The organism is Streptococcus sp. DTU_2020_1000888_1_SI_GRL_NUU_041A (genome assembly GCF_032387735.1).
In the GTDB taxonomy this organism is placed as follows: Bacteria; Bacillota; Bacilli; order Lactobacillales; family Streptococcaceae; genus Streptococcus; species Streptococcus sanguinis.
Genome location: NZ_CP135591.1, coordinates 1787398 through 1902740, shown reverse-complemented (window position 1 = coordinate 1902740; position 115343 = coordinate 1787398). Strand labels below are relative to the sequence as shown.

Here is a 115343-nt window from a genome sequence, read left to right as displayed (position 1 = left end):
AACAGCTCTTTGGCCCATGATTGCTCTGTCTAATATTGCTCAAGGTTCGGCTGTATTTGCCTACTATCTCATGCATCGTCGTGATGAAAGAGAGGCACAAATTTCGCTTCCAGCAACCATTTCAGCTTACCTTGGAGTTACTGAGCCAGCTCTCTTCGGGGTCAATGTCAAGTACGTTTATCCATTTGTGGCGGGGATGATTGGTTCGTCTATTGCCGGAGTCTTGTCCCTTAGCTTTAATGTTACAGCAACTGGTATTGGTGTCGGAGGCTTACCAGCTATCCTTTCTATTCAAGCAAACTACTGGCTTCCTTTCCTTCTAGTTATGCTTGTAGCAATCCTTGTACCAATGTTCCTGACCTTCTTCTTCCACAAGACAGACTTCTTGACGAAGACAGAGGAAGATCCAGAATTGCAGGCAGAGTTTGCAGCCCAGGAAGAGGCAGAATTTGCCGGGCCATCCAAAGCCGAGTCATCTCCAGAGGTGAAAGCAGCTGATTCATCAGCTCCTGTAACGATTACTAGTCCGCTGGCAGGAGAAGTCAAAGAATTAAGTCAGGCAACAGATCCTGTCTTTGCACAAGGTTTGATGGGGCGTGGAGTTGTCATTGTTCCTAGCCAAGGTGAGTTGGTTTCACCAGTCAATGGTAGAGTAACAGTCTTCTTCCCAACCAAGCATGCCATCGGCATCTTGTCAGATGAAGGTGTTGAAATCCTGATGCATATCGGAATGGACACTGTTAATCTGGAGGGCAAAGGCTTTGAAGGTTATGTATCTCAAGGAGATAAGGTCAAGGTTGGCGACAAACTCATTTCCTTTGATATAGACATGATCAAGAAAGCAGGCTATGTAACAGAAACACCAGTCATCATTACGAACTCAGACAAGTATCAGGTGGAGGTGCTTGAACAACTTCCTCGGGTAGTTGAGCGAGGCAATCAGTTGATGAACGCTCAGCCACTTTAAAGAAAAATGAAATGACTTATAGAAAGGGACGGTGCTTTAAAATCTGTCCCTTTTCTCAAAAAAGGAGAAAATATGACACTTGATAAAACAAAGGTTGTCTACCAAATTTATCCAAAATCTTTTAAAGACACAACTGGCAACGGTTTGGGAGATTTTCGCGGGATTATTGAAAAACTTCCTTACCTGAAAGAGCTGGGAGTGGATATGATCTGGCTCAATCCTTTCTATCCGAGTCCGCAACGGGACAATGGTTATGATATTTCTGACTATACTGCGGTAGACCTTATCTTTGGAGATATGGCAGATTTTGAAGAGATGGTCAAGGTTGGCCAGCAGCATGGGATTGACTTTATGCTGGATATGGTTCTAAATCACTGTTCGATTGAACATGAGTGGTTCCAAAAGGCTCTGGCTGGGGATTCCTACTATCAGGACTTCTTTATCCTGCGGGATGAGCCAACGGACTGGCTGTCCAAGTTTGGCGGCAGTGCCTGGGCACCATTTGGGGATACGGGCAAATATTATCTGCATCTCTATGATGTGACTCAAGCTGATCTTAACTGGCGCAACCCCAATGTTCGTCAAGAGCTCTTCAAGGTGGTGAATTTTTGGCGAGATAAAGGAGTCAATGGCTTCCGCTTTGATGTCATCAACGTCATCGGAAAAGATGAAGTGCTGACGGACTGTCCAGAGCAGGAGGGCAAGCCAGCCTATACCGATAAGCCAATCGTCCATGACTATCTGCGTATGATGAACGAAGCAACTTTTGGGCAGGACGATTCCTTTATGACGGTTGGCGAAATGAGTGCAACGACGATTGAAAACTGCATCCTTTACACCGCACCAGACCGGCAGGAGCTATCTATGGCTTTTAATTTCCATCATCTCAAGGTGGACTATGAAGCTGGACAGAAGTGGACGCTTAAGGCTTTTGACTTTGAAGAGTTAAAACGCCTCTTCCATACTTGGGGCAAGGAAATGAGCGAACACGACGGTTGGTCGGCCCTCTTTTGGAACAACCATGATCAGCCGCGAGCTCTCAACCGCTTTGTCGATGTAGAGAATTTCCGCAATGAAGGGGCAACCATGTTGGCAGCCAGTATTCATCTGTCGCGCGGGACGCCTTATATCTACATGGGGGAGGAAATTGGAATGGTGGACCCTGACTACGACTCCATGGAAGATTATGTAGATGTCGAGTCTCTCAATGCTTACCAGAGTCTGCTTGCTGAAGGGCAATCGCCAGAGGCAGCCTTCAGGATTATCAAGGCTAAATCTCGTGATAATTCTCGGACGCCTATGCAGTGGGATGATTCAGTCAATGCAGGTTTTACAACAGGAACTCCATGGCTGAAGGCGGGCAAATCCTATCCTCTCATCAATGTGGAAAATGAAATCAAGGGCCCGATTTTTACCTTTTATCAGAAATTGATTGGCTTGCGTAAGGAATTGCCTATCATCGCAGAGGGCAGCTATCAGCCAGCCTATGAGGACAGTCCTCAGGTTTATGCCTTTGAGCGGGAGTGGCAAGGACACAAACTTTTAGTACTTAACAACTTCTATACTGATCCGATTACAGTGGACATCCTGCCGGATTATCAAAATGGTCAGGTTCTCCTATCCAATTACGGCAAGACTCAGATTGACCATGTGATGACCTTGCAGCCATATGAAACCTTGGCTATCTTGGTGGAGGAATAAATCATTCTAAAAGAATCTGGAAAGGACTTTCAGATTCTTTCAGATTGAAGACAAAGTCCAAAGAACAGAAGTTTCTAAGGGCTTTGTCTTCAATCTGAGCAGCCCTTATGGGGCTGTTTTTTTCAATGAAAGGAGATCTTATGTTTAGAAAAATTTTTGACACCAAGAAACCGCAACGCTCTAGTGACCGATTCAAGTCCCTGATACATACCCTATCTAGTATGAATGAGCAGGATTTAGCAAAAGTAGAGAAATTACTTGAACTCTAAATGCTTATGTTTCTCTTGACTGCCAATTCAAACCCCATCTCCCTCGATGTAGAGGACTTTGGGTTTCCTTAACGTTTCTGACAAAGCAGAGCTACTTTGAGCTATCTTCTCAGCCACATCCTGCGTGATGCGATGGACGGTCTGGTGGCTCATGGAAATATCAGTCAAGAGTTCTAAAGTCTCAATTGTGTAAAACGCTTTCTAAAATGTTACAATTAATATAGAAATATTTTTATAGGAGGTCTAAGATGAAAAAAATAGGGCTTCATTATTGGAAATTATTGAAGGATAAACGATTTTAAGAAGATAAAAGAGAAGTGGTTTGTCTCGCTTTTATTTATCAGAAATAGGACCGTTTTTATAAGTAACTTTACTTTAAGAAATGTAATTTAGGAAAGTTTGAAATATTTCTAAAACAGTCACAAGAAATTTTATGCTAAAAGAAAAATTACGGAGGAAGTTTTACAGTGAAAAAGTTACCATATTATCAACCAGATTTACAGTTGCTAATTCATGAATTAAAAAATTGCAGTAGGATTATTGATGAAGAACACGAACTGTATAAATTCTTAATTACGTATTTCGCTGCTTCAGCAACTGAAAATACTGGATGTCTACTTCCAGAAAAATATAGAAAATTCAAGAGAGATTCATTACAGAGCAGAGGAATGCAGCTCATTGGTCAAATTCTAGATGAATTACATTTTTTAGATTTAGATATACCTTCGACATTTACGTTAACAAATTCAGGTATTAAGCAAGTTATTGAATATATCAATGAAGAGTTAGACAGAAAAATTCAGGAAGAATTGGTATTGTATCGAAAAGAAAGTTTATTGCTTAATTTAACATTGTTGGCAAGTGTTTTAAGTAAAATTACTATATATTTAAATACCGATTATAAGGCGACAGTACCTGATGGAATAGATGAACTGATAGTTTCTTTTAATTCGATAAAGTCATATATATTTTTTGATCCGCGTGTCTTTTTAGGTGAATTAAAGTCTACGTTAGAACATATACTTAATCGACTGCTTTTAACTGGAGAACAGGAATATCGTCAAAACTCTCGTAAAGTAGAAATAAACTATACTGGCTTATGTAGCCTATTTGAACTATTCTTTGCGAAGATACTTCTGGATTCGTATATTGATTTGTTACCTTTTGTTAATAAGGATGAGCGTGATGAGATTTCATTTTCAAAGGAAAAAGGTATTTCTCTACCAAATAGAATTCTTGAAAACTTTACAAACTATATCGTTGATACACGAGACGAAGAACTTATCATTGGCGATAAAAAAATTGAGGTAATTTTGAAATATTTACAACAAGTAAAAAATATATCGCCAAATATTTTAAATAATTATCTCTCACAGCCTGATGAGAATAGAGCCTTAAAACTTGAAAATATTTATTTAAGTTTATGTGAAAAAAATCTCATTATTAGCGATTTCTCAATGAATCAATCTCTTTCGACTGATGACTCTAAATTAGTGATTGAAAATCTAACTTTAAATAATAAGAGTTTCTACGAGAGTATGCCCATAAACAGTATCATTGGGGAACCGAATATGAGACTATTTAGAGCACCAGTGCTTGAGTTTTCAGAGATAGATATTCTTCCAACGTTTTCATTTTTAGAATCAGCTAAATATTTTCCTTATCGAATATTGAGAAGTGATATTCTTAATAAGAAGAATGGGAAGACATGGACAACACTAATACGAAAAAATTTTGATGAAAGATTACTACCGGAGTTTAAAAAAATTGCAGAAAGCTACGATAGGGATTGTAAAATAAATTATTACCTTAATCAGTCAAAGATTGATGGGATTAAGGCATTAGTAAAAAATAATTCCTTAATTGAGGAGTTGGATTTAGTTTTTATTTACAATAATACTTTATATACTTATGATTTAAAAAATTATGGACTTGCCAGAAATGTAAAACAATGTAAAAGTATAGTTAATTCACAGATATATAAAGAGTTTGCAAAATTAAATAAATTAAAATCTACGATTTTATCAAATAAATTGTTGTTTCAGAAAGAGTTTGGTCAATTTGATACCGTAGAAATAGGCGTAGTCACCGTTAATACTACACCATATAAGTATTTCAAAAATGGTAGAGTGTATTCTATTCCAGAACTTAGAAAAAATCCCAATCTATTAATTTCTTAAAAAACTGGAAGATAGTAATTTGAAAATAGAAAAAAGTTTTCTTAACACTTTATAAAATATTTAAAAATAATTTTCGAGAGCTTCGGCTCTCTCAGACCAAAGACAAACATTCCAAATGGTGTTTGTCTTCAATCTGAAAGAATCTGGAAAAAATTCCAGATTCTTTTTTATGTGTTGGGCCAGTCTAGGCAAGTATTTTTCTGAAGTAAGAGAAACTAATACAGAATTTTAAGAAAGCCTTTGCAAAATTTGATTCTTTTCTTTATAATAAAAATTAAATAGGATAATATACATTTATACAGAAAAGGAGAAATTCATGAAAAAACAAGTTTCTTACAGGCAGCTCTTTCCTACAGTGGTCTTGCTAGCTGCTTTTCTGTCCCTGCTTTTTTCTGTCCAACTGGTCGGAGCAGAAGAAGCAGTAAGTTCGTCGACTTCAGATGCGGCAGCTCTTACAGAGAATCCACCTGTAAGTGATGCGTCGGTTGCCAGTCAAGCAGAGAGTGCATCAGCAGAATCAGGAGAGCCAAAGGCAGCTTCTACAGAGGCAGTGGAAAAGGAAGGCCAAGTTCCTGCTGCAGCACAAGTTGCTGCTAGCGGACCAGAAGCTGTGCCCAATGTGGGAACCATTCAGGGAGAATCACAAACCTCTCCCTATGAGGACAAGGAAGTCCAAGTTTCCAATGTAGTTGTGACGAAAACAGACCGCTATGGTTTTTATGTTCAAGACGTGACTCCTGATGGAAATAGCAGGACTTCTGATGCTCTTTATGTTGTTTCTAAAGAAAAAGTCGATGTCGGAGACAAACTTAGTCTTGAAGGACGCGTCAAAGAAGGCTACATGGAAGATCTCAGCGTTCGTCAGGGACAAACTTTCAACAAGCCCAGTGGTAGTTTGACAGTTACCATGCTGATGGCTTCCAAGGTGACCAAGGAAGGGAAAACTGACTTACCTGATCCAGTTGACATCGTGGCTAATATGCCTCAGGATACGGTCGATAACGATATTAATAATTATCAGCCTCAAAGTGAAGCGTTGGACTACTGGGAAAGTTTGGAAGGAATGTTGACGACGGTGAAGAGGCCACGCGTTTTAGGCCCGCAGTACCGTGGAGACATTTATCTCTTACCTGAAGGCTACCAAGCCCAACCATTAAACAATATCGGAGGTCTCAATCTTCGTCCAAACGCTCAAAATACAGCAACCATTCCAGTCTATGTTGGCAATAAATTCATTGCCAAGGCCAAGGATTATTTCAATGGTGATGTGGTCGGAGTCGTGACCTATCGTGGGAAGATTTACAAGTTGGAGCCGACTCAGCTGCCTGATTTGGTGGACGGTGGCTTGCAGAGACAGGTCTCTCCTATCTATCCAAGCGAAGACAAGCTGACTATTGCTTCCTACAATATCGAGAATTTTTCTGCTAATGCTAAAAAAGGTGAAACACCTGAGGAAAAAGTGACTAGAATCGCTAATTCCTTTATCAATGAAATCCACAGTCCAGATATCATCACGCTCATCGAGGTTCAAGATGAGAATGGCAGTGTCAATGACGGAACGACCAGCGGTGTCAAAAGCGGCGAGAAACTAGCGGCTCGTATCAAAGAACTGGGCGGAAAAACTTACAAGTACACTGAAGTTGCACCACTTGACGGTCAAGATGGCGGCAAGCCTGGCTCTAATATCCGCGTGGCCTTTCTTTACGATCCAAATCGGGTGAAGTTAGTCGAAAAAGAAGCCGGTACGAGTGACGAAGCAGCTAGCTTTTCCGGTGGCCATTTGGTTAAGAATCCTGCCCGGATTGCTCCAACAAATCCAGCCTTTACCAAGGTTCGTAAATCCTTGGCAGCGGAGTTTGAATTTAAGGGCCAGAATATCGTCGTTATTGTCAATCATTTGAAGTCCAAGATTGGGGATGATGCCGTTTATGGCTCTGCTCAGCCAGCAGTTCAGCATACGCAGGCAGCCCGAATTGAGCAGGCTAAAATTTTAAATAGCTTTGTTCAGGAAGGACTGAGACAAAATCCTAACCTTAAGTTTGTGCTGACTGGTGATTTTAACGATTTTGAATTTTCCGAAACGGCTAAAGCACTGGCGGGTAATGAACTGATTAATCTTATGCAGGAGCATGATGCGGCTGACCGTTATTCCTATTTCTACCGCGGCAGCAACCAAAGCTTGGACAATATTTTTATTTCGAAGAACCTGGCAGGCAAGGCAGTCTTTGCGCCTGTCCATATCAATGCCTCTTTCATGGAGGAACATGGCAGAGCATCAGACCATGATCCGGTAGTGGTGCAGCTGGACTTTTCTAAGGATGTTGCAGCTTCAACATCTGACAGTTCCCAACCGTCTCAATCAACTGGACAATCTTCTGTAGCAGCAGAGCAAGGAGCTCCGTCTCAGACCAATCCTCCATCGTCCAATCAAACTAGACAAGGTCAGACAGTTGGCAGCAAGAAGAAGGGACTCCCGCAGACCGGCCAAAATAACAGTGGCTGGGCAGTCTTGGGATTGGCCTTGCTAATGTTTGCTTTTACTCTCAAAAAGAGAAGCAGAAATTAACTAAAATCAATTTAAAAAGTGAAATCAGGGTGGAATAAAGATTCTGCCCTGATTTTTTGCTTACCTGCTGCTTTCGCCCTAAAATTTCATCTGTTGTAAAACACTGAAAATGAAACTGAAAAACAGTTTGTTTTCTAAAAAATAGGCAAATTAAGTCTATTTTTGCTTTAATCATGTTATAATGTAGTTAGTTATAAAACGTTTTCAGAGTTAAGAGGTTGCGTCATGGTTGAAGAGAAAATTGAAGAAGCAGTTGATTATGGAAAGGTAACGGGCATGGTCCACTCCACCGAAAGTTTTGGAGCAGTTGATGGACCGGGTATCCGTTTTATTGTTTTTTTGCAAGGCTGTCACATGCGCTGCCAGTATTGCCATAATCCAGACACATGGGAGATGGAGACCAACAAATCTCAGCTGCGGACAGTGGATGATGTCTTGCAAGAAGCTCTCCGTTACAAGGGCTTCTGGGGCAATAAAGGCGGTATCACTGTCAGCGGAGGAGAAGCCTTGCTGCAGATTGATTTTCTGATTGCCTTGTTTACCAAGGCTAAGGAACTGGGTATCCACTGTACCTTGGATACCTGTGCCCTTCCTTTTAGAAATACGCCTCGCTATCTGAAAAAATTTGACAAGCTTATGGCAGTGACGGATTTAGTCTTGCTAGATATCAAGGAGATTAACGAAGAACAGCACAAAATTGTGACCAGCCAGACCAACAAGAATATCTTGGCTTGTGCCAAGTACCTGTCTGACATTGGAAAGCCAGTTTGGATACGCCATGTCTTGGTGCCGGGATTGACCGACCGTGATGATGACCTGATTGAGCTAGGTAAATTTGTAAAAACTCTGAAGAATGTTGATAAGTTTGAAATTCTACCTTACCATACTATGGGAGAATTCAAATGGCGGGAGCTGGGCATCCCTTACAAGCTGGAAGGGGTTAAGCCTCCGACAGCTGATCGGGTCAAGAATGCTAAGGAGCTCATGCAGACTGAATCCTATACAGAGTATATGAATCGGGTGCATAATAGCTAATCTACTTTGAGTATGAATTAATGGGCTGGTGGGCTGACCAGTCCATTTTTCTTAAGAAAATGTCCTTCTGCTTTTGTGAAATGCCTGTAATTGTGGTAAAATAAATGCAATAAGTTTATATAAAAGAAGAGGTTTATCATGTCTAAAATTTTAGTTTTCGGTCACCAAAATCCTGACTCAGATGCCATTGGTTCATCTTACGCTTTTGCTTACTTGGCTCGCGAAGCTTATGGCTTAGATACAGAAGTGGTTGCACTGGGTGAGCCTAATGAAGAAACAGCCTTTGTTTTGGATTACTTTGGCGTGGCTGCACCGCGCGTGATTACATCTGCAAAGGCAGAGGGAGCTGAGCAAGTTATCCTGACAGACCACAATGAATTCCAGCAGTCTGTGGCAGATATTGCAGAAGTTGAAGTTTATGGCGTGGTGGACCACCACCGTGTTGCTAACTTTGAAACAGCTAGTCCACTTTACATGCGCTTGGAGCCAGTGGGATCTGCTTCCTCTATTGTTTACCGCATGTTCAAGGAGCACGGTGTAGCAGTTCCAAAAGAAATTGCAGGATTGATGCTGTCTGGTTTGATCTCTGATACTCTCTTGCTTAAGTCACCAACAACTCATCCGACTGACAAGGTCATTGCACCAGAATTGGCTGAGCTGGCTGGTGTCAACTTGGAAGAGTATGGTTTGGCAATGCTTAAGGCAGGTACAAACTTGGCTAGCAAGTCTGCAGAAGAGTTGATTGACATCGATGCTAAAACCTTTGAATTGAGCGGAAATAAGGTCCGTGTAGCACAAGTTAACACAGTTGATATTGCTGAAGTTTTGGAGCGTCAGGCAGAAATCGAAGCAGCTATTGAGAAAACAAACGCTGAAAATGGCTACTCTGACTTCGTCTTGATGATTACAGACATTATCAACTCAGACTCAGAGATTCTGGCTATCGGAAGCAATATGGACAAGGTCGAAGCAGCCTTCAACTTTGTTCTTGAAAACAACCATGCTTTCCTAGCAGGCGCTGTTTCTCGTAAGAAGCAAGTGGTGCCTCAACTGACAGAAAGTTTTAATGCTTAAAGAGCTCATTTGAGGAAATAAGTTACTAGATGAGGGATATTCCCCTCATACTTAAAAAGGGGTCTCGGCTCCTTTTTTGATAGGCGAGAGAAATGAAGATTCAAGATTTACAAGATGGAGATTTGATTTTTACAGTCGGATCTTCAGAAATTGCTGCTGCAATCCGAGCAGCAACTGGTTCATACAGCCATGTGGCCATCTTTTTTAATGGTGAGATTTATCATGCAACCCATGAGAAGGGGGTTGTCAATCAAGATTTGTCTGATTTTTTGCAGGATGAGGATGTTTATGATGTCTATCGCTATCCAGCTATTGATGCAGATGCTGTCTTTAAAAGGGCCAAATTGCATCTAGGAAAGCCATACAATTTTAGCTTCTATCCGCAGTCCGATGGTTTTTACTGTTCGGAGTATATTGCGGAAATTTTGCCGATTTTTGATACGATTCCCATGCAGTTTGGTGATGAGAAAAATCTGATTTCTGATTTTTGGCAGGAATATTATCGGGATTTGGGCTTGGCTGTACCTATAGGCCAGCCTGGGACGAATCCTAGCCAGCTGGCTCAGTCAAGAAAACTCATCTACAAAGGAGAACTACATGATTAAAATCATCAATCCCAGTCGTTTGACGCGCCAGCCTTTTTTTCAGGAGCTGATTGATTATTTGGATCGGCATGAGGCAGTGATTCTGCGGGAGATTAAGAGAGAGTTTGAGGGCGTGGCCAACATTGACCGCTCGATAGAGGAGTTTATCAAGGCTGGCTACATCAAGCGGGAGAACAAGCGATATTACCTGACGCTGCCCTTTGTGGAAAGTTTGGAGGATGTGCGTTTGGATCAGGAAATCTTTATCCGTGATGATAGTCCGCTCTATCAGGAATTATTAGAGCTGCGCTTTGAGACTCAGCTTTCCAATCAGACCAATGCGGCGATCTTGCTGGAAGAGACAGATTTTCTGCGGGATAAGCTAACCTTGGCAAATTATTTTTACAAGATGCAGCGCCAGTATCCCCTGTCTGAGGCACAAAAGCCTCTCTATGCTATCTTAGGCGATGTCAATCCCGAATATGCACTCAAGTACATGACGACCTTCCTCCTCAAGTATGTCCGCAAGGATGAGCTCATGCAGAAGCGGCGGGACATTTTTGTTGATAGCTTAGTAATTTTAGGTTATATTCAACAAAATGAAGCAGGCAAGTATGAGTTACAGGCAAGCTTTGATAAGGAGAGATTTACTTTTCATCTGGACTGATGTTCCTGTAGAATGAGCAGAATATTTGACCTTTGAAAAGAAAAAACATATACTACTGTAAACGGTATCAGATACTGTAAAAAAAGAACGGAGGCAATCATATGTCACTAGAAAATAAATTCGATCAAGCTAAAGGCGCTGTTAAAGAAGGCGTTGGCAAAGTTACAGGAGATAATAAGACAGAAGCAGAAGGCTTTGTAGAAAAAACAGTTGCTAAAGCCAAAGAAGTTGCTGAAGATGCTAAAGAAGCTGTAGAAGGTGCCGTTGAAGGTATCAAAAACAGCTTGGATAAATAAGAATAGTGAGAAGAGAGTTAAAATTTAACTCTCTTTTTTGTTTCCAATAGCAGCAAGCAGCAATAAAAAAGTTTTATAAATTTGTAAATAATAAAAATTTAAGCTTTTCATGCTAAGATAGAAATATAAAAAAGAACCTGAAATGATGACATGAATTTACAGGTGGTGAAAGGAAAGATGATGAAACGATTGACACACCTACGCCCCTCAAAGCCTTTGAAAGAGTTGAGGTGGTTTGATATTGCTGTGATTACTCTGCTCATGTTTGGGCAGTTTATTTACCGCTCAACGGAGCTTTATCTAGCTAGCTTTGCACCAGCTTCCAGTACAGGAGCGACTGAAACGGTGACCAATACAGCCACTGAAGGAGCGGCTTTTTCTAGTAATTTCAATTTTCAGCTGCTAATGCTGGTCTTGACCATTCTTTACCTATTGTTTCGGCGCTTTGACTTTAAGCAGCTTCCTATTCGTCTGAGCTGGTCGGTTCTCCTCTGGACCCCTCTTATTTTTGTAGCAGTAGGGTTCTTTGGTGACATTGTGACGACGCTGAGCGGCGAGTATAATTACTTTGATCCAACTCTCTGGTCTTATGTAGATGTGCTAGAAATCTTCCGGAAATTTGCTGAACTGACACCTATGGCCATCCTCTACGGACTTCTCAATGGCTTCTATGAGGAATTCTTCTTTCTGGGGCTTATGACCTCTGTTAATGATAGGTACAAGTGGTGGGCTCTGGCCTATTCTACTATCATTCGGATTTCTTTCCACACCTATCAGGGCATGCTGTGGGCCTTGGTTATCGGAGTGGTATATGGCCTCTTTTACTATTTCCTTTACAAGTACAAGGTCAAGAACCTCCTGCCTTTCTTTCTCATGCACGCCTTGGCGGATATGTTTGGCTCCAGCTTGATGTACGTTCTGATTAAATGGCGTTAATTTTTACAAAACGACAATAAAAAGGCGATATCCACGCCTTTTTTCTTATAAATACTTTTCAGCAAGGGTATAGTCCCCTGGATAGGTTACTTTTTCTCCTTCTACGATTTGGTAAGCATCTGCTCCTTTGCCAGCTAGAATGACGGCATCTCCCTCTCGCTCAGTCAGACTGAGAGCTTTTTTGATGGCTTCTTCACGGTCGGCTATTTTTTCCACTGGATAGGAGATGTAGGATGCGATTTCCTCCGCAATGGCTAGAGGATCTTCATAGTTGGGGTCATCCGCGGTTAAGATAACGGTTAGCTCAGGATGCTGATTGAGTAAGAGACCGAAGTCTTTGCGCCGGCTTTCACCCTTGTTGCCTGTAGCACCTAAGAGGAGGATAATCTTGCCCTTCTGGTGTTCCTCTACCACAGACAGCAGGTTGCTCAGGCTGACGCCATTGTGAGCATAGTCAACGAAAATCTTGGCGCCATTTTTCTGAGTCAGAACTTCCATACGGCCTGGTACTCGGGTTGCGGCAATTCCTTTTTTGATGTCTTCGAGGCTAGCACCCAGTCGCAGACAGGCAAGACCAGCCGCTACTGCATTTTCCTGATTGAAGCGGCCGATGAGCTGGATATCGTAGTGGCCAGCTAACTTCCCAGCAGCTTCAAAGCTGAAAGCCTGAGAATCCTTGATAGTATTGCTTGAGCCTGCTCCATAGAAATCATGTTCCAAGGAGGCGACTTGCTCTTTCACGATTTGGAAATGGTCCATGTCGCTATTCACGATAACTGCTCGGCTATTATCCATCAAGAGCCGCTTATTATAGAAGTAGTCTTCAAAAGTAGGATGCTCAATGGGACCGATATGGTCGGGGCTGATATTGAGAAAGACACCGACATCAAAGGTCAAGCCGTAGACCCGTTTCTTGAGATAAGCTTGACTGGAAACTTCCATGATGAGATGAGTCCGACCATTAGCAAGGGCTTGGGCCATCATTTTGATAAGATCCAGACTCTCTGGTGTAGTCAGAGTTGACTTGAAGAAGGTCTCGCCATCCAAAGTGGTGTTCATAGTCGAGAGCAGGGCAGGTCGATGGCTTTGGGAAAGGATCTGATAGGCAAAATAAGCTGTAGTTGTCTTGCCTTTGGTGCCAGTAAAGGCAAGCAGTTTGAGCTTTTTCTCAGGATGACCGTAAAATTCCATAGCTAAGAGACTCATGGCCTGCTTGACGTCGTTGACCAAGAGGACCGGAATGCCCACTTGAAAGTCTGTCTCGCTGATATAAAAGCGCAGGCCAGCTGAGACGGCTTTTTCTAGAAATTCTTTCTTAAAAGTCTCACCCTTGACAAAAAAGAGGGTAGAGGCATCTGCTTCCCTGCTGTCATAACTGATACTATCGAAAGTCAAGCCGCTGTAAGAGAAGAAGTATTCTCCATCTTTGACAATATCACGAAAATTATGGTCTTCTTTTAAAATAGCTAATACGGTTTCAATTTTAATCATAAATCTATTGTAAACCTTATGGCTGGGTTTTACAAGAGGCAATGAAAAGTTTATAATAAAAGAAGAATAAATAGAAGAGGTTTTCTATGAGCCAAGAAACAACAAGCCAGCAGCAGCAGATGCTGCGGGGAACTGCCTGGTTAACTGCCAGCAATTTTATCAGTCGTCTTCTGGGTGCCATCTATATCATTCCTTGGTATATTTGGATGGGCAAGCACGGCGCCGAGGCCAACGGCCTTTTTACTATGGGCTACAATATCTATGCCTGGTTTTTACTGATTTCGACAGCCGGCGTGCCAGTGGCAGTGGCCAAGCAGGTAGCTAAGTACAATACCATTGACAAGGAAGAGCACAGTTTCACTCTCATCCGAGAGTTTCTAAAGTTTATGCTGCTTTTGGGAGCTGTCTTTGCAGTTATTATGTACCTACTTTCACCAGTTTTCGCTTCTATGTCTGGCGGTGGTTCAGACTTGGTGCCAGTCATGCAGAGTCTGTCTTTGGCTGTTTTGATATTCCCATCGATGAGCGTTATCCGAGGATTTTTCCAAGGCTTTAACAATCTCAAGCCCTATGCCATCAGTCAGATTGCGGAGCAGGTCATCCGGGTCATCTGGATGCTGCTGACCGCCTTTTTCATCATGAAAATCGGCTCTGGCAACTATGTAGAAGCGGTTACCCAGTCAACATTTGCAGCATTTATCGGTATGTTGGCTAGCATGGCTGTCTTAGCCTTCTATCTCTGGAAGACAGGTATGCTGACTTCTATCCTTCATAAGTCTGCCAATGCAGGGGAGATCAATAGCCGTGCCCTCCTCTGGGATACCATCCGAGAAGCCATTCCTTTCATTATCACAGGATCTGCCATTCAGCTTTTTCAGATTATTGACCAAAATACCTTTATCCATGTCATGGGTTGGATTAGCAAGTACAGCAAATCCGAGTTGCTGGTTCAGTTTGCCTATTTCTCAGCCAATCCTAATAAAATTACCATGATTTTAATTGCAGTGGCTACCTCTATCGGCGGTGTCGGGATTCCTCTCTTGACTGAGAACTATGTCAAAGGTGATTTCCGATCGGCTGCACGCTTGGTGCAGGATAATCTTAGTATGCTGATTTTCTTTATCTTGCCAGCAACCATTGGTGCTGTTTTGGTAGCGGAACCTCTGTATACTGTCTTCTATGGCAAGCCAGATGGTCTAGCACTAGGGCTTTTCATCTTTGCTATGCTGCAGACCATTATCCTCAGTCTATATACGGTGTTGGCTCCGATGATTCAGGCCCTCTTCCAAAATCGAAAAGCTATTATTTACTTCCTCTATGGAGTGGGAGTCAAGTTGGTGCTACAAGTACCCTTGATTTATATTTTCAAAGCTTATGGACCTCTTCTTGCGACGACAGTTGGCTTGATTATCCCAATCCTGCTCATGTATCAGGAAATTCGCAAGGTAACAGGTCTGAATCCTAAGAACCTCTTTAAACGGAGTCTCCTGTCAGTGATTCTGACGGTTCTGATGACCATCTTTGTCTTGGTAGCAGAGCTTCTTATCGGTCTCTTCCTTCATCCAAGCGGTCGGATTTCCAGCTTTGTCTATATCGCTCTGATTGGCGGTATCGGTCTTGCTGTCTATGGCGGTCTGGCGCTCAAAGTTCGCCTTATGGATCGCTTTATCGGTTCAAAAGCGGCTAGTCTGCGTCGACGCTTTCATATCTATTAAAAAGCCGCAGGGCTTTTTAATTTTTATCTTTATTATGTCTAAAACATCAACATTATAGTTTCAAACTATAGCTAGCTCTTGGAAAGAAAAAAGATAAATGTTTTCAAAAGATGTTACAATAGAGGGTGAAATATTAGCGAAGGATTGGAAGGTTAATATGAGTAAGGACGTAAAATTAAATACACTACTGGCTCAGGCTGGGGTAAAAAAAGATGAAGCAACCGGTGCTTTGACAACACCCCTGCATTTTTCAACGACCTACCAGCACCCTGAGTTTGGCCAGTCAACAGGTTATGACTATACTCGGACCAAGAATCCAACAAGGGTTAGCTTGGAAGAGACTCTGGCAGCTATCGAAAGTGCAAATTATGCTCTAGCGACTAGCTCTGGTATGTCGGCTATTGTGCTGGCCTTTAGTGCCTTTCCAGTTGGCAGCAAGGTTTTGGCTGTTCGGGATCTCTATGGCGGCTCTTTCCGCTGGTTTGCTCAGGCTGAAGCAGAAGGGCGCTTTGCCTTTACCTATGCCAATACAGAAGAAGAACTTCTGAATAGTCTAACAGAGGATATAGATATTGTCTATATCGAGACACCGACCAATCCTCTTATGGTAGAGTTTGACATTGCCCGCATTTCCCAAGCGGCTCATGAGCGAGGAGCAGCTGTCATTGTGGACAACACCTTCTACAGTCCTATTTATCAAAGACCGCTGGAGGATGAAGCAGATATTGTTCTGCACTCTGCGACCAAGTATCTGGGTGGGCACAATGATGTCTTGGCTGGAGCCATCATGACTAATGATGCTGCTATTTATGACAAGCTATTCTATAACCTCAATACAACTGGGCCGGTCCTGTCTCCTTTTGACAGCTATCTGCTTTTGCGCGGTCTCAAGACATTGGCTCTTCGTATGGAGCGCTCTACTCAGAATGCGCAAGAAGTAGTCGCTTTTCTGAAGCAATCTCCTGCGGTAAAAGAGGTTCTCTATCCAGGCAAGGGTGGTATGATTTCCTTTAAAGTTGTGGACGAAGGCAAGATTCCTCATCTCCTAAATAGCCTGAAAGTCTTTACCTTTGCGGAAAGTTTAGGAGGAGTGGAGAGCTTGATTACCTATCCGACGACCCAGACTCACGCAGACATTCCAGTGGAAGTGCGTCATTCTTATGGCTTGACAGATGATTTGCTGCGCCTGTCGATTGGAATTGAGGATAGTCGTGATTTGGTAGACGATTTACGTGCAGCCTTGGAGAATGAATAATATGGGAAGATATAATTTTGAAAAAGCCCCCTGTCGTGTAGGGCATCATACTTATAAATGGAAAGAAGCGGAGAAGGACAAAGAAGTTCTGCCAGCCTGGATTGCAGATATGGATTTTGAAGTTCTGCCTGAAATCCAGCAAGCTGTTCATGATTACGCTAATCAGTTAGTCTATGGCTATACCTATGCCAGTGAAGAGCTGATTAATGCCGTGCTAGATTGGGAGCGAGATGAGCACGACTATACCTTTGATCGGGAAGCCTTGGTATTTATTGAGGGGGTTGTCCCTGCTATTTCGACGGCTATCCAAGCCTTTACCAAGGAAGGGGATGCTGTCCTAATCAACACTCCTGTTTACCCACCTTTTGCCCGCAGTGTCAAGCTCAATAATCGTCGGCTTATTACTAATTCTTTGATAGAGCAGGACGGTCTCTTTCAGATTGACTTTGAGCAGTTGGAGAGGGACATTGCAGACAATGAAGTCAAGATTTATGTTCTATGTAATCCTCATAATCCCGGAGGTCGAGTTTGGGAACGGGAAGTGTTAGATAAAATTGGACGCCTCTGCCAAAAGTATGGAGTCCTCGTGGTTTCAGACGAAATTCACCAAGACTTGACGCTGTTTGGGAATGAGCACCAGTCTTTTAATACTGTCTCGCCTGACTTTAAGGACTTTAGCTTGATTTTAGCCAGTGCAACTAAGACCTTTAATATTGCTGGGACTAAAAATTCCTATGCTGTGATTGAGAATCCTAGCTTGCGACATCAGTTTAAAAAACGCCAGCTGGCTAACAACCAGCATGAAATTCCTGGTCTTGGATTTTTAGCGACAGAAGCAGCCTATCGTTACGGTTGGTCTTGGTTGATGGAGCTTAAGGAAGTTCTTGAGAAGAATGTGAATTTTGTGGTTGATTATTTTGCCAAGGAAGCGCCGCGCCTGCGGGTCATGAAGCCTCAAGGGACCTATCTGATTTGGCTGGACTTTTCAGATTATGGCCTGACAGATGACCAGCTCTTTCAGCTGCTGCGTGAAGAGGCAAAGGTCGTCCTGAATAGAGGAAGTGATTTTGGTCAAGAAGGCAAAGGTCATGCCCGCTTAAATGTTGCTGCTCCAGAGACCATGGTTGAAGAAATCTGCTCCCGTATTGCAGAGGTATTGCCAAAATAAATCAAAATATTTTTGAAATTTATCTCAAGCGATAAAAAAAGATTGACAATCCTTCCAAAGAGGAGTATAGTAATAGTGGAAAATCGGTAGGTGAGGCTACCATAAGGATACGGATGACTACCGCAAAGCAGTGGAGACACTACTCGTTGGTCAACAGTCTTGATCGCCAAGGTCAAGACTAAGCTCATTTCATCGCCTTATGGAGTTAAAGCTTGAACGGTAAATGCTTGCTTTATCTGTGCATAAAACAATGAAGCGAATAACCTGACATGCAAACAACCCTGCTGAGAAATTGGCAGGGTATTCTTTTTTGCTGAAAATATTTCAAGAGTGCAAATAGTTGATTGCCTGCCTCTCAAGAAAAAAGAAGGAGGAATAGTGATGAAATTTTGGTATTCTAGTACCAGTCCTTTTGCGCGTAAAGTATATGTTACAATTTTACATCATCATTTAGAGGAGCAAGTGGATATTCAGAAAGTTCAGGTGGCTTTTGATAGAAATTCACCGCACAATCAAGATAATCCTTTAGGTAGAATTCCTGCTTTTCAAGCTTCCAGTGGAGAATGGTTATATGGTAGTGATTTAATTTCTCAATATTTAGACGAACTAGGTCAGGAAGTCTCACTTTTCCCCAATGGAATGGAGAAATGGCATGTTTTAAATATACTGTCCGTTGCTGAAGGAATTTTGGAAAATACAATGCCGATTGTTGCGGAAAAATTTTTCCATGAAAAAGAACATTGGTGGAAAGACAGACATCAGCAAATTGAAGAGAGAAATATACGGAGTTTGTCTTTGTTAGAGAAACTGGCTACTGAGCAAGGGCTCTCTTTAAATATTGCAACAATCCAAGTAGTTGCTCTTGTAGATTGGTGGAATTTACGTGAAGAAGTTATTGGATTTTCTTTAAAAGAAAATTTTCCAGAATTGCAAGATTGGACACAGAAGATGAATGCCACCTTTGACGTCTTGCAGGCATCTTGGGACTTTTAATTGTTTTTATAAATTAAGAAAGGAGACACGCGATGCAAATTGACGATTATCCGGAACCGCACATACACAGCCAATCGCTGATTTGTGTCGTTCTGTCCTTATAAAGTGATTGGTCCCTGTGTATGAAAATTATTAATCATACATCAAGGAGAAACCAATGAAAACAGTAAAAGAAAGATTAGTTGCTGCTCTGCAGCTTCCTGTAAAAGAAACTCTGGCTTTTTACAAGAGTTCTTTTCGCGGCCTGACAGAAGAACAGGTTGAAGAAAATCGTGACCTTTATGGTGAAAATATCATCACAAAGGGTCAGGAAGACTCTATCCTAAAGAAAATTTACGAGTCTATCATTAACCCCTTTACAGTCATCTTATTGGTGATTGCCCTCGTGTCTTTAGTGACCAATGTTTGGCTGGCTAAGCCTGGTGAGGAAGATCCGACAACTTCCATCATCATTGTTGTTCTGGTGCTGATTTCTGGAGGCATTCGTTTTGTTCAGGAATTGCGGAGCGACCGCGCTGCTAGCAATCTGTCTCAGTTGATTGTCAACACGGCTACGGTTATCCGTGAAGGAGCAGAGCAGGAACTGCCGATTGATGAGCTTGTTGTAGGAGACATCATCAAGCTTAGTGCCGGAGACATGATTCCTGCAGATGTGCTGCTACTGGATTCGCGTGATTTCTTTGTTCAGCAGTCCGGCCTGACAGGCGAAAGCGATGCAGTAGAAAAGGTCTATTTGGCCAAGTCGGATGGGCAAAATCTAGATAGCCTTTTAGAAACAGAGTCGCTGGCTTTTATGGGAACCAACGTTATTTCCGGAAGAGCTACAGCTCTGGTGCTGGTGGTTGGCGATGAGACCATGATGGGAGCCATTGAGCAGACGCTTAACACCTATGATGAGCCGACCTCTTTTGAGCGCGAGATGAATAGCATTTCCTGGCTCTTGATTCGTCTGATGCTCGTCATGGTTCCAGTCGTGTTCTTCATAAACGGTCTGACAGACGGCGACTGGCTGGAAGCAGGTGTCTTTGCCCTCAGCGTTGGGGTCGGCCTAACTCCAGAAATGCTGCCTATGATTATCACGGCGAGCTTGGCTAAAGGTTCCATTATTATGGCTCAGGAAAAGGTCGTGATTAAGAAGCTGAACGCTATTCAGGATCTAGGAGCTATTGATATCCTTTGTACGGATAAGACAGGCACACTGACTCAAGATGAGATTGTGTTAGAATACCCGCTGGATATTCATGGTGATTTGGACTTAGCAGTGCTCCGTCGTGCCTTTCTCAATTCCTACTATCAAACTGGTCTCAAAAATCTCATGGATCGAGCTATTATCAATCGGACGGAGAAAGAAGCAGAAAAGCATGAGATTGTCCGTAATTTAGACCAAACCTTTAAGAAAATTGATGAACTGCCCTTTGACTTTGAACGCCGTCGCATGAGTGTCATTGTCAAGGATGATGAGGATGTTATCAGCATGGTGACCAAGGGGGCCTTGGAGGAAATGCTGGCTATCTCTAGCCATGTAGAATACAAGAAACGCATTACTGAATTGACTGAGGAGATTCGTCAGGAAATCCTTTCGGAAGTGGCTCAACTCAATGAGCAAGGGCTGCGCGTGCTTGGTGTTAGCTACAAGTCAGACTTAGAAGAAGATTACGACTATGAAGTCAAGGATGAATCTAACATGATTTTGACGGGCTATCTGGCCTTTCTAGATCCACCTAAGTCATCTGCGGCTCCAGCTATTGAAACCTTGGCTGAGTACGGCGTTGCTACTAAGATTTTGACCGGTGATAATGATAAGGTGTCCCAGGCAGTCTGTGAAAAGGTTGGGCTAGATGTAGACAATATCTTGCTGGGTGTAGAGGTGGATGTCTTATCTGATGAAGAATTGAGCCAAGCGGTAGAGAATACAACGGTCTTTGCCAAGCTCTCACCTGACCAAAAAGCTCGGATCATTCTCCAACTCAAGGACAATGGTCACAAGGTTGGCTACATGGGTGATGGTATCAATGATGCACCTTCTATGAAGGTAGCAGATGTGGGTATTTCTGTTGATACAGCTGTCGATATAGCCAAGGAAACAGCAGATGTCATTCTGCTGGACAAGGATCTCATGGTTCTGGAGAAGGGGTTGGTAGAGGGACGCAAGGTCTATGCCAACATGACCAAGTACATTAAGATGACGGTCAGTTCCAATTTTGGGAATATCTTTTCTCTCCTCTTTGCCAGCATCTTTTTGCCATTTCTTCCTATGGCACCAGTTCATCTGATTGTCCTTAATCTGGTTTATGATCTGTCCTGTATCGCTCTGCCCTTTGATAACGTTGACAGTGAATTTCTCAAGAAACCACGGATTTGGTCTGCTAACTCTATTACCCGCTTTATGGCTTGGATTGGGCCTATCTCATCCATTTTTGATGTTTTGACATACTTAGCCCTCTACTTTATCATTGTTCCTATGATAACAGTAAGCAGTTATCAAGCTGGCACTGAACAGGCAGAGACCTTTATCACTCTTTTTCAAACAGGCTGGTTCGTTGAGTCCATGTGGACCCAGACCATGGTCATCTACATGCTGCGCTCACCTAAGCTGCCATTTGTGCAGAGCCGTCCTGCTTTATCCGTTATTGTGACGACCATGGCAGCAGCTCTCTTTGTTACTTCCTTGCCATACAGCCTCTTTGCGTCAGTTCTGAAGACAGCTCCGTTGAATGGCACTTATTTCCTTTTCCTCTTCTTGATTATTGTGCTTTATATGGTTAGTGTAACTCTTGTTAAACACCTTTATATCAAGCGCTATAGAGAATGGCTATAAGGTGAAGAAAATCTTTGAAAAGGCTTGCTTATGGCAAGCCTTTTCACTCTTTTTTTGATATAATAAGAAGAATAAATTGAAAGAAGGAAATCCAATCATGGGAAAACTTGAAGTTATCGCTCATCCACTAATTCAGCATAAATTGTCTATCTTGCGTCGTACAGATACCTCTACCAAGGCTTTTCGTGAATTAGTTGATGAAATCGCAATGCTCATGGGATATGAAGTTTTGCGCGATTTACCACTTGAAGATGTAGAAATTGAAACACCGATTACGAAAACGGTCCAAAAGCAGATTGCAGGGAAGAAATTAGCTATTGTTCCAATCTTGCGGGCTGGTATTGGTATGGTGGATGGACTTCTGAGCTTGGTTCCAGCAGCTAAGGTCGGCCATATCGGAATGTACCGTGATGAAGAAACTTTGAAGCCGGTTGAGTATCTGGTCAAGTTGCCAGAAGATATTGACCAACGTCAGATTTTCGTTGTAGATCCAATGTTGGCTACGGGTGGTTCTGCTATCTTGGCTGTGGATTCTCTGAAGAAACGTGGTGCTAGCCATATTACATTTGTCTGCTTGGTTTCAGCGCCTGAAGGAGTAAAAGCCTTGCAGGAAGCTCATCCAGATGTTGATATTTTCACAGCTGCTCTGGATGATCATCTTAATGACCATGGTTATATCGTACCAGGACTGGGAGATGCAGGAGATCGTCTTTTCGGGACCAAGTAAAAGTTTCTATTTGACCTTTTTTGACCAAAAGGATATAATAGTCTCGTAATTTGAAATTCTATTCCCTAGTTTGATAGAAAATTTTAAAAAGAGAAAGAGAGAAAACTATGATTCCTGTAGTTATTGAACAAACCAGCCGAGGGGAGCGCTCCTATGATATTTACTCCCGGCTATTAAAAGATCGGATTATCATGCTGACTGGCCCAGTAGAGGACAATATGGCTAATTCAGTCATTGCCCAGCTCCTTTTCTTGGATGCACAGGACAATACTAAAGATATTTATCTCTATGTGAATACGCCGGGCGGATCCGTTTCAGCAGGTCTGGCTATTGTGGATACTATGAACTTCATCAAGTCTGATGTTCAGACCATTGTTATGGGTGTAGCTGCCAGCATGGGAACAATCATTGCTTCCAGTGGTGCTAAGGGCAAACGATTCATGCTGCCAAATGCAGAATATCTGATTCACCAGCCAATGGGCGGAGCTGGAAGCGGTACTCAGCAGACGGATATGGCCATTGTAGCTGAGCACTTACTTAGAACTCGGAATACCTTGGAAAAAATCTTGGCTGAAAACTCTGGCAAGTCCGTTGAGCAAATCCACAAGGATGCGGAACGCGATTACTGGATGAGTGCTCAGGAAACCTTGGAATACGGCTTTATTGATGAAATCATGGAAAATAGCAATCTGAGCTAACAGAGGAGGAGCCAAAAGAGGCTCTTTTTTTGCTGTTTTGAATCTGACGAGCTAGCAAGTTCAGGTGTTTTAAGCTAATCATAAAGCTTTTCAGGGCTAGTTTTTTTGCCCTATCTTTGCTATAATCATCTAAGAACTACATGGACTGGAAAGGAGTTTTATGATAGAGAGAGAAGAAAGAGTGGGCTTGATTGTCTATCTTTACTATAATCGAGATGCCAAAAAGCTAGCTAACTTTGGGGATATTATTTATCATTCTAAGAAGCATCGCTATCTGCATCTCTATGTCAATCAAGAGGAAGCCCAGAACTTACAGGAGAATCTGCCCAAGGAGCGCTACGTTAAGCAAGTTCGGATTTCTCACATAAAAGAACTGGATCAAAACTTTGTTGGAAGCCTGTATAGAGAGCAAGAAAACGTTATCATTTGATAAAATTTCTATAAAGGGTTGACAATTGTCAGATAATTCGATATATTCTTACTATATCATCAATCAAATCACTTAAGGAGATTTCCTAATGAAGAAAAAATTTGCACTATCCCTAGTAGCTTTTGCTAGTGCGGCCCTTCTCGCAGCCTGTGGAGAAGTATCCAATAACAACTCAACAGCAACTGGTACAGAAATTGGCGATACGATTAAATTTGGTTTCAACTTTGAAGAATCAGGTGAAGTAGCAGCCTACGGTACAGCTGAACAACATGGTGCTCAGTTGGCTGTTGATGAAATCAACGCTGCTGGTGGCGTAGATGGCAAGAAGATTGAAGTTACTGATAAGGATAACAAATCAGAAACTGCTGAAGCATCTACCATCACTACTAGCTTGGTTACTCAAAGCAAGGTAAATGCAATCATCGGCCCTGCGACTTCTGGAGCTACAGCTTCAGCTACTGCAAATGCTGCTAAAGCAGGTGTACCAATCATTACACCAAGTGCGACTCAGGATGATTTGACCAACAAGCAAGATTATCTTTACCGTGCAACCTTCATTGATAGCTACCAAGGTAAAATCATTTCTAAGTATGTTACTGATAACTTGAAAGCTAAGAAAGTCGTTCTTTACTACGACCAATCTAGTGACTACGCTAAAGGAATGGCGGATGCTTTCAAGAAGGAATTCAAGGGTGAGATTGTAGCAACAGAAACTTTCCAATCCAAGGATACAGACTTCCAAGCTGCTTTGACAAAGATTAAGGGCAAAGAATTTGACGCTCTGGTTGTTCCAGGTTACTATACAGAAGCTGGTAAAATTGTCAATCAAGCGCGTGGTTTGGGTATTGACCAAACAATCGTTGGTCCTGATGGCTTTGGTGATGCTAAGTTCGTTGAGCAAGCAACTCCTGCGGCAGCTACAAATGTTTACTATGTATCTGGCTTTACAACTTCTGGTGAAATGTCAGAAAAAGCTAAGAAGTTTATTGAAGCATATAAAGCTAAGTACAAAGAAGAGCCATCTATGTTTGCAGCTCTGGCATATGACTCTGTTTATATGGCAGCAGAAGCAGCTAAAGGCGCTAAAACTTCTGTAGATATCAAAGACAACTTGGCTAAGCTTAAAGATTTCGATGGAGTGACTGGTTCAATCACTATTGATAAAGATCACAATCCAGTGAAAACAGCTCTGATGATTGGCTTGAAAGACGGTCAAGTAGATACTGTAGAAACAGTTAAAGCGGAATAGTAGTTATGAGGCTGGGACTATCCCAGTCTTTGACTTGTTTTCTATTTTTAGTTGCTTGAGCAAGTTAGTAGATGATTTCTTTCTTCATAAATCTACGGATTTGAAAGAGTATCGTTTTATAATCTATTCTTCTTCGTTTCTCAATCAACTATTATTCGTATTTTGGGAGTGGGATGATAAAATCACGACCTAGTCTGCTGATTTTTCTCCCATTCCTTATTTTATTATAGAAAGAGTGGTGTCTAATGCTCCAACAATTAGTCAACGGTCTAATCCTAGGTAGTGTTTATGCGCTTCTGGCTTTGGGTTATACCATGGTTTATGGGATTATTAAGCTGATTAACTTTGCCCATGGCGATATCTATATGATTGGTGCCTTTATGGGTTATTACTTGATTAATATCTTGAAGTTTAATTTCTTCCTTTCTCTCATTTTAGCGATGATTGGGACAGCGATTCTCGGTGTGGTTATTGAGTTTTTAGCCTATCGTCCTCTGCGTAATTCGACTCGGATTGCGGCTTTGATTACAGCCATTGGGGTCTCCTTTCTCCTCGAGTATGGCATGATTTTCTTTGTCGGTGCCAATACTCGTTCCTTCCCACAGGTTATTAAAACAGTACGCTTTAACTTAGGGCCGATTTCTATTTCAAATATTCAGTTGCTGATTTTGGGAATTTCGATTTTCCTCATGGTGGCTTTGCAGTTCATCGTGCAGAAGACAAAGATGGGTAAGGCTATGCGTGCTGTGTCCGTAGACAGTGATGCTGCTCAGCTCATGGGAATCAATGTCAATCGGACAATCAGCTTCACCTTTGCTTTGGGATCAGCTCTTGCAGGAGCTGCTGGCGTCCTGATTGCCCTTTACTATAATTCATTGGAGCCTTTGATGGGGATGACTCCAGGTATCAAGTCCTTTGTAGCGGCCGTTCTCGGTGGTATTGGAATTATTCCTGGTGCTGCGCTTGGTGGCTTTGTTATTGGTCTTTTGGAAACTTTTGCGACAGCGCTTGGACTATCTGATTTCCGTGATGCCATTGTCTATGCGATTTTGATTGTCATTCTTCTGATCCGTCCAGCTGGTATCCTCGGTAAAAATGTGAAAGAGAAGGTGTAAGGTATGAAAAAGAATTTAAAGGTAAATATTTTCTGGCTTGGCCTTGTCTTAATTGGCTACCTGCTGATGACAGTATTGGTTAGTGCCGGTGTTCTCAATGCTTTTTATATTCAAATCTTAGAGCAAATCGGGATTAATATTATTCTGGCTGTGGGGCTTAATCTCGTCGTCGGATTCTCAGGTCAATTCTCTCTTGGGCACGCTGGCTTTATGGCTATCGGTGCCTACGCAGTAGCAATTATTGGCTCTAAATCGCCAACTTATGGAGCCTTCTTCATTGCCATGCTAGCTGGAGCTATCATTGCTGGTATTGTGGCTTTGGCAGTCGGTTTGCCAACACTACGTCTTAAAGGGGACTATCTAGCGATTGCGACTCTTGGTGTCTCAGAGATTATCCGGATTCTGATTATTAATGGCGGTACTTTGACGAATGGCGCAGCTGGTATCCTATCCATTCCGCCCTTTACTTCTTGGCAGATGGTCTATGTCTTTGTTGTTATCACAACTATTTTGACCTTGAATTTCCTGCGCAGTCCTATCGGTCGCAGTACTCTGTCTGTCCGTGAGGATGAGATTGCTGCCGAGTCTGTTGGGGTTAACACTACTAGAATCAAAGTGACAGCCTTTGTTTTAGGAGCTATCACGGCTTCTATTGCTGGCTCTCTTCAAGCTGGCTTCGTTGGTTCAGTTGTTCCTAAGGACTATTCCTTTACCAACACTATCAATATCTTGATTATTGTCGTTTTTGGTGGCCTAGGCTCTATGACTGGAACCATTGTAGCTGCAGTGGTATTGGGAGTTCTCAATATGTTGCTGCAGGATGTATCCAGCATTCGGATGATCGTCTATTCTTTGGCTTTAATCTTGGTCATGATTTTCCGTCCAGGCGGACTCTTAGGAACTTGGGAGCTGAGCTTGTCTAAGCTCTTCAAAAAGAATAAGGAGGTCAAAGAATAATGGCACTTCTTGATGTGAAAAATCTAACTAAAAACTTTGGCGGTTTGACCGCTGTCAGCGATGTAACTTTGGAACTCAACGAGGGAGAGCTGGTTGGTCTGATTGGCCCTAATGGTGCAGGAAAAACGACTCTTTTCAACCTCCTAACCGGTGTCTATGAGCCTAGTGAAGGGACAGTGACACTAGATGGTCATTTGCTAAATGGTAAGGTTCCTTATAAGATTGCTGCTTTAGGGCTAGGGCGGACCTTCCAGAACATTCGGCTCTTTAAGGACCTTGGTGTTTTGGATAATGTTTTGATTGCCTTTGGTAATCATCATAAGGCTCATGTGTTGGCTTCTTTCCTCCGCCTGCCAGCTTACTACAAAAACGAAGAAGAACTCAAAGCTAAGGCTTTGGAGTTGCTGAAAATTTTTGACTTGGACAAGGAAGCAGAAACCTTGGCTAAGAACTTAGCTTATGGTCAGCAGCGCCGCTTGGAGATTGTTCGGGCCTTGGCAACGGAGCCAAAGATCCTCTTCTTGGATGAGCCGGCTGCAGGGATGAACCCTCAGGAGACAGCAGAGCTGACTGCATTGATTCGACGGATTAAAAACGAATTTAACATTACCATCATGCTAATTGAGCATGACATGAGTCTGGTAATGGAAGTTACTGAACGAATCTATGTTTTGGAGTACGGCCGCTTGATTGCGCACGGAACACCTGATGAAATCAAGAATGACAAACGCGTTATTGAAGCATATCTAGGAGGTGAAGCCTAATGTCCATGCTTAAAGTTGAGAATCTCTCTGTCCATTATGGCATGATTCAGGCTGTCCGTGATGTCAGCTTTGAAGTAAACGAAGGAGAAGTCGTTTCTCTGATTGGTGCCAATGGCGCTGGGAAAACGACCATTCTCCGCACGATTTCAGGCTTGGTTCGTCCAAGTGCTGGTAAAATTGAATTTGTAGGCAATGAAATTCAAAAAGTTCCTGCTCAAAAAATCGTAGCAGCTGGACTTTCGCAAGTACCAGAAGGACGTCATGTCTTTCCAGGTTTGACCGTTTTGGAGAATTTGGAAATGGGCGCCTTTCTCAAAACAAACCGCGAAGAAAATCAAGCCAATCTCAAAAAGGTCTTCTCTCGTTTCCCTCGTTTGGAAGAGCGTAAAAACCAAGATGCTGCAACCCTTTCAGGTGGTGAGCAGCAGATGCTGGCTATGGGACGGGCTTTGATGTCTACGCCTAAGCTTTTGCTCTTGGATGAGCCTTCTATGGGCTTGGCGCCAATCTTTATCCAGGAAATCTTTGATATTATTCAAGATATTCAGCGACAAGGCACAACAGTTCTTTTGATTGAGCAAAATGCAAACAAGGCTCTCTCTATCGCTGACCGTGGTTATGTCCTTGAAACAGGTAAAATAGTTCTGTCCGGAACTGGACAAGAGCTCCTCGCTTCTGACGAAGTCCGTAAAGCATATCTAGGTGGTTAAAAAGGTCCAATGGACCTTTTTAAGTTGCAGATAAAGAAAACAAGGTTTTCGTCAAAAACTGGGAAATTGTTTCAGGTTGCAAATGGGAACTCGCGGCAGCGAGTTTTCTTTAAAATGTCTGGGAGACATTTTTAGGTTGTTGATAGAAAGTTATGGTAGTAACTTAACATTTAGAAAAGGTCCATTGGACCTTTTTTCTTCTCCTAGATGCTTAAGGTAGTATAGCTAGCCATTTACTATCTTCAAATTTTTCCAATCGAGGGATTTTTCTAAATTTTGAAAACTTAGGCACAGGCCTTGGAAGCGTTTGAAATCAGCTTCAAAATAAAGTATAATAAGTATAAGAATTATGGATAGGAAGTAGAGGGAACTTTTATGGCAGTTAAAGATTTTATGACGCGTAAGGTGGTTTATATCAGCCCAAATACAACGATTGCTCATGCGGCAGATATGATGCGTGAGCAGAAACTCCACCGTCTGCCGGTGATTGAGAATGACCAACTAGTGGGACTGGTGACAGAAGGAACGATTGCAGAAGCTAGTCCATCTAAGGCAACGAGTCTGTCCATTTATGAGATGAACTATCTTCTCAACAAAACAAAGGTTGGTGATGTTATGATTCGTGATGTGGTCACGATTTCTCAGTTTGCCAGTCTGGAAGATGCGACCTATCTGATGCTGAAAAATAAGATTGGTATCCTGCCTGTCGTGGACAATGAGCAGCTTTACGGGGTTATTACTGACCGCGATATTTTCAAAGCTTTCTTAGAAGTGTCTGGCTATGGTGAAGAGGGAGTCCGTCTGCGCTTTGTCACTGAGAATAAGGTGGGGGTTCTTGAACAGATAATCCGTCTTCTGGTGGAAGAAAATCTCAACATCTCCAATACCGTCAATATCCCACGCAAGGATGGCAAAGTCGTCATTGAAGTACAATTAGCTGGTAATATAGATACGGCGCTCCTCAAGAAAAAATTTGAAGAGCATGCGATTGAGCTGGCTGAGATTACACATACTTCAGCAAAAGCATTATAAGCGATAAAAAGCCTCATCGTTAGATGAGGTTTTTAACGTACAATAGGTTGTTTGTTAGCATCTAATGTGAAACCTTCACCTAAAATCTCATGGGCTTCGGTAATAGTTGTAAAGGCAAATGGATCGACTTGGTTAATGAGTTTCTTCATTTGCTGCATTTCGTTACGGGATACAACGCAGTAGACAATCTGCAAGTCCTGCTTGCTATAGAAGCCTTGACCCTTGAGGAAGGTCACTCCACGATCCAGCTTGTTATTGATAGCTTCAGCCAGTTCTGCCGGTTTGCTGGTAACGATAAGGAATCCCTTGCCGGCAAAACCTCCTTCTGCAATCAGGTCAATGACGCGTGAGGTGATAAAGACAAACATCAGGGTATAAGACACCATGCGTAGGTCTTTGAAAACAAGGAGAACCAAGGTAATGACTACAAAGTCAACTGTCAGCATGAGTTTGCCCATGGAAATGCTAGTGTATTTATTAAAGATACGGGCTACAATATCAGTACCGCCAGTTGTTCCGCCAGCATTGAAGATGATACCTAGTCCAATCCCCAAAACAATCCCTGTTCCAAGGCAGGCTAGTAAAACGTCCCCGTCCAGAGCTGAGAGAAAATAGTCTTGCAGGTGTTTGGAGGCAGGTAGGATTTCAAAAATCTTGAGCCAAGCAGATACAGAGAAGGTTCCCAGAATGCTGAGGTAGAGGGTTCGCGAGCCCAGTAGCTTCCAAGAAATAATAAAGAGAGGAATGTTAATAATCAGGTTGGTCGTCGAGACAGGGATTTTAAACAGATAGTAGGCAATCAAGGTCAAACCCGTCGCGCCACCTTCATATAAATGAAAAGGAATGACCAAATAATGAATCCCAAAAGAAAAAATTCCAGCCCCAAAAATGATGGCCAGTACGTTTTTTAATTTAAACATAAGATCCTCCTAAATCTATTTCCAGAAATTTATTCTGAATATATTTTACCAAAAATTTAGCCTTTGTGAAACACTTTGAAAAAATTTTTAAAGTCTTTTCTTATGATGGGCTTTTGGCTTTTTTTTTGGTAAAATAAACAATAGATAAAAAAGAGTGGGATGAAAATAATGAGTTGACGGAGTCGGCTCTTATCAGGCTGCTCAGCAATGTAGACGAACTCTGAAAAGTAGCTTATATCAAGCTTTAGAGTAAGTCTCATCTGCATTTTCTTATAAAGATTAAAAAATAGAAGTTAGTGATTAAGGATAAAGATGAAAAATGGTATTTTGATTTCGCTGGAAGGTCCAGAAGGGGCTGGAAAGTCGAGTGTGTTGGAAGCCTTGCTTCCTTTTTTGCAAAATTATGGCACTGGTCTTATTACGACGCGGGAGCCGGGCGGCGTCCAGATTGCGGAGGCCATTCGCGAAGTGATTTTGGAACCTAGTCATACGGCTATGGATGCTAAAACTGAGCTCTTGCTGTACATTGCCAGCCGCCGTCAGCACTTGACTGAGCGGGTTTTGCCAGCTTTGGCGCAAGGAAAGCTTGTCTTGATGGACCGTTTTATCGATAGTTCAGTGGCCTATCAGGGCTACGGACGGGGTCTGGATGTGGCAGATATTGAATGGCTCAATCAGTTTGCGACAGATGGACTCAAGCCTGATTTGACCCTCTATTTTGATATTGATGTGGAAGAAGGGCTGGCGCGGATTGCTAAGAGCGAGAGCCGAGAGGTGAATCGGCTTGATCTGGAAGGTTTGGACTTGCACCAGCGGGTTCGGCAGGGCTATTTGGCGATTCTTGACAAGGAGCCTGAGCGCTTTGTCAAGGTAGATGCCAGTCAACCTTTGGATAAGGTAGTGGCTGATAGTTTGGCCATCATTCAGGAACGATTTGGGAATCCGTCATGAAGATAAAAGATTTACAGCAAAGCCAGCCCAGCTTGTTTGAGCAGTTTCAGCATATTTTGGAACAGGGGCGGCTAAGCCATGCCTACTTGTTTACCGGAGCTTTTGGCAGTTTTGAAATGGCCCAAATCCTGTCTCAGAGTCTTTTTTGCGAGAATAAGCAAGGCGTCTGGCCTTGTCAGTCCTGTCGTTCTTGTCGTTTGATTGCAGCAGAAGATTTTTCTGATGTAACTGTGGTGCGACCGGTTAATAACATTATTAAAACAGACCGAGTTCGGGAGTTGGTCCGAAACTTCTCTCAAAGTGGTTTAGAAGGCAGTCGGCAGGTTTTCATTATCTGCGATGCGGATCGGATGCACATCAATGCAGCCAATTCCTTGCTCAAAGTCATTGAGGAACCGCAGAGTGAGATTTATATCTTTCTTCTGACTGCTGATGAACAGCTGATTCTGCCGACGATTCGAAGTCGGACTCAGGTTTATCATTTCTTGAAAAATACAGCTGCTCTGCAGCACAGTTTCGAACAGGATGGCTTGATTAAAAGTCGAGCGGAGCTACTAGCTGCTTATAGTCAGACTCAGTCAGAAGCGGCTAGCTTGGCTCATAATAATGCCTTTTTTGAATTAGTCAGCGAATGCGAGCGCTTTGTCAAGGATTTTCAAACTCGTCCAAGTCAGGCATTTCTGCAGGTTTCGCGTCTGGCAAAGCTGGCTGATGATAAGGAGAAGCAGGAACAGGTCTTCAAGCTCTTGGAAGTGTTATTTTATAAAGAGATAGCAACAGAGAGCGGTCGACAGGCCTTGGAGCAGCTTTTGCTGGCTCGGAAGATGTGGCGGGCCAACGTATCTTTTCAAAACGCTTTAGAATATATGACTTTGACGGGAAATTAAAAAGAGGCAGCACAGGAGTATAAAATGGATAAAAAAGACTTATTTGACGCCTTGGATGATTTTTCACAGACGCTTTTAGTGACCCTTGCTGAGGTGGAGGCTGTCAAGAAAAATCTCAAGAGTGTGGTAGAGGAAAATATTGCTCTGCATCTGGAAAATGACAAGTTGAGGGAGCGCTTGGGAGAGGTGGAGAAGGAAGCTCCGGCCAAGACCAAGAAAAACCGAGATAATCTGCGTAAGCTTTACTATGACGGCTTTCATGTCTGTACGGATTTCTATGGTCAGCGCCGGGAGAATGACGCAGAGTGCATGTTCTGCGATGAATTATTATTTAGGGAGTAGTGATGCAGGTTCAAAAAAGTTTTAAGGGCGAAACTGCCTACGGCAAGCTTTATTTGGTCGCGACTCCTATCGGCAATCTGGATGATATGAGCCTCCGCATGGTCAATACCTTGAAAGAGGTTGACAGGATTGCGGCTGAAGATACGAGAAATACGGGCCTTCTGCTCAAGCATTTTGGGATTGAGACTAAGCAGATCAGTTTTCATGAGCACAATGCCAAGGAGAAAATTCCAGTTCTCTTGGACATGCTTCAAAGTGGAAATGATATAGCTCAGGTTTCGGATGCTGGTCTGCCCAGTATTTCTGATCCTGGACATGATTTGGTTCAGGCAGCGCTAGAAGCCGGAATTACTGTAGTACCGATTCCTGGTCCTAGCGCTGGAATAACAGCCTTGATTGCCAGCGGCTTGGCTCCTCAACCGCATATTTTCTATGGTTTTCTGCCTAGAAAGGCTGGCCAGCAGAAGGAATTTTTCACTAGCAAAAAATCTTATCCTGAGACCCAGATTTTCTACGAATCCCCTCATCGGGTTCGGGCTACGCTGGAAAACATGCTGGCAGTTTATGGTGACCGACAAGTCGTTTTGGTGCGTGAGTTGACTAAGATTCACGAAGAGTATCAACGAGGGCTGATTTCAGAGTTGCTGGCCTATACGGCTGAACATCCGCCTAAAGGAGAGTGTCTCTTGATTGTAGCTGGGGCGGCAGAAGATGCTCCACAAGAAATTTCTCAAGAGCAGATCCTAGCTGAGATTGATCTTTTAGTTGAAGCCGGCAGCAAAAAAAATCAGGCTATCAAGGAGGTGGCCAAGAAATACGGCAGGAACAAGAGCGAGCTCTATGCGGTTTATCATGAAAATAAGGATTGGTAGACTCTCAGAAATTTCTCAATACAACCAGTTGTCTCTTTTAGAATTGGAAAAAGCGCAACTCAGCTTTTTAGTAAGACTATTTAATCCTGACTTAAACTCAGGATTTTTTTGTTAGCTAGATTAGACAGCAGATTTCGTTTGTCCATAAATTAATAATGTTCGGGAATTGGCTAAAAAAGTACTAGATTTCTGAAATAAAATAGATATTTTCTAAACTTTGTGATATGATATACAAAATAAATTTTGGAGGTAGGATATGACGATTTACAATTTTTCTGCTGGACCGGCAGTATTGCCCAAGGAAGTCTTGAAAAAAGCTCAGGCTGAGTTTTTAGACTATGCCCAAAGTGGCATGAGTGTGATGGAGCTGTCCCACCGATCCAAAGAATTTGACGATATTATCAAAGAAGCTGAGAGCTTGCTGCGTGAGCTCATGGATATTCCGGACAATTACCGCGTGCTCTTCTTGCAGGGTGGAGCTTCTACTCAGTTTAGTATGATTCCTCTTAATCTAGCCCAAGGCGGCAAGGCCTATTACCTAGTGGCTGGATCTTGGGGAAAGAAAGCTTACACCGAAGCAGTCAAGCTGTCTAAGTTCATTCCATTTGAGCCTATTCTTTTGGCTTCGTCAGAGGATTTAAATTACACGGAAATTCCTTCTTTTGATGAAAAGGAGATTGATCCGCAGGCGGCTTATGTGCATCTGACAACCAATAATACTATTGAAGGAACGGCTATTTATGACCTTCCTGCGACTAACGGCGTGCCGATTGTGGCGGACATGTCTTCTAATATCCTGGCTGCTCAATACCGAGTAGAGGATTTCGGTTTGATTTATGCTGGGGCTCAGAAGAATATCGGACCTGCCGGCGTGACAGTTGTCATCATCCGAGAAGACTTGCTGGATGACGAACCAGTTCTATCTAGCATGTTAGATTACCGCATTCAGGCGGACAATGGCTCTCTTTACAATACACCACCGACTTTCGCCATCTATATGGCCAAGCTGGTTTTTGAGTGGGTCCAGGAGCTGGGTGGCGTAGCAGAGATGGAAAAGCGCAATCGTGAAAAATCTGGCCTCTTGTACGAATTCATTGAGCAGTCTGACTTTTATCGTAGTCCAGTCCTTTACAAGGAGCAGCGCTCAGTAGCCAATATTCCCTTTGTGTCTCCTAGCCCAGAGCTGGATGCCAAGTTTAACAAAGAGGCTGCAGCAGCGGGATTCAAGAATATCAAGGGGCACCGCAGCGTAGGTGGCATGAGAGCTAGTCTCTACAATGCTTTTCTGCTTCAAGGTGTCAAGGACTTGATTGCCTTTATGCAGAAATTTGAAGAAGAAAATTCTTAAGAGAGGGGAACTATGGTCTTTAGTGTCAAAACCTTTAACAATATCAATCAAATCGGGCTCAAGGAGCTGGGCAATGCTTTTCAGATCGACGGAGACAAGTCTGACAATCCAGATGCTTATATCCTGCGCAGTCAAAACCTGCATGGACAGGAATTTCCAAGCAAGCTCAAAGCTATTGCGCGGGCGGGTGCAGGAACAAATAATATTCCGGTCGAACAGGCAACGGCTCAGGGAATTGTGGTTTTCAATACGCCAGGAGCTAATGCCAATGCGGTGAAAGAAGCTGTCTTGGCTTCCATTCTCCTGTCCGCGCGTGACTATATCGCAGCTAATAGCTGGGCTAACGGCCTTTCTGGAGATGATGTTCCCAAGCAAGTAGAAGCGGGTAAGAAACAGTTTGCTGGGACAGAGATTGCAGAGAAGACTTTGGGAGTCATTGGTCTGGGTGCTATCGGCGGTCGCATTGCCAACGATGCCTATCGTCTGGGGATGAATGTCCTTGGCTATGATCCTTATGTATCCATTGAAACGGCTTGGAATATCTCTAGCCATGTCAAACGGGTAGCAGACATTAAGGAAATCTTTGAGAAGAGTGATTATATCACTATCCACGTCCCTCTGACTGAGGATACACGCGCTACTTTCGATCAGGCTGCTTTTGGTCTTATGCAAAAGGGAACAACCCTCATCAACTTTGCTCGTGGCGAGCTGGTGGATAATGCTGCCCTCTTTGAAGCCATAGAAGCTGGTGTAGTCAAGCGCTATATCACAGACTTTGGTGTAGAAGAGCTGCTCCGTCATCCACAGATTACTGTCTTTCCGCATTTGGGTGGCTCGACAGAGGAAGCTGAGCTCAACTGTGCCATTATGGCTGGGAAAACCATTCGACGCTTCATGGAAACAGGCGAGATTATCAACTCTGTGAATTTCCCTAATGTCCGTCAGGCTCTCTCAGCCCCTTATCGGATTACCCTGATTAACAAAAATGTACCGAATATCGTAGCTCGGATTTCAACAGCGGTTAGTGATTTAAATATCAATATCGACAATATCATCAATCGTTCCAAGGGTGATTATGCCTATACTTTGCTGGATCTGGATGAGTCGGACGAAAGCAAGATTCAGGACTTGGTTGATAAATTTGAGAATAGCGACAATATTGTGCGCGTGCGTTTGATTAAGAAATAATAAAAAACAGACTATACTTCCCTAGGGGATAAGTCTGTACCAGCCGATGAGCCTTTCGCTTGTCGGCTTTTTCTAATGAGTCTCGGCTTGACAAGAAGAAGCTAGCTGGGCTATCATAGGGACGGAGGAAAAACAATGTTACAATTTATCGAATACCCAAAATGCTCTACCTGCCGCAAGGCCAAGGCTGAGCTCAATCAATTAGGAGTGGATTTTGAGGCAGTGGATATTGTCCAAAATACACCTAGCCGGGACCAGCTCCTAGACTGGATTCAGAATTCTGATTTTGAGATCAAGGCTTTTTTCAATACCAGCGGCCTCAAATACCGTGAGCTAGGTCTCAAAGAAAAGGTGCCGCATTTGTCTGCTCAGGAAGCTGCTGATTTATTATCGACAGACGGCATGCTGATTAAGCGACCGCTTCTGGTTCGAGATAACCAAATCTTGCAGATTGGCTACCGAAAGGCGTATGAAGAGTTAGGTTTGTAAAGTATTAAGAACAGCTGCATTCTCAATCATGATTTTTGGATGCTTCTTCCTTTCATGATATAATAAATCTATCTCAATCTTAGAAAGAAGAATCATGGTTTTATCAAAAAAACGGGCTCGCCATGTGATTGAGGAAATTATTGCTCTTTTCCCTGATGCTAAGCCCAGTCTAGATTTTCGTAATCATTTTGAACTCTTAGTAGCAGTCATGCTGTCGGCTCAGACGACAGATGCTGCGGTCAATAAGGCAACGCCAGCTCTGTTTGAAGCCTATCCAAGTCCTCAAGACATGGCTGCGGCTGGTGAAGCAGACATTGCTAAATACATTTCCCGCCTAGGCCTCTACCGCAACAAGGCCAAGTTTTTGAAGAAATGCGCCCAGCAGCTTTTGGACGACTTTGATGGCCAAGTACCACAAACGCGGGCTGAATTGGAAAGTCTAGCTGGCGTTGGTCGCAAGACGGCCAATGTAGTCATGAGTGTGGGCTTTGGCATTCCGGCCTTTGCTGTTGATACTCATGTGGAGCGCATTTGCAAGCACCATGATATCGTTAAAAAGTCGGCAACGCCACTGGAAGTAGAAAAGCGAGTTATGGATGTCCTTCCGCCGGAACGTTGGCTGCCAGCCCATCAGGCCATGATTTACTTTGGACGGGCTATCTGCCATCCTAAAAATCCCGAGTGCGATCACTATCCGCAACTCTATAACTTTAAAGACATTTAAAAAGCGAGGTCAAATGACTTCGCTTTCTTATTCACTAAATCTTAAAAAATAACCATCTGGATCCAAAATCGCAAATTCATGAGGGTAAATAAAGGTATCTCCTACTCGAAATTCTCTTTTTGTCAGGGGACGATGGATAGGATAGTCAGCTTCCAGCAGTTTTTGGTGGAGCTGAGGAACATCCGCAATGCCAAAGGAAATATTGACACCGCGCCCGAAAGGATAGGTCAGCTGAGCTAATTCTTCTGCGCTGCCTTCTTCTAGCATAAGTTGGCAGTCTTCAAGCGAGAGGAAGAGAAATTTCTCCTCTGGACGCTCGTATTCGACAGAAAATCCTAGCAGGTCGCAGTAGAAGTGGCGTGATTTTTCGATGTCAGATACTACAAATTCAGGAATGACAGCTTGATAGTCCATTCGTTTTCTCCTTAGAGTTCAATCTCCATGACAATGGGTGTGTGATCTTGGCGCGCACCGGAGTCAATCATATCAGACTTGGTCACCTTGTCAGCCACTCGGTTGCTGGTCAGCCAGTAGTCGATTCTCCAGCCTGTGTTGTTGATTTTAGAAGTCTTGCTGCGCTGCGCCCACCAGGTGTATTGGTTAGGGATATCGCCGTGCAAGTGGCGGAAGGTATCGGTAAATCCTTTAGCTAGCAGGTTGGTGAAGCCAGCGCGTTCTTCGTCAGTAAAGCCTGGTGAACGGCGGTTGCTGGCTGGATTGGCCAAGTCGATTTCCTTGTGGGCCACATTGTAGTCGCCAGTAGCGAGGACTGGTTTTTGTTCATCTAGTGTTGCCAAGTATTCAGCGTATTTGGCATCCCAGACTTGACGATCATCCAAGCGTTTGAGTCCATCGCCAGCATTGGGCGTATAAACTTGAGTGACAAAGAAACCGTCAAATTCCAGCGTAATGATGCGGCCTTCTACATCCATGGTTGACGGAGCGCCGATTTCAGGGAAGGTTACGGTTGGCGTCAGTTCTTTTTTGTAGAGGAACATGGTTCCTGCATAGCCTTTGCGGGCCGGCTCTTGTGAGGAGCGCCAAGTGTTTTCGTAGTCTGGGAAAAGATTTGTCAAAATCTCCAAGTGTTTTTTTGTCGGACCTGTCGCAGACAGTTTTGTTTCCTGAATGGCGATAATATCTGCATTTTCCGCTTGCAAGGTCTGAAGAACAGCCTGAGAGAGCTGAGCGCGGGCAGAATCACTGGTTAATGCAGCGTTGAGGGAGTCAATATTCCAAGAGATGAGTTTCATAAAATTTCCTTTTCTAGTAAAACTTACTGAGTTTATTATAACAAAATTTAGGAATGATTTATAGCAAAGTGATTGTAAGAAAGCTTGAAAAATAATGAAAATTTTTCTATAATTATCCTAGAAAAATAGAGGAAAGAAACCATGAAATTCTATTCTTATGATTATGTTTTGAGTCAGATTAGCCAGCAAAACTGGGTGACAGTTGCACTTTCTGTCTTGCTGCTGCTTGTGACAGGATTTTTTGCTTTTAAGGCCTATCGCAATAAGCGCGATTCAAAATTTCGGGAACTAGCCATCATCTCTGTTTTGGCCTTGGTGGCTATGGTCTTGATTGGCATTAGCAATTTTCAGACTGACCAAGACTCTAACAACCAGTTTCAAACCTCTCTGCATTTCATTGAGGTTATTTCAGAAGACTTAGGTGTGGATAAGTCAGAAGTTTATGTCAATACTTCAGCCGCAACGGATGGAGCGATTTTGAAGGTCGGAAAGAACTTTTATCGGGCTATGAGTGGCAGTGAGCCGGATAAATATTTGCTTGAAAAAATTGACTTGCATAAGACGACAGATATCGAAATAGTGGAGGTTGAAAAATGACATTGAATTTTCTTGAAATCCTAATTAAGCTAGCACTGGGGCTTTTCTCACTGGTTTTTGTTATTAATGTGACGGGAAAAGGCAATCTGGCGCCCAATTCAGCAATCGACCAGATTCAAAACTATGTCCTTGGTGGCATTATCGGTGGGGTGATTTATAATAGCTCCATTAACATTCTTCAGTATGCAGTCATTCTTATTATGTGGACCATCTTGGTCTTGACCCTAAAGTGGCTCAATAACAATGTCCGTGCAGTTAAGCATTTGATTGATGGCAAGCCGACAACGTTGATTCAGCATGGGAAATTGAGTCCCGAAGCCTGCCGTTCTGTTGGTCTTTCAGCAGCAGATGTAGCTTTGAAGCTGCGCAGCCAAGGTATTTTCCAGCTCAAGCAAGTCAAACGGGCGGTTATAGAGCAAAACGGCCAACTCATCATCGTACAGGCTGGTGAAGAGAATCCTAAATATCCCCTTATCACAGATGGTGTTGTCCAAATTGATATTCTGGAGTCTATTGATAAAACAGAAGAGTGGCTGGTGGAGAGACTGGCTAAAGATGGATACACCGATATTTCAAATATCTTCATCGCTGAGTATGAAAGTGGCAACTTGAATGTTGTGACCTATTAAACCTAGAAGATTTTCTAGGTTTTTATTTATGTTTACTATAGGTGACTATCTTTTCGCAAACTTAACAAAATATGATATAATGAAGTGCTACTAAAAAAGGTTTCATTAGCCTTGAAAGGATTAAAAAATGACTGAAAAACAATCGTTTTATATTACAACCCCTATCTATTATCCGAGCGGCAAGCTCCATATCGGTAATGCTACTACAACTATTGCCTGCGACGTTTTGGCTCGCTACAAGCGTCTCATGGGCTACGATGTTTTCTATCTGACTGGTCTTGATGAGCATGGACAGAAGATTCAGGCTAAAGCTGAGGAGGCTGGTATCAGCCCTCAAGCTTATGTCGATGGTATGGCAGTTGGGGTCAAGGAACTCTGGAAACTGCTGGATATTTCTTATGATAAGTTTATCCGGACGACCGATGACTACCATGAAAAGGTTGTAGCCGATGTCTTTGAACGTCTCTTGGCCCAAGATGATATCTACTTGGGTGAATATTCAGGCTGGTATTCTGTATCAGATGAGGAATTCTTCACAGAAAGCCAGCTAGCTGAAGTCTTCCGTGATGAAAATGGAAAGGTAACCGGCGGAATCGCACCATCTGGACACGAAGTGGAGTGGGTATCGGAAGAGTCTTACTTCCTTCGCCTCAGCAAGTACCAAGACCGCTTGGTAGAATTTTTCAAATCTCATCCAGACTTTATCACACCGAATGGACGTCTCAATGAAATGTTGAAAAACTTCATTGAGCCAGGTCTGGAAGACTTGGCTGTATCTCGGACGACCTTTACTTGGGGCGTGGCTGTGCCATCTAATCCTAAACACGTTATCTATGTCTGGATTGATGCACTACTCAACTATGCGACAGCACTTGGCTATGGTCAGGATGATCATGCTAACTACGATAAATTTTGGAATAATGGAACAGTTTATCATATGGTAGCTAAGGACATTCTGCGTTTCCATTCTATCTACTGGCCAATCCTGCTCATGATGCTGGATATTAAGCTACCTGACCGCTTGATTGCCCACGGTTGGTTTGTCATGAAAGATGGCAAGATGTCCAAGTCTAAGGGCAATGTGGTCTATCCTGAAATGCTGGTAGAACGCTATGGTTTGGATGCTCTGCGTTATTACCTCATGCGTAGTCTTCCGGTTGGTTCAGATGGAACCTTCACACCTGAGGACTATGTAGGCCGTATCAACTATGAGTTAGCTAATGACCTTGGAAACCTCCTCAACCGTACTGTTTCTATGATTAATAAGTATTTTGACGGTCAAGTGCCAACTTATGAAGAAAATGTGACAGACTTTGATGGAGCTCTGGCTCAGGTGGCATCTGAATCCATCGCTGACTACTACAAACACATGGACGCAGTTGACTACCCACGTGCTCTGGAAGCAGTCTGGACGCTCATCTCCCGCACCAATAAATACATCGATGAAACAGCTCCTTGGGTTCTGGCTAAGGATGAAGCCAAGGTCAAAGAACTGGCAGCAGTCATGAGCCACTTGGCAGCGAGCCTTTGTGTTGTGGCCCATATGATTGAGCCATTCATGATGGAAACGAGCAAGGCTGTCCTCAGTCAACTAGGCTTGCCTCAAGCAACTTCGCTGGAAAACCTAGCAATTGACCAGCTCCCAGCAGGCCTGACAGTTGTAGAGAAAGGAACACCAATCTTCCCGCGTCTCGATATGGAAGAAGAAATTACCTATATCAAAGAACAAATGGAAGGCAACAAACCTGCGGTTGAAAAAGAATGGAATCCAGAAGAAGTAGAGCTCAAACTCAACCGCAAGGAAATCAAGTTTGACGATTTCGATAAGGTGGAAATTCGTGTCGCAGAAGTCAAAGAGGTGTCTAAAGTTGAAGGCTCGGATAAGCTTCTTCAGTTCCGCTTGGATGCAGGAGACGGTGAGGACCGCCAAATCCTCTCTGGTATTGCAAAATACTATCCAAACGAGCAAGAACTAGTCGGTAAGAAAGTCCAAATCGTAGCCAACCTCAAACCGCGCAAAATGATGGGCCGCATCAGCCAAGGTATGATTCTATCAGCCGAGCACGGCGACCAACTAACTCTCCTTACCGTGGACGAAAAGGTCCCAAATGGAAGTTTGATTGGATAGCAAGCTTTGAACTAATGACGATCCCCCAGCAGGAGGCTGCTGGGGGATTTATTAGTATTTCTTATTTAGAAATAACTCATATATTTATTTTAAGGATTTACAATTCAAAATCAAAAAGTTATAATGACATTTGTTTTATAAGGGAGTTAAAAATTATTAAATGAATCGGAGGGAAATATGAGAAAAAGTTACAGGGGAACAAATAGAGTTAAAAAACAGAAATTTATATTTTGGGGTTCTATTATTTGTATAACTATCCTAGGCTTAGTTTGTTTTTTTGTCTATAAGCAATATAGTTCGAAAAATACTAAAGAAGTTAGTGAACATATATATAGTTCGTATAAAGTTGATATTACAGGGGAGTATATTTCTAATACTGGCAGTAAAGCTGTAATTAGTTCCCTTGATCATAAGTGGAAAATAGACTATCAAACCTCCGATGGTAAGGTTTCTGGTATTTTTGAGACTAGTTGGAAAGAAGAGGGAAAGAAAAAAACTTCTACTAGCAAAATGAAGAAATCTGATGGTTATGATAGTTTTAAGATCACTATTGAAGTATTTGATGACAAAGATAAACTCGTTACAGTTACTTTATCTGATGGTGATTTAAAGCATGAAATGATATTTTCTAATCAAAACGATTTCTTTAAATCAGATAATGCCAAAGACCAGGACTTAGTACTCAAGGGGAACTTATCTTCATTTGACGGTGTTTATTCCAATGACGATTTGGAACAATCAATAGCTGATTCAGGATTTACTTTATATGCTTATAAGCCTGAAGATTATTTTCAAAATCGAACCAGTGTATTCCCAAGAATTACTGGAAAAGGCAATGATTGGAATTTTTGGAGTGGCTCTTCTCATATGCAATATAAGTTGAATGAGAATAAACTGCCTAGAAAAATAGGAGATTATTATGAAGCATATTTTATTGGAGTAAACCAAATAGCTGTAGAGGGTAAAGAAATTTCAGTGTTTTTGGTTCCAGAAAATATTGAGGGACCAAATGGAGATATTAGTTCAGAAAAAAGAATAATATTTGGTCAAACAAATCAAATTAGTTTTAGAGAATATCAAGATAAGTGGTGGGAAAAATATACTATTGACTCAGTAGAGAAACAAGATTTGGACATTGAAGCCATTATGAAAGGTGATTATGCGACTTTAGTAGGTGTCTGGAGAAACGGAGAAGGTCTGGAGGTAATTATAACCGCAGATGGAAAAACGAACAGAAATGAGAGTATCTCACCAAATTCGATTTCCAATTCCAAGTTTCCAACACTCAACATTCGGTCAGGGAATTCAGGGGCTATGATTGCTTTATTTAAAATTGGCTTTAGAAATCCGTATGGTGATCAATCTGATAGTAGTAGACCGAGATTAGTTTTTGGGCAGAATATCGGAAATGTTCCTGCTGATCAATACTACTATAAACAGTAGGAAATATTAAAAATCCGAGAACAGCAACAGTTACTGTTCTCGGATTTTTGTATCATATTTTGTTTAAAACAAACAAATAATATGGAAAAAAACAGAGAAATGAGTTATAATAAACAAAACTAGAGTGTAGAGAGGGAATAGTATGGGTAAAAATCAGAGACAGGATGAAATAATTAGGCTGGTTGATCGAACTGGGACAGTGACGGTTGCTGAGATTGTAGAGAGTATGAAGGTCTCAGACATGACGGTTCGGAGGGACTTGATTGAGCTGGAAAGTAAAGGGCTGCTGACTCGTGTTCACGGTGGGGCTAAAAGTAATCAGCACCTTAAGTACAGAGAAATCCCTCATGAAGAGAAGCTTTATCAGAATATTGAGGCCAAGCGGACTGTGGCCAAGAAGGCTGTGGAGCTGATTGAAGATGGCGATACTATTTTTCTTGGGCCGGGGACTTCTGTGGAAGTGCTGGCTGAGGAAATCACCAATCAACATCTGCGCGTGATTACCAATTGTCTGCCGATTTTTCGCGATCTTTTGAAGAAGAAGTCGGATACCTTCAAAGTTTTTCTCCTGGGTGGGGAGATGCGGGAAGCGACTCAAGCCTTTGTCGGCGAGATGACCAATGCCATCATGGATAAGATGTACTTTACTAAGATGTTTTTCAGTGGCAATGGTATCAAAAATGGTCAGATTATGACCTCTTCTTTTGAAGAGGCCTATACTCAGAAGCTAGCTTTGGAGCGCTCGACAGAGACATATCTACTGATTGATTCTTCTAAGATTGGCAAGGAAGATTTTACCTCTATCTGTCCTTTGTCGGAGATTACAGCTGTTATCACAGACCAGATGTCTGAAAATGCTCAGGAAGAACTGGAAGTCTATACCAAGATTATTTCCTAGTTTATTTTAAATGGATGAAAAAATTATCAAAAAGCTCTTTTTAGGGCTTTTTTTGTTTATTTTAATCATATTTAAAAATATTTTGATTAAAATAAACAAAAATCTGTTGACAAATAACTTTTAAAGGAGTATAGTATGCTTATAGGAAACAGAAAGTGTTTTTTATAAACAATATTCTGTGCCAAAAATCAAATAAAGGAGAATGCTCATGGCAATTATTATTGGAGCAGATGCTGCTGGAAGCAAGCTGAAAGATGTGGTCAAGGATTTTCTCGTCGGAGAAAACTTTGAAGTGGTGGATGTGACGAAAGAAGGTCAGGATTTTGTTGATGTGACCCTTGCAGTTGCGGCTGAGGTGAATAAACAAGAGGAAAATCTTGGTATTGTCATTGACGCTTATGGTGCTGGTCCATTTATGGTAGCGACCAAAATCAAAGGCATGGTAGCGGCGGAAGTCTCAGATGAACGCTCTGCCTACATGACTCGCGGCCATAACAACTCTCGCATGATTACAATGGGAGCTGAAATCGTTGGTGAAGGTCTGGCTAAGAATATTGCCAAAGGATTTGTCAATGGAAAATATGACGGGGGCCGTCACCAAATCCGAGTCGACATGCTCAACAAGATGTGCTAAGAAAAGGAGAAGTCAAATGAAAATTGCAATTGGATGTGACCATATCGTTACCAATGAAAAAATGGCAGTCTCAGATTTTCTAAAATCAAAAGGCTATGAAGTTCTTGATTTTGGTACTTATGACCATACTCGTACTCACTACCCAATCTTTGGTAAAAAAGTAGGGGAAGCAGTTGTTAGCGGACAAGCTGATCTTGGTGTTTGTATTTGCGGTACAGGTGTTGGTATCAACAACGCTGTAAATAAGGTGCCTGGTGTTCGTTCAGCTTTGGTACGTGACATGACTTCAGCTCTCTATGCTAAGGAAGAACTCAACGCAAATGTTATTGGTTTTGGTGGAAAAATTACTGGTGAGCTCCTCATCTGTGATATCATTGAAGCTTTCATCCATGCGGAGTACAAGCCAACTGAAGAAAATAAAAAATTGATCGCAAAAATTGAGCACGTTGAGACTCACAATGCTCATCAGGCAGATGATAATTTCTTTACAGAATTTCTTGAAAAATGGGATCGTGGAGAGTACCACGATTAGTGAGGTAGCTAGATGATTCTTACAGTGACCATGAATCCTTCTATCGATATTTCCTATCCCTTAGAAGAATTGAAAATAGATACTGTTAATCGTGTTGCGGAAGTCAGTAAAACAGCGGGCGGCAAGGGTCTCAACGTAACCAGGGTCTTGGCAGAAATTGGAGATAATGTCGCTGCGACGGGACTGATTGGTGGGACCAATGGTGAATTTCTCTTGCAGAATCTTCATCAAGCTGTACGACCATTATTTTATAATATTTCGGGAAATACGAGGAATTGCATTGCTATCTTACACGAAGGTAAGCAAACAGAAATCCTGGAAGCTGGTCCGACTATTACAGCGGATGAGGCAAATGGTTTTTTACATCATTTTAAATCATTAATGGAATCAACTGAGGTAGTTAGTATCTCTGGAAGTCTACCAACCGGTTTACCTGTTGAATATTATATTCAATTGGTTGAAATTGCTAATCAAGCTGGTAATAAGGTGGTGCTGGATTGCTCTGGAGCAGCTCTGGAAGCTGTGCTCAAATCAGATGTCAAACCAACTGCCATCAAACCTAATAATGAGGAACTTTCTCAGTTGTTGGGTCGCGACGTTTCCAAAGATTTGGATGAATTAAAAGCTGTCCTTTCAGAACCGCTATTTGAAGGAATCGAGTGGATCATCGTATCACTCGGTGCAGATGGCGCTTTTGCCAAACACTGGGACACTTTCTATAAAGTGGATATTCCTAAAATCCAAGTGGTCAATCCAGTTGGCTCTGGGGACTCAACTGTTGCAGGGATTTCTTCGGGTTTGAGTCTTCGGTTAGATGATGCTTCCTTATTGAAGAAAGCAAATGTTCTGGGCATGCTCAATGCCCAAGAAAAAATGACTGGACATGTCAATGTTGAAAACTACGACGTCCTATACAATCAAATCACAGTAAAAGAGGTATAAAGAATGGTATTAACAGAACAAAAACGTAAGTACATGGAAAAACTTTCTGATGAGAATGGAATCATTTCTGCCTTGGCATTTGACCAACGCGGTGCTTTGAAACGCCTCATGGCTCAACACCAGGAAGCAGAACCAACAGTAGCTCAAATGGAGGAGCTGAAAGTTTTGGTTGCAGAAGAGCTGACCCCTTACGCTTCATCTATGCTGCTGGATCCTGAGTATGGACTGCCTGCTACTAAGGCTTTGGACAAGAATGCTGGCTTGCTATTGGCCTATGAAAAGACAGGCTACGATACTTCTAGTACCAAGCGCCTGCCAGACTGTCTGGATGTTTGGTCAGCCAAACGCATCAAAGAACAAGGTGCGGATGCGGTGAAATTCCTCCTTTACTATGATGTAGACAGCTCTGAGGAACTCAACCAACAAAAGCAGGCTTATATCGAGCGTGTGGGTTCAGAGTGTGTGGCTGAAGACATTCCTTTCTTCCTTGAAATCTTGGCTTACGATGAAAAGATTGCGGATGCTTCCAGCGCTGAGTATGCTAAAGTCAAGCCTCATAAGGTTATCGGAGCTATGAAGGTCTTCTCAGACCCACGCTTCAACATTGATGTCTTGAAAGTGGAAGTACCAGTCAACGTTAAATACGTTGAAGGCTTTGGCGATGGTGAAGTGGTGCATACTAAAGAACAAGCAGCTGCCTTCTTCAAGGAACAGGATGAGGCAACGAACTTGCCATACATCTACTTGAGTGCGGGTGTATCTGCGAAACTTTTCCAAGAAACCCTTGTGTTCGCTCATGAGTCAGGTGCCAACTTCAACGGCGTTCTTTGCGGACGTGCGACTTGGGCTGGCAGTGTCAAAGACTACATTGAGCAAGGTGAAGAAGCAGCTCGCAAGTGGCTTCGTACAACAGGATTTGAAAATATTGATGAACTCAACAAGGTTCTTCAAAAAACAGCTACCTCTTGGAAAGAAAGAGTCTAAAATTTGTTAAAAAATAAATAAAGTAAGGGTTTACAATCTGCGATTGATATGCTATAATGAAATCAGAAATTGAATAGGGTGAGCGTTACTAAGTTGGATTAGGCGTGACCGCAAATAAATTGAGGGAAGATATAGCCTCGGTTTGTTTGTGGTCTTTTTCTTTTGCCAGAACCCTAGAAAATGAAGAGGAGGAGATATGTATCGAATCATACATCCTATGAACAACAATGTTGCTCTAGCCAAACATGAAAATAGTGAAGAGGTTGTTCTGATTGGCAGTGGCATAGCTTTTAATAAAAAGAAGGGTGACATCGTTCTGGAAAGTAAGATTGAGAAAATCTTTCGCCTAAGAACGGAAGAGTCTAAAGAAAACTTTGTGGCCTTGCTCAAAGATGTTCCACTGGACTTTATCACAGTGACTTATGATGTGATTGACACCCTTTCTAAGAAGTATGATTACCCTGTCCAGGAGTATATCTATGTCACGCTGACGGATCACATCTACTGTTCATATCAGGCTCTGCAGCAGGGGCGATACAAGGAAAGTGATCTGCCGGATGCTTCGGACAAATACCCTGTCCCTTATCAGATTGCCCAGGAAGCAGTAGCCATATACCGTGAGCGGTTGTTGGATCATTTCCCTAGCGACGAGGTCAATCGCATTGCCTATCACTTTATCAATGCTGAAGGGGAAACGGATCCTGAAAGTCAGAGTCACTTGGGCAGGCGAAAAGATATTTTGGCTGCTGTTGAGGCAGAGCTGAAGAAAAATGGTATTAAAAGAAGTGCAGAAAACAGCAACTTTTATGACCGTTTTATGATTCACCTGAACTATTTTTTAGACTATCTGGACCGAAGTCGTGATGACAATGTTTCCCTGCTGGAAATGGAAAGTCAGATCCAGATGACCTATCCTCAAGCCTATCAGGTCGGAAGTGATATTTACCACATCATTGCCCAGAAGACGGGAATTGATCTCTACCGCAGCGAACGGGTCTACCTGGTGCTGCATATTCAACGCCTTTTATAATAGCAAATAATAATAAAATTTTACATAAGAATACAAGGAGGATCTCTCATGAATAGAGAAGAAGTAACATTGCTCGGTTTTGAAATTGTGGCCTACGCTGGTGACGCTCGCTCCAAGCTCTTAGAAGCTTTGAAAGCAGCAGAAGCTGGGGATTTTGCTAAGGCAGATGCCTTGGTGGAAGAAGCCAATAGCTGCATCGCTGAAGCTCATCATGCTCAGACAAGTCTCTTGACAAAAGAAGCGGCTGGAGAGGACTTGGCTTACAGTGTGACCATGATGCACGGCCAAGATCACTTAATGACTACCATCTTGCTAAAAGACATAATGCACCATTTGATTGAACTATACAAAAGAGGAGTAAAATAATGAACAAACTCATCGGACTTATTGAGAAAGGGAAGCCTTTCTTTGAGAAGATTTCTCGGAATATCTATCTCCGTGCCATTCGGGATGGCTTTATCGCTGGTATGCCAGTCATCCTCTTCTCATCTATCTTTATCTTGATTGCCTATGTGCCAAATGCTTGGGGCTTCCACTGGTCTAAGGATATTGAAACTTTCCTAATGACCCCTTATAGCTATTCGATGGGGATTCTGGCTTTCTTTGTGGGTGGGACTACTGCCAAGGCGCTGACAGACTCTGTCAACCGCGACCTGCCTGCGACAAACCAGATTAACTTCTTGTCTACTATGCTGGCTTCTATGGTCGGCTTCCTCCTCATGGCAGCTGAGCCTGCTAAGGAAGGTGGCTTCCTAACTGCCTTCATGGGAACCAAAGGCCTTTTGACAGCTTTCATCGCTGCCTTTGTGACCGTTAATGTCTACAAGGTTTGTGTGAAAAATAATGTCACCATTCGTATGCCAGAAGAAGTTCCACCAAATATTTCCCAAGTATTTAAAGACTTGATTCCATTTACTGTTTCAGTCGTTCTGCTCTACGGTTTGGAACTGCTTGTTAAAGCAAGTCTGGGAGTAACTGTTGCTGAATCCATTGGAACGCTTCTTGCTCCGCTTTTCTCAGCGGCAGATGGCTATCTGGGAATCACGCTTATCTTTGGTGCTTATGCTTTCTTCTGGTTTGTGGGAATTCACGGTCCATCTATCGTTGAGCCTGCCATTGCTGCTATTACTTATGCCAATATTGATGCCAATTTGGCTTTGGTTCAAGCTGGCCAGCATGCGGATAAGGTCATCACTTCTGGTACTCAAATGTTCATCGTTACCATGGGTGGTACTGGTGCGACCTTGATCGTTCCATTCCTCTTCATGTGGATCTGTAAGTCCGAGCGTAACCGTGCAATTGGTCGGGCATCTGTTGTCCCAACTTTCTTCGGTGTCAATGAGCCCATTCTCTTTGGTGCTCCAATCGTACTGAATCCGATTTTCTTCATTCCATTTATCTTTGCACCTATCGCAAACGTATGGATTTTCAAATTCTTTGTTGATACGTTAAACATGAACTCCTTCTCAGCCAACCTTCCTTGGGTGACACCTGGACCTCTGGGAATTGTGCTGGGTACCAACTTCCAGCTTCTGTCCTTTGTTCTTGCAGCCCTTCTTGTTGTAGTGGATGTGATTATTTACTATCCATTTGTCAAGGTTTATGACGAACAAATACTAGAAGAAGAACGTTCCGGCAAAGCTAACGATGCTCTCAAAGAAAAAGTAGCAGCTAACTTTAACACTGCTAAAGCAGATGCTATCCTTGAAAAAGCAGGTGTGGATGAAGAAGCTCCAGCGCAAAACAATATTAGCGAAGAAACCAATGTTCTGGTGCTCTGTGCAGGTGGTGGTACTAGCGGATTGCTGGCCAACGCTTTGAATAAAGCAGCAGCTGAATACAATGTTCCTGTCAAAGCAGCAGCTGGTGGCTACGGTGCTCACCGTGAAATGCTGCCTGAGTTTGACCTGGTTATCCTTGCTCCTCAAGTTGCCTCCAACTTTGAAGACATGAAGGCGGAAACTGATAAATTGGGTATCAAACTGGCTAAGACAGAAGGTGCCCAATACATCAAACTAACCCGTGATGGTAAAGGAGCTCTGGCCTTCGTTCAGGAGCAATTCAACAACTAATTTGTTAGTTCATTTGAGGTGAAGCAAAGTTCAATTCCCCTGTTAGTTACCTATTTACTTACTTGTTTCGCCTCAAAGGCTATTGAAAGGAAAATAAGATGACAAAAAGCTTACCTAAAGATTTTATTTTCGGTGGTGCCACAGCAGCCTATCAAGCTGAGGGAGCAACCCACACAGATGGAAAAGGACCTGTTGCCTGGGATAAGTACCTAGAGGATAACTACTGGTACACGGCAGAACCTGCCAGTGACTTTTACCATAAATACCCAGTGGATCTGAAATTGGCTGAGGAGTATGGCGTCAATGGGATTCGGATCTCCATTGCTTGGTCACGGATTTTCCCGACAGGCTATGGCGAGGTCAATCCAAAAGGTGTGGAATTTTACCATAATCTTTTCGCAGAATGCCACAAACGCCATGTAGAACCTTTTGTGACCCTTCACCACTTTGATACACCAGAGGCCCTTCATTCAAATGGAGATTTCCTCAATCGAGAAAATATTGAGCACTTTGTGGACTATGCGGCTTTCTGTTTTGAAGAATTTCCAGAAGTTCGCTATTGGACAACTTTCAATGAAATTGGTCCCATTGGTGATGGTCAGTACTTAGTCGGAAAATTCCCGCCGGGTATCCAGTATGACTTGGCCAAGGTTTTCCAATCCCATCACAATATGATGGTCTCTCATGCCCGTGCCGTTAAGCTATATAAGGATAAGGGCTACAAGGGTGAAATCGGTGTCGTTCATGCCCTGCCGACAAAATACCCTTACGACCCAGAAAATCCAGCAGATGTCAGAGCAGCAGAGTTGGAAGATATTATTCATAACAAGTTTATCCTAGATGCGACTTATCTGGGGCACTATTCAGATGTAACTCTGGCAGGAGTAAATCATATCCTTAAGGTCAATGGTGGTCAGCTGGATCTACGAGATGAAGACTTTGCGGCTTTAGAAGCAGCTAAAGACCTCAATGACTTCCTTGGCATCAACTACTATATGAGTGACTGGATGCGCGACTTTGACGGTGAAACAGAAATTATCCATAACGGAAAAGGCGAAAAGGGAAGCTCCAAGTACCAGATTAAGGGTGTAGGGCGCAGAGAATCTCCAACTCATATTCCGAAAACTGATTGGGATTGGATTATCTATCCGCAAGGCCTCTATGATCAGATCATGCGGATTAAGAAGGATTATCCCAACTACAAGAAGATTTATATCACAGAAAATGGTCTGGGTTATAAGGATGAATTTGTGGACAATACGGTTTACGACGATGCTAGGATTGATTACGTCAAGCAGCATCTGGAAGTTTTATCCGATGCGATTGCGGATGGGGCTAATGTCAAGGGCTACTTTATCTGGTCTCTGATGGATGTCTTTTCTTGGTCTAACGGTTATGAAAAACGTTACGGCTTATTCTACGTAGACTTCGAAACGCAAGAACGCTATCCAAAGAAATCCGCTCACTGGTATAAGAAATTAGCTGAAACACAAATGATTGAATAGGCAAAAAAACTCCCATCCTTAGCTGAATGAAATCGGCTAGAATAGGAGTTTTTTTTATTCTTCATCATCTGTAAATTCTAGGATGTCTCCGGGCTGGCAATCAAGGGCTTGACAGATAGCATTGAGGGTGCTAAAGCGGATAGCCTTGGCCTTGCCCGTTTTGAGAATGGAAAGGTTGGCGTTGGTAATACCGATGATATCGGCCAGTTCACCTAGTTTCATCTTTTTCTTGGCCAGTTGGACATCAAGATTAACGATAATCATGATAGCAGCCTCCTAGATGGTAAATTCATTCTCTTCAGCTATATCAATCCCCTTTTCCAGAATTTTCATCATCAGCCAAATAATCAGAGCACCCAAGAGAGGTGTAAAGCTCATACTGGCGTTAAAAGAGAAGGGGAGGGTGATGGGATTGCCTGATGCAGCAACCTTAACGGAAAGAAAGGTCAGAGCCAAAAAGACTTTCCATGCCTTATCAGCTAGTTGCGTGTTTGATGAATCAAAAATCTTTCCACCAATCAAATTTTTGATAAAATTACGAGCAAGATATATGAGATAAATAGTCAAAGAAGCTGTGAGAAGATTTATAACAAAGGCTAGAATACTCCACAAATTTGAAAAATCAACTGAGGGCAGAAATTGAACATTGAGCTTTATTCCCAACCTGTCGGAAAGACCGGTGTAAGAAATCACACTTAGGATAGTAAGAAACACCAGAATAGCAGTATAACCCACTATGATAAGGTTTAATAGAGTAACAATATCTTTGAGCAAAGAGTTATTTTTTAATTCAATCTTTTTCATGATGCTTACCTCTATCGAAAATCAGCCGGCAGTAGATTTTCTTTTCCTTTTATTCTTATTATAATCTATTTTTTATTGTATTTCAAGAAAAATATATCGAAAAACGATAATTTTTATAAAGTCAAAAAGCTATCCTATAGAGACTTTGGTATCGATGAAAATTTTGATACAATATGTATTGAATATCAAAGTAACGAAGGAGATAGTAATGAATCCTATGATTACGATTGTGGTGCTTGGGCTACTCTGGCTAGTCATTGTTTTTCCACTCTATCTGCACTACCGAAAAGAAATTTCTATTAGAAGTAAATCTACATCTTTAATATCAGGCAAAGTATAGGATAGAACAGTTCTATCTATAGTCGCTATGGCGAGCCACCTCAGGTAGCCTTGCCTCTTGTAGAATATACTGTCCGTGGAAAACAATATCGAAAAAGTCTTAAGTATAAACAGTTTATCCCTGCCTCTTCAGGAAAAATCCAAAAAGATGTTTTTTCAAGTGACTATGTTTACGGCTCGGATAGGAGTCTAGATTTGAAAAAATATTTCCCATCGGCTCAGGTATGACGGTCTATTATAATCCTAAGAATCCAGAAGAGGCATATGTTGAGCGCTGCATCAGCAATGAAAAGTATTTTAAATATTTGTTTATCGGATTTTCTATTTTCTTTCTCATTCTGATTGGAATTAATCTTTTCCGTATATTTTTGTAGTTTGAAAAGTCTATTTTTGGATATTGAGGGATATAACATTGATCTTTTTCAAAATCTGTTGAATTCAAATAGACTAAAAAAGAGGATTGAACTCCTCTTTTTGGTTTCTTTATTTAAATTTAAAGCCTTCATAGACCAGATCTGCTTTAGGATTGGTCTTTTTAAATTCGTTGGCTAGTTTATCCATCATCTTGACAGGCCCGCACATGAAGACGGTGGTTTTGTCATCCAGAGGATAATTCTTGAAGTCTAAATAGCCAGAGACCTTGCTATCGATCAAATGAAGGTCAAACTGCGGATTCTTTGCCTCGTAGTCTTTGAGTAGGTCTAGGTAAACAGCATTTTCAGCTCCGGTATAAGCATAGTAGAAGCTGACTGGACGATTCAGATTAGGATTTTCACGGATATAGGAGATGAAGGGCGTAATGCCAATCCCACCAGCAATCCAGATTTGTTTTTCTTGCCCCTGGTCAAGAATCATGTGGCCATAAGCTCGGTCAATGGTGACCTTAGTTCCCTCTTGGATCTTGTCATAAAGTTTCTTAGTGTGGTCACCAGAGTTCTTGATAGTAAAGTAGACGATATTGTCATGACCGCCAGAGATAGAGAAAGGATGTGGCGCTTTTTCAAATCCTTCTTGGAAAATCTTGACAAAGGCAAACTGCCCATACTGGTAGTCTAGCTTTTGACTAAGCTGGATCTTCAACTCCACGGTATCGTGGTTCAGGCGTTTGACCTGCAGAATTTTCCCCAGATGGCGAAAGGCCAAACTTTGATAGAGGAAGATGATGTAAAAGCCAGAAGCTAAACCGATGATAGCATAGAATCCGACTATGAAACCTAGCAAGGTCGGTGTCAGGAGTCGACCGCCCATTAGCATATAAGCGTGGAAGAGACCAAAGATATAGGCCAAATAGACAAAGCGATGAATCCAACGCCAAGCCTCATATTTGATGTGCTTACCAAGATAGGCCACCAGAACAATGCTGACAAAGAGATAGATGCCGACATTCCCAAGCTGGGCTGCCAGATGAGAGCCCCAGAGACTGCCACCCATGGCAACATTGTGGAGAGCAAGAAGAACAACGGAAAAGATAGCTGTAAACTTATGATAAGCATACATCTTTTCGATGCCATGGAACCATTTTTCCAAAAGGGCGTTCCGAGTCGCAAGTAAAAAGGTCAGCGAGAGGGTAGTTAAGGCCAGACCGGGTACGATAAAGTTGGTCATTCCAGCTGAAGCCCAAGCATAGATGGTCAGGATTATGCTGACAGCAATAAGGGCGATTCCTTTGATAGATTTCATGATGGTTTCCTTTCTAATTTTTATCACTACTTAGTTGTAAATAGGTTTGTTACATTCTAACAAAGAAAAAACAAGCTGTCAAGATAAGAGCTTGTTTTGTTTTTGGGATGGATAGGTCAAGTCTTCTGTTGGATAAGATAAAGAGGACTTTTGCGATTTTACTCTTGAACCTCTGCAGTAGTGTCTTCCTCTTTATCAGTCTCAGACTGGCCAAAAGGTAACTGCTTACTCCAGCGTGATAGGTTTTCTCGGATATCCTTGCCAATTTCAGAAAGATTAGGTATGCTAATGTCATCCTTCCAGCTTTGAACACGCATATTCAGCAGGAGCTTGGACAAGCGCAGCAGCATGTCACGTTCTTGGTCTGTTAGAGATTGAGCATTTTTCAGGATATCAAGGACTTTGTTAAAGTTTTCAACATTGGACAGTTCATCGACAGACTGGATACCAGTATCCAAAATCAGTCCGAAAAAGAGGTCGAAAAAGTCTTTAAGTTCTTCATCTGAAACGGTGCTCACCCAATTTTTAAAGGTTTTGTCTATCTGAAGGCTCTCTGCATCTAATGTATCCAGCAATAGGAATGAGTTCCCCTTGATCTTCCACGAAAAGGTATCGTGCTGGGCAAAGCCGCCGATGGCACTGCTTTTGACAATCCTAGCTTCCTTAGGTGTTTCCAGCATCATGCCGACGATGGAGTTCTGAGGCAGGTAGCGTTTCATCCTTTCAACCACAGTCTGATAGCCATCGCTTTCGATGACAGAGTGATTGAGACCAGGAGAGTCATAGCTGTAGATGGCTTCAATGCGGTCTTGGAGCGATGCTTCCATCTGACTGGCTGCATAAGAAGCTAGGTTTCCCCCTTTGGAATGGCCAGTTAGGATAAAGTGACCGGGCAGGTTTTCTAAGGCTCTCTGCAGGTAGCGGGCGGCCATTTTCTGAGCAGGGATTTGAGCCATATAGGTCATGTGGAAGTCTTCCTTCCAGCCAACGATAGAGTCGTCCGTTCCGCGAAAGACCAGGACATAGGTATCGGGCTTGATTTTGAAAATCAAGGCAGCGAATTGCTTCTGGATATCTTGGTCAATGTCATTGACATAGCCCATCAGTTTTAGATTTTTAAAGCGGGTAGATGCTGCGGCCAAATCTAGCAGTTTTAGTCGGTTTTTGCTAACCATCATGGAGAGGTCGCGCGGTACTTGGTCGGCCAAATCCAGCAGTCGGCAGTCGCAGTAGGGGGACATGTATTCATGCACTAGTTGGTCAAAAGGCAAGTAGGTTAGCTCTGTCAGAATTAGCAGATCCAGTTCATTGAAAGCTTTATCATAAATGCTGTCATGCTGGACTTCTTCAAGGTAAGTAAAAATATTGCTCATGTTTTATCTCCAATTTCTACTAGTTAGTATAGCATATTTTTCTGATAGAATTTCTTTTTTCCAGAAAAATCCTACCTTAGACTGAGGATGATAAACAAGCAAGCGCATTTTTTGGTATAATGTTACTAGTAAGCAATCGGGAGGGAAAGATGCACAAGATTTTACTAGTAGAAGATGATCCAGTCATCCGTCAGATGATTAAGAAAATGCTGGAACAGTGGGGCTTTCAGGTAGTGGCAGTCGAGGACTTTATGGATGTACTGACTGTCTTTGTTCGAGAGGAGCCACATCTGGTGTTGATGGATATCGGCCTGCCCTTGTTCAACGGCTATCATTGGTGTCAGGAAATCCGCAAGATTTCAACGGTGCCTATCATGTTTCTGTCTTCCCGCGATCAGTCCATGGACATTGTCATGGCTATCAATATGGGGGCAGATGACTATGTTACCAAGCCTTTTGACAATAATGTCTTTCTGGCTAAGGTTCAGGGCTTGCTGCGTCGTTCCTATGAGTTTGGAAACGACCAGAGTCTCTTGGAGCATCAGGGTGTCATTCTCAATCTCAAGTCGACAGATCTGGTCTTTGATGGCAAAGTGGTGACCTTGACCAAGAACGAATTTCAGATTTTGCGGGTCCTCTTCGAGCACTCGGATGGTATCGTAGCGCGTGATGACCTGATGAAGGAACTCTGGAACAGTGACTTTTTCATCGACGACAATACCCTATCGGTCAATGTCGCTCGCCTGCGTAAGAAGCTTGAAGAGCACGGGCTGAAAAACTTTATCGAAACCAAAAAAGGAATAGGATACGGTCTCATCAATGGACACACAGGATAAATTTTTCTTTCTTAAGTCTTATCTTTATTCACGGCGATTTTTTCTAGCTCTACTGATTCTGCTGCTAGGCTTTATTCTGATCTTTGCCTTTGTCTTTGATGCTTACCGCAGTCTGCTGGAATATGTCGCGCTCTTGCTGGCTTTTCTATCTTTCTTGTTTATCGGAGCAGATGCTTGGACGTCCTATAAGGCTTATCGCAGCCAGAAGCTACAGGCCTCTGCTCAGGCTCAGACTCCTCTAGAAAAGCTCTTGCAGGAACGAGTGGAGGAGCTGGAGTACGAGCAGAAGAATCAGCTCTTGGTTGAGCAGGAGAAATACAATGATTTGCTGGACTACTATACTCTTTGGGTTCATCAAGTCAAGACACCTATTGCTGCCAGCTCGCTCTTGATTGGAGACTTGAAGGATAAGGAAACCAAGACTCAGTTGGAGCAGGAACTCTTTAAAATCGAGTCCTACGTTCATCTGGTGCTTCAGTACCTCCGTCTGGAAAGCTTCCACGACGATCTAGTGCTGAAGCAGGAAAATCTGGCTGATTTGGTCAGAGAAGTAGTCAAGAAATATGCCCTTTTCTTTATTCAGCAAGGACTCAGCCTCAATCTTCATGATCTAGACCACACGATTGTCACTGATAAAAAGTGGTTTCTAGTGATTTTGGAGCAGGTCCTGTCCAATAGTCTTAAATACACCAAAGAAGGCAGCATAGAGATTTATTTTCATGAGGACAGACTCTACATCAAGGACACGGGTCTGGGCATTCAAAATGCTGATTTGCTGCGGGTTTTTGAGCGTGGTTTCTCAGGCTACAATGGTCGTCTGACCCAGCAGTCATCAGGCTTAGGTCTTTATCTGTCCAAGAAAATTGCTGATCAGCTGGGACATAAGATTGCTATAGACTCTCAAGTTGGTCAGGGAACGACGGTTTCCATCGCCTTTCCTGAGAAGAAATTGATCTTTGAGTAGGAGAAAGAAAGTTGCTAGTAGTGGTTTATGATAGTCTGACTGGTTTGGGAAAGAAGTTTGCTAATAGTCTGGAAATGCCTAGCCAGTCAGTCTGGAAAAAGCTGGAGGAGCCCTGTATTTTAGTCAGCAGAAATAGCGGAGCAGGGCAGATTCCGTGGACGACCAAGCGCTTCATCAGAAAGTACAGACGTCTAATCAAAGGCTTTGTCATCAATGGCAACCAGAAGCGTTATCCGCGGACCTTTTGCGGGGCAACGGATAAGATAGTGGAGCAGTATGGTCTCCGCCATATTCGTAACATAGAGGGCTCTGGAACGGAAGAAGACCGACAAACAGTCAAAGACTTTCTGGAACAGTTGCAGACAGATGAAAGCTCTCATAAAAGTAACTAGGTTTTGTCCTATTTTTACGAATGCTCCTGCATGATTTTTAAAAGTGACAAAATTGTAAGAATAAAACTAGCAAATGAAAGGTTAGGTTATGGTACCGGCCTTTCTTTTTTATTATCATAGAGTCAAGAAATAAGAAGGAGACAGAAAAATGAAATCAAAAGGTATAAATGCTTTTCAGTTGAAGCTCTTCATGGCATTTCTTATGGTTTTTGACCATATCAGCCAGATACCGGGGCTGGTGCCGGACGGCTGGGATGGCGTCTTGCATGCCCTAACCCGCTGTGTCGGAGTAGCATTTGCCTTCATGGCAGTGGAAGGTTTTCTCCACACTCGTAACCGCCTAGCTTACAATATGCGGCTCTTCTTTTGGGCAGCCCTGATGCAAACAGGAAACTGTATCTTGACGCTTCTCTTTCAGGAGAAGGGCATTTACCTCACTCACAATATCTTCCTGACCTTGGCCTGCGGGGTCCTCATGCTGAGTCTTTTCTTTGGTTTTTCTGAAAATGGCGGAGCTGCTAAGGATAGGAAGCGTGGTTTGCGGATAGCGGCAGGAGTATTGGTCTTGCTGGTTGGGCTTCTCTTTAGCGAAGGCGGCATGGCTCTGCTTCCTTTCATGCTCTTGACCTACCTTTTTAGAAATCAAGTCTTTTTCAGAAACTTGTCCTATGTAGTTTGGGCGGGAATTCTCTTTGCCATGAGTATTCAAATTTATCCAACTCTGCAGGACACGCTATCTATGTTGCTCTATAATTCAGACTGGCTCTTTATCAGTGTTCTTCCTCTCTTGCACTTCTACAATGGTGAGCGAGGATCCAGCAGCAAGTGGAGCAAATATTTCTTCTATATTTTCTATCCAGCCCACCTTTGGCTAATTGCTTTGATTGCCTTTTGGGTAAAATAAAGCCCATCTCATCTTACAAAAGTGTAAGATTGCACTTTAAAATGTAAGCTTAGGTTATGGCAGGGTGGTTGGTATTGAGATAAAATAGACTTATCAATTAGGAGGCAGTTCATAAATACTGCTAAAAGCAGGGCTTTGATAGGTGCCTGCTAGACAGAAAGGAAGCAAGATGACATTATTAGACGTACAGCATGTGAAAAAAATTTATAAAACTCGCTTTCAGGGTAGTCAAGTGGAGGCACTGAAAGACATTCACTTTACGGTAGAAAAAGGTGAATATGTCGCCATCATGGGTGAGTCGGGTTCTGGGAAATCCACCTTGCTCAACATCCTAGCCATGTTGGACAAGCCGACTGAGGGCCGCGTCTTTCTCAACGGAACTGACACGGCAACCATCAAAAACAGCCAGGCTTCCAGCTTCCGCCGAGAGAAATTAGGCTTTGTCTTTCAGGATTTCAATCTGTTGGATACCCTGTCGGTCAAGGATAATATTCTTCTGCCGCTAGTCCTCTCTCGCCGTCCCATTACCGAGATGATGCAAAAGCTGGTCACGACCTGCAACGAGCTGGGGATTAACAAGCTGCAAGAGAAGTTTCCTTATGAGATTTCCGGTGGCCAGAAGCAACGGGTTGCAGTAGCTCGAGCCATCATCACAGATCCTGAGATTCTGCTGGCGGATGAGCCGACGGGAGCTTTGGATTCCAAGTCTTCGGCAGCCTTGTTGGATGTCTTTGATGATATCAATGCCCGCGGTCAAACCATTCTCATGGTGACCCACTCAACTGCAGCGGCTAGCCGTGCCAAGCGGGTGCTCTTTATCAAGGATGGGATTCTTTATAATCAAATCTTCCGCGGTGACAAGACCGAGCGGCAGATGTTCCAAGAGATTTCTGATACTCTGACAGTTATGGCAAGTGAGGTGGGCAATTATGTTCAAACTAACGAGTAAACTGGCTTTGTCCAATCTGGTTAAAAATCGCAGTTTGTATTATCCATTTGCTTTGGCGACGGTACTTGCAACAGCGATTTTGTATAGTTTTGTCTCACTGGCTCATAGCCCCAACATGGAGACCTCTTATGGTGGTTCGGCAGCTCGCATGACCTTGCAGTTTGGTATCCATGTCATTCAGATTGCCGTCCTTATCCTCATTACCTATGCTAATAGCTTCGTCATGAAAAACCGCTCCCGAGAGTTGGGAGTCTATAGTCTGCTGGGCATGGAGAAAAAGCATCTGTTAGTCATGACCTTCTTTGAGCTCTGTGTCTTTTATCTGGTTACAGTTGGTCTGGGAGTCTTGTCTGGCCTAGCTTTAGATAAGATGCTCTATGCAGTTCTTTTGAAATTGATGGGAATGCCGGCAGTTCTTGCCTCGACCTTCCAATGGAAGAACGTCTGGATGACTCTAGCTAGTCTGGGTGTCGCTTTTGCGGTAATTTTGTTGCTCAACTCTACGCGTCTTCTACGCTATAGCTCTCTTAACCTAATGAAAGAAAAGAAAGCAGGCGAGAAGAAGGGACGCTTCCTTTTTCTGCAAACCTTGCTGGGGCTCCTGCTCATGGGTGTGGCTTATTATATGGCTTTGACCGTTACCAAGCCCGTCGCTGCTATCGGCAATTTCTTTATAGCTGTGGTCATGGTTATCATCGCAACCTATCTGCTTTTTAATGCAGGTTCAATTACACTATTGAAATTTCTCAAAAAGCGCAAAGGCTACTACTATAAAACGCAGAATTTCATTTCTGTTTCCAATCTCATCTCGCGGATGCGTAAAAATGCAGCAGGATTGGCAACTATCTCCATTCTATCTACCATGCTCTTAGTGACTCTGGTTGGTACAATCAATATCTATGTTGGAGGTCAGGATTATATTACTACCTTGCATCCAAAGGATTACAATGTCAGCGTCGTCTTGCCGAAATCGACCGATCAGAAGGAGGCTCTGTTAGACAAGGTTCAGCAAGTCGCTCAGGACTCAGGTCTGAAGAAGCCGAGCTATACTACCTATCTCTACCAATCAGCCTTCATTACGAAACTGTCTGGTAATGATGTAACAGTTCCAATGCAAAGAGAGCTGGAGTCGGATACAAGTATCTTGACCAAGTCTGCCGGCACGATTACAGTCATCAATCGTCAGGATTATGAAAAAATGACAGGGGAAAAGATAGACTTGGCAGACAATGAAACCTTAGTTTACGGGAAAAATATTTCCTTGAATAAGGATAAGCCTCTCCGAGTGAATGGCAAGGACTGGAAGATTAAGCAGCTTTTATCGTCGAATTTCACGCATGGGGAAATTCCTAATCCAAACGATGTGACCATGGAACAGGGGCTCTATATGGTGGTCAATGATGTCAAAGAGGTTAATCTCGATGTGGATCATTACTACTACATTGGAGTTGCTTCAGAGACTAAGGGCAGTAAAAAGTTTGTCGAGCAAGTCCAACTGGGGTTGAGGGACGCTTTGGATCAGGAACAGGCTCAAGATGGTAGCTTCGCAATAGCTAGTGACCGTTATAGTGCAGAAAAGAGCTATCAAGAACTTACTGGAACCTTGCTCTTCATCGGTGTCTTCCTCTCCGTTATCTTCCTTCTAGGAGCTGTTCTCGTGATTTACTACAAGCAAATCTCTGAAGGATATGAAGATCGCGATGGCTTTATCATCTTGCAAAAAGTTGGTTTAGATGAAAAGCAGACTAGAAGTACCATTCGTAAGCAGATTTTGACTGTTTTCTTCCTACCTCTCATCTTTGCTTTTCTACATGTAGCAGCGGTCTTTCACATGTTGCGCTTGATAGTTGCCCTACTAGGTGTGACCAATCTTCCTCTTTTGATTCAGACGACACTTGCAACTTGCGGAGTCTTCCTCCTGACCTATATTTTAGTTTTCTTACTGACTTCACGCAGTTACCGCAAGATTGTCGCCCGCTAATAAACTTCCCTGACCGAATGGTCGGGGAAGTTTTGATGTCAATAAGCCATTTTTAGTTGTAGTGAATTATATAGTATGACTGGGATTGAGTGAAGAGATAGATTTATAACTCAGTCTCGGGTTTTTAGATTTCATAATTTCTCTCTCTTTATTCATTTGAATATGTGTATAAATTTGAGTCACATTGATTGAACTATGACCAAGAATTTTTTGGATATAACGGATATCGACATCATTTTCTAACAATTGTGTCGCAAAAGTATGGCGAAACATGTGTGGAGTTACAGGCTGGGTAATATGTAATTTTTGTTTTAAATCATTTAATATTAACCTGACAGCTTGCTCTGATAGTTTTTGATGGTAACGATTGAGAAATACATACTTAGAATTTATCATAAAATTCTTTTTATAATAGTTCAAAAGTTCCATAAAATCTTTATCTTCAATGTAGACTACTCTTTCTTTGTTTCCTTTCCCTTTAATAAATAACGTGCCTGTTGAGAAATCAATATTTTGCCACATCAAAGAACAAAGTTCAGAAATTCGAAGGCCAGTCCGAATAAGGAGCTCTATAATGAGTACGTTTCTAAGAGAAATAAATTTTGAAAAGCAGGTATGGGAATTATTTAAATTTTGATACACTTGTAATAAAATCATACTGATGACTCTAGGGGAGATCAGTCTGGGCAAAGATTTGTCATTTTTAAATTTACACTTTATTTTTTTTATTGGATTTGAAAGGATGATTTCCTCACTTTCTAAATAAGAATACAGACTTTTAATAGATGCAATTTTCCTTTTTAGTGTTCTAGTATTATCATATTGCTTAGATAAAAAATCTATATATGGCTTAACATCCACTGATGAAAGATCATTTTTATAAATGAAATGTTTAAATTGATATAAATCATTTTTATAGGCTCTAATAGTGTGAGAACTTAATTTTCTAAATTCACATTCTTTTAAAAATTTTTCGATAAATAAGATATCTGGCATTTGGAACTCCTTTAAGATTATAATTTATATTTTAAATAAATTTCATATAAATTTCTAGCGATAATAAATAGTTATCAGTAGGAGAGGGAAGTTCTATAGTGAAAAAGTTAATAAAGTCTTACCTTGAAAAATTTGACAAAGAATGCCAAAAAACTAATCTATTTTTGGTTGCCAATTTGCAAATGCAAACTAAAAAAATGTCTTATTATACAATTGAACACGCATCTGATAGTGAATTTTTTTCGCTATCAGAATTTGAGGAGATAGCCTCAGCATTGTTAAAAACTGGATTATGTTTGAATGTTTTTTATACTGAAATAGATTTCGTAGAATATATATTAAAACACTATTCATACTTATCAAAAGAAACATTATTAGTTTATAATTTGGCTAGAGACGGACGAAAAGAAGGAAAAAAATCGTTGATTCCATCTTTTTGTGACTATTTTAGTATTGATTATACAGGTTCCAATGCGCTAACGGTTTCATTATGTCGTAATAAATTTATTTGGGGAGCTGTTGCAGATAGGTTTAATATTTCAACACCTAAAACGGTTTGTATAAAAGGTGGCGAAGTATTAGGTGAGCCTTTTGAAACTCAAAAATATATTAGAAAAGAGATTTCAGAATCAGCAAGTATTAATCTTTCCAATGATTCAATCGTAGATAATTTTGAGTGGAAAAATATTGAAAAAACAGATTTTCTTTTGCAAGAGTATATTTCAGGAATTGAAGTTGAAGTCCCATTTTTTAATATTAAAGGAGAGTATCTTGTATTAAATCCAGTAAAAATCGTATCTTATTCAGAAATTTTGACAAGCGAACTATCTGATAGCAATAGCTATTCATTTGAAATGTTAGAAAATCAGCAAATATGTACGGAATTAAAAAAAGCAACAAAAAAACTCGCCAAGTATTTAGGTATAACGACTTACGGACGAGTTGATTTTAGAATAAAGTCAGATGGGAGTTATTTTGTATTTGATATTGCAACAATGCCTTACACAACTAACCATAGTTCATTTAATTATAACTTCGAACAATATGGATTTACAATGACCGATGTTCACAAACTAGTAATACTAAGTAGTTTATAATGCACTAGTATACTGTATATCAGTCAGCATAAGCCCCATTCGATAGTAAGTCCACTCCTTTGAAGAGAACTTAGATTGTGATAGAAATTCAGAAAATTCCTTTCCTGTTTTTACATCCGATTTCCAAATTCTTCCATAACGACGATGTTTTTCAATCAGCATTTTTTTCTCTGATTGAAAGATTATTGGATAAAAATTTTTTAATTGCAAATATTTATTTTTAGCAAGTTGGCGATTATTCTCTAGCAATGATTTACAAAACTCAAACCACCCGAAAAAATAGCGGTAAAAGTCATCTATTGAAGTATCATTGACATCAGCTAAATTATCAACTCCCATCAATTCTTCAAGTCTCGTTTTATAACATTTGTACTCTTCTGTTTTAGAAAAATACAGAGAGATTGAACATAGATTTGTATATATTAAGTGTTTACTCACATCATTTAAATCATACTCAGCAAGAATGCCTTCAAATTGAGATTTCCAATAATCAAATTCTCCTTCCAAACCTGAAAGAAAGTCTAGTACAATAAAATTATTTTTTGATTTCCAGTATAGTGGGAGATTATATTTATCTGATAATGATTCTATTTCTTGTTTCACCTGATTTGCTCGCTCATAGTTAGAAGAAACAAGTAATAATCCTAGAAGACTACCAAGTGTGTAATACTGTTCAATTTTATCATCAAGATTGTTAAAAAATTTTAAAGCTTTGTTTGCATCATCAATTGATCTATCGTTGTCCTTGTATAAAAAACTTTTTCTTAAATAGATATTTTTAAGATATTGTGCACTTTGCTCAATATCTTTTGTTACATAAAATTTATTTACGATATCTTCATTTAAAACTTGAAATTTATCAATTTCATTAAGTTTATCTATCAAATGAGGTAGTAGCATATAAATACATGAAAGATAGTGAACGGGCTCAATAATGACATCTTTGGCACTTTCGGCTAATATATTGTCGTAAAGTGTATCACAAAGTGAATGAAAAGAAAAATCTTGTGATGTATTTCCCTGAAAATTGATATCATTTTTTAATAATATTGAAGATAGTAAAGAACTTTCGGGTAAGATTTCTTTATAAAGGGAGTTAGCACCATCTGTATATTTGTATTCAATACATTTTAAAAATGTTGATTTAGTCTCTTCGGTGAGAAATTCAAGCCTATTTAAACTATTTTTTTCACTTTCTAGTATCTCATTTTGATTCAATAAATGTTCATACCAAAGTAAATATAGTGATAGCAAATACTCTTGACTCTCCTTAAGTCTTGCCGAAATTTCTATTTTTAGGCTGTAATTAAAAGGCTCTTTCCCGCATAGATAATGATAGTACCGTCTATAAATTTCTTTTTGTCCTTTTTCAACTGTTAAAAGAAGCTTATTTTTCATAATCAGTATCAAACTATAAAAATTTGTTCTATTTTTTGCAGGGATTAAGACTAGTAATTTTTTTAATATATCAATGGCTTTTTCAATTTGAAAAGTTTTTAAATTAAAATATTCTTCAGCATCATACGGGTTGAAATATTCAGGAAGAACAGATAGCTGATATATGAAGTTAATATCAATTTTATTCTCTCTAAAATCTTTCTCAATCGTGTTTAACAAATCATCCAATAATTTTTCAATATTAGAACTATTACATGATAGTGAAATAAAATTGTAAATTTCTTCTAAGTTCCCTTTTGTTAGAGGATACAGTATATCTACCAAATCGTCAGATATATTTGAAGTTTGTATAATATTACCTAAAGTGTCCTTTAGATCATCTAATTCAAAATGATGAATATCAAGTTTTTTTGAAAAGTTAATGTCATTATTGTTTAACTTCGTGCCCCCAACTACAATAATAATTGATTTGTTATATTTATTTTCATAATCGGAGATATTATTAATGAGACGTATAAAAAATAATTTTAGTTCACTTTCCAACCACTCCCAATGCTGAATTAGGAATATTAATCTATAGTTGCTGCTGTTATTTAGTATTTTCTTCTCTATCTCAGTTGAATCATATTTAAATGAGATGCCAGCTGTGCCGAATCCAGATATTGACTTATTAACAGATATTGAAATAGGTTTGAAAAATTTTTCTGTAAAGGAAAGTTTATACTTATCTGTAATATCTTTATCGCCGAAATCACTATATAATACTGTCCCATTTCCCTCAATTCCTATTTCTAATAGTTCTTGAGATATCTTATCAAATGCTAAAGATTTTGATAAAGAATCTTCGAATGGAACATACAGTGAAAGTGACTTTCGATCTGTATGAGTTTGAATAATTGAATTAGTAATTTCTGTTAAAAATTGATTCCAGCGAGACATAATTAAAATTCCTACCGATAACTATTTATTATCGTTATTATAGCATAATAACGATAATAAATAAACTTAGAATTTTATATGTTTTTTTCAACCTCTCATCTCCCTCATTTTACCGCTTGTCCAAAAAGCTGAGATTTTTCAAAAAAGACTTGCTATCATAGTCTCAGAAGTAAAGAAAAGGAGAAAAGATCATGTTAGTAGAAACGAAAAATCTTAGCAAGGTTTATGGCGATAAGGTGGCAGTTAATGATCTGAATATTCAGATTGAGAGAGGCAGTTTCACAGCTATTTTAGGACCAAACGGAGCAGGAAAATCTACGACCATTCAGATGCTGATAGGTCTCTTGAAGCCAACGTCTGGGCAGATTTGCTATGCTGAAAAGCTTAGGCTGGGTGTGGTTTTCCAAAACAGTGTGTTGGACGCCCGGTTGACAGTTTTGGAAAATCTGACTATCAGAGCCAAGCAGTATAAGGAGATGCCGGCAGGTAGAATCGAGTGCTTGGTCTCTCAGCTCGGCTTGTCAGTCTTTGTCAAGCAGCCTTATGGGACACTTTCTGGCGGCCAGAAGCGCCGGGTGGACATTGCTCGAGCCTTGCTCAATAGTCCCGACCTGCTTTTTCTAGATGAGCCTACGACAGGCCTGGACATTCAGACTCGGGAGAGCATCTGGAGCCTTCTCAAGCAGATTCAGAAAGAAGAGCAGATGACCATTGTCTTGACAACCCACTATCTCAATGAAACTGATGATGCGGATAAGATCTATATCGTAGATCATGGTCAGGTCATTGCCCAAGGCTCTGCAGACCAGATTAAGGGAAACTATGCCCGCAATGTCTTACGGATTTTGAGTCAAGATGCAACAGGTTTAGAGAAAAGCTTGCCAAGAGGCTACGCTTGGGAGCAAGTTAAGGAAGGGGAATTTATCCTCCACCCTAAAACGACTCAAGAAGCTCTGACCTTATTGGCTCAGGCTGGTCCCTATATCGAACAATTTGAATTCCAACCCGGAACCATGGACGATGCCTTTATGGCACTGACAGGAAGAGAGGTACGCTAATATGCTCGCTTTGATAAAACGTAATTTTTTACTTTATTTCCGCAACCGCAGTGGGGTAATTTTGTCCCTCTTCGGAGCCATTATTCCCTTTGTGCTTTATATCGTTTTTTTGAAAAATAATTACAAAGACCATTCCAGCCAGCTGATGGACTTGTGGCTGATTGGCGGCGTGTTGGCAGTTACAGGATTAACGACCACATTGGCAGCATTCTCTCGGCAGGTCGAAGATCGGGAGCGGAAGGTGACAGACGACCTCTTTATCACAGACTTGGGACCATGGGGCTTGCAGCTTAGTTATCTTGTCAGCTCTGTTATTATCGGCTTTTTGATGCAGGTCATTATGTTTGCCTTTATGCTCAGCTATTTTACGCTAGCGGATAAAATTTCTTTTGAGTGGGGAATCCTTCCTTACCTGGTTCTTCTGATGCTCTTAAACAGCCTCTTGTCCACACTGATAAATGCTCTGATTGTTCAATGCTTCAAATCAGTGGATAGTTTAGGGAAATTGGCAACAGTAGTCGGAGCAACTTCTGGTTTTCTAGTGGGTACCTATATCCCCATTGGAACCTTGCCGAACATGGCGCAAAACCTGATGAAGCTTACGCCTTCTAACTACATGGCATCTCTTTTCAGACAGGTTCTCATGAAAGAAAGTCTAGCAGATACTTTTGCCAATAACAGCCAGCCGCAAGCAGCTTTTGAAAAAACAATGGGAATTCGCATTGAATGGCAGAAGCTCTTGACAAGGACAGAAACTTTCTATATAGTTGGAATAGTTTTAGTTGCAATAGCGCTTATTTGGATGGTGCAAAATATGATTGCCATCCGCCGGCTGAAACTACAATAGAATGTGAATAGGGAGCTTCCTCTTGCAAGCAAAATTTGAAACAGATCCAACCATTTCATCCAAGGATCCGCTGGTTGTGGTCAAGGCAGACCAGCTAGGGGCAGAAGCCAAGGCCATCTTAGATTATTTAGAACAGTACAAGGCAGGGCCAAGTGGCGTCCTGCCTATCAAGTCGGACGATAAACTGGTCATGTTGAGGACAGAAGATATTATCTTAGCAGACATCAACCAGACAACTCTGATGATTTACAGCAGAGAAGGCATTTGCCAGACGACAGAGACCTTGACTCGCTTTCAGCAACGGATTAACAGCTCGAACTTTATCCAGGTTTCTCGGCATGCTGTCATCAATATTGACCATCTGGAGTCTTTGTCTGACAGCTTTTCTGGCAATATGACGGCCAAGCTGACCAATCAAATCAAGACTGAAGTCAGCCGTCGTTATGTCAAACTCTTGATGGAATATCTGGGAATCTAGGAGGTAAGTGATGAGTATAAAAAAATGTCTACACGCTATATTAATGGGCATCCAGACAGGGAGTGCGGTCTATCTGATTGTCCTTGCTCTCTCCATTCAAAAACATCCGCCCACAACAAGTAATATCGTCAGTGTCATGGTGATGAGCGGTTTGATCGGACTCATCAGTTCAATGTTAAAAACTCTTGAAGACCGCTTCTCTTTTTCAGTCTCGGTTTTGCTACATTTCGCTGCGGTCGCAGTCTTGGTATGCTGCTTCATGGTCTACAATAACTGGGGATTTTTAATTGCCAACTGGCATTTCTGGCTGGATTTTATTCTGATTTATCTCTTTGTATGGCTCTTTCTTTACTTGGATACCAATCTTAAGACCAAGAAGATTAACAGCGCCTTGGCCAAGCGCAGAAAGGAAAAAGAAGGCAAGTGACTTGCTGAAAAACGTTCTGACAAGCATATCATAAAAATAAATGGAGCTGGACTATATCCTGCTCCTGTTTTTTATATCTAAAAAAACTCAAGCTAAATTTTCTAGCTTGAGTTTTATGTGCTATTACACTCCCAATCTGATATGAGGGAAGTGGTTGTAGAGATAGTCAAAAGTTGACTGGAGTTTGGTATCTGTTGTTTTACCAATGTTCTTAATAGGCATTTGGTATTTCTTTTGATTGTTTCGAACAGCAACTAAGGTTGAGTTTCTGTTTGAAGCAACGAAGCCGCGATGCATGGTGAGAATATGGTGGTAGAGATGGACGACCTGTTTGAGATCAATTGCTTTGAAACCTCGATAGTAGGTAATGAGATGGTCTTTATAAACAGCAATTTTCAGCACATCATCGTGGAAAGACGCTTGCTCCAGCAGGATATTGAGATTATCTTTGGTCTCTGGATAGGCTGCATAGATTTCTTCGTAGGCAGCGATATTTTTCTTGCGGCCGATAATTCCTATAACGACAAAGAAAGCACTGAGTCCAATCAAAAACAGAATATAGAACATGAATGCAAGATTGTCAGATTCAAATTCAGTGATAGAGATATAGGAGCTGCTTGACATTACTGTGATGACTTCGGGATTGTCTGCTAGGAGACCGCGAACGAGGCTGCCATAATTAGAAATATATCCCTGATTCTTCTTAGGGGAGTTAGCATTAACGTAGGAACCAACGATTCGGACAGGATTTTTTTCCAGCTCGCCCTTTTTCTCTTTTTCCAAGAGCTGGGCAATCTGCTTGTCCCCTTTTTTAGCCTGCAGACCAACATATCCGTCTTGGTAGGCAACCAGCCAAACTTGGGTATTATCTTCTACTTCAATCAGAGCCTCTGGGAAAATATATGACACTTCAGCATAGACTGCTGAATCTGCTCCAGACTCGCTATTTCGGTCATAGGCAGTCTTAGTGTTGACCTTTTGGTATTGGATAAAGCCCATTACTGCAGCAACAACTAGAAAAATAAGAGAAATTACCAGTAGGGCGATGGTACCCTGGTTTCGTCTTTCCTTGAGCATAGCTCAACCTCCAAAATAAAATCTAAAAAATAATTTGATTAGCAAACTATCTTTTTTGTATAGTATAACATAAATGCTTGACAAGTGGCAAGATTGTGTTAAAATATGAATGAACATAAAAACGAATTCATTCACAAAAGAGGCAGGGAAATGGATAAAAAAAATGAGCTCCTGGCTGCGGCTAGAGAAGTCTTTGCAGAAAAAGGCTATAAGGCAGCTGGAATTTCTGATATTGCTAAGAGAAGCCAGATGGCTGTCGGATCCTTTTACAAGTATTATGAGTCCAAGGAAGCTATCTTCTTGGAGGTTTATATAGCTGAAAATAGCCGTATACGTGAGGAAACCATGCGACGTGTGGACTGGCAGGGCGAGCCCGAGGCAATCGTTGAACAGCTTTTTGCAGTCACTTTTGAGTTGATTTCACCCAATAAAATTCTGGCTGAGTGGAACAAGCCGGGCATTTCTCAGATTCTGCATGATTACTATAATCAGGATTCCGGACGAGCGTCCAACGCTTTTCATCAGTTTCTGATTCAGACCTTCAGCCAGCGCTTGCAGGAAGAGGGCTTTTCGAAGGAGAAAATTGCGGAGATCATGAAGGTATATGACTTGATTTACTACATAGACATGCATGTCACAGAGCAGGAATTTTCAGGCTACTTCGATAGTCTTGAGACTTTAGTGAAATATTTTGTTAAGGGGATTTTTTCCAAATAGAGGAAATTCCTTTTCTTAGAAGCCGAAATGAATGAATCTATAAAACTATTCATTCACAAAGAAGGAGGTGATGTCTTATGTAGTGCGAATAGGAATGGGAAGAAACGTGATTGGATAAGTTTAAAGTGAATTATTTTTTAGAAAGTTTTGAATGAATATTAGGAACTGTTCATTCAAAAATAGAAAGTGAGGAAAAAAATGAATAAGCAAGGAGGATTTGCCATGAGTGGAATGGCTATTTTAGGTATCTGTCTAGTGCTGATTGGTCTTTTGACCATTGGCTACGGCGGCGTGACAGTTGGTTTTAGTTTGAGTGTGGATTTTCAGTCATTTTTAGTCGGAGGTCTCATCCTTGTCCTAATCGGAGCAGCTTTGATTCCGAGCTTGCCGGCAGTTGTTAAGCTGACGGCACTGGCTTTGGCAACTTTGTCATTGCTGATGTACATTCACATGATGCCAGATTTGGAGTTCATGCTTATGCTCATCTCAGATGTTGTGGTTTTAGGCTTTGCGGCTTGGTTTGCTATCCTTTTTTTAAGAAAGTAGGTGATGAAGATGATTGTAGTTTATGATTCAAATACTGGTATTGGTAAACGATTTGCAGAATCACTGGGCTATCCGACCCAGAACATCAAGGAAAAACTGGAAGAACCCTGTATCCTCATTACTCGAAATGCTGGTGCTGGGAAAATTCCTTGGTCTACCAAACGCTTTATCAAGAAATATCCTGGGCTGATTAAAGGTTTTGTTAACAATGGCGACTCTGTTAAACACGGCCGGACCTTCTGCGGAGCTACTGCCCTGATTATCGAAAAATATGGACTCCAGCATATCTGCGATATTGACCAAGGCGGAACTCCAGAAGATGTCAAGACTGTGCAGGCATTTTTGGCGGAGTGCTAGTCTCATCAAGTTTCGCATAAATGGAGAACTCGTATGTCTAGGTTCAAGAAAATTGGGAGCTTGTTTCTGGCTCTGATTTCTGTCTTTATCCTAACGGCCTGCGGGCATACACAGAAAGAGCCCGACACTTCAGATAAGACGGAAAGAAATTCTTCCAAACAAGAAGAAACAGATCAGAATCAGGTAGATGCAACTTCCAGTGCGTCACATAAAGATTGACTTTTTTGTCAAAATAGAAGAGCTGAAGTTGTTCAATGATTTTTAGGTCATCTTTTGGCCTGTTTTGCCTACCATAAAGGAGAGAGAAGGCTTAGCGTCTTCTTTCTCCTTTTTTATGATAAAACCCTGTGAGCATTCCTATAGTTTTTTAATAGTCAATATGGTACAATGAATTAGTATTGTCTTTCCAGTGTTTGTCAAAAAGGCAGAAAAACATGAAAAGAACGTGTTCGACTGGCTGGCCAATACGCTGTACTTTTAAACAAATTTTACTTGTGAGAAAGGAAGATTGCATGAATAAAAAACTGAGAGTATGGTTTCAGCTCATCATTCTCTGTCTAGGTGTGTTCCTGCCTTTCCTAGCCGGAACCCTTAAGGCTCATGCGGCGGAGCTCAATGATGTCATCACTGAGATGCACCTGACCACTAACTCTGGTGAGCAGCTGACCAATGGTGTAGATATCTGGCAGACCTTCCGAGTCTATGCTAAGTTTGCCCTGCCGGACAACCAAGCCCATGCGGGTGATACGACAGTGATTCATTTGCCGAATGAATTTACCTTTGGGAATTCCTCAGCTATTGAGCTCAAGGATGAAAACGGAGCCCTGGTGGCTAATGGAGTCCTGGATAGCAATGCCAAGACCATCACACTGACCTACACAGACTATGTGGAGCAGAAGTCTGGTGTCAGAGGCGAGTTTTTCTTCTATTCGCGGATTGACCACGAGGTCGTCACAGAGGAAAGAGATATTCCAGCTACTTTCACTGTAGGCAATAATAGAATTCCAGCCGGCAGCATTCACTATAATGGGCCGCCGAAAAAGTATGAGTCTCTGCTAGAAAAGAGTGCTTTTCAGTGGGATGCTGATGCTAAGAATGAAATCCGCTACAATGTAGCCATTAACCGCAACATGGGCAATTACAAAAATGTCTCTGTGACGGACAAGTTGGGTGATACAAACGCTAAGATTGTTCAAGACTCTGTACGGGTTTATAAGGTTTCTTGGCGCTGGAATAATGGAGATTGGGCGCGTGATTCGACTGAAGATGTAACAGCAGACTTCCAGTCTAAGATGACCTTTGGCGCTGAAGGCGATAGCTTGACAATCAACTTCGGAGATGTAGAAGGCTTCGGCTACCTAGTTGAGTACAAGACGCTGGCCGACTATGATTTGGCTGATGGAGAGGTTGTAGGAAATAAGGCTACCATGAACTACAACAATACCGAGACAGTGTCTGTCACCAACGAGTACTCTTATCAGATTGCTGGCGGAAAGTCCGAAGGCTATAACTTCAAGGTTAAGGTCCACAAGACAGATGAGTCTAATGCTTCTCTGAGCGGTGCAGTCTTTGAAGTGGTGCGGAAAGCGACCAATAAGGTGGTTGGCACAATCACGACAGATGCAGATGGGAACGCGGAAGTTGGTAATCTTCTGCGTGACACTTATATCCTGCGTGAAACGACTGCTCCAGCTGGTTACGATCGCCTGACAGAGGATATTACCATCAGTCCAACAGATTTTGGTAAGACTTTGAACGTAGGCAGTCCGGAATCTGGAGATTCTGGAGACAGCAGATTGGTTGCAGTCAATGTAGTCAATAAGCAAACTCAAAGTCCAACAGACAAACAGGTAACCTTCAGCAAGGTCAATCTAGCTGGTGAGGAAATTGCCGGTGCTCAGATTCAGATTTTCAAGGGACGGGAAAGCAAGGGCAGCCCTGTCGCATCTTGGACTTCAGAAGCTGACCAATCTAAGGAAATTAACCTAGAGCCAGGTATTTACACCTTCCATGAGGAAGCGGCTCCGACAGGTTATCTGGCTGTGACTGATATTGTCTTCCAAGTCAATGAAGATGGCACTGTAACAGTTCTAGACGCTAATAGCAATGCAGTAGAGTATACAGATGGTAAGTTGTTCATTACTGACCAAGCGGCACCAGCTGCACCTGGTACGCCTGATAAAGCAGTTCAAGGTGGCATTAAGCCAAATCAATCATCTGATTCTGATAAAGCAGCAGACGGTCAAGGAAAATCTAAAAAAGTTCTTCCTGCGACTGGCTCTGCTGAAAGCCTTGGACTAGTTCTTGCTGGTCTGGTAGTCCTGGCTCTTTTAGGACTTTACCGTAAGACTCAACTGAGTAAATAAACAAAGAGAGGATAAGGCAGAATGCTTTATCTTCTTTTGTTTGCTTATTTTGTCTAGCTATTTTGCAACTTACTGAGCAATTTCTTCCAGTTACTTATGCAGGGCAGCCACTTACGGAAAAACTCTTGTTTTTGTCTCAGAATCCTCTATAATAAATGACAAATAGAAAAAGGAGACAGAAGATATGACAGATACAAAAATACAAGAGAAGTTCAAGCCAGGTTTGAAGTTAGCGGATTTTCAAAAAGATGGAGACATCTATCTGGCGCTGAATTCGGACTATGTCTCAGGGGACAATGCCAAGTATATGACCATGTACAATCGCTTGGCTCGCTGGTATGATTTTGGTGAAAAATGGATAGGGCCACTTCTCCATGGCAAAGCTATTGACAAGCTGAGAAAGGACCAGATGGCAGAAATAGAATGGAAAGATCATCTATCCGTCCTTTATGTCTCTATCGGGACTGGTCAAGACCTGCGCTACATTCCTGAGAATATTGACCTGAAAAGCCTAGACTTTGTTGGGGCAGATATTTCCATAGGCATGCTGAAAAAATGTCAGAAATCCTGTGCCAAGAAGACAAATCTGCAACTCTTTCATGCTTGTGCAGAGGATCTGCCTTTTGCAGATAATAGCTTTGACATCGTCTATCATATCGGTGGAATTAATTTCTTTAGTGATAAGGCCAAGGCCATGCAGGAAATGCTGCGGGTGGCTAAGCCAGGAACTAAGATTATGATTTCAGACGAGACGGCAGACTATGTGGACCAGCAATATAAGAAGAACCACTTCAGCAAGGACTATTTTAAGGACGCTACCGTTGATTTGGGAGAAATTGAGGCCGCTATACCGGCCGGTGTCAAGGAGAAGGAGTTGAAACTCCTCTGGGACGGAAAATTTTATGTCCTGACGTTTAGGAAATAAATCAGAAGAACTGGACTTTTTCCGGTTTTTCTATGTTATTGAGGACATTGATTGTCAGACGTAATTGACCCTAACAATAGTGGTTTGATTTGCGAATGAACCATATAAATCGTCCACCTCTTCTAAATGACAAAAAGGTAAACAAATGTTAAAAAAATCTTCTTTTGTGTATAGCCATTTTTCTTATAGTATGATAAAATGTAGATGTAATGTATCTATAAATGTTCGCTTTTTAGAAAGCGGGCACTGACAAGATGGGGAAGCTCAGTTAGTATACAATTACATTGTACATTTAAAACTGAATATTGTGAGAAAGGAAAATTGCATGAACAAAAGGATTAGAGCATTGCTCCACCTTATTATTCTTTGTTTAGGAGTCATTTTGCCATCAGTAGCTCCTCTTACTCAGGTGCAAGCAGCTGAGTTTGGTGATGTTATCACTGAGATGAGCCTGAAGAATTCTTCAGGTGGTGATTTGACGCAGGGAATTGATATTTGGGAAACTTTTCGAGTTTACGCAAAGTTTGTCTTGCCGGATAACCAAGTACATCAAGGAGATACGACAAAAATCACCTTGCCTTCTGAGTATGCATTTGGGAACTCTTCAGCTATTGAGCTTAAAGACAGCTCGGATAACGTAGTGGCAAATGGATTTTTGGATTCAACCAACAAGACCATTACTTTGACCTATACAAATTATGTTGAGCAAAAGTCTGGTGTTCAAGGAGAATTCTTCTTCTATGCACGAGTTGACCATGATGTAGTGAGACAAGAAGGTGACTTGAATGGTGGATTTACCGTAGGAGGTCGGATGTTGTATCCGGGAATCGTCCATTATAATGGACCGCCCAAAAGATATGACTCAAAAATTGAGAAGAGCTCTTATCAGGCAGCAGAAGACGGTAAGAATGAAGTTCATTACAATATTGCGATTAACCGCAATATGGAGAATTATACCGGAGTAACGATAACTGACAAGATTACCTCGCCTAATTTTAAAATCATGAGGGACTCAATTCGGGTCTATAAAATTGCTTGGCGCTGGAATAATGGAGATTGGGTGCGGGATTCAACAGAAGACGTGACAGCTAATTTCCAATCAAAAATCACGGAAAATGCTGCTGGTGATGGATTCACGATTGACCTTGGCGACATGGATGGTTTCGGGTATTTGCTGGACTATAAGACAAAAGCAGATTACGATCTAGTTGATGGTGAGCGCGTTTCCAACAGTGCTACCATGACCTATAATGGTGGTCAAACAACGACATCATCTGAAAATCGTTCTTATCAGATTGCAGGCGGTGTTGGAGAAGGCTATGTTTTCACCATTAAGCTCCATAAGGTTAATGAAAATGGTGAGAATCTGCAAGGTGCAGAATTTGAAGTTGTTCGTGAGCGGAGCGGTGCAGTTGTCGGAAAATTAACCACAGATTCTAACGGGAATGCCAACTTGGGTGACTTGTTGCGCGATGATTATACCATTCGTGAAGTGACTCCTCCTACAGGATATGATAAATTAACTGAGGAAATTAAGATTGGTTCCCAGGATTTTGGAACAGACAAATCTGTATCGCGTGAGATCGTCAATAAGAAGACGGTAACCGAGCAGGATGTAACTTTCAAAAAAGTAGATCCAAACGGGAAAGAAATTCCTGGTGCGCAACTGAAAATCTATAAAGGTGATCATGTTGATCAGGAAGAAGCTCCCGTTGCAGACTGGACTTCTGAGGCTGACACTTCTAAAGTAATAAAATTGTCTCCAGGAACCTATACACTGACTGAAGCTAACGCTCCTGCTGGTTATCAATATGTAGAAGATATTACATTTACAGTAGGTGCCAATGGTACTGTTGCTCTTGTGAAAAAAGGAGCAGAAGATACCGTTCAGGCAGCGGGATCAATTCTGACGATTACCGACAAGGAGGACAATAGTCCTAAAGCCATTACCTTCAGTAAGGTCAACCTGGGCGGTACTGAGATTGCTGGCGCTCAAATTAAGATTTTCAAGGGCAACAAAGCGCAGGGTCAAGCTGTTGAAAGTTGGACTTCCGAAGCTAATCAGTCTAAAGAAATCAATTTGGAGCCTGGTACATACACCTTCCATGAGGAAGCAGCTCCAACTGGTTACCTGAAAGTAACTGACATCACTTTCCAAGTCAACCATGATGGTACAGTGGAAGTGACCAATGTCGGAGAGAAAGACTCCAAAGGTGAAAACAATAAGGTTGTGACTGACAGAGCAACCTTGAAGGTAACAGACAAGGATGACGACTCAGAACGTGATGTGACGATCAAGAAAGTAGATCCAAACGGGAAGGAAATCCCAGGGGCGAAATTGAAACTCTACAAAGGCAGTCGGATTCGTCCTGAAGCTAAACCTCTTGCAGAGTGGACATCCGAAGCTAACGCATCTAAGGTAGTAAAATTAGCTCCAGGAACTTATTCTCTGAAAGAGAGCCTTGCTCCTGCTGGATTTGTAGCTGTAGAAGATATTAAATTCACAGTTCATTCTGATGGCACCATTACAGTTGATGCTAAAGGAGCAACAGATTCTGTTGAAGCAAATGGCTTGGTTCTTACTGTAACCGATAAAGAGGACAATAGTCTTAAAGCCATTACTTTCAGTAAGGTCAACCTCGGCGGTACAGAAATTGCTGGTGCTGAGATTAAGATCTACAAGGGCGAGAAAGCTGAAGGTACAGCAGTAGAAAGCTGGACTTCTGAAGCTAATCAGTCTAAGGAAATCAATTTGGCACCTGGTACTTATACTTTTCATGAGGAAGCGGCTCCAACGGGTTACCTCAAAGTGACCGACATCACATTCCAAGTCAAACATGACGGTACAGTGGAAGTGACCAATGTTGGCGAGAAAGACGCTAAGGGTGAATCTAACACCGTTGTGACCAATGGTTCAACAGTGACTATTACCGATAAGGACGATGATCTTCCACGTAAGGTAACCTTCAGCAAGGTCAACCTCGGCGGTACTGAGATTGCCGGTGCAGAGATTAAGATTTACAAGGGCGAGAAAGCTGAAGGAGATGCAGTTGAAAGCTGGACATCCGAAGCTGGTAAGTCTAAGAACATCAACTTAGCACCTGGTACTTATACTTTCCATGAGGAAGCGGCTCCAACCGGTTACCTCAAAGTGACCGACATCACTTTTAAAGTCAAAACTGACGGAACAGTAGAAGTGACCAATGTCGGTGAGAAGGACGCTAAGGGTGAATCTAACACCGTAGCGACAAATGGTTCAACTGTTACGGTGACTGACAAGGACGATGATCTCCCACGTAAGGTGACCTTCAGTAAGGTCAACCTCGGCGGTACTGAGATTGCAGGTGCTGAAATCAAGATCTACAAGGGCGAGAAAGCCGAAGGCCAAGCAGTCGAAAGCTGGACATCTGAAGCTGGTAAGTCTAAAGAATTAAACTTGACTCCAGGTACTTATACTTTCCATGAGGAAGCAGCCCCAACCGGCTACCTCAAAGTAACAGACATTACTTTCCAAGTAAAAACTGACGGAACAGTAGAAGTGACAAACGTTGGCGAGAAAGACGCTAAGGGCGAAGAGAACAAGGTCGTAACAAACGGTTCAACTGTTACAGTGACCGATAAGGATGATGATCTCCCACGTAAGGTGACTTTCAGTAAGGTCAACCTTGGAGGTACAGAAATCGCTGGTGCAGAGATCAAGATTTACAAGGGCAACAAGGCTGAAGGTACAGCCGTTGAAAGCTGGACATCTGAAGCTGGTAAGTCTAAAGAACTAAACTTGGCACCAGCTACTTACACCTTCCATGAGGAAGCAGCACCAACTGGTTACCTCAAAGTAACCGACATCACTTTCAAAGTGAAAACTGACGGAACAGTAGAAGTGACCAATGTTGGTGAGAAGGACGCTAAGGGCGAATCTAACACCGTTGCGACCCATGGAGCAACACTGACTATTACCGATAAGGACGATGATCTACCGCGTAAGATTACCTTTAGTAAGGTCAGCCTTGGCGGTACTGAGATTGCCGGTGCTCAAATCAAGATCTACAAGGGCGAGAAAGCTGAAGGCCAAGCCGTTGAAAGCTGGACATCCGAGGCTAATCAGTCTAAGGACATCAACTTGACTCCAGGTACTTACACTTTCCATGAGGAAGCCGCCCCAACGGGTTACCTTAAAGTTACTGACATTACTTTCCAAGTCCAACATGACGGTACAGTGAAAGTGACTAGCGTAGGAGAAAAAGACTCCAAGGGCGAAGAGAACAAAGTCGCAACCGCTGGTTCTAAAGTGACTGTAACGGATAAAGACGATGATCTTCCACGTAAGATTACTTTCAGTAAAGTAAACCTCGGTGGTACAGAAATCGCTGGTGCTCAGATCAAAATCTACAAGGGCAACAAAGCCGAAGGCCAAGCAGTCGAAAGCTGGACTTCCGAGTCTAATCAGTCTAAGGACATCAACTTGGCACCTGGCACTTATACCTTCCATGAGGAAGCCTCCCCAACGGGTTACCTTAAAGTGACCGACATCACATTCCAAGTCAAAACAGACGGTACAGTGGAAGTGACAAACGTTGGTGAGAAAGACTTCAAGGGTGAAGAGAACAAGGTCGTAACAAACGGCTCAACTGTTACAGTAACGGATAAAGACGATGATCTTCCACGTAAGGTGACCTTCAGTAAGGTCAACCTTGGCGGTACTGAGATTGCTGGTGCAGAGATTCAAATTTTCCAAGGCAAAGAGGCAACTGGCAATCCTGTAGCGAAATGGACTTCAGAAGCAAATACATCGCATGAGCTTGGATTAGCTCCTGGAGTATATACCTTCCATGAAGCTGCAGCCCCAACCGGTTACCTAGCTGTAACCGACATCGTGTTCCAAGTGAATCTCGATGGCACAGTAACAGTCGTAAATGCCAATGGAAATACAGTAGAATACAAGGATGGGAAGTTAGTCGTAACTGACCAAACAAAACCGACTGGTCCAGAAAAAGATCCGTCTAAAGAAACAGATAATCCAGATCCGAAAAAATCAAATCAAGATAAACCAACAAATAAAGACCAAGATAAACCTAAAGATAAGGGGAACTCGAAGAAAGTTCTGCCTTTCACAGGTACAGAAATCAGCTTTACGCTACTTGCTATAGGCTTGATTATCATAGTTGGTTGTGGGGTTTATTTCGGGATCCGTTTCAAAAAATAAAACAGAAAACAAGTGTCAATGAACATTGACGCTTGTTTTTTTATGCGCTTGACGAAAGAAGCCAATATACATCGTTGAATTTAAGGATATTGACGTAGTTTAAGGGTAATCAAAAACTATTTTTTCTAAGTGACAAAAATGTAAGTTTAAAGGCTAAAATGAAAGGTTATCTTATGGCAGCTAGTCAGGGAATTCGGTATCCTATAAGTGTAAAGAAAAAGAAGATAAGAATCTTCCAAACTAATAATCAGACTTCAAGAAGGAGGCCCGCTATGAAAATCAATCTTTTTAACCATCGCCAAAGTAAACCTAAAGCTCAAAAGATTTCCAAGGAAGAAATTGAGAAGACTCGCCTAGGCTGCGCTTCCAGTCAATATTATTTCTGGCTGCAGTACAGTCACTGAGAGATTCCAGTATTTAAGGATAAGAGAAAGGTCAGTTGACTTTTCTCTTTATCCGACTTGGAGCACAAGATGACAAAAATGTAAGATTGGCAGGCAAAATGAAAGATTAGGTTATGGAAACTTGTCTGTCTTTCCGGTATGATAGTAGTATCAATTTAAATAAAGAAGAGGTTCAGTATGACATTATTAGACGTACAGCACGTGAAAAAGATTTATAAAACCCGCTTTCAGGGCAGCCAAGTAGAGGCACTGAAAGACATTCACTTTACGGTAGAAAAAGGCGAATATGTCGCCATCATGGGGGAGTCAGGCTCCGGGAAATCCACCCTGCTCAACATCCTAGCCATGCTGGACAAGCCGACTGAGGGCCGTGTCTTTCTCAACGGAACTGACACAGCAACCATCAAAAACAGTCAGGCTTCCAGCTTCCGTAGGGAGAAATTAGGTTTTGTCTTTCAGGATTTCAATCTGCTGGATACCCTGTCGGTCAAGGATAATATTCTCCTGCCTCTGGTCCTCTCTCGCCGTCCCATTACCGAGATGATGCAAAAGCTGGTCACAACCTGCAATGAGCTGGGGATTAACAAGCTGCAAGAGAAGTTTCCTTATGAGATTTCCGGTGGTCAGAAGCAGCGGGTTGCAGTAGCTCGGGCCATCATCACAGACCCTGAGATTCTGCTGGCGGATGAGCCGACGGGAGCCTTGGATTCCAAGTCTTCGGCTGCGTTGCTGGATGTCTTTGACGACATCAATGCCCGCGGTCAGACCATTCTCATGGTGACCCATTCAACGGCAGCGGCTAGCCGCGCCAAGCGGGTGCTCTTTATCAAGGATGGGATTCTCTATAATCAAATCTTCCGTGGTGACAAAACCGAGCGGCAGATGTTCCAAGAGATTTCTGATACTCTGACAGTTATGGCAAGTGAGGTGAAGGACTAGTGTTTCGATTAGCAGCAAAATTGGCGGTATCCAATCTGATTAAGAACCGCCGTCTCTATTATCCGTTTGCACTGGCTACCTGTGTGGCTGTAGCCATTTCTTATATTTTCAACTCCTTGGCTTTTAACCCCAATCTATCTAAAATGACAGGTGCCAGCTCTGTTGTCCTTGTTTTGGTCCTAGGGGTTGTTATTGTGAACATCACAGCTGGAATTATTGTCTTTTATGCCAATCAATTTGTTATGAAGAATCGCTCCAAGGAGCTGGGGCTTTATGGTATGCTAGGTCTCAATAAACGCCATCTCTTTGTTATGACCTTTATTGAGCTTCTGATTTTCGGGCTAGTGGCTGTAAGCTTGGGGCTGACTATTGGTGTTCTCTTTGACCAGCTGATTTATGCTTTTTTGCTCAAGCTCATGGGGACCAAGGTGGTTCTGGTTTCGACATTTCAACCTTTTGTATTGGTATTGATTATCATTTTCTATGCTTTTGTATTTTTCTGTTTGCTAATTAAAAACGGCTTTTACTTAAGAAAGTTTGATGCTCTGCAATTAGTCAAAGAAAAAAATAGCGGGGAGAAAAAGAGTCGCTTTTTACTCTTGCAAACTATTATTGGTATGTCTTCTCTCGCTTTTGGCTATTATCTTGCTTTAGGTGTATCTAATCCGATGGCAGCCATTATCATTTTCTTCGTAGCTGTACTTTTTGTTATTCTAGGGACTTATCTACTTTTCAATGCAGGAACGACTGTTTTCTTACAATTTTTGAAAAAGAAGAAGACATTTTATTATCAGCCTGATAACATGATTTCGGTATCTAATCTAATTTTTCGAATGAAGAAAAATGCAATCGGTTTAGCGACGATTTCTATTTTGTCGACAATGGTTTTGGTTACCTTATCTGGTGGAGCTAACATTTATGCTGGCGGTGATTATATGCAGAATGCCATGTTCCCGCATGATTTCAGTATCCAAGGAAAAGAAATAACAGGTGAGGTGCTGGACCAAGCTTTGACAGAGTTTGTTCAAGAGCAGCAGCTACAGATTAGTAAAAAAGTTATTTACCAGTATTATACGATAGGAGTTAGCGGTCGAACTGGTAATCAGCTAGATATTTATTCTAAGGGACAGAAATCATTCACTCCAAATCTTTATATTTTGGCCATTTCTGAGAGTGATTATCAAGGAATGACGGGTCAAAATCTTCAGCTTAAAGATGATGAAGTAGCCATATTTGAGCAAGGACTGGAACTAGACAGCAAAAAAGATTTACAGCTAGCTGATAAAAATTTAAAAATCAAGAGAAAATTAAAAGAAGATTTCGTTTTCGGTAATATACCCGATCCGATGAATATGATAGTGCCTGAAAAAATCTATATGGTAGCTAAAAATCCGAGTCAAATCTTTTCTTCATTGATGAACGATTACGCTGTCAATGTTAACTATTATGGAGGATTAAATCTCAAGCTTCCAAAAGAAGAACAGAGAAAACTCAAAGAAGCATACCAAGAAAAGCTAAGCAGTTTTAATACCACCTTACCTGAAAATCAAGGTATTTATGGTTCGGTGACAGCCTTCGATAAGCAAGAAATAAAAGGAATGCTAGGTGGTATGTTCTTTATTGGAATTTTCCTATCAATCGTTTTTATGCTTGGAACTGTTCTTATCATCTACTACAAGCAAATTTCCGAAGGTTACGAAGATCGTGATCGCTTCATCATCCTGCAGAAAGTCGGTTTAGACGAGCAACAGACTAGAAAGACCATTCGTAAACAGGTACAGACTGTCTTCTTCCTGCCCCTAATCTTTGCCTTCCTTCATTTGGCTTTTGCCTATCACATGCTCAGTCTCATTTTACAGATGTTGGGCGTGCTCAACGCAAGTCTTATGTTAGTGGTGACTCTCGGTGTCTGCGCTCTATTTATTGCAGTATATGTCGGTGTTTTTCTCATCACATCTCGCAGCTATCGCAAAATTGTGGCAATGTGATAGCAGAGACAGTCTCTATATACCGTTCATCTATTTTAAAGACTTAGGCTGAGATTTTTCTCAGCCTTTCTTTTCTCGGAAAATTTCTGAGAAGATTCCTAAAAGCGTGGAAATATGATAAAATAGAGCGTTAATGCAATTAGGAGAGTAAAAATAGATGAATATTTTTAGAAAAAAAGATGCCAGTAAGGACAGAACGGGCATGCGCCGTCACTTGAAAATTCCAGATCTGATTTTGCTTGGTATTGGAGCCATGGTAGGAACTGGGATTTTCACCATCACAGGGACTGGAGCAGCCAAATATGCTGGGCCTGCTCTGACCATCTCGATTGTCATTTCAGCGCTTTGTGTGAGTATTTCGGCCCTTTTTTACGCTGAGTTTGCCTCACGGATTCCGGCCAATGGTGGAGCCTACAGTTATATTTATGCGGTTCTAGGAGAATTTCCTGCTTGGCTGGCTGGCTGGCTGACCATCATGGAGTTCATGACCGCTATCTCAGGTGTTGCCTCTGGCTGGGGATCTTATCTGAAGGGATTGCTTAGTGGCTTTGGTATCCAGCTACCGGCAGCCCTGAATGGCACCTTCAATCCAAAAGCAGGTACTTATGTGGACTTGCTGCCTATTCTGGTCTTGGCCTTTGTTACGGGAGTTGTCCTTTTGAACTCCAAGGCAGCCCTGCGCTTCAACTCAGCCTTGGTGGTCTTGAAATTCTCAGCCTTGGCACTCTTTATCATTGCAGGATTTTTCTTTATCAAGCCAGAAAATTGGTCTAACTTTGCACCTTTTGGTTTTGGAGAAATTTATGGCGGTAAGGTCGGCATCATGGCTGGGGCTTCACTCATGTTCTTTGCTTTTCTAGGCTTTGAGTCCATTTCCATGGCGGTCGATGAAATCAAGGAGCCCCAAAAGAACGTTCCGCGCGGGATTGTTTTGTCCTTGAGCATCGTGACCATTCTCTATATTTTGGTGACCTTGGTCTTGACTGGGATTGTCCACTATAGCAAGCTGGATGTCTCTGATGCGGTGGCCTTTGCCTTGCGCAGCGTCGGACTTGGCTGGGCAGCTAACTATATCTCTGTCGTCGCTATTTTGACTCTGATTACGGTCTGCATCTCCATGACCTACGCCCTGTCGCGGATGATTTACAGTATTGCGCGTGATGGTCTCTTGCCTCGCTCTTTCAAAAAATTGACAGAGACCAGTCGGGTGCCAAAGAATGCAACGATTTTAGTAGGGATTGCCTCAGCTGTCTGTGCCGGTATCTTCCCCTTGGCTAGCATCGCCTCTTTCCTCAATATCTGTACCTTGACCTATCTTATTTTATTGGCTGTGGCAGTCTTGAAATTGCGGAAAGACAAAGGAATGCCCAAAGCTGGAGAATTCAAGACACCTCTGGTGCCTCTGACGCCAATCTTATCCATTGTCATCTGTCTATCCTTTATGACTCAGTACACCAAGGAAACCTGGCAGGCCTTTGGCATTGCCCTAGCGCTGGGAAGTCTCATCTATGCCTGCTATGGCTATCGAAACTCTGAAATCGCTGTAAAATAGAAGTAGGGTGAAGAGATTAGTTGATAAGATATAATGTAGAAACTTGATAACTATAAACAAAGCAGAAAGAGTTTTATGAAGAAAAATTATATAAAAGGCCGATGCTATAATATCTCTTTGAATGGTAAGAAAACTTTTCTCGGATGGTTCTTAATAATTTCTGATAATGGACAGGAATATCTCGTGGAGAGAAATGGAACAATGTCTTGTGGCTGTTTTAGAAAGGTTTATCAAACAGACTATTCTTTCGAACCGCATACTGCATTTTTAAACAAATCAAATAATCTACCTGCTATTGCAGGAACTTCCATAGGTCTTATCTTGGCTAGAATGCTGAGAAAAATAATTCCGCTAAATTTTTTCTTTGGGCCAATAAATCGACCAATGAATATCGGAACTGGTCTTGTAAATATTGGTGTGGCAATAGGATTGATGGTTCTTGCTATGTTTCTTGTAAAGTATTATAGAAAGAAACGGCTTGAATTTTTTCTAAATAAAAAAGGTTGCAAACTTAGCTTGATTGGAAAAGTAAGAACAAAAGAGCCTATTAAAAAATTGCCCAACGGAATAGAGGTGTGGTAAATGAAGCGATTTAGTATTCGTCAATTATTGGTAATAGGTACTTTATCGAGTGTAGTATTATTTGTTATGTTTTTTACTCAGCCAAGATTCTTTTTATTAATACCTATTTTTATTGGAATAGTCTTGTTTTTCAGAGGTATAGAAGTTAGTGGAGACAAAGAGATAGAATTTGAACTAATAGAAGGAGAAAAGAATGAAGAACCTTAACCTAAGCCAAAAGAAGAAAATCTGGCTCTTTGCCCTTGCTTTGTTTGCCCTGATTTTACTAGCGATTGTGATCAATATTCAGCTGAACCAGCCCGAAGATATGCATGCTGAGTATGTTCGGCTTTGGAAGACAACTTGGCATGAGGAAAATAAAGACTGGCTCTATCCACTGAAAAATATCTGTCTTCTTATTCTGGCAGTTCTGGCAGGGGCTGGTTTGAAGATTGCATTTTCCAAGAGTGAGAGATGGAAATAAGCTTTTGTAGATGTAAATGAAATCATCTTACAAAAATGTAAGATTGACGATGATAAATGTAAGGTAGAGACATGGAAAACGTGTCTCTATTTTGCTATAATCAGCTCAGGAATCCTAACAAGAAAGGTTGCGCGATTATGAAAAAAGTCCTTTTAGGTTGCTTGGGAACGGTGCTGATTTTGCTTGCTCTTTTAATAGGTTTTCTGGCCTACTTTGGTCCAGACTATGGAATTTTTCTTTTTCCACCTAGTCCGCAGGACTACGCTCGCTCGGTTGTGAAAAAGCTTGATTTTGGTCTTTATACGGACAAAGATTGGGAAAATGAGAAGAAGAAAGCCTTAAAGAAGCTTGAATCAGCCAAGACTTATCAAGACACCTATCCTATCTTGGAAAAATTAACCAAAGAGGCTGGCGGAAAGCATTCTTATTTTTTAAGTCCACAGGATAATCCCGAAAATAGTCCGGAAAGCAAAAATCAGCCTGAAGTGCAGAATCGGGAGGCGATTCTCTATTTAAAAGTTCCTGCTTTTACTGGTGATGCACAGGCAGCGAAGGCTTATACCAACAAACTTTCAGCAGCTCTTAAAAGGGATGACTATCAGGCGGTTGTAGTGGATTTGAGAGACAATACTGGCGGGAATATGTATCCGATGATTGCTGGACTGTCCTCTCTTTTGCCTGATGAAGACCTCTTCCAATTCGTTTATAAAAATGGAAGCAAGAGCGCGGTTTCTCGATCAGATGTTCTTCAGCAGCTTGGTCTGGAGCAGACTGATGAGAAAGCAAAGAAAGTGCCAATAGCTGTCCTTACCAATGAACGTACAGGTAGCTCAGGAGAGATGACAGTTTTAGCATTTAAGGGACTGAAAAACGTTAAAATATTTGGTCAGCCAACGGCAAGCTATACTACGGGAAATAATTATTATCAACTGTATGATGGAGCGGTTTTGCTCTTGACTACCTCGAGTATCCTAGATCGCACGGGCAAGCTTTATGAGAATGAGGCAATCCAGCCCGATGTCCCAACAGATCAGCCTTTAGAAGAGGCGGAGTCTTGGTTGAAGGGACAGATGGGAGAATAGTTCATTGAAAGCAGTCAAAGAGACTGCTTTTCTGCTATAATAAAGAGAAGAACGAGGTGACAGATGATTCGTAAAGTAAAACTAAGAGATGCTGCAGCCATTCAGCGGCTTAATACTGAGTGCCTGGGCTATGACTTCGATAGGGAAGCGACGGAGTCTCAACTGAAGAGGCTACTAGAGAGTGACCAGCATTTGATTTTGGTAGCTGAAGAAGGCGGTCAGATCATAGGTTATGCTCATGCAGCTAGCTATGACTGTCTCTATTTCCCGTCCTTGCTCAATCTCTTGGCTTTGGCCGTCGCTTCGGATTTTCAAGGGCAGGGACATGGCAGAGCGCTGATGCAAGCCTTGCGTGAAGAGGCAAAAGCGGCAGGCTACACAGGGATTCGAATTAATTCCGGCATTTCCCGCACATCTGCCCATGAATTTTATCGTAGCCTCAGCTGCAACGAAAAAGCAGACCAGAAACGATTTTATTGGGGATTTTAGAGAAAGGAGGAGTAAATGATGATTGAACAACTAACCCAGCAGCATGCTTTGGAAATTGCTAACGACTGGCATTACGAGGTGCCTTATGATTTTTATGATATGAAAAATGACCTGGAGGATTATGAAGAAATGGTTTCCCCTGAAGCGCGTGGAGACCGTTATCATCAAGTTATGAACGACGGGAAACTCTATGGATTTTTCTGCTTGGAGCAGAAAGGAGAGCGAACTTTGGAGCTTGGTTTGGGGATGAAGCCGGAGCACTGCGGAAAAGGTCAGGGCGCGGTATTTTTGAAGGAAATTCTGGACTTTATCATGGAAAATTTTGCACCCCAAGTCCTAAGGCTATCCGTGGCAGACTTCAATCACCGAGCCCAGCAGCTTTATCTCAACATGGGCTTTGAAGTGGTGAGGCGCATCCCGCAGGAAAGCAATGGCGATATTCATCTCTTTGTGGAGATGGTGAAGAAGGTCTAATTTTAGACTTTGTTGCAAAGTAGCAGATAAACCTGTTGACAGTCAAGCAAAAGTCGTCCAATATACTTATGACTGCTGAAAACTAGCAGAGAATTTGTAAATGATTACCAATAAACAAAAGGAGAAAACCATGACATTTGAAGAAATTTTACCAGGCCTTAAGGCCAAGAAAAAATATGTGCGTACTGGTTGGGGTGGGGCAGAGAACTACGTCCAGCTCTTTGACACGATTGAGCAAAATGGGGTGGCTCTCGAGGTGACACCTTATTTCCTCATCAATGTTTCAGGAGAAGGGGAGGGCTTCTCCATGTGGAGTCCGACTCCTTGTGATGTGCTCGCGACAGATTGGGTGGAAGTAGATGATTAAGACGGTACTGGTGACGGGAGCTAGCTCTGGCATTGGTCGAGCTCAGGCTCTGACCTTTTTGGAAAATGGCTACCGCGTCTACGGGGTGGACAAGGATGAAAATCCTGGTTTTCTCAATGAGCTGCGTTTTGTCAAGATGGATTTGACAGGTGATTTGACACCGCTCTTCACCAGCTTGCCTGAGGTGGATATTCTCTGCAATACAGCAGGTATCTTAGACGATTATCGTCCCCTGCACGAGACTAGCGATGAGGACTGGGAGCAGATTTTTGCTCTTAATCTGACAGCAACTATGAAAATCACTCGCTTTTACCTGCAGAAAATGCTGGAGAAAAAGTCTGGTATCATCATTAATATGTGTTCGATTGCTAGCTTTTTGGCTGGCGGCGGCGGTGCTGCCTATACGGCCTCTAAGCATGCTCTGGCTGGCATGACCAAGCAGATAGCCTTAGACTATGCGGATAAAAATATCCAAGTATTTGGCTTGGCGCCAGGCGCTGTCAAGACAGCTATGACTGCCACCGACTTTGAGCCAGGCGGACTGGCAGACTGGGTTGCTGAGGAAACGCCAATCAAGCGCTGGCTGGATCCTCGGGAAGTAGCAGACGTCAGCCTCTTTCTAGCTAGTGGCAAGGCAGCTGCTATGCAGGGCGAGATTATCAAAATCGACGGCGGCTGGAGTTTGAAGTAAGTGAATGAAGAAAGCGAACAATGAAAAAGCTAAGAACCTTTTCCAATCCTGGACCAAAAATATGGTAATTTACGGTTTGGATGCTGGTCTAGGGCAGTTCTTCATGAATGCGCCTGATACATCCTGCCTTTACCAACTAGGAAATTTCATCTTTCCGGCTGGTCAGGTAGATCCGGATTTGTGGCAGGAATTTAGCAAAAAATATAGTTTAGCTGACAAGGTCATTATCTCCGAGGAGCCTAGCTAGCAAGAGTTTCTCGATAGTCAGACTGATCTGCAGCAGTTTACTCGTTATGCTTTTGCGGACAGGGCTTACTTTGACACAGAGGCTTTGGAGAAATGGCAGAGCAGTCTACCTGCAAACTACTACCTTTGTCTGATTGATAAGGAGAGTTATGAGCGTTTGGCTGAGGAAGCCTGGTCTCAGGATTTGCAGGGTGATTTTTCCGATTTTGACCATTTTCAAGCGGCGGGTGGCTTTGGCTTTTTACTCTATTCAGGAGAGGAAATCATAGCTGGCGTATCGACAGGATTGGTCTATCATGGAGCTCTTGAGATTGAAATTGCCACCAAGCCAGCCTACCAAAGACAGGGCTTGGCCAAAATTTTAGGTGCCCAGATGATTTTAGAAGCTCGAAAACGCTTACTCTTTCCTCTATGGGATGCGCACAATGAAGCCTCCAAAAAAGTCGCAGAAAACTTGGGCTATCAGTGCCTAGGAGCTTATCCAGCTTATGAATGGAAAGGGACTTTTGACCAATGAAGAAAAACCAAACCTATTTCTTAAAAGACATCATTGAGGCTGTAAAATCGGAAGAGCTAGATGATGATTTCTGTTTGTATGCTAAGGAAAATGGAGAACTGAATTTTCAGGACAGCTACTTGCTTCCTTGTTGGTAAAGTTTTTGTCCTTTAGGGCAAAAATCATGGCTATTGTTATCATTAAAGCAAACCAAAAGGCGGGAATGAGAATAGGAGAAAGCATTTCGCGAAGGGCTGGTGCAATTGCGCTGAGTAGCCGACTAAGGAGAATTCCTGTTAAGGGAGTTGTTAGGGCAAACCAGCGCGGGTAAGCCGTTTTCTTACTCAAAACGAGGATAACAATAAATAGGAGAAGTACAGCCATAAGTACGAAATAAATAAGCAGAAAGTTATTTTTCACTATTGAAAAGCTTTCTAGTAATTTTGCAATATCGGCAGAGGGATTATGGGCATACAGCCGCGAAGTGGCGGCAAAATAGAAATAGCTGGTGTGGAGGAAAACACAGACAGTCATGAGAATCCAAGCTCCTACTATTCCTAGCCATTTTTGTCTCAGCCCGATAGAGAGGATATAGACGCCCATTCCTAAAAGCGGGAAAAGAAGTAAGGCATAGCCTGCAAAATCAACTTTCCAAGCTGCTAAATCAGGCATGTGCTGCCAAAATCCCTTTCCAAAACCGTCAGAGATAGCAATCAATATATCTGCAACATAAATCAGCCAGCTTCCTAAAATAGACCAGGGAGCCCAGCGACGGATCGTTTTTTGAGTCATAAGCGCCTCCTTTAGACTTGTGTTGCTAACATTTTACCAAAGGTTTGTTACGGAAGCAAGTTTCGAAATGCCTAGAGGCTATAAAATGGTGTCTGCTTTCTATGTAAGGGGATGAAATGATTTCAGAAAGTGTGGGAAATGTTTGATTTTTGGGCTCTTTGTCAACTGTAGTGGGTTGATGAGAAGTTATAATCTGGAGAGGACTAAATCAGTCCTCTCCTTTTTGATGTTCAAAGCGATGAGGATTCTAGTTTTAAAATTGTCAAAGTTCCGAAATCCGAAAGCGTTTCGCTTGATGACTTTGATGAGGTTGTTAGTAGCTTCTAGTTTTGTGTTTGAGTAGGGCAGTTCCAGTGCGTTCAGGATCTTATCCTTGTTTTTCAAGAAGGTCTTAAAAACAGTTTGAAAAATAGGATTTACATAAGAAATGGTATCTTCAATGAGTCCAAAGACAAGTAAGGGAGCAGGAGCTGGAGTTGATTTATTACGGTGAAGATTTTGCGGATGTTCTCTTGTCAGTTATGGAGCAGAAAGCAGAAGCAACTGATCAAGAGTGTTTACAGGCTCTGCTTTACTATTATGAGTATGATGACTTTATGGATTTTGAATAGAGATAATTCATCAAGAGTTTTTTTAGAGGCGGCTTTCTTTATTGGCTTTGATAAAGATACGGACTAGTATAGAAATTTTTATAATGAGAAAGACAGGAGAAATGATGACCCCAAAAGAAATGTGGCAGGCCTACAAGAAAATCAATCCAGCGATTGGCGACGAAATTGACGCTTGGGTCTTCGGTGTTCAAGCAGACCAACTGGCTGATTTGGTGCTGAGTGGTGAGAAGACAGCGACGGCTTCGGCCTACCAATTGTATCAGCTTGAAAATGAGCCTCTACCCCAAGTAGGTACTTTCGATATCATACTGGACAGCCAGGACAGAGCCGTCTGTATCGTCGAAATCACTAAAGTTTCTGTGCTGCGTTTTAATCAGGTCTCAGCGGACCACGCCTTCAAAGAAGGAGAGGGAGATAAATCCTTGGCCTACTGGCAGCAGGTCCACCAGGATTTCTTTACAGACTGTCTGGCTGAGGCAGGTTTGAATTTTTCCCAAAACATGGGAGTCGTCTTAGAAGAATTTCGCAAGGTCTATCCGCTGGATGAAGATTAAAGTCTATTTTTAAAATAGGCTTTTTATTTTTCCTTGCTAAAGTAGAGTAAAAATGTTACTGTTAGGTATATTGAAAAGCATTTTGGAGGAAGAATGGATAAATTAATTTTAGGTTTACTGATGATAAAGTCTTTTACAGTCTATGAAATTCGTCAGGTGATGCGGCAAAATTTCAGCTCTATGTGCAGTGACAGCTTGGGCAGTATCCAAGCCGCCCTCAAAAAACTATCCCAGCAAGGGGCGGTGACTTCTTCAGAGTATGTTGAAAAAGGAAAAATGAAGAGGGAATACACTATTACCGCTTCGGGACGAATCTTATTTTTGGACTGGCTGAAAACGCCCATTGATATGAGCAAAAGCAAGAATATGGAGCTTGGGAAATTCTTATTTATGGGCTATCTCCCAAAGAAAGAACAGCTAGAAATGCTGGATTTGGCCATTGAGGGACTAGAGATTGAACTGCGAGAGTTTGAGGCTGTCAAAGCGTCTATACAATTTGCTGAGGAGCAGCAGCAGGTACAAGCCTATCTGGAGCAACATGATCACTTGGCGACGGAGCTTTTAGAGGTCAGTCAAACAGCTAACTTAACTGAAAGTATTTCTCAGCTCGGTTACTTTGAAATGAAGACGCTGGAATTTGGTCTTGACTCTGCCCGCTTCCAGTTGAACTGGTTTACTGATCTTCGCAAGCAGTTATCTGAGAAAGATGGGGAGAAGTAGGTTACTAAAGATTCGAAAAACAGGGCATCAGAGAGTGTAAACCAAAGGAAAAAACAGTTTTCAGCCTTCAAAAGCCTTTCAGTAAATGAGCTGGATGGAGTGATTAGTTGACAAGGAGGAGAATCCTACTGACAAAAGATAAGTTACTCGAGGATTTGAAGAACGTAATCTGCTGCTGCCTCAAAAGATATCTAGCAAAAAGAAACTAATTTTTTACCAGTCTTCAAAGACCGTTTCTGAAAAAAGATTGAAAATAGGTCTAAAAAAGCTTATAATAAAAGCTATAAAACGACAGAAGGCTTCTAGGAGGATTGATTTTGAAGAAGGTTCATTTTTTTATCATTTACGGCTGTGTCTGCTTTGTACTGATTGGCGGAACCTTTCTTTATACCTACTTTAAACCTGGAGGAATCGCAGAAGCAATCGAGTCCCGTTTTAAGCTGTCTGCAGTAGTAGATGCATCCTTGAAAAAATTCGATCAGGATAGTTTCTACATGGATCGGCTGTCTGAGTCGACCTATCTAGAAGGCTACAAAAAAAGAAAAGCTGAGACCGTTAAACAGCTGACTGTTTCAGATTCACCTTATTTAGCTAAGCTTTACGAAACCTATGATGATCAAGAACTGACCCATTATTTCAGCGAAGATCGGATGTACTTGGAAGAAAAGGATGGATTTGAGACCATTGATGACACGGAGTCACGCAAACATATTGATGGCTATTCGGGCATGTCCTCCTTTAAGGCTTTGCTGCAGGTCATGGTAGATAATGAGTCAGAACTGACTAAGAAAAAAGTGGACGACGGCTATGAGTTTTCGGTGACAGCAGAAGGTGATTTGGCCTATGACCTTATCGATGCCTTCTACTATGCTTATAATGATGAGCATTATGATACGACCATCGACATTGAGAAGTGTCAGGTTGCCTTTGTGGTTGACCCTAAGACTCGGACCATCCGCTCTATTGATATGACCATGGATTTGGACGAAGATACAGCTTTAGATGGAGAATTGATTTACTTCAAGCAGCGGGCTGTCTTCAAGGACTATGGCAAGGCAAAAGTCCATCTTCCAAAGAAAATCAAAGAAAAAGAAGCAAAATCAGCTGTTTAAAGGCTGATTTTTTTGTTCAAAAGTTTTTTTGTTGCAGATTTTTATGGGGATGGCTTGATTTTAAATTTTTAAAAATTACCTTTTAGTGATATAATAAAGGTGATATCCTACAGAAAAGAGATAATTGATGACAAATTACGCGATTATTTTGGCTGCGGGTAAGGGTACTCGCATGAAGTCAGATTTACCAAAGGTACTGCACAAGGTTGCAGGGATTTCCATGCTGGAACATGTTTTCCGCAGTGTCAATGCCATTAATCCAGAAAAGACCGTGACAGTTGTTGGCCACAAGGCAGAGCTAGTCGAGCAAGTCTTGGCAGGTCAGACAGACTTTGTCCGTCAGACCGAGCAGCTGGGAACGGGTCATGCCGTTATGATGGCGGAGCCTGTTTTGGAAAATCTGACAGGTCAGACGCTGGTCATTGCTGGCGATACTCCCCTGATTACAGGAGAAAGCCTGAAAAATCTGATTGACTTTCATGTCAACCACAAGAACGTTGCGACTATCCTGACAGCAGAAGCAGATAATCCTTTCGGCTACGGCCGTATCGTTCGCAATCAACATGACGAAGTCTTGAAAATTGTTGAGCAGAAGGATGCTTCTGATTTTGAGCAGCAAATCAAGGAAATCAATACAGGGACTTATGTCTTTGACAATGCCCGTCTATTTGAGGCCCTCAAAAAAATCAATACCAATAATGCTCAAGGCGAATACTATATCACAGATGTGATTGGTATTTTCCGCGAAAATGGTGAAAAAGTTGGAGCTTATACGCTGAAAGACTTTGATGAAAGTCTGGGGGTTAATGACCGCGTGGCTTTGGCAACAGCTGAGGGTGTCATGCGTCGCCGGATTAACCAGCAGCATATGGTGAATGGGGTCAGCTTTGTCAATCCTCATGCGACCTATATCGATGTGGATGTAGAAATTGCGCCTGAAGTTCAAGTTGAAGCAAATGTGACCCTGAAAGGTCAGACCAAGATTGGGGCAGAGACTATCCTGACCAATGGTACCTACATCGTGGACTCTGTCATTGGAGAGCGGACCGTTATCACCAACTCCATGATTGAGGAGTCAAGCGTTGCAGATGGAGTAACGGTTGGGCCTTACGCTCACATTCGTCCAGATTCTAGTCTGGCTAAGGATGTCCATGTCGGCAACTTTGTTGAAGTTAAAGGATCGTCAATTGGAGAAAATACCAAGGCTGGTCATTTGACCTATATTGGAAACTCTGAAGTCGGCGCTAATGTCAACTTTGGTGCGGGTACGATTACGGTTAATTATGATGGTCAGAAGAAGTACAAGACTATCATTGGCGACAATGTCTTTGTTGGTTCCAACTCGACCATTATTGCCCCAGTTGAGCTGGGTGACAATTCACTGGTCGGTGCGGGTTCTACTATTACGAAGGACGTACCAGCAGATGCCATCGCTCTGGGACGTGGCCATCAGATTAACAAGGAAGATTATGCTAAGCGACTTCCTCATCACCCTCAAAATAAGTAGGTTTAATCATGGAATTTGAAGAAAAAACCGTCCAACGGACGGAGATTTATCAGGGACCGATTTTTAAAGTGGTTCAGGACCAGGTGGAGCTGCCAGAAGGCAAAGGACAAGCCCAACGGGATTTGATTTTTCATAATGGGGCGGTGGCTGTGATTGCTATCACTTCGGAAAATAAGATGATTTTAGTCAAGCAGTACCGCAAGGCCATTGAAGCGACTTCTTACGAGATTCCAGCTGGCAAGCTTGAGCTAGGAGAGAATGCAGATCCCCAAGCGGCTGCCCTCCGAGAATTAGAAGAAGAGACTGGCTACACTGGACAGTTGGAGTTGGTCTATGATTTCTACTCTGCCATCGGTTTTTGTAATGAAAAAATCAAGCTCTACAGCGCCAGCCATTTAACAAAGGTCGAAAACCCTCGTCCCCAAGACGAGGATGAAACATTGGAACTTTTTGAAGTCAGTCTGGAGGAGGCACATCAGTTGCTGCAAAACGGTGACATCTGCGATGCCAAGACCATCATGGCTCTTCAGTACTGGGAACAAAAAAATCTGAATAAATAGGAACGTAGATCAATGGGAAAAGCTTTATTAACAGATGAAATCATTGAGCGAGCTAACCGCGGTGAGGATATTTCGAGGCCGCCTCTCATGGATGACGAAGAAACCAAGATTCTTTCAACTGGCAGAAGCTCCTTTAGCTCGCAGCAGTCTAGCCGACAGGATACTCAGTTTGGCTATCAAAGCCCTCAAAACCGCTTTGGTTATGAAGAAGCTCGGTCTCAGCAGAATCAGAGTCGTTTTGGCTATCAGACTGCTCAAAACCAAGAGGAGTTTACGGATGAGACTCTGCACATTGAGGTAGATCCGACCGTGACTAAGAGCCGTCGCATTGAAAATCAGAAGCGGAGTCTCTTTCAAGCCAAACTCAATAAGATTCTCCTTTGGGTGGTTATCCTGCTGATTGGTTTGATTGCTGCTATTATTTGGTGGCCTTAAAACCTGCTCTATTGCACTTAAAAGGAAGCCTAGCCTGTCTAAGCTTCTTTTTCATCAGATGATTTGAGGTATTATATGAAAATTGGAATTATCGCAGCCATGCCTGAGGAGTTGAAGATTCTGTTGGAGCATTTGAAAAATCCGCAGAAGCACCTGCGTTTGGGCCATGTCTATCATACGGGCTCCATCGGCTATCATGAAGTGGTGTTGGTCGAAAGCGGGATTGGCAAGGTCATGTCTGCTATGAGTGTGGCTGTTTTGGTCAATGACTTCAAGGTCACAGCCGTGATTAACACAGGATCAGCTGGAGCAGTGGCAGAAGGTCTGTCTATCGGCGACGTGGTGGTCGCAGATCGTCTGGTCTACCATGATGTGGACGTAACAGCCTTTGGCTATGATTACGGTCAGATGGCGCGTCAGCCGCTCTATTTTGAAGCGAGCCGCTATCTAGTTGCTGAAATGAAGAAAATTTTGGATAAAACCCATCAAAAGGCCAGAGTAGGTTTGATTGCGACAGGTGACAGCTTTGTTGCTGGTCAAGACAAGATTGACCGCATCAAGGAGCATTTTCCAGATGTCCTGGCTGTTGAGATGGAAGGCGCAGCTATTGCTCAAGCCACACATTCGATTGGCTTGCCCTTTATGGTTATTCGCGCTATGAGCGACACAGCTAGTCATGATGCCAATGTCACTTTTGATGAATTTATTCTTGAAGCTGGTAAACGCTCGGCAGAAACCCTGATTCAGTTTCTGAAAGAGTTAGTTTAAGGGAGAGATAGTATGTACAAAGAGTCTTATTTTGATGGTGGTCTCTTTTCTTACATCGGTCATGTGATTTTAGCTACCTTGATTACCGTTTTTACACTGGGAATTTGTGCACCTTGGGGCATGTGTATTCTGTATAATTGGAAGATAAAACATACAGTTATTGACGGGCACCGTCTTTACTTTGACGGTACTGCTATGCAGCTTTTTGGGAATTGGATCAAGTGGTGGCTCCTGACCATTGTTACCTTTGGTATTTATGGCTTTTGGCTGAAAATCAAACTGACCCAATGGATTACCAAGCATACGCATCATACGAATTGAGAACAAGTAAGCGAGACTTAAGTGGCTCGCTTTTCCTTTTCTTCTGTCTTGCCAAAAAATCCCTTTTGATGGTATAATCAAGGAACTGCAATCAATGATAGAGGAGAAAAAATGAGTATCTTAGAAGTAAAAAATCTTAGCCACGGTTTTGGTGACCGGGCTATTTTTGAGGATGTATCCTTCCGCTTGCTCAAGGGTGAGCATATCGGCCTAGTCGGTGCCAATGGCGAAGGAAAGTCTACCTTTATGAGCATTGTGACAGGCAAAATGCTGCCGGACGAAGGCAAGGTCGAGTGGTCCAAGTATGTGACAGCTGGCTATCTGGACCAGCATGCTGTTTTGGAGCAAGGCCAATCCGTCCGCGATGTCTTGCGCACGGCCTTTGACGAGCTGTTCAAGACCGAGGCTCGTATCAATGAAATCTATATGAGCATGGCTGAGGAAGGAGCCGATGTTGATGCCCTGATGGAAGAAGTGGGCGAGCTGCAGGATCGCTTGGAGAGCCGGGATTTCTATACACTAGATGCCAAGATTGACGAAGTCGCACGGGCTCTGGGCGTCATGGATTACGGTATGGAGAGTGATGTGACGGAGCTGTCTGGAGGCCAGCGGACCAAGGTTCTCTTGGCTAAGTTGCTTCTGGAAAAACCAGATATCCTGCTCTTGGACGAGCCAACCAACTATCTGGATGCGGAGCACATTGACTGGCTCAAGCGTTATCTACAGAACTATGAAAATGCCTTTGTTCTGATCTCGCATGATATTCCTTTCCTGAATGACGTCATCAATATCGTCTACCATGTGGAAAATCAGCACTTGACTCGTTATTCTGGCGACTATTATCAGTTCCAGGAAGTCTATGAGATGAAAAAATCTCAGCTAGAAGCAGCCTATGAGCGCCAACAGAAGGAAATTGTGGACCTTAAGGACTTTGTAGCTCGCAATAAAGCCCGCGTGGCGACCCGTAATATGGCCATGTCCCGCCAGAAAAAACTGGACAAGATGGACATTATTGAGCTGCAAAGTGAGAAGCCTAAGCCTTCATTTGACTTCAAGCCTGCCCGTACACCTGGCCGCTTTATCTTCCAAGCCAAGGATTTGCAGATTGGCTACGACCGACCGCTAACCCAGCCCCTTAACCTGACCTTTGAGCGTAATCAGAAGGTAGCAATCATCGGAGCAAATGGGATTGGAAAAACAACCCTGCTCAAGAGTTTGCTAGGGATTATCCCGCCTATCGCAGGTCAAGTCGAGCGTGGGGACTATCTAGAGCTGGGTTATTTCGAGCAGGAAGTAGAGGGCGGCAATCGTCAGACACCGCTGGAAGCAGTCTGGAACGCCTTTCCGGCCCTTAATCAAGCGGAAGTCCGAGCAGCTCTGGCCAGATGTGGTCTGACTTCCAAGCATATCGAGAGCCAGATCCAGGTCCTTTCAGGTGGGGAGCAGGCCAAGGTCCGTCTTTGCCTCCTCATGAACCGAGAAAATAATGTTCTAGTGCTGGACGAGCCGACCAACCACCTAGATGTAGATGCCAAGGAGGAACTCAAACGGGCGCTGAAAGAATACAAGGGCAGTATCCTCATGGTCTGTCACGAGCCTGATTTCTACGAAGGCTGGATGGATCAAATCTGGGATTTTAACCAGCTGAATTGATAAAATTTGGCTCTTTGTCAACTGTAGTGGGTTGATGAAAAGTTATAATCTGGAGAGGACTAAATCAGTCCTCTCCTTTTTGATATTCAAAGCGATGAGGATTCTAGTTTTAAAATTGTCAAAGTTCCGAAAGCCGAAAGCATTGCGCTTGATGACCTTGATGAGGTTGTTAGTAGCTTCTAGTTTTGCATTTGAGTAGGGCAGTTCCAGCGCGTTCAGGATCTTGTCCTTATCTTTCAAAAGGGTCTTAAAAACAGTTTGAAAAATAGGATTTACACAAGAAATGGTATCTTCAATGAGTCCAAAGAAATGCTCAGTTTTTTCTCTTGAAAATGAAACAGTAAGAGTTGATAAAGCTCATAATGTTCTCTGAGTTCTTGAGAGTAAGAGAGAAGCTTTTCCAGAATCTCTTTATTGGTTAAGTGCATGCGAAAAGTTGGACGATAAAATCGTTTATGACTTAGTTTCCGACTATCTTGTTGGAGCAGTTTCCAGTAGCGTTTGATGGCCTTATATTCGTGCGATTTTCTATCCAACTGATTCATGATTTGGATGCGAAGGCGGTTCATAGCCTGGCCGAGATGTTGTACAATGTGAAAGCGGTCGAGGACAATTTTCGCAGAAGGAAATAGTTTTCTGGCAATATTGTAGTAGGGGCTAAACATGTCCATTGTAATGACTTTCACCCTATTTCGGACCTGTCTGGAATAGCGCAGAAAGTGATTGCGAATGGTTGCTTGAGTCCGCCCATCTAAGATAGCTATGATCTTTCTGGAATCAAAATCCTGTGCAATAAAGTTCATCTTGCCTTTCTTAAAGCTGTATTCATCCCAGCTCATGTGCGCTGGAAGGCAGTTAAAGTCAGTCTTGAACTTGAATTCTTTCAATTTACGAATGACTGTGGATGTGGAGACAGCCAAGCTTTCAGCGATGGCTGTCATAGGGACTTTCTCGATTAGTTTTTGTGCGATTTTCTGGTTGACGATGGTCGCGATTTGGTGATTCTTCTTGACTAAGGAAGTCTCTGCGACAGCTACTTTCCTACAGATTTTACAGCGGAAACGGCGCTTTCTCAATCGAATGAGAGTCTTGTAACCCGCACACTCTAAATACGGAATTTTTGATTCTTTCTGGAAGTCATATTTAGCCATTTGTCCTTGGCAGTAAGGGCATTTAGGAGCAGGATAATCCAGCTTAGCGATGATTTCTTTATGAGTTCCAGCATCTAGAACATCCAAGATTATGATGTTAGGGTCTTTTATTCCCAGTAAGTTTGTGATAAAATTGAACTGTTCCATAAGAGTCTTTCTAATGATGGTTTTGTCGCTTTTCATTATAGGTCTTATGGGACTTTTTTTCTACAACAAATAGACTCCATCATTCCTACAGCGGTTTTACCCACTACAGAAATTATAGAGCCGAAAATTTAATAAAAGAAAAGAGACGGTTCATTGAGAATCGTCTCTTTCTGTTGCTAATAATTCAAAAACTGCTCGATTTCCTGCTTTTCAATCTGTTTGCCGTGCTGGCAGACTGGGCAGGTGAGGTAATGTTTTCTACCGTAAGGAAAGGTAGGAATCCAATAGAGTGTAAACTTTCGGCCGGTTTCAATAATGTCCCAAGGTGCGACGTTGTGGCAGTTGGCACACTCGATATTGCTTTGGGTCTGTCCTACGTTTTTCTGATAACCTTTATATCCCCAGATAATCATATTGATTTCCCTCCTTTATTGGTTGGGCAGCAAGCTTATTTGCTGAAGTCATAGTCCTTGATAATCTCGATTTTTTCAATCTTGATATCTTTTTTAGGCTTGTCATTATCGTCTGTTTCTGCGGCAGCGATTTTGTCCACCACATCCATACCTTCCAGCACTTGGCCGAATACAGTATAAGCTCCACCATCTAAAGTAGGATTTCCACCGTTCTTATAGGCTTCGATGATTTTAGCAGGGAAGGAATCCGTAGACATTTGGCTAGACAGGTCTTTTTTGCTTTGGTTGATAAAGAACTGACTGCCATTGGTATCAGGGCCTGCATTGGCCATGGATAGGGCTCCTCGAATATTATAGAGATATGGAGAATACTCATTTTTAAAGCCGTTTCCAGAGTCTTTAGACTTGTCTTTGCCTTTCCAGATAGACTCGCCTCCAGTGCCGTTGCCTTTAGGGTCTCCGGTCTGAATCATAAATTCATTGATGACACGGTGGAATAAGACGCCATCATAGTAGCCTTCCTTGGCATGGGTCAGGAAGTTTTCGACCGCCAGTGGGGCTTGTTTTGGAAAGAGCTTGATGCGGATATCGCCTTCAGTCGTTACCAACTTGACTTCCGCTTCATCTTCAGCAACTTCTGTAGACAGCTGCGGGAAGTTGGCATTTTCGTTGGTCATGGCATCCTTGTATTGCTCACGGAGTTTGCTGGTTTCCTCTGGGTCAGAGCTAGAGCTCACTAGCGAAGAACTGCTGGATGAGTTGGAGGAGCTAGTAGTCTCCTCTTTCTTACCTTTACCAGAGCAGCCAGCCAAGACAAGTCCTGATAAGAGGCTGATAAGAAGAATTTTTTTCATATAAGACCTTTCTCATATTAGATTGTAAACTACTGATATTTTACTACAATTAGGCTAGTTTTTCAAACCCTCCTGCGTCAGACAATCCAGAAGCAGATTTTTAAGTCCTGCTAGCCGTAAGTTCAGGTTGCGAATTGCTTCTATATCTAGCCATTCAGGCTGATAGATGTTCTGGGCATGACTGCGAAGGGCTTCCTCGCCCTGAATCATTGGGGCTGATGTATGTCTGATAGTGGCGCGAAAATAGATTTCTAAGCGGTGGCCATTTCTGAAAGTAAAGGCTGTCTGCAGCTGCTTTTCAGACAAGCTCCAACCCAGCTCTTCCTGAATTTCTCTCTGAGCTGCTTTGACTGCAGTCTCACCTGACTCGGCTCCGCCGCCCGGTATCACAAAATACTCTTCTCCATTTTTCCAGCGATGGATGAGCAGTATTTGCTTGGTTTGGGGATTGAAAAGAATGACTCCGGCTCGCATTATCTTCCTCCTGATATGTTTTTACTGTTAATTAATTAGAATTTCCTTATATTCTAACACAAGAACAAGAGTTTTGCTGGGACTTGTTAAAAGTAAGGTAGAGTGAACAAATTCATCTTGATGTAATTAAATTTTATCTGAAGAGAGGGTTCAATAGCAGACGAACTTGTGCATAGAGAAATGTTATGGTAAAATAAAAAGTGTAAAAATAATAAGGAGTGTTTTCCATGGAGAAAAGACTGACAAGAGATGTCAAAAACAAGAAAATCGCTGGTGTATGTGCTGGTATCGCAAACTACTTTGATTTAGATCCAACCTTGGTTCGTGTTATTTGGATTCTTTTGGTCTGTGTGGCAGGTACAGGTGTCTTGGCTTACTTGATTGCTTGGGCGGTTATGCCAGAGGCTTAATAAGAATTTTGTGATAGTGAAATGAGAACTGGCTAGCCCAGTTCTTTTTGCGTGGATAAATAAGTTTTTTTGTTTCTGATCTAGATAAAAGATTTCTCATCTAAGGCTCAAATATGGTATAATAAGGGTTATGGCAACTAAGAAAAACACGAAAAAAGGCCGGACAACTCGTCGGCCGACAAAAGCAGAATTAGAAAGACAAAAAGCAATAAAGAGAATGATTGCCACCTTTGTGTTGGCTCTTATTCTTTTGTTTGCAGCTATAAAGCTGGGCGCCTTTGGGGTTACCATTTATAATATGATTCGCCTCTTGGTGGGAAGCTTGGCCTATCTGGCTATTCTGGCCAGCTTTGGCTATCTCTTTTTTTTCAAGTGGCTGCACAAGCACGAAGGGACGGTTTCAGGATTTATCAGCCTCTTTTTGGGACTGGAGTTAATTTTCCAAGCTTATTTCGTCAGCGTGTTAAAGCTAGAAGGAGCATCTGTCTTATCCACAACTCTAGGCAGAGTTTTGACTGATCTGACAGCCTTTAAGGTCACCTCCTTCGCGGGCGGTGGCCTGCTGGGTTCTCTCCTTTATGCGCCTATCTCTTTCCTTTTTTCAAATATTGGTTCTTATTTCTTCGGCCTGCTGCTCATTCTTTTGGGCGGTCTGCTTATGAGCCCTTGGTCTATCTATGACATTTCAGAAAAGGCTATGGCAGCCTTTCAAAATTGGAGAGAGAAGCAGGAAGAAAAGCGGCAGCTCCGTTTCCTGGAGCAGGAAGAAAAAGCTGCACAGGCAGCTATGCAAGCTATTGAAGTAGAGCAAGAAGAAGCCGAAGTTGATCCTGAAACAGGAGAGATTTTAGATGATGAGGACTTGTCAGATACAGCTGTGAACTTTGACGATGCAGACTATGAGGAAGTAGGAGAGTATGACCCCCATGAGCCTCTGGACTTTGGTCGCGAAGAAGAGACGGAAGAGGCTGACGCCGATGTAGACGTAGAAGTGGACTTTACCGCAAAGGAAAGTCTGGATTACAAGTTGCCGACCATCAACCTTTTTGCGCCCGACAAGCCTAAGAATCAGTCCAAAGAAAAGCGCATTGTTCGAGATAATATCAAAATTTTGGAAGAGACCTTTGCTAGTTTTGGGATCAAGGCTGCTGTTGAGCGGGCTGAAATCGGACCTTCTGTCACCAAATATGAGGTCAAGCCAGCTGTCGGAGTTCGGGTCAATCGGATTTCCAATCTGGCTGATGACTTGGCTCTAGCCTTGGCTGCCAAGGATGTACGGATTGAAGCACCGATTCCTGGGAAATCCCTAGTAGGGATTGAAGTGCCCAACTCTGAAGTTGCGACCGTGACCTTCCGAGAACTCTGGGACCAGTCGAAGACGGATGCTAGTAAGCTCCTAGAAATCCCACTTGGTAAGGCTGTCAACGGCTCTGTCCGCTCCTTTGACTTAGCTAAGATGCCTCATCTCTTGGTGGCGGGCTCTACTGGATCTGGTAAATCTGTGGCCGTCAACGGTATTATTGCCAGCATTCTCATGAAGGCCAGACCCGATGAAGTCAAGTTTATGATGGTGGATCCTAAGATGGTGGAGCTATCCGTTTATAATGACATTCCCCACTTGCTTATCCCTGTTGTGACCAATCCTCGCAAGGCCAGTCGTGCATTGCAGAAGGTTGTAGACGAGATGGAAAACCGCTATGAACTCTTCTCCAAGGTCGGTGCACGTAATATTGCCGGTTACAATGCTAAAGTAGCTGAGTACAATGCCCAGTCAGAGTACAAGCAGGTGCCCCTGCCTTTAATCGTCGTCATCGTGGACGAGCTGGCTGACCTTATGATGGTGGCCAGCAAGGAAGTGGAAGACGCCATTATCCGTTTAGGGCAAAAAGCGCGTGCGGCTGGGATTCACATGATTCTGGCTACACAACGGCCATCTGTAGATGTTATCTCGGGTCTGATTAAGGCCAATGTGCCCTCTCGGATTGCCTTTGCTGTATCCAGCGGGACAGATAGTCGGACCATTCTGGATGAAAATGGAGCAGAAAAGCTCTTGGGTCGAGGAGACATGCTCTTTAAGCCTATTGATGAAAACCATCCGGTTCGTTTGCAGGGCTCCTTTATCTCAGATGAAGATGTGGAGCGAATCGTAGCCTTTGTCAAGAATCAAGCTGAAGCTGACTATGACGATAGCTTTGATCCTGGTGAAGTATCTGAAAGTGATATGGAGTCTGGCGGTGGCGATGATGAAGGTGATCCGCTCTTTGAAGAAGCCAAGGCCTTGGTTATCGAAACTCAGAAGGCCAGCGCTTCTATGATTCAGCGGCGACTCTCGGTCGGCTTTAATCGGGCTACTCGTCTTATGGAAGAACTTGAAGCAGCGGGCGTTATCGGTCCAGCCGAAGGAACCAAGCCGAGAAAAGTTTTGCAGACAAATTAATTCGAATTTCACTAGTCTGCCAGCAAGATAATCATTTGATAAAAACAAATCTGCCAGCAGTCAGCCGGCAGATTTTCTCTACTTACACATTGCCAAGGAAAGGAAAAGAAGGTATGAAACTAGACACCATTCACCATATAGCCATCATTGGCCATGATTATGCCAAGACTAGGGAGTTTTATGTGGACAAGCTGGGCTTTGAGCAGCTGGATGAACACCATCGGCCCGATAAGCAGGATATTCTCTTTAATGTCCGCAAGGGGAATCTGACTCTGGAAATTTTTATCAAGGAGGAAGCTCCCAAGCGGCCAGCCTTTCCTTCTCCAGAACATACTGGTTTGCGGCATCTGGCCTTCCGAGTGACAAATGTCGAAGAAACGCTAGAGGAATTTGACCGTTTGGAGATTCCTCATACCGAGCTGCGTTATGATGACTTTGACGGCCGTAAGATGGCTTTCTTCTTTGATCCGGATGGCCTGCCTTTGGAGATTCATGAATAAGGCTAGGAAAATCGGGAGGTTCTTCTTTCACGGCAAAAGAAGGACTTGTAAATCTCACATATGAAAAACCCATCGGCTATCTGATAACCAATGGGTTTTGTTTTACATTATTACAAAAAGAGACCGATGACCATGGCTAGGTACATGAAGAAGGTCAGAAGAAAACCTGCTCGCCAGAAGAACTTAAAGAACTTAGGGTAGTAGAAGCTCCGTTTTTTCTTGAGAAAATAGATGGTGATGGCGATAGCGAGAACTGATAGAGCTAGAGTCAGCTGGGGCAGCAAGCTATGATAGTAGGCCTTGTCTGAAATGATATAAAATTCCACAACAAAAAGCGGAAAAGCCAAGTCCGCAAAGTTTAAACCGTATTTTCTTAATTGAAAAACTCGCACTGTAATAGTGGTTAAAATCAAAGTTAAAAAGATAAATAAAATCGAAGCAATCTTTAATAGTGTCATAAGATTATTTTACCACAAAAAATTCAAAAAAGAAGATAAAATTCCTTGCATTTAACAAAGTTTAGTGTATAATAGAAAGGTATGCGAAAAGCATACTTGTGGGAGGTAAAAATCTTTATTTACCGCCAAAACCACAAAGGAGGATTTAAAAATGGCTAAAAAAGTCGAAAAACTTGTAAAATTGCAAATCCCTGCTGGTAAAGCTACTCCAGCTCCACCAGTTGGTCCTGCGCTTGGTCAAGCCGGTATCAACATCATGGGATTCACTAAGGAGTTCAATGCTCGTACAGCTGATCAAGCTGGTATGATTATTCCAGTTGTTATCTCAGTATACGAAGACAAATCATTCACTTTCGTGACTAAGACTCCGCCAGCCGCTGTTCTTTTGAAGAAAGCTGCAGGTGTTGAAAAAGGTTCTGGTGAGCCAAACAAAACGAAAGTTGCAACAGTTACTCGTGCGCAAGTACAAGAAATTGCTGAAACTAAGATGCCAGATTTGAACGCTGCAAACATCGAGTCTGCAATGCGTATGATTGAAGGTACTGCTCGTTCTATGGGATTCACTGTTGTTGACTAATCAATAACGCTCATCCCATTTGCCCGCACTACACTTGATCAGATTGACGAGTGACGTGGGAGATGAAAATCGATTGAACCACTTACAAGGAGAAAGATAAAATGGCTAAAAAAAGCAAACAACTTCGTGCTGCTCTTGAAAAAATCGACAGCACAAAAGCATACAGCGTAGAAGAAGCTGTAGCACTTGCAAAAGAAACTAACTTTGCAAAATTCGATGCAACTGTAGAAGTTGCTTACAACTTGAACATCGACGTTAAAAAAGCTGACCAACAAATCCGTGGCGCAATGGTATTGCCAAACGGAACTGGTAAAACTTCACGCGTTCTTGTTTTCGCACGTGGAGCAAAAGCTGAAGAAGCGAAAGCTGCTGGTGCAGACTTCGTTGGTGAAGATGACCTCGTTGCAAAAATCAACGACGGTTGGTTGGACTTTGACGTAGTAATCGCTACACCTGATATGATGGCACTTGTAGGTCGCCTTGGACGTGTCCTTGGACCTCGTAACTTGATGCCAAACCCTAAGACTGGTACTGTAACAATGGACGTTGCAAAAGCAGTTGAAGAGTCTAAAGGTGGTAAGATTACTTACCGTGCTGACCGTGCAGGTAACGTACAAGCTATCATTGGCAAAGTTTCATTTGAAGCTGACAAGTTGGTTGAAAACTTCAAAGCTTTCAATGACACAATCCAAAAAGCGAAACCAGCTACTGCTAAAGGTACTTACGTAACCAACCTAACTATCACTACTACACAAGGTGTTGGTATCAAGGTTGACGTAAACTCACTTTAAGAATTAAATTGAACTGCCTGCGGGTAGTTCTTTTTTTGAAATAAAAACGCTGATAGCGATTACAAACTCATAGAAACATGTTATAATAATATCGAATCAATTTATTTTATAACAAAAGGAGACGGTGTCATGAAAAAAGATCAGAACCAGCTAACCTGGCTGATGGTATCTCTGATTGCTTTTAATATGGTCTGGGGTCTGGGCAATGTAGTTAATAACTACTCCCAGCAGGGCATTTCGGTAATTGTTTCTTGGATTCTTATCCTGGCTATTTACTTTATTCCCTATGCCCTCATCGTGGGGCAGCTAGGCTCGACTTTCAAGGAGAGTGGAGGCGGTGTCAGTGACTGGGTAGAGAAAACCTCTACCAAGCGGCTGGCTTATTTTGCGGCCTGGACTTATTGGGTGGTGCACATTCCTTATCTGGCTCAAAAGCCGCAGGGAGTTTTGATTCCGCTGGGCTGGGCTATTCAGGGAAATGGCGACTTTTTGAGCAGTCTTGATATTCACTGGATCGTTATTCTAAGCTTGCTGATTTTCGGTGCTTTTCTCTACTTGTCTACCAAGGGGCTGTCCACGCTCAAGGTGATTGGGGGCTTGGCAGGAAGCGCTATGCTGATTATGTCTTTCCTCTTCGTCCTCTTAGCAGTCGGGGCGCCTTTTATCAAACCTGACATGCAGTTTGCGACGGCTAATATGGATAAGCTTAGCACTTACATTCCCAACTTTGATTTTTCTTATTTTACAACCATCTCTCTCTTGGTCTTTGCGGTCGGCGGGGCTGAGAAAATATCGCCTTACGTTAATCAAACACGCAATCCAGCCAAGGAATTTCCAAAGGGGATGATTGTCATGGCTATCATGGTTGGTGCATCTGCTATCCTAGGCTCTATAGCTATGGGCATGCTTTTTGACGGTAGTAATATTCCTGAGGATCTGATGCGAAATGGTGCTTACCAAGCTTTCCAAATGCTGGGTAACTACTGGGGGGTAGGCAATGTGCTAGTAGTCATCTATGCCCTGACCAATATGGTTGGACAGATTGCAGCACTGGCTTTCTCTATTGACGCGCCTCTGCAAATCATGCTCAATAATGCAGATGAAGAGTTTGTTCCAAGTTGGCTGCGCAAGCGGACATCAAAAGGAGTCCTCATTAACGGTTATATCCTGACAGGGATTTTGGTTAGCTTACTAATTATTCTGCCTATCTTTGGAATCAAAGAAATTGACGGCCTGGTCAAATGGATGACCAATCTCAACTCCATCGTTATGCCTATGCGTTATCTCTGGGTATTCCTGGCCTACATGATGTTGAACAAGGCCTGGAAAAAGTACAAGGATGCTGAGTACAAGTTTACCAAAAATCCCAAAGTTGGCTTTGCTATCGGAGCTTGGTGCTTCCTCTTTACAGCCTTTGCCTGCATTTTAGGGATGGTTCCGAAAGTGGACTTTGCCAAAGACCCAGCTGGCTGGCAATTCTCTCTCTTGACAAATATCCTGACGCCAATCGTCTTGATCAGTCTGGGTGTTATCCTGCCGCTCTTAGCTAAGCGGGAAAGGAAACAGTCGCTCAAGCAGTGAGTAGACCTAGCAAAAGATGATTGAAGTATTCATTCCCAGTCCTATCTGATGATGGGGCTGGTTTTTCTGTGAAATAAGCTTGTCTGCTCTGCTATTTTACAAAAAGGAAAAAAGAAAAATTTCAGTGATTTAACTATATAAAAATCACAAAATGTGGTAAAATAGTACAGATAAAATAAGGAGTAAAAAAATGGTAGAACCTAAGTATAAGCGTATTTTGATTAAGTTGTCAGGTGAAGCTCTTGCCGGTGAAAAAGGCGTTGGTATTGATATTCAGACTGTTCAGAAGATGGCGGAAGAAATCAAAGAAGTTCATGATTTGGGAGTTCAAATTGCTCTGGTTATCGGAGGCGGAAACCTTTGGCGGGGTGAGCCGGCAGCAGAAGCAGGCATGGACCGCGTGCAGGCCGACTATACTGGTATGTTGGGCACTGTCATGAATGCGCTGGTAATGGCGGATTCGCTGCAGCAAGTCGGTGTAGATACGCGCGTGCAGACTGCGATTGCTATGCAGCAGGTAGCTGAGCCTTACATCCGAGGTCGGGCCATTCGTCATTTGGAAAAAGGCCGTATCGTCATTTTCGGTGCAGGTATTGGTTCTCCTTATTTTTCAACCGATACAACCGCTGCATTGCGCTCAGCAGAGATTGAAGCAGATGCGATTCTCATGGCCAAAAATGGCGTAGATGGTGTTTACAATGCCGATCCTAAGAAAGACAAGACCGCTGTTAAGTTTGATGAGCTGACTCACCGAGATGTCATCAGCAAGGGACTGCGGATTATGGACTCAACGGCTTCGACCCTGTCTATGGACAATGACATTGACTTGGTTGTCTTTAATATGAATGAGCCGGGCAATATCAAACGCGTTGTTATCGGTGAGCAAATCGGAACAACAGTATCAAATAATTTATAAGAACGGAGATTAGAAACTCATGGCAAATGCAATTGTAGAAAAAGCAAAAGAAAGAATGACCCACTCGCACCAAAGTTTGGCTCGTGAATTTGGCAGCATCCGTGCAGGCCGCGCCAATGCCAGCCTTTTGGACCGCATCCATGTGGAGTACTATGGAGTAGAAACTCCGCTCAATCAAATCGCTTCGATTACGATTCCGGAAGCGCGTGTTCTTTTGGTGACACCTTTTGACAAGTCTTCTATCAAGGACATTGAGCGTGCGCTTAATGCTTCTGACCTCGGGATTACTCCAGCCAGCGATGGCTCTGTGATTCGTCTGGTCATTCCAGCCCTGACAGAGGAAACCCGTCGTGACTTGGCTAAAGAAGTGAAAAAGGTCGGTGAAAATGCTAAAGTTGCCATCCGTAACATCCGCCGCGATGCTATGGACGAAGCTAAGAAGCAGGAAAAAGCCAAAGAAATCACTGAAGACGAATTGAAGACCTTGGAAAAGGATATTCAAAAAGTAACGGATGATGCTGTCAAACATATCGACGAGATGACAGCAAATAAAGAAAAAGAACTTTTAGAAGTTTAACATTTTTATCAGAATCAAAACTCAGTTGGCTTTGGCTGACTGAGTTGTTTTAAAATCAAAAATCCTTGCCCGGTTTGAAGAAGCAAGGTAGAAAATAGGTCTATATGAATACAAATCTTGCCAGCTTCATCGTGGGTATCATCACGGATGAAAATGATCGCTTTTACTTTGTTCAAAAGGATGGTCAGGTTTACGCTCTTTCTAAGGAAGAGGGGGCGCATGAGCTGGGGCAGTCTGTCAAAGGCTTTGCCTACAGCGATATGAAGCAGAAGCTTCGTTTGACAACTCTCGAAGTTACAGCAACCCAAGAGCAGTTTGGTTGGGGAACAGTAACGGAGGTTCGCAAGGATCTAGGCGTCTTTGTCGATACCGGTCTGCCTGATAAGCAAATCGTTGTGTCACTTGACATCTTGCCAGAAATCAAGGAACTCTGGCCAAAAAAGGGTGACCTCCTTTATATCCGTCTGGAAGTAGATAAGAAAGACCGCATCTGGGGCCAACTGGCTTATCAGGAGGATTTCCAGCGTCTGGCTCGTCCTGCCTATAATAACATGCAGAACCAAAACTGGCCAGCCATCGTTTATCGGCTCAAGCTTTCTGGTACCTTTGTCTACCTGCCGGAGAATAATATGCTGGGCTTCATTCATCCGAGTGAGCGCTATGCAGAGCCACGTCTTGGTCAGGTCTTGGACGCGCGGGTAATTGGCTTCCGTGAAGTAGACCGCACTCTTAACCTCTCTCTCAAGCCTCGCTCCTTTGAAATGTTGGAAAACGATGCCCAGATGATTCTGACCTATCTGGAGAGCAATGGCGGTTTTATGACTTTGAACGATAAATCTTCACCAGACGACATCAAGGCTACATTTGGCATTTCCAAAGGCCAGTTTAAAAAAGCTCTGGGTGGGCTGATGAAAGCTGGTAAAATCAAGCAGGACCCGACTGGAACGGAGTTGGTGTGAGGATGAAGAGTTGACATCTAGAGCTGATGCTTGGAAGGGTACAATCTTAAAGAAATGAAAGGAACCTATGAGAAAATCTTTTTACAGCTGGCTGATGACAGAGCGCAATCCTAAGAGCAAGGAGCCCAAGGCTATTTTGGCAGATTTGGCTTTTCAGGATACGGCCTTTCCCAAGCATACGGATGATTTTGATGAGGTCAGTCGTTTTCTGGAGGAGCATGCAAATTTTTCCTTTAACTTGGGCGAGTTTGATGCTATTTGGGAAGAATATCAAGCCCATTAAGTGGATAGTGGCTAGGGATAGTCATTTTCTGCTTGCTTTGATATAATAAAGATAATTCATTCAAAAAAATAAATGAGAGAGGTTCTTTGTTTGCAGGAACATTCAGTAGAATTAAAACTGGGCCATCCAGATGATGCCTTTCATCTCTTTGGCTCTAATGAACGCCATCTGCGCTTGATGGAGCAGGAATTGAAGGTAACCATTCATGCCCGAACCGAGATTGTGCAGATTTTAGGTACGGAGGCTTCCTGCGAGGAGACTCGACAGGTCATTCAGGCTCTGTTGGTCTTGGTCAATCGTGGCATGACCATCGGTACTCCCGATGTTGTGACAGCCATCACCATGGTCAAAAATGATGAAATTGATAAGTTTGTAGCTCTTTACGAAGAAGAGATTATCAAGGACAGCTATGGCAAGCCGATTCGGGTCAAGACACTTGGCCAAAAAATCTATGTGGACAGCGTTAAAAATCATGATATCGTCTTTGGGATCGGGCCAGCCGGGACAGGGAAGACCTTTCTGGCGGTGACCTTGGCCGTGACTGCTCTCAAGCGTGGGCAGGTCAAGCGAATCATCCTGACAAGGCCAGCGGTAGAAGCTGGTGAGAGTTTGGGATTTCTGCCTGGTGATCTTAAGGAAAAGGTGGATCCTTATCTGCGTCCGGTCTATGATGCCTTGTATCAGATTTTGGGCAAGGACCAGACAACGCGCCTTATGGAGCGAGAAATCATTGAGATTGCTCCCCTAGCCTATATGCGGGGGCGGACTTTGGATGATGCTTTTGTAATTCTGGACGAGGCACAGAATACCACCATCATGCAGATGAAGATGTTTCTGACACGCCTCGGTTTCCAGTCCAAGATGATTGTCAATGGAGACATCAGCCAGATTGACCTGCCTCGCAATGTTAAATCAGGACTCATTGATGCTCAGGAGAAATTGAAGAGCATCTCCCAGATCGATTTTGTGCATTTCTCAGCTAAGGATGTCGTTCGTCATCCAGTGGTGTCGGAGATTATCCGAGCTTATGAACCAGCTTCTGTTAAAGCTAGTGAATCTGATATAGGAGAAACAGAATAGCATACGAAAAGAGCAGATTTATTTCTGCTCTTTTTTGTGAGATTGATTTGAAAAGTCGAAATGTTCGACTAAACGAGTTCGTCAATAGATGTGTAGTCCTTGTTGAGGCCTTCTGCAACTGGTTGGCTGGTGATGTGACCTTGGTAGGTTGTGACACCTTGGCGCAGTCCTTTGTCATCTGCAATGGCTTGCTTGAAGCCTTTCTCTGCCAAGGCTTCAACATAAGGAAGGGTAACATTGGTCAGGGCAATGGTAGAAGTGCGGGCTACAGCGCCAGGGATATTTGCAACTGCATAGTGGAGAACACCATGTTTTTCGTAAACAGGCTCAGTGTGAGTCGTTACGCGGTCAGCTGTTTCAATGACACCGCCTTGGTCAACGGCTACGTCAACAATGACTGAGCCTGGACGCATTTGCTTAACCATATCGTCTGTCACCAGTTTCGGAGCTTTAGCACCTGGAATGAGGACAGCGCCAATCACGACATCTGCTTCTCGAACGCTAGCTTCGATATTGAAAGGATTAGACATGAGGGTCTGGATTTGATGACCAAAGACATCTTCTAGGACAGACAGACGCTTAGCGCTGATATCCAGAATAGTCACTTGAGCACCCAGTCCTAGAGCAATACGAGCGGCATGAGTACCTACGACACCGCCGCCGATGATAGTAACTTTTCCTTTCGGAACGCCCGGTACACCACCGAGAAGTACGCCAGATCCACCTTCACGCTTAGTCAGGAAGTGGGCTCCGATTTGGACAGCCATCCGTCCAGCTACCTCACTCATAGGTACCAAGAGTGGCAATTGTCCATCTTGGTCGCGGACAGTTTCGTAGGCCAGACCAGTTGTCTTGGCACTTGTCATAGCATCTGCAAGTTCAGGAGCGGCAGCCATGTGCAGGTAGGTAAAGAGCAAGAGGTCATCACGCAGGAAGCCATATTCAGCTGCCAGAGGTTCTTTGACCTTGACCACCAGCTCAGCTGCCCAAGCTTCTGCAGCAGTAGGGACGATTTTTGCACCTTGCTTTTGGTAGTCTGCATCTGTAAAACCAGATCCCAGCCCCGCATTAGTCTCAATCAGAACTTCATGGCCTTTACCAACGAGGCTGTGAACACCAGCTGGTGTCAGAGCGACACGATTTTCATTGTTTTTGATTTCTTTTGGAATACCGATTAACATAAAAAATATGCTCCTTTTTTAAGATGTTTTTATTGTATATGAAAACGCTTCAAAAATCAAGAAAAAATCAGAGTGGTTTGCTTTCATTAGTGAATTGTGCTATTCTGTTAAGAAAAAATAGGAGGCTCTGATGGAAAATATCTATGTCAAACTGGCTCGTCATACCAGACTGGAAACTGAGCGGTTGATTCTGCGTCCGGTGACCTTGGAGGATGCCCCGGCAATGTTTGAGTACGCTTCAGATGAGGAAAATACTCGCTATACTTTTGAGACAAACAAAAGCCTGGAAGAAACACGCAATAATATCGCTCTCTTTTATCTGGCCAATCCTCTGGGGCGCTGGGGAATAGAAGTGAAAGAAAGTGGCAAATTCATCGGGACTATTGACCTGCATAAGATCAGGCTGGACTTGAAAACGGCGGCTATCGGATACGTAATCAATAAAAAATACTGGAATCTGGGATATACGACAGAGGCCAATCGCGCAGTAATCAAGCTAGCTTTTGAGGAAATCAGAATGAACAAACTTGTAGCGCTGCATGATGTGGATAATCCAGCATCTGGCCGAGTTATGGTCAAGTCTGGTATGAAATATTCCCACGAAGAGCCTTATGCATCACTAGATAAGCATGAGAAAGGCCGCATTGTGATGCGGGTTCATTACTATCTGACTAGGGAAGATTATTTTTCAAAAAAATGAGAAAGGATATTGACAAGCACCTATCTACATGATATATTAGATAGGTACGCTGATTTAGCTCAGTTGGCAGAGCGCATCCATGGTAAGGATGAGGTCGCCGGTTCGATCCCGGCAATTAGCATCTTGTAGGACAAGGTTGGGTTTTCCCAGCCTTTTCTTTTTGCCAATGATAGCAGGTAGTGAAAGGCAAAGTTTCGGGAAGGTATAAAATAAGAATAGCTGCTTTTGTCTTTGTGGTGAGAGGTTGACAAATCTGCTCTGCTATTTTCCAAAACCCTGCCCTCGGCTCCCTAAAGTGAGTCAAAATATGATATAATAAGGTAATACTAGCAAAGCGGGTAAGATATGTATATCGAAATGGTAGATGAAACGGGTCAGGTTTCGGAAGAGATTCTTAAACAGACTCAGGAAATTTTGGAATTTGCGGCCCAGAAAACGGGCAAGGAAAATAAGGAAATGGCTGTGACTTTTGTCAGCAATGAGCGCAGTCATGAACTCAACTTGGAATATAGAGATACGGATCGGCCGACGGATGTGATCAGCTTGGAGTATAAGCCTGAGCTGGACATCGCTGTTGACGAGGAGGATTTGCTGGACCATCCTGAGCTAGCTGAGATGCTGGAGGATTTT

118 protein-coding genes, 1 tRNA gene, 2 pseudogenes and 1 riboswitch (2 of these 122 only partly in view) are annotated in these 115343 nt (G+C 42.5%); of the genes and pseudogenes, 101 read left to right on the top strand and 20 right to left on the bottom strand.

The features are described 5' to 3' along the window. Together treP and treC are read left to right on the top strand one after the other, a co-directional pair. A protein-coding gene (treP, locus tag RSK81_RS09390) for a PTS system trehalose-specific EIIBC component (protein ID WP_032915425.1) crosses the window boundary here: on the top strand, positions 1-967 show its end. It extends 1079 nt beyond the left edge of the window; 967 of the gene's 2046 nt are visible here — the last part of the coding sequence; the start codon falls outside the window, past its left edge; the stop codon is at positions 965-967. A 72-nt stretch (positions 968-1039) separates the two neighbouring features. After that, a complete protein-coding gene (gene treC, locus RSK81_RS09385) occupies positions 1040-2668 on the top strand; it encodes an alpha,alpha-phosphotrehalase (protein ID WP_002923588.1) in 1629 nt (542 codons plus the stop codon). Between the two features lie 296 nt (positions 2669-2964). On the opposite strand, the gene RSK81_RS09380 is transcribed toward treC, so the two are convergent. Further along, the gene (locus RSK81_RS09380) at positions 2965-3105 is read right to left on the bottom strand and encodes a hypothetical protein (RefSeq protein ID WP_002923591.1); all 141 of its coding nucleotides are present in this window, start codon (positions 3103-3105) and stop codon (positions 2965-2967) included. Positions 3106-3404: 299 nt separating this feature from the next. Between RSK81_RS09380 and RSK81_RS09375 the strand changes: the two genes are divergently transcribed. The 8 genes from RSK81_RS09375 to RSK81_RS09340 all read left to right on the top strand — a co-directional run bounded on the left by RSK81_RS09375 (position 3405) and on the right by RSK81_RS09340 (position 12275). Further along, on the top strand, positions 3405-5117 hold the full coding sequence (locus RSK81_RS09375; RefSeq protein WP_002923593.1) for a hypothetical protein: 1713 nt from the start codon (positions 3405-3407) through the stop codon (positions 5115-5117). Positions 5118-5433: 316 nt separating this feature from the next. Beyond that, positions 5434-7683 (top strand): endonuclease/exonuclease/phosphatase family protein, encoded by a 2250-nt coding sequence (locus RSK81_RS09370; RefSeq protein WP_002934230.1) that lies wholly within the window; start codon positions 5434-5436, stop codon positions 7681-7683. A 225-nt stretch (positions 7684-7908) separates the two neighbouring features. After that, entirely contained in the window at positions 7909-8718 is an 810-nt protein-coding gene (gene pflA / locus RSK81_RS09365) for a pyruvate formate-lyase-activating protein (RefSeq protein ID WP_002905907.1), read from the top strand. A gap of 138 nt (positions 8719-8856) precedes the next feature. Next, the gene (locus tag RSK81_RS09360) at positions 8857-9792 is read left to right on the top strand and encodes a manganese-dependent inorganic pyrophosphatase (protein WP_002923599.1); all 936 of its coding nucleotides are present in this window, start codon (positions 8857-8859) and stop codon (positions 9790-9792) included. Positions 9793-9884: 92 nt separating this feature from the next. Beyond that, positions 9885-10397, top strand: coding sequence for a YiiX/YebB-like N1pC/P60 family cysteine hydrolase (locus RSK81_RS09355; RefSeq protein WP_002903235.1), 513 nt, complete (start codon positions 9885-9887; stop codon positions 10395-10397). Beyond that, on the top strand, positions 10390-11043 hold the full coding sequence (locus RSK81_RS09350; protein WP_315686631.1) for a DUF1803 domain-containing protein: 654 nt from the start codon (positions 10390-10392) through the stop codon (positions 11041-11043). Before RSK81_RS09355 ends, RSK81_RS09350 begins: the two co-directional genes overlap by 8 nt. Before the next feature lie 101 nt (positions 11044-11144). Next, positions 11145-11339 carry a CsbD family protein gene (locus RSK81_RS09345; protein WP_002894655.1) on the top strand — a complete coding sequence of 65 codons (195 nt, stop codon included), beginning with the start codon at positions 11145-11147 and terminating at the stop codon, positions 11337-11339. A 177-nt stretch (positions 11340-11516) separates the two neighbouring features. Next, positions 11517-12275 carry a CPBP family intramembrane glutamic endopeptidase gene (locus tag RSK81_RS09340; protein ID WP_247908337.1) on the top strand — a complete coding sequence of 253 codons (759 nt, stop codon included), beginning with the start codon at positions 11517-11519 and terminating at the stop codon, positions 12273-12275. A 45-nt stretch (positions 12276-12320) separates the two neighbouring features. Here RSK81_RS09340 and RSK81_RS09335 read toward each other — a convergent pair whose 3' ends face one another. Next, complete coding sequence (locus RSK81_RS09335; protein ID WP_315686628.1) at positions 12321-13766, bottom strand: UDP-N-acetylmuramoyl-L-alanyl-D-glutamate--L-lysine ligase; 1446 nt, start codon at positions 13764-13766, stop codon at positions 12321-12323. Between the two features lie 86 nt (positions 13767-13852). Here RSK81_RS09335 and RSK81_RS09330 point away from each other — a divergent pair, with 86 nt between their 5' ends. The 14 genes from RSK81_RS09330 to RSK81_RS09265 all read left to right on the top strand — a co-directional run bounded on the left by RSK81_RS09330 (position 13853) and on the right by RSK81_RS09265 (position 29397). Then, a complete protein-coding gene (locus RSK81_RS09330; RefSeq protein ID WP_315686627.1) occupies positions 13853-15481 on the top strand; it encodes a polysaccharide biosynthesis protein in 1629 nt (542 codons plus the stop codon). Between the two features lie 97 nt (positions 15482-15578). Further along, positions 15579-16736 (top strand): cystathionine gamma-synthase, encoded by a 1158-nt coding sequence (locus RSK81_RS09325; protein WP_315686625.1) that lies wholly within the window; start codon positions 15579-15581, stop codon positions 16734-16736. Beyond that, positions 16729-17904 (top strand): MalY/PatB family protein, encoded by a 1176-nt coding sequence (locus RSK81_RS09320; protein WP_315686624.1) that lies wholly within the window; start codon positions 16729-16731, stop codon positions 17902-17904. Before RSK81_RS09325 ends, RSK81_RS09320 begins: the two co-directional genes overlap by 8 nt. Before the next feature lie 75 nt (positions 17905-17979). Next, positions 17980-18136: riboswitch (M-box (ykoK) riboswitch) on the top strand. Positions 18137-18285: 149 nt separating this feature from the next. Continuing rightward, on the top strand, positions 18286-18897 hold the full coding sequence (locus RSK81_RS09315; protein WP_009659077.1) for a glutathione S-transferase family protein: 612 nt from the start codon (positions 18286-18288) through the stop codon (positions 18895-18897). A gap of 157 nt (positions 18898-19054) precedes the next feature. Next, positions 19055-21715: a magnesium-translocating P-type ATPase gene (mgtA, locus tag RSK81_RS09310; RefSeq protein WP_125434778.1), complete on the top strand. Its 2661-nt coding sequence runs from the start codon at positions 19055-19057 to the stop codon at positions 21713-21715. A gap of 97 nt (positions 21716-21812) precedes the next feature. Then, positions 21813-22442 carry a uracil phosphoribosyltransferase gene (gene upp / locus RSK81_RS09305; protein ID WP_002894672.1) on the top strand — a complete coding sequence of 210 codons (630 nt, stop codon included), beginning with the start codon at positions 21813-21815 and terminating at the stop codon, positions 22440-22442. A gap of 80 nt (positions 22443-22522) precedes the next feature. After that, positions 22523-23140 (top strand): ATP-dependent Clp protease proteolytic subunit, encoded by a 618-nt coding sequence (locus RSK81_RS09300; RefSeq protein ID WP_223310285.1) that lies wholly within the window; start codon positions 22523-22525, stop codon positions 23138-23140. Positions 23141-23300: 160 nt separating this feature from the next. After that, complete coding sequence (locus RSK81_RS09295; RefSeq protein WP_002918525.1) at positions 23301-23570, top strand: YlbG family protein; 270 nt, start codon at positions 23301-23303, stop codon at positions 23568-23570. 88 nt (positions 23571-23658) lie between these two features. Then, positions 23659-24819, top strand: coding sequence for an ABC transporter substrate-binding protein (locus RSK81_RS09290; protein ID WP_002894677.1), 1161 nt, complete (start codon positions 23659-23661; stop codon positions 24817-24819). Between the two features lie 245 nt (positions 24820-25064). Beyond that, a complete protein-coding gene (locus RSK81_RS09285) occupies positions 25065-25934 on the top strand; it encodes a branched-chain amino acid ABC transporter permease (protein ID WP_002897070.1) in 870 nt (289 codons plus the stop codon). A 3-nt stretch (positions 25935-25937) separates the two neighbouring features. Then, positions 25938-26891: a branched-chain amino acid ABC transporter permease gene (locus RSK81_RS09280; RefSeq protein ID WP_002923615.1), complete on the top strand. Its 954-nt coding sequence runs from the start codon at positions 25938-25940 to the stop codon at positions 26889-26891. After that, complete coding sequence (locus tag RSK81_RS09275; RefSeq protein ID WP_002923617.1) at positions 26891-27655, top strand: ABC transporter ATP-binding protein; 765 nt, start codon at positions 26891-26893, stop codon at positions 27653-27655. Before RSK81_RS09280 ends, RSK81_RS09275 begins: the two co-directional genes overlap by 1 nt. Continuing rightward, complete coding sequence (locus RSK81_RS09270; RefSeq protein WP_002894681.1) at positions 27655-28365, top strand: ABC transporter ATP-binding protein; 711 nt, start codon at positions 27655-27657, stop codon at positions 28363-28365. Before RSK81_RS09275 ends, RSK81_RS09270 begins: the two co-directional genes overlap by 1 nt. Positions 28366-28740: 375 nt before the next feature. After that, entirely contained in the window at positions 28741-29397 is a 657-nt protein-coding gene (locus tag RSK81_RS09265; RefSeq protein WP_002905931.1) for a CBS domain-containing protein, read from the top strand. A 32-nt stretch (positions 29398-29429) separates the two neighbouring features. On the opposite strand, the gene RSK81_RS09260 is transcribed toward RSK81_RS09265, so the two are convergent. Further along, a complete protein-coding gene (locus RSK81_RS09260; protein WP_315686619.1) occupies positions 29430-30317 on the bottom strand; it encodes a YitT family protein in 888 nt (295 codons plus the stop codon). Positions 30318-30629: 312 nt separating this feature from the next. Between RSK81_RS09260 and tmk the strand changes: the two genes are divergently transcribed. From tmk to nth, 8 genes are all read left to right on the top strand, one after another. After that, positions 30630-31268 carry a dTMP kinase gene (tmk, locus tag RSK81_RS09255; RefSeq protein WP_002923625.1) on the top strand — a complete coding sequence of 213 codons (639 nt, stop codon included), beginning with the start codon at positions 30630-30632 and terminating at the stop codon, positions 31266-31268. After that, positions 31265-32155, top strand: a complete 891-nt coding sequence (locus RSK81_RS09250; protein ID WP_315686618.1) for a DNA polymerase III subunit delta' — start codon at positions 31265-31267, stop codon at positions 32153-32155. The genes tmk and RSK81_RS09250 overlap by 4 nt, the downstream gene beginning before the upstream one ends. Positions 32156-32179: 24 nt before the next feature. Continuing rightward, positions 32180-32497, top strand: coding sequence for a DNA replication initiation control protein YabA (gene yabA / locus RSK81_RS09245; RefSeq protein WP_002897077.1), 318 nt, complete (start codon positions 32180-32182; stop codon positions 32495-32497). Positions 32498-32499: 2 nt separating this feature from the next. Beyond that, entirely contained in the window at positions 32500-33369 is an 870-nt protein-coding gene (rsmI, locus tag RSK81_RS09240) for a 16S rRNA (cytidine(1402)-2'-O)-methyltransferase (protein ID WP_315686616.1), read from the top strand. Between the two features lie 256 nt (positions 33370-33625). Next, on the top strand, positions 33626-34717 hold the full coding sequence (serC, locus tag RSK81_RS09235) for a 3-phosphoserine/phosphohydroxythreonine transaminase (protein ID WP_002923632.1): 1092 nt from the start codon (positions 33626-33628) through the stop codon (positions 34715-34717). A 12-nt stretch (positions 34718-34729) separates the two neighbouring features. After that, complete coding sequence (locus RSK81_RS09230; RefSeq protein WP_315686614.1) at positions 34730-35905, top strand: 3-phosphoglycerate dehydrogenase family protein; 1176 nt, start codon at positions 34730-34732, stop codon at positions 35903-35905. A 135-nt stretch (positions 35906-36040) separates the two neighbouring features. Further along, a complete protein-coding gene (locus tag RSK81_RS09225; RefSeq protein WP_002903226.1) occupies positions 36041-36394 on the top strand; it encodes an arsenate reductase family protein in 354 nt (117 codons plus the stop codon). 94 nt (positions 36395-36488) lie between these two features. Next, positions 36489-37118: an endonuclease III gene (nth, locus tag RSK81_RS09220; RefSeq protein ID WP_002905943.1), complete on the top strand. Its 630-nt coding sequence runs from the start codon at positions 36489-36491 to the stop codon at positions 37116-37118. Positions 37119-37145: 27 nt separating this feature from the next. Here the strand turns inward: nth and RSK81_RS09215 are convergent, their stop codons facing one another. After that, on the bottom strand, positions 37146-37532 hold the full coding sequence (locus tag RSK81_RS09215; protein WP_061595084.1) for a bleomycin resistance protein: 387 nt from the start codon (positions 37530-37532) through the stop codon (positions 37146-37148). Between the two features lie 11 nt (positions 37533-37543). After that, a complete protein-coding gene (locus tag RSK81_RS09210) occupies positions 37544-38371 on the bottom strand; it encodes an exodeoxyribonuclease III (RefSeq protein ID WP_125402489.1) in 828 nt (275 codons plus the stop codon). Positions 38372-38512: 141 nt separating this feature from the next. Here RSK81_RS09210 and RSK81_RS09205 point away from each other — a divergent pair, with 141 nt between their 5' ends. From RSK81_RS09205 to lacG, 13 genes are all read left to right on the top strand, one after another. Continuing rightward, positions 38513-38968 carry a DUF3290 family protein gene (locus RSK81_RS09205; protein ID WP_002897090.1) on the top strand — a complete coding sequence of 152 codons (456 nt, stop codon included), beginning with the start codon at positions 38513-38515 and terminating at the stop codon, positions 38966-38968. After that, positions 38965-39597, top strand: a complete 633-nt coding sequence (locus RSK81_RS09200) for a DUF421 domain-containing protein (protein ID WP_002909170.1) — start codon at positions 38965-38967, stop codon at positions 39595-39597. Before RSK81_RS09205 ends, RSK81_RS09200 begins: the two co-directional genes overlap by 4 nt. Before the next feature lie 127 nt (positions 39598-39724). Further along, positions 39725-41725 (top strand): methionine--tRNA ligase, encoded by a 2001-nt coding sequence (gene metG, locus RSK81_RS09195; RefSeq protein WP_011837295.1) that lies wholly within the window; start codon positions 39725-39727, stop codon positions 41723-41725. A gap of 177 nt (positions 41726-41902) precedes the next feature. Beyond that, complete coding sequence (locus tag RSK81_RS09190) at positions 41903-43168, top strand: DUF6287 domain-containing protein (protein WP_011837294.1); 1266 nt, start codon at positions 41903-41905, stop codon at positions 43166-43168. A gap of 142 nt (positions 43169-43310) precedes the next feature. Then, positions 43311-44066, top strand: a complete 756-nt coding sequence (locus tag RSK81_RS09185) for a DeoR/GlpR family DNA-binding transcription regulator (protein WP_011837293.1) — start codon at positions 43311-43313, stop codon at positions 44064-44066. A gap of 208 nt (positions 44067-44274) precedes the next feature. Then, entirely contained in the window at positions 44275-44700 is a 426-nt protein-coding gene (gene lacA, locus RSK81_RS09180) for a galactose-6-phosphate isomerase subunit LacA (protein ID WP_009659075.1), read from the top strand. Between the two features lie 16 nt (positions 44701-44716). Further along, a complete protein-coding gene (gene lacB / locus RSK81_RS09175; RefSeq protein ID WP_011837291.1) occupies positions 44717-45232 on the top strand; it encodes a galactose-6-phosphate isomerase subunit LacB in 516 nt (171 codons plus the stop codon). 12 nt (positions 45233-45244) lie between these two features. Continuing rightward, a complete protein-coding gene (locus RSK81_RS09170) occupies positions 45245-46174 on the top strand; it encodes a tagatose-6-phosphate kinase (protein ID WP_002903213.1) in 930 nt (309 codons plus the stop codon). 3 nt (positions 46175-46177) lie between these two features. Next, positions 46178-47158: a tagatose-bisphosphate aldolase gene (gene lacD / locus RSK81_RS09165; protein WP_002905075.1), complete on the top strand. Its 981-nt coding sequence runs from the start codon at positions 46178-46180 to the stop codon at positions 47156-47158. A gap of 196 nt (positions 47159-47354) precedes the next feature. After that, the gene (locus RSK81_RS09160) at positions 47355-48188 is read left to right on the top strand and encodes a PRD domain-containing protein (RefSeq protein ID WP_002923661.1); all 834 of its coding nucleotides are present in this window, start codon (positions 47355-47357) and stop codon (positions 48186-48188) included. A gap of 48 nt (positions 48189-48236) precedes the next feature. After that, positions 48237-48554, top strand: a complete 318-nt coding sequence (locus tag RSK81_RS09155; RefSeq protein ID WP_002923663.1) for a PTS lactose/cellobiose transporter subunit IIA — start codon at positions 48237-48239, stop codon at positions 48552-48554. Next, positions 48554-50260, top strand: a complete 1707-nt coding sequence (locus tag RSK81_RS09150) for a lactose-specific PTS transporter subunit EIIC (RefSeq protein WP_002913071.1) — start codon at positions 48554-48556, stop codon at positions 50258-50260. The genes RSK81_RS09155 and RSK81_RS09150 overlap by 1 nt, the downstream gene beginning before the upstream one ends. Before the next feature lie 98 nt (positions 50261-50358). Continuing rightward, positions 50359-51765 (top strand): 6-phospho-beta-galactosidase, encoded by a 1407-nt coding sequence (gene lacG, locus RSK81_RS09145; protein ID WP_002899825.1) that lies wholly within the window; start codon positions 50359-50361, stop codon positions 51763-51765. A gap of 54 nt (positions 51766-51819) precedes the next feature. Here lacG and RSK81_RS09140 read toward each other — a convergent pair whose 3' ends face one another. Both RSK81_RS09140 and RSK81_RS09135 read right to left on the bottom strand, forming a co-directional pair. Then, positions 51820-52029, bottom strand: a complete 210-nt coding sequence (locus RSK81_RS09140) for a helix-turn-helix domain-containing protein (RefSeq protein ID WP_002894739.1) — start codon at positions 52027-52029, stop codon at positions 51820-51822. Between the two features lie 12 nt (positions 52030-52041). Beyond that, a complete protein-coding gene (locus RSK81_RS09135) occupies positions 52042-52569 on the bottom strand; it encodes a DUF2975 domain-containing protein (protein ID WP_002894740.1) in 528 nt (175 codons plus the stop codon). 563 nt (positions 52570-53132) lie between these two features. Here RSK81_RS09135 and RSK81_RS12925 point away from each other — a divergent pair. Next, positions 53133-53282 (top strand): hypothetical protein, encoded by a 150-nt coding sequence (locus RSK81_RS12925; RefSeq protein WP_080555524.1) that lies wholly within the window; start codon positions 53133-53135, stop codon positions 53280-53282. Positions 53283-53391: 109 nt separating this feature from the next. Here RSK81_RS12925 and RSK81_RS09130 read toward each other — a convergent pair whose 3' ends face one another. Together RSK81_RS09130 and RSK81_RS09125 are read right to left on the bottom strand one after the other, a co-directional pair. Further along, on the bottom strand, positions 53392-54588 hold the full coding sequence (locus RSK81_RS09130; RefSeq protein WP_032908741.1) for a ferric reductase-like transmembrane domain-containing protein: 1197 nt from the start codon (positions 54586-54588) through the stop codon (positions 53392-53394). A 158-nt stretch (positions 54589-54746) separates the two neighbouring features. Continuing rightward, positions 54747-55961 (bottom strand): DUF2974 domain-containing protein, encoded by a 1215-nt coding sequence (locus tag RSK81_RS09125; protein WP_315686606.1) that lies wholly within the window; start codon positions 55959-55961, stop codon positions 54747-54749. A gap of 149 nt (positions 55962-56110) precedes the next feature. Here RSK81_RS09125 and RSK81_RS09120 point away from each other — a divergent pair, with 149 nt between their 5' ends. From RSK81_RS09120 to RSK81_RS09095, 6 genes are all read left to right on the top strand, one after another. Next, positions 56111-56797 carry a response regulator transcription factor gene (locus RSK81_RS09120; RefSeq protein WP_009659088.1) on the top strand — a complete coding sequence of 229 codons (687 nt, stop codon included), beginning with the start codon at positions 56111-56113 and terminating at the stop codon, positions 56795-56797. Beyond that, positions 56781-57761 (top strand): sensor histidine kinase, encoded by a 981-nt coding sequence (locus tag RSK81_RS09115; protein WP_002903202.1) that lies wholly within the window; start codon positions 56781-56783, stop codon positions 57759-57761. The genes RSK81_RS09120 and RSK81_RS09115 overlap by 17 nt, the downstream gene beginning before the upstream one ends. 11 nt (positions 57762-57772) lie before the next feature. Continuing rightward, complete coding sequence (locus RSK81_RS09110; RefSeq protein WP_268682305.1) at positions 57773-58153, top strand: class Ib ribonucleoside-diphosphate reductase assembly flavoprotein NrdI; 381 nt, start codon at positions 57773-57775, stop codon at positions 58151-58153. A 148-nt stretch (positions 58154-58301) separates the two neighbouring features. Then, positions 58302-59057: a TraX family protein gene (locus RSK81_RS09105; RefSeq protein ID WP_011837282.1), complete on the top strand. Its 756-nt coding sequence runs from the start codon at positions 58302-58304 to the stop codon at positions 59055-59057. A 169-nt stretch (positions 59058-59226) separates the two neighbouring features. Beyond that, entirely contained in the window at positions 59227-60006 is a 780-nt protein-coding gene (locus tag RSK81_RS09100; RefSeq protein ID WP_002899832.1) for an ABC transporter ATP-binding protein, read from the top strand. After that, entirely contained in the window at positions 59987-61987 is a 2001-nt protein-coding gene (locus RSK81_RS09095) for an ABC transporter permease (RefSeq protein WP_125347138.1), read from the top strand. The genes RSK81_RS09100 and RSK81_RS09095 overlap by 20 nt, the downstream gene beginning before the upstream one ends. Positions 61988-62053: 66 nt before the next feature. Here the strand turns inward: RSK81_RS09095 and RSK81_RS09090 are convergent, their stop codons facing one another. Next, complete coding sequence (locus RSK81_RS09090) at positions 62054-62983, bottom strand: tyrosine-type recombinase/integrase (RefSeq protein ID WP_125347137.1); 930 nt, start codon at positions 62981-62983, stop codon at positions 62054-62056. Positions 62984-63081: 98 nt separating this feature from the next. Between RSK81_RS09090 and RSK81_RS09085 the strand changes: the two genes are divergently transcribed. Then, entirely contained in the window at positions 63082-64080 is a 999-nt protein-coding gene (locus RSK81_RS09085) for a D-alanine--D-alanine ligase (protein WP_268682304.1), read from the top strand. On the opposite strand, the gene RSK81_RS09080 is transcribed toward RSK81_RS09085, so the two are convergent. Next, positions 64075-66417 carry a DNA repair protein gene (locus RSK81_RS09080; RefSeq protein WP_268682303.1) on the bottom strand — a complete coding sequence of 781 codons (2343 nt, stop codon included), beginning with the start codon at positions 66415-66417 and terminating at the stop codon, positions 64075-64077. The two genes, RSK81_RS09085 and RSK81_RS09080, sit on opposite strands and share 6 nt — an antisense overlap. A gap of 191 nt (positions 66418-66608) precedes the next feature. Here RSK81_RS09080 and RSK81_RS09075 point away from each other — a divergent pair, with 191 nt between their 5' ends. Genes RSK81_RS09075 through RSK81_RS09060 form a run of 4 tightly spaced genes read left to right on the top strand, consistent with a single transcriptional unit; the run spans position 66609 to position 69227 of the window. After that, a complete protein-coding gene (locus RSK81_RS09075; protein ID WP_125347026.1) occupies positions 66609-67475 on the top strand; it encodes an ATP-binding cassette domain-containing protein in 867 nt (288 codons plus the stop codon). A gap of 1 nt (position 67476) precedes the next feature. Further along, positions 67477-68322, top strand: a complete 846-nt coding sequence (locus RSK81_RS09070) for an ABC transporter permease (RefSeq protein WP_315686602.1) — start codon at positions 67477-67479, stop codon at positions 68320-68322. Between the two features lie 22 nt (positions 68323-68344). Next, positions 68345-68800: a LytTR family DNA-binding domain-containing protein gene (locus RSK81_RS09065; RefSeq protein WP_315686600.1), complete on the top strand. Its 456-nt coding sequence runs from the start codon at positions 68345-68347 to the stop codon at positions 68798-68800. A 10-nt stretch (positions 68801-68810) separates the two neighbouring features. Further along, positions 68811-69227, top strand: coding sequence for a DUF3021 domain-containing protein (locus tag RSK81_RS09060; RefSeq protein WP_002923695.1), 417 nt, complete (start codon positions 68811-68813; stop codon positions 69225-69227). 123 nt (positions 69228-69350) lie between these two features. On the opposite strand, the gene RSK81_RS09055 is transcribed toward RSK81_RS09060, so the two are convergent. Next, on the bottom strand, positions 69351-70304 hold the full coding sequence (locus tag RSK81_RS09055; RefSeq protein WP_125356724.1) for a hypothetical protein: 954 nt from the start codon (positions 70302-70304) through the stop codon (positions 69351-69353). 105 nt (positions 70305-70409) lie between these two features. On the opposite strand from RSK81_RS09055, the gene RSK81_RS09050 reads away from it, so the two are divergent. The 20 genes and pseudogenes from RSK81_RS09050 to RSK81_RS08955 all read left to right on the top strand — a co-directional run bounded on the left by RSK81_RS09050 (position 70410) and on the right by RSK81_RS08955 (position 90212). Then, positions 70410-71021, top strand: coding sequence for a TetR/AcrR family transcriptional regulator (locus tag RSK81_RS09050; protein ID WP_315686597.1), 612 nt, complete (start codon positions 70410-70412; stop codon positions 71019-71021). A gap of 198 nt (positions 71022-71219) precedes the next feature. Beyond that, positions 71220-71567, top strand: coding sequence for a hypothetical protein (locus tag RSK81_RS09045; protein ID WP_125351203.1), 348 nt, complete (start codon positions 71220-71222; stop codon positions 71565-71567). After that, positions 71568-71924, top strand: a complete 357-nt coding sequence (locus RSK81_RS09040; RefSeq protein ID WP_185759981.1) for a class Ib ribonucleoside-diphosphate reductase assembly flavoprotein NrdI — start codon at positions 71568-71570, stop codon at positions 71922-71924. 33 nt (positions 71925-71957) lie between these two features. Continuing rightward, the gene (locus RSK81_RS09035; protein WP_125351201.1) at positions 71958-72143 is read left to right on the top strand and encodes a hypothetical protein; all 186 of its coding nucleotides are present in this window, start codon (positions 71958-71960) and stop codon (positions 72141-72143) included. 293 nt (positions 72144-72436) lie between these two features. After that, positions 72437-74290 (top strand): SpaA isopeptide-forming pilin-related protein, encoded by a 1854-nt coding sequence (locus tag RSK81_RS09030; protein ID WP_315686595.1) that lies wholly within the window; start codon positions 72437-72439, stop codon positions 74288-74290. A 184-nt stretch (positions 74291-74474) separates the two neighbouring features. Further along, positions 74475-75215, top strand: a complete 741-nt coding sequence (locus RSK81_RS09025) for a class I SAM-dependent methyltransferase (RefSeq protein WP_002899847.1) — start codon at positions 74475-74477, stop codon at positions 75213-75215. A 325-nt stretch (positions 75216-75540) separates the two neighbouring features. Continuing rightward, positions 75541-80418 carry a SpaA isopeptide-forming pilin-related protein gene (locus RSK81_RS09020; RefSeq protein ID WP_315686594.1) on the top strand — a complete coding sequence of 1626 codons (4878 nt, stop codon included), beginning with the start codon at positions 75541-75543 and terminating at the stop codon, positions 80416-80418. A 272-nt stretch (positions 80419-80690) separates the two neighbouring features. Beyond that, positions 80691-80822, top strand: a complete 132-nt coding sequence (locus RSK81_RS09015) for a hypothetical protein (protein ID WP_009659231.1) — start codon at positions 80691-80693, stop codon at positions 80820-80822. A gap of 177 nt (positions 80823-80999) precedes the next feature. Further along, a complete protein-coding gene (locus tag RSK81_RS09010; RefSeq protein ID WP_002894797.1) occupies positions 81000-81761 on the top strand; it encodes an ABC transporter ATP-binding protein in 762 nt (253 codons plus the stop codon). Further along, positions 81761-83749: an ABC transporter permease gene (locus RSK81_RS09005; RefSeq protein WP_315686592.1), complete on the top strand. Its 1989-nt coding sequence runs from the start codon at positions 81761-81763 to the stop codon at positions 83747-83749. Before RSK81_RS09010 ends, RSK81_RS09005 begins: the two co-directional genes overlap by 1 nt. A 157-nt stretch (positions 83750-83906) precedes the next feature. After that, positions 83907-85301: an amino acid permease gene (locus RSK81_RS09000; RefSeq protein ID WP_315686591.1), complete on the top strand. Its 1395-nt coding sequence runs from the start codon at positions 83907-83909 to the stop codon at positions 85299-85301. A 75-nt stretch (positions 85302-85376) separates the two neighbouring features. Then, positions 85377-85883, top strand: a complete 507-nt coding sequence (locus RSK81_RS08995; protein WP_315686589.1) for a hypothetical protein — start codon at positions 85377-85379, stop codon at positions 85881-85883. Beyond that, the gene (locus RSK81_RS08990) at positions 85884-86090 is read left to right on the top strand and encodes a hypothetical protein (RefSeq protein ID WP_125402530.1); all 207 of its coding nucleotides are present in this window, start codon (positions 85884-85886) and stop codon (positions 86088-86090) included. Further along, positions 86077-86346, top strand: a complete 270-nt coding sequence (locus RSK81_RS08985) for a hypothetical protein (protein ID WP_315686586.1) — start codon at positions 86077-86079, stop codon at positions 86344-86346. The genes RSK81_RS08990 and RSK81_RS08985 overlap by 14 nt, the downstream gene beginning before the upstream one ends. Positions 86347-86417: 71 nt before the next feature. After that, entirely contained in the window at positions 86418-87428 is a 1011-nt protein-coding gene (locus RSK81_RS08980) for a S41 family peptidase (protein ID WP_315686585.1), read from the top strand. 63 nt (positions 87429-87491) lie between these two features. Next, on the top strand, positions 87492-87917 hold the full coding sequence (locus RSK81_RS08975; RefSeq protein WP_315686583.1) for a GNAT family N-acetyltransferase: 426 nt from the start codon (positions 87492-87494) through the stop codon (positions 87915-87917). A 15-nt stretch (positions 87918-87932) separates the two neighbouring features. Next, positions 87933-88391: a GNAT family N-acetyltransferase gene (locus RSK81_RS08970; protein WP_315686581.1), complete on the top strand. Its 459-nt coding sequence runs from the start codon at positions 87933-87935 to the stop codon at positions 88389-88391. 130 nt (positions 88392-88521) lie between these two features. Beyond that, positions 88522-88758, top strand: coding sequence for a DUF2829 domain-containing protein (locus tag RSK81_RS08965; RefSeq protein WP_002899859.1), 237 nt, complete (start codon positions 88522-88524; stop codon positions 88756-88758). After that, positions 88751-89449 carry a 3-oxoacyl-ACP reductase gene (locus tag RSK81_RS08960; protein ID WP_315686580.1) on the top strand — a complete coding sequence of 233 codons (699 nt, stop codon included), beginning with the start codon at positions 88751-88753 and terminating at the stop codon, positions 89447-89449. Before RSK81_RS08965 ends, RSK81_RS08960 begins: the two co-directional genes overlap by 8 nt. A 4-nt stretch (positions 89450-89453) precedes the next feature. Continuing rightward, positions 89454-90212: pseudogene (locus RSK81_RS08955) on the top strand (GNAT family N-acetyltransferase). A gap of 81 nt (positions 90213-90293) precedes the next feature. On the opposite strand, the gene RSK81_RS08950 reads toward RSK81_RS08955, so the two are convergent. Continuing rightward, the gene (locus RSK81_RS08950) at positions 90294-90983 is read right to left on the bottom strand and encodes a DUF6796 family protein (RefSeq protein WP_032909682.1); all 690 of its coding nucleotides are present in this window, start codon (positions 90981-90983) and stop codon (positions 90294-90296) included. A 186-nt stretch (positions 90984-91169) separates the two neighbouring features. Then, positions 91170-91433: pseudogene (locus RSK81_RS08945) on the bottom strand (transposase); the annotation flags it as partial. A 26-nt stretch (positions 91434-91459) separates the two neighbouring features. Here RSK81_RS08945 and RSK81_RS08940 point away from each other — a divergent pair. The 10 genes from RSK81_RS08940 to RSK81_RS08895 all read left to right on the top strand — a co-directional run bounded on the left by RSK81_RS08940 (position 91460) and on the right by RSK81_RS08895 (position 99224). Beyond that, positions 91460-91594 carry a hypothetical protein gene (locus RSK81_RS08940; protein WP_268697875.1) on the top strand — a complete coding sequence of 45 codons (135 nt, stop codon included), beginning with the start codon at positions 91460-91462 and terminating at the stop codon, positions 91592-91594. A 104-nt stretch (positions 91595-91698) separates the two neighbouring features. Further along, positions 91699-92148 carry an ASCH domain-containing protein gene (locus RSK81_RS08935; protein ID WP_125338506.1) on the top strand — a complete coding sequence of 150 codons (450 nt, stop codon included), beginning with the start codon at positions 91699-91701 and terminating at the stop codon, positions 92146-92148. A gap of 93 nt (positions 92149-92241) precedes the next feature. Then, positions 92242-92868, top strand: coding sequence for a PadR family transcriptional regulator (locus tag RSK81_RS08930; protein WP_315686578.1), 627 nt, complete (start codon positions 92242-92244; stop codon positions 92866-92868). 317 nt (positions 92869-93185) lie between these two features. Further along, a complete protein-coding gene (locus RSK81_RS08925; protein WP_315686577.1) occupies positions 93186-93980 on the top strand; it encodes a DUF6612 family protein in 795 nt (264 codons plus the stop codon). 127 nt (positions 93981-94107) lie between these two features. Beyond that, entirely contained in the window at positions 94108-95487 is a 1380-nt protein-coding gene (gene glmU / locus RSK81_RS08920; protein WP_125444727.1) for a bifunctional UDP-N-acetylglucosamine diphosphorylase/glucosamine-1-phosphate N-acetyltransferase GlmU, read from the top strand. Positions 95488-95495: 8 nt separating this feature from the next. Further along, a complete protein-coding gene (locus tag RSK81_RS08915; protein ID WP_149565240.1) occupies positions 95496-96047 on the top strand; it encodes an NUDIX hydrolase in 552 nt (183 codons plus the stop codon). Positions 96048-96059: 12 nt separating this feature from the next. Beyond that, a complete protein-coding gene (gene macP, locus RSK81_RS08910; protein ID WP_315686574.1) occupies positions 96060-96482 on the top strand; it encodes a cell wall synthase accessory phosphoprotein MacP in 423 nt (140 codons plus the stop codon). Between the two features lie 75 nt (positions 96483-96557). Beyond that, positions 96558-97250, top strand: coding sequence for a 5'-methylthioadenosine/adenosylhomocysteine nucleosidase (locus RSK81_RS08905; RefSeq protein ID WP_315686572.1), 693 nt, complete (start codon positions 96558-96560; stop codon positions 97248-97250). A 12-nt stretch (positions 97251-97262) separates the two neighbouring features. Then, positions 97263-97571, top strand: coding sequence for a DUF898 family protein (locus RSK81_RS08900; RefSeq protein ID WP_315686571.1), 309 nt, complete (start codon positions 97263-97265; stop codon positions 97569-97571). A 111-nt stretch (positions 97572-97682) separates the two neighbouring features. Then, positions 97683-99224 (top strand): ABC-F family ATP-binding cassette domain-containing protein, encoded by a 1542-nt coding sequence (locus RSK81_RS08895; protein ID WP_315686569.1) that lies wholly within the window; start codon positions 97683-97685, stop codon positions 99222-99224. A 42-nt stretch (positions 99225-99266) separates the two neighbouring features. Here the strand turns inward: RSK81_RS08895 and RSK81_RS08890 are convergent. The 4 genes from RSK81_RS08890 to RSK81_RS08875 all read right to left on the bottom strand — a co-directional run bounded on the left by RSK81_RS08890 (position 99267) and on the right by RSK81_RS08875 (position 102263). Beyond that, positions 99267-100522, bottom strand: a protein-coding gene (locus RSK81_RS08890) for an ISL3 family transposase (RefSeq protein WP_315686568.1) whose coding sequence is annotated in 2 segments (ribosomal slippage) — positions 99267-99544 and positions 99544-100522 — 1257 coding nt in all. Because the reading frame shifts where the segments join, the coding sequence is not laid out codon by codon here. A 176-nt stretch (positions 100523-100698) separates the two neighbouring features. Beyond that, on the bottom strand, positions 100699-100935 hold the full coding sequence (locus tag RSK81_RS08885; RefSeq protein ID WP_002897142.1) for a zinc-ribbon domain-containing protein: 237 nt from the start codon (positions 100933-100935) through the stop codon (positions 100699-100701). Positions 100936-100970: 35 nt separating this feature from the next. Beyond that, entirely contained in the window at positions 100971-101789 is an 819-nt protein-coding gene (locus RSK81_RS08880) for a peptidylprolyl isomerase (protein WP_149565244.1), read from the bottom strand. 54 nt (positions 101790-101843) lie between these two features. Beyond that, positions 101844-102263 carry an NUDIX hydrolase gene (locus RSK81_RS08875; protein WP_315686566.1) on the bottom strand — a complete coding sequence of 140 codons (420 nt, stop codon included), beginning with the start codon at positions 102261-102263 and terminating at the stop codon, positions 101844-101846. Positions 102264-102490: 227 nt separating this feature from the next. On the opposite strand from RSK81_RS08875, the gene RSK81_RS08870 reads away from it, so the two are divergent. From RSK81_RS08870 to RSK81_RS08860, 3 genes are all read left to right on the top strand, one after another. After that, on the top strand, positions 102491-102673 hold the full coding sequence (locus tag RSK81_RS08870; protein ID WP_002894843.1) for a PspC domain-containing protein: 183 nt from the start codon (positions 102491-102493) through the stop codon (positions 102671-102673). A 130-nt stretch (positions 102674-102803) separates the two neighbouring features. Continuing rightward, positions 102804-105110, top strand: a complete 2307-nt coding sequence (locus tag RSK81_RS08865; RefSeq protein WP_315686564.1) for a DNA translocase FtsK — start codon at positions 102804-102806, stop codon at positions 105108-105110. A 113-nt stretch (positions 105111-105223) separates the two neighbouring features. Further along, complete coding sequence (locus tag RSK81_RS08860; RefSeq protein ID WP_125351183.1) at positions 105224-105610, top strand: VOC family protein; 387 nt, start codon at positions 105224-105226, stop codon at positions 105608-105610. A 110-nt stretch (positions 105611-105720) separates the two neighbouring features. Here RSK81_RS08860 and RSK81_RS08855 read toward each other — a convergent pair whose 3' ends face one another. Beyond that, complete coding sequence (locus tag RSK81_RS08855; protein WP_002897148.1) at positions 105721-106068, bottom strand: DUF3397 domain-containing protein; 348 nt, start codon at positions 106066-106068, stop codon at positions 105721-105723. Between the two features lie 151 nt (positions 106069-106219). Between RSK81_RS08855 and rplK the strand changes: the two genes are divergently transcribed. The 8 genes from rplK to RSK81_RS08815 all read left to right on the top strand — a co-directional run bounded on the left by rplK (position 106220) and on the right by RSK81_RS08815 (position 112832). After that, positions 106220-106645, top strand: a complete 426-nt coding sequence (gene rplK, locus RSK81_RS08850) for a 50S ribosomal protein L11 (RefSeq protein WP_002894851.1) — start codon at positions 106220-106222, stop codon at positions 106643-106645. Positions 106646-106746: 101 nt separating this feature from the next. After that, positions 106747-107436, top strand: coding sequence for a 50S ribosomal protein L1 (gene rplA, locus RSK81_RS08845; RefSeq protein ID WP_002894855.1), 690 nt, complete (start codon positions 106747-106749; stop codon positions 107434-107436). A gap of 129 nt (positions 107437-107565) precedes the next feature. Continuing rightward, positions 107566-109017, top strand: coding sequence for an APC family permease (locus RSK81_RS08840; protein WP_315686563.1), 1452 nt, complete (start codon positions 107566-107568; stop codon positions 109015-109017). Positions 109018-109207: 190 nt separating this feature from the next. Then, complete coding sequence (gene pyrH, locus RSK81_RS08835; RefSeq protein WP_315686562.1) at positions 109208-109933, top strand: UMP kinase; 726 nt, start codon at positions 109208-109210, stop codon at positions 109931-109933. A 19-nt stretch (positions 109934-109952) separates the two neighbouring features. Continuing rightward, positions 109953-110510: a ribosome recycling factor gene (gene frr / locus RSK81_RS08830; protein ID WP_002894858.1), complete on the top strand. Its 558-nt coding sequence runs from the start codon at positions 109953-109955 to the stop codon at positions 110508-110510. A 104-nt stretch (positions 110511-110614) separates the two neighbouring features. After that, a complete protein-coding gene (gene cvfB / locus RSK81_RS08825; protein ID WP_315686561.1) occupies positions 110615-111469 on the top strand; it encodes an RNA-binding virulence regulatory protein CvfB in 855 nt (284 codons plus the stop codon). Positions 111470-111536: 67 nt separating this feature from the next. Further along, positions 111537-111752 (top strand): YozE family protein, encoded by a 216-nt coding sequence (locus RSK81_RS08820; protein ID WP_002894860.1) that lies wholly within the window; start codon positions 111537-111539, stop codon positions 111750-111752. Positions 111753-111842: 90 nt separating this feature from the next. Beyond that, positions 111843-112832: a PhoH family protein gene (locus tag RSK81_RS08815; RefSeq protein ID WP_142999618.1), complete on the top strand. Its 990-nt coding sequence runs from the start codon at positions 111843-111845 to the stop codon at positions 112830-112832. Positions 112833-112900: 68 nt separating this feature from the next. On the opposite strand, the gene ald is transcribed toward RSK81_RS08815, so the two are convergent. Next, positions 112901-114013: an alanine dehydrogenase gene (ald, locus tag RSK81_RS08810; RefSeq protein ID WP_125378093.1), complete on the bottom strand. Its 1113-nt coding sequence runs from the start codon at positions 114011-114013 to the stop codon at positions 112901-112903. 130 nt (positions 114014-114143) lie between these two features. On the opposite strand from ald, the gene RSK81_RS08805 reads away from it, so the two are divergent. The 3 genes from RSK81_RS08805 to ybeY all read left to right on the top strand — a co-directional run. After that, on the top strand, positions 114144-114713 hold the full coding sequence (locus tag RSK81_RS08805) for a GNAT family N-acetyltransferase (protein ID WP_023916516.1): 570 nt from the start codon (positions 114144-114146) through the stop codon (positions 114711-114713). 48 nt (positions 114714-114761) lie between these two features. Then, positions 114762-114834: transfer RNA gene (locus RSK81_RS08800), tRNA-Thr, on the top strand. A 224-nt stretch (positions 114835-115058) separates the two neighbouring features. After that, positions 115059-115343 carry the 5' portion of an rRNA maturation RNase YbeY gene (gene ybeY / locus RSK81_RS08795; protein ID WP_023916514.1) on the top strand. The gene runs 213 nt beyond the window's last position, so the window shows 285 of its 498 coding nt (coding positions 1-285); its start codon is at positions 115059-115061; the stop codon falls past the right edge of the window.

Excerpts from the sequence above, each read along its gene's own strand:
- RSK81_RS09045 (WP_125351203.1), top strand. The coding sequence starts at position 71,220 with ATGAATAAGCAAGGAGGATTTGCCATGAGTGGAATGGCTATTTTAGGT.
- RSK81_RS09075 (WP_125347026.1), top strand. The coding sequence starts at position 66,609 with ATGTTAGTAGAAACGAAAAATCTTAGCAAGGTTTATGGCGATAAGGTG.
- cvfB (WP_315686561.1), top strand. The coding sequence starts at position 110,615 with ATGAATACAAATCTTGCCAGCTTCATCGTGGGTATCATCACGGATGAA.
- nth (WP_002905943.1), top strand. The coding sequence starts at position 36,489 with ATGGTTTTATCAAAAAAACGGGCTCGCCATGTGATTGAGGAAATTATT.
- RSK81_RS08980 (WP_315686585.1), top strand. The coding sequence starts at position 86,418 with ATGGAAAACGTGTCTCTATTTTGCTATAATCAGCTCAGGAATCCTAAC.
- RSK81_RS08900 (WP_315686571.1), top strand. The coding sequence starts at position 97,263 with ATGTACAAAGAGTCTTATTTTGATGGTGGTCTCTTTTCTTACATCGGT.
- RSK81_RS09295 (WP_002918525.1), top strand. The coding sequence starts at position 23,301 with ATGATAGAGAGAGAAGAAAGAGTGGGCTTGATTGTCTATCTTTACTAT.
- lacA (WP_009659075.1), top strand. The coding sequence starts at position 44,275 with ATGGCAATTATTATTGGAGCAGATGCTGCTGGAAGCAAGCTGAAAGAT.
- RSK81_RS09290 (WP_002894677.1), top strand. The coding sequence starts at position 23,659 with ATGAAGAAAAAATTTGCACTATCCCTAGTAGCTTTTGCTAGTGCGGCC.
- RSK81_RS09355 (WP_002903235.1), top strand. The coding sequence starts at position 9,885 with ATGAAGATTCAAGATTTACAAGATGGAGATTTGATTTTTACAGTCGGA.
- RSK81_RS09315 (WP_009659077.1), top strand. The coding sequence starts at position 18,286 with ATGAAATTTTGGTATTCTAGTACCAGTCCTTTTGCGCGTAAAGTATAT.
- treC (WP_002923588.1), top strand. The coding sequence starts at position 1,040 with ATGACACTTGATAAAACAAAGGTTGTCTACCAAATTTATCCAAAATCT.
- RSK81_RS08935 (WP_125338506.1), top strand. The coding sequence starts at position 91,699 with ATGACCCCAAAAGAAATGTGGCAGGCCTACAAGAAAATCAATCCAGCG.
- lacG (WP_002899825.1), top strand. The coding sequence starts at position 50,359 with ATGACAAAAAGCTTACCTAAAGATTTTATTTTCGGTGGTGCCACAGCA.
- RSK81_RS09260 (WP_315686619.1), bottom strand. The coding sequence starts at position 30,317 with ATGTTTAAATTAAAAAACGTACTGGCCATCATTTTTGGGGCTGGAATT.
- rsmI (WP_315686616.1), top strand. The coding sequence starts at position 32,500 with ATGCAGGTTCAAAAAAGTTTTAAGGGCGAAACTGCCTACGGCAAGCTT.
- RSK81_RS09330 (WP_315686627.1), top strand. The coding sequence starts at position 13,853 with ATGAGCCAAGAAACAACAAGCCAGCAGCAGCAGATGCTGCGGGGAACT.
- RSK81_RS09275 (WP_002923617.1), top strand. The coding sequence starts at position 26,891 with ATGGCACTTCTTGATGTGAAAAATCTAACTAAAAACTTTGGCGGTTTG.
- RSK81_RS08905 (WP_315686572.1), top strand. The coding sequence starts at position 96,558 with ATGAAAATTGGAATTATCGCAGCCATGCCTGAGGAGTTGAAGATTCTG.
- RSK81_RS09130 (WP_032908741.1), bottom strand. The coding sequence starts at position 54,588 with ATGAAATCTATCAAAGGAATCGCCCTTATTGCTGTCAGCATAATCCTG.
- RSK81_RS09170 (WP_002903213.1), top strand. The coding sequence starts at position 45,245 with ATGATTCTTACAGTGACCATGAATCCTTCTATCGATATTTCCTATCCC.
- RSK81_RS09230 (WP_315686614.1), top strand. The coding sequence starts at position 34,730 with ATGGTCTTTAGTGTCAAAACCTTTAACAATATCAATCAAATCGGGCTC.
- RSK81_RS09120 (WP_009659088.1), top strand. The coding sequence starts at position 56,111 with ATGCACAAGATTTTACTAGTAGAAGATGATCCAGTCATCCGTCAGATG.
- RSK81_RS09210 (WP_125402489.1), bottom strand. The coding sequence starts at position 38,371 with ATGAAACTCATCTCTTGGAATATTGACTCCCTCAACGCTGCATTAACC.
- RSK81_RS08840 (WP_315686563.1), top strand. The coding sequence starts at position 107,566 with ATGAAAAAAGATCAGAACCAGCTAACCTGGCTGATGGTATCTCTGATT.
- RSK81_RS08885 (WP_002897142.1), bottom strand. The coding sequence starts at position 100,935 with ATGATTATCTGGGGATATAAAGGTTATCAGAAAAACGTAGGACAGACC.
- RSK81_RS08985 (WP_315686586.1), top strand. The coding sequence starts at position 86,077 with ATGAAGAACCTTAACCTAAGCCAAAAGAAGAAAATCTGGCTCTTTGCC.
- metG (WP_011837295.1), top strand. The coding sequence starts at position 39,725 with ATGACTGAAAAACAATCGTTTTATATTACAACCCCTATCTATTATCCG.
- RSK81_RS09345 (WP_002894655.1), top strand. The coding sequence starts at position 11,145 with ATGTCACTAGAAAATAAATTCGATCAAGCTAAAGGCGCTGTTAAAGAA.
- RSK81_RS08970 (WP_315686581.1), top strand. The coding sequence starts at position 87,933 with ATGATGATTGAACAACTAACCCAGCAGCATGCTTTGGAAATTGCTAAC.
- RSK81_RS09190 (WP_011837294.1), top strand. The coding sequence starts at position 41,903 with ATGAGAAAAAGTTACAGGGGAACAAATAGAGTTAAAAAACAGAAATTT.
- RSK81_RS08870 (WP_002894843.1), top strand. The coding sequence starts at position 102,491 with ATGGAGAAAAGACTGACAAGAGATGTCAAAAACAAGAAAATCGCTGGT.
- RSK81_RS08965 (WP_002899859.1), top strand. The coding sequence starts at position 88,522 with ATGACATTTGAAGAAATTTTACCAGGCCTTAAGGCCAAGAAAAAATAT.
- RSK81_RS09100 (WP_002899832.1), top strand. The coding sequence starts at position 59,227 with ATGACATTATTAGACGTACAGCATGTGAAAAAAATTTATAAAACTCGC.
- RSK81_RS08960 (WP_315686580.1), top strand. The coding sequence starts at position 88,751 with ATGATTAAGACGGTACTGGTGACGGGAGCTAGCTCTGGCATTGGTCGA.
- rplK (WP_002894851.1), top strand. The coding sequence starts at position 106,220 with ATGGCTAAAAAAGTCGAAAAACTTGTAAAATTGCAAATCCCTGCTGGT.
- RSK81_RS09070 (WP_315686602.1), top strand. The coding sequence starts at position 67,477 with ATGCTCGCTTTGATAAAACGTAATTTTTTACTTTATTTCCGCAACCGC.
- RSK81_RS09155 (WP_002923663.1), top strand. The coding sequence starts at position 48,237 with ATGAATAGAGAAGAAGTAACATTGCTCGGTTTTGAAATTGTGGCCTAC.
- pyrH (WP_315686562.1), top strand. The coding sequence starts at position 109,208 with ATGGTAGAACCTAAGTATAAGCGTATTTTGATTAAGTTGTCAGGTGAA.
- RSK81_RS09215 (WP_061595084.1), bottom strand. The coding sequence starts at position 37,532 with ATGGACTATCAAGCTGTCATTCCTGAATTTGTAGTATCTGACATCGAA.
- RSK81_RS09160 (WP_002923661.1), top strand. The coding sequence starts at position 47,355 with ATGTATCGAATCATACATCCTATGAACAACAATGTTGCTCTAGCCAAA.
- RSK81_RS09030 (WP_315686595.1), top strand. The coding sequence starts at position 72,437 with ATGAATAAAAAACTGAGAGTATGGTTTCAGCTCATCATTCTCTGTCTA.
- RSK81_RS09115 (WP_002903202.1), top strand. The coding sequence starts at position 56,781 with ATGGACACACAGGATAAATTTTTCTTTCTTAAGTCTTATCTTTATTCA.
- RSK81_RS09125 (WP_315686606.1), bottom strand. The coding sequence starts at position 55,961 with ATGAGCAATATTTTTACTTACCTTGAAGAAGTCCAGCATGACAGCATT.
- RSK81_RS08930 (WP_315686578.1), top strand. The coding sequence starts at position 92,242 with ATGGATAAATTAATTTTAGGTTTACTGATGATAAAGTCTTTTACAGTC.
- tmk (WP_002923625.1), top strand. The coding sequence starts at position 30,630 with ATGAAAAATGGTATTTTGATTTCGCTGGAAGGTCCAGAAGGGGCTGGA.
- RSK81_RS09135 (WP_002894740.1), bottom strand. The coding sequence starts at position 52,569 with ATGAAAAAGATTGAATTAAAAAATAACTCTTTGCTCAAAGATATTGTT.
- RSK81_RS09335 (WP_315686628.1), bottom strand. The coding sequence starts at position 13,766 with ATGATTAAAATTGAAACCGTATTAGCTATTTTAAAAGAAGACCATAAT.
- RSK81_RS09280 (WP_002923615.1), top strand. The coding sequence starts at position 25,938 with ATGAAAAAGAATTTAAAGGTAAATATTTTCTGGCTTGGCCTTGTCTTA.
- mgtA (WP_125434778.1), top strand. The coding sequence starts at position 19,055 with ATGAAAACAGTAAAAGAAAGATTAGTTGCTGCTCTGCAGCTTCCTGTA.
- RSK81_RS09015 (WP_009659231.1), top strand. The coding sequence starts at position 80,691 with ATGAAAATCAATCTTTTTAACCATCGCCAAAGTAAACCTAAAGCTCAA.
- lacD (WP_002905075.1), top strand. The coding sequence starts at position 46,178 with ATGGTATTAACAGAACAAAAACGTAAGTACATGGAAAAACTTTCTGAT.
- RSK81_RS09265 (WP_002905931.1), top strand. The coding sequence starts at position 28,741 with ATGGCAGTTAAAGATTTTATGACGCGTAAGGTGGTTTATATCAGCCCA.
- RSK81_RS09225 (WP_002903226.1), top strand. The coding sequence starts at position 36,041 with ATGTTACAATTTATCGAATACCCAAAATGCTCTACCTGCCGCAAGGCC.
- RSK81_RS09325 (WP_315686625.1), top strand. The coding sequence starts at position 15,579 with ATGTTTTCAAAAGATGTTACAATAGAGGGTGAAATATTAGCGAAGGAT.
- RSK81_RS09270 (WP_002894681.1), top strand. The coding sequence starts at position 27,655 with ATGTCCATGCTTAAAGTTGAGAATCTCTCTGTCCATTATGGCATGATT.
- RSK81_RS09340 (WP_247908337.1), top strand. The coding sequence starts at position 11,517 with ATGATGAAACGATTGACACACCTACGCCCCTCAAAGCCTTTGAAAGAG.
- RSK81_RS09000 (WP_315686591.1), top strand. The coding sequence starts at position 83,907 with ATGAATATTTTTAGAAAAAAAGATGCCAGTAAGGACAGAACGGGCATG.
- RSK81_RS08805 (WP_023916516.1), top strand. The coding sequence starts at position 114,144 with ATGGAAAATATCTATGTCAAACTGGCTCGTCATACCAGACTGGAAACT.
- upp (WP_002894672.1), top strand. The coding sequence starts at position 21,813 with ATGGGAAAACTTGAAGTTATCGCTCATCCACTAATTCAGCATAAATTG.
- RSK81_RS09200 (WP_002909170.1), top strand. The coding sequence starts at position 38,965 with ATGACATTGAATTTTCTTGAAATCCTAATTAAGCTAGCACTGGGGCTT.
- RSK81_RS09060 (WP_002923695.1), top strand. The coding sequence starts at position 68,811 with ATGAGTATAAAAAAATGTCTACACGCTATATTAATGGGCATCCAGACA.
- RSK81_RS09080 (WP_268682303.1), bottom strand. The coding sequence starts at position 66,417 with ATGTCTCGCTGGAATCAATTTTTAACAGAAATTACTAATTCAATTATT.
- RSK81_RS09020 (WP_315686594.1), top strand. The coding sequence starts at position 75,541 with ATGAACAAAAGGATTAGAGCATTGCTCCACCTTATTATTCTTTGTTTA.
- RSK81_RS08860 (WP_125351183.1), top strand. The coding sequence starts at position 105,224 with ATGAAACTAGACACCATTCACCATATAGCCATCATTGGCCATGATTAT.
- RSK81_RS09250 (WP_315686618.1), top strand. The coding sequence starts at position 31,265 with ATGAAGATAAAAGATTTACAGCAAAGCCAGCCCAGCTTGTTTGAGCAG.
- RSK81_RS08875 (WP_315686566.1), bottom strand. The coding sequence starts at position 102,263 with ATGCGAGCCGGAGTCATTCTTTTCAATCCCCAAACCAAGCAAATACTG.
- RSK81_RS09185 (WP_011837293.1), top strand. The coding sequence starts at position 43,311 with ATGGGTAAAAATCAGAGACAGGATGAAATAATTAGGCTGGTTGATCGA.
- RSK81_RS08820 (WP_002894860.1), top strand. The coding sequence starts at position 111,537 with ATGAGAAAATCTTTTTACAGCTGGCTGATGACAGAGCGCAATCCTAAG.
- RSK81_RS08990 (WP_125402530.1), top strand. The coding sequence starts at position 85,884 with ATGAAGCGATTTAGTATTCGTCAATTATTGGTAATAGGTACTTTATCG.
- RSK81_RS09025 (WP_002899847.1), top strand. The coding sequence starts at position 74,475 with ATGACAGATACAAAAATACAAGAGAAGTTCAAGCCAGGTTTGAAGTTA.
- RSK81_RS09205 (WP_002897090.1), top strand. The coding sequence starts at position 38,513 with ATGAAATTCTATTCTTATGATTATGTTTTGAGTCAGATTAGCCAGCAA.
- RSK81_RS09105 (WP_011837282.1), top strand. The coding sequence starts at position 58,302 with ATGAAATCAAAAGGTATAAATGCTTTTCAGTTGAAGCTCTTCATGGCA.
- RSK81_RS09055 (WP_125356724.1), bottom strand. The coding sequence starts at position 70,304 with ATGCTCAAGGAAAGACGAAACCAGGGTACCATCGCCCTACTGGTAATT.
- RSK81_RS08895 (WP_315686569.1), top strand. The coding sequence starts at position 97,683 with ATGAGTATCTTAGAAGTAAAAAATCTTAGCCACGGTTTTGGTGACCGG.
- RSK81_RS09010 (WP_002894797.1), top strand. The coding sequence starts at position 81,000 with ATGACATTATTAGACGTACAGCACGTGAAAAAGATTTATAAAACCCGC.
- pflA (WP_002905907.1), top strand. The coding sequence starts at position 7,909 with ATGGTTGAAGAGAAAATTGAAGAAGCAGTTGATTATGGAAAGGTAACG.
- RSK81_RS09285 (WP_002897070.1), top strand. The coding sequence starts at position 25,065 with ATGCTCCAACAATTAGTCAACGGTCTAATCCTAGGTAGTGTTTATGCG.
- RSK81_RS09035 (WP_125351201.1), top strand. The coding sequence starts at position 71,958 with ATGTCTAGGTTCAAGAAAATTGGGAGCTTGTTTCTGGCTCTGATTTCT.
- glmU (WP_125444727.1), top strand. The coding sequence starts at position 94,108 with ATGACAAATTACGCGATTATTTTGGCTGCGGGTAAGGGTACTCGCATG.
- lacB (WP_011837291.1), top strand. The coding sequence starts at position 44,717 with ATGAAAATTGCAATTGGATGTGACCATATCGTTACCAATGAAAAAATG.
- RSK81_RS09050 (WP_315686597.1), top strand. The coding sequence starts at position 70,410 with ATGAATGAACATAAAAACGAATTCATTCACAAAAGAGGCAGGGAAATG.
- RSK81_RS09090 (WP_125347137.1), bottom strand. The coding sequence starts at position 62,983 with ATGCCAGATATCTTATTTATCGAAAAATTTTTAAAAGAATGTGAATTT.
- RSK81_RS08995 (WP_315686589.1), top strand. The coding sequence starts at position 85,377 with ATGAAGAAAAATTATATAAAAGGCCGATGCTATAATATCTCTTTGAAT.
- RSK81_RS09140 (WP_002894739.1), bottom strand. The coding sequence starts at position 52,029 with ATGATTATCGTTAATCTTGATGTCCAACTGGCCAAGAAAAAGATGAAA.
- RSK81_RS08915 (WP_149565240.1), top strand. The coding sequence starts at position 95,496 with ATGGAATTTGAAGAAAAAACCGTCCAACGGACGGAGATTTATCAGGGA.
- ald (WP_125378093.1), bottom strand. The coding sequence starts at position 114,013 with ATGTTAATCGGTATTCCAAAAGAAATCAAAAACAATGAAAATCGTGTC.
- RSK81_RS09370 (WP_002934230.1), top strand. The coding sequence starts at position 5,434 with ATGAAAAAACAAGTTTCTTACAGGCAGCTCTTTCCTACAGTGGTCTTG.
- RSK81_RS08975 (WP_315686583.1), top strand. The coding sequence starts at position 87,492 with ATGATTCGTAAAGTAAAACTAAGAGATGCTGCAGCCATTCAGCGGCTT.
- RSK81_RS09150 (WP_002913071.1), top strand. The coding sequence starts at position 48,554 with ATGAACAAACTCATCGGACTTATTGAGAAAGGGAAGCCTTTCTTTGAG.
- rplA (WP_002894855.1), top strand. The coding sequence starts at position 106,747 with ATGGCTAAAAAAAGCAAACAACTTCGTGCTGCTCTTGAAAAAATCGAC.
- serC (WP_002923632.1), top strand. The coding sequence starts at position 33,626 with ATGACGATTTACAATTTTTCTGCTGGACCGGCAGTATTGCCCAAGGAA.
- RSK81_RS08880 (WP_149565244.1), bottom strand. The coding sequence starts at position 101,789 with ATGAAAAAAATTCTTCTTATCAGCCTCTTATCAGGACTTGTCTTGGCT.
- RSK81_RS09350 (WP_315686631.1), top strand. The coding sequence starts at position 10,390 with ATGATTAAAATCATCAATCCCAGTCGTTTGACGCGCCAGCCTTTTTTT.
- RSK81_RS09360 (WP_002923599.1), top strand. The coding sequence starts at position 8,857 with ATGTCTAAAATTTTAGTTTTCGGTCACCAAAATCCTGACTCAGATGCC.
- RSK81_RS08950 (WP_032909682.1), bottom strand. The coding sequence starts at position 90,983 with ATGACTCAAAAAACGATCCGTCGCTGGGCTCCCTGGTCTATTTTAGGA.
- RSK81_RS12925 (WP_080555524.1), top strand. The coding sequence starts at position 53,133 with ATGACGGTCTATTATAATCCTAAGAATCCAGAAGAGGCATATGTTGAG.
- macP (WP_315686574.1), top strand. The coding sequence starts at position 96,060 with ATGGGAAAAGCTTTATTAACAGATGAAATCATTGAGCGAGCTAACCGC.
- RSK81_RS09095 (WP_125347138.1), top strand. The coding sequence starts at position 59,987 with ATGTTCAAACTAACGAGTAAACTGGCTTTGTCCAATCTGGTTAAAAAT.
- RSK81_RS09320 (WP_315686624.1), top strand. The coding sequence starts at position 16,729 with ATGAATAATATGGGAAGATATAATTTTGAAAAAGCCCCCTGTCGTGTA.
- RSK81_RS08855 (WP_002897148.1), bottom strand. The coding sequence starts at position 106,068 with ATGACACTATTAAAGATTGCTTCGATTTTATTTATCTTTTTAACTTTG.
- RSK81_RS08865 (WP_315686564.1), top strand. The coding sequence starts at position 102,804 with ATGGCAACTAAGAAAAACACGAAAAAAGGCCGGACAACTCGTCGGCCG.
- yabA (WP_002897077.1), top strand. The coding sequence starts at position 32,180 with ATGGATAAAAAAGACTTATTTGACGCCTTGGATGATTTTTCACAGACG.
- frr (WP_002894858.1), top strand. The coding sequence starts at position 109,953 with ATGGCAAATGCAATTGTAGAAAAAGCAAAAGAAAGAATGACCCACTCG.